This is a genomic window from Micromonospora fluostatini (genome assembly GCF_050410825.1).
In the GTDB taxonomy this organism is placed as follows: Bacteria; Actinomycetota; Actinomycetes; order Mycobacteriales; family Micromonosporaceae; genus Micromonospora; species Micromonospora rosaria.
In genome coordinates, this window is the sequence record NZ_CP191251.1 from 3,097,370 (window position 1) to 3,202,219 (window position 104,850).

The 104,850-nt window shown below is 70.9% G+C and carries 154 protein-coding genes and 1 pseudogene (1 of these 155 running past the window's edge); 104 read left to right on the forward strand and 51 right to left on the reverse strand.

The genetic code is table 11. The features are described from left to right. Positions 1-39 precede the first annotated feature (39 nt). The 9 genes from ACQUFX_RS13120 to ACQUFX_RS13160 all read right to left on the reverse strand — a co-directional run bounded on the left by ACQUFX_RS13120 (position 40) and on the right by ACQUFX_RS13160 (position 7,598). Positions 40-567, reverse strand: coding sequence for a hypothetical protein (locus ACQUFX_RS13120; RefSeq protein ID WP_428966308.1), 528 nt, complete (start codon positions 565-567; stop codon positions 40-42). A 12-nt stretch (positions 568-579) separates the two neighbouring features. Continuing rightward, a complete protein-coding gene (locus tag ACQUFX_RS13125) occupies positions 580-1,620 on the reverse strand; it encodes a major capsid protein (protein ID WP_428966309.1) in 1,041 nt (346 codons plus the stop codon). 17 nt (positions 1,621-1,637) lie between these two features. Continuing rightward, on the reverse strand, positions 1,638-2,369 hold the full coding sequence (locus ACQUFX_RS13130; RefSeq protein ID WP_428966310.1) for a hypothetical protein: 732 nt from the start codon (positions 2,367-2,369) through the stop codon (positions 1,638-1,640). An 87-nt stretch (positions 2,370-2,456) separates the two neighbouring features. Continuing rightward, complete coding sequence (locus tag ACQUFX_RS13135) at positions 2,457-3,455, reverse strand: hypothetical protein (RefSeq protein WP_428966311.1); 999 nt, start codon at positions 3,453-3,455, stop codon at positions 2,457-2,459. After that, positions 3,452-3,652: a hypothetical protein gene (locus tag ACQUFX_RS13140; protein WP_428966312.1), complete on the reverse strand. Its 201-nt coding sequence runs from the start codon at positions 3,650-3,652 to the stop codon at positions 3,452-3,454. Before ACQUFX_RS13140 ends, ACQUFX_RS13135 begins: the two co-directional genes overlap by 4 nt. 178 nt (positions 3,653-3,830) lie before the next feature. After that, the gene (locus ACQUFX_RS13145) at positions 3,831-4,169 is read right to left on the reverse strand and encodes a hypothetical protein (RefSeq protein WP_428966313.1); all 339 of its coding nucleotides are present in this window, start codon (positions 4,167-4,169) and stop codon (positions 3,831-3,833) included. After that, positions 4,166-4,516, reverse strand: a complete 351-nt coding sequence (locus ACQUFX_RS13150) for a hypothetical protein (protein WP_428966314.1) — start codon at positions 4,514-4,516, stop codon at positions 4,166-4,168. Before ACQUFX_RS13150 ends, ACQUFX_RS13145 begins: the two co-directional genes overlap by 4 nt. A gap of 200 nt (positions 4,517-4,716) precedes the next feature. Next, the gene (locus ACQUFX_RS13155; protein ID WP_428966315.1) at positions 4,717-6,003 is read right to left on the reverse strand and encodes a hypothetical protein; all 1,287 of its coding nucleotides are present in this window, start codon (positions 6,001-6,003) and stop codon (positions 4,717-4,719) included. Between the two features lie 17 nt (positions 6,004-6,020). Further along, positions 6,021-7,598, reverse strand: a complete 1,578-nt coding sequence (locus ACQUFX_RS13160) for a phage portal protein (RefSeq protein ID WP_428966316.1) — start codon at positions 7,596-7,598, stop codon at positions 6,021-6,023. Positions 7,599-7,626: 28 nt separating this feature from the next. On the opposite strand from ACQUFX_RS13160, the gene ACQUFX_RS13165 reads away from it, so the two are divergent. Both ACQUFX_RS13165 and ACQUFX_RS13170 read left to right on the forward strand, forming a co-directional pair. Next, the gene (locus ACQUFX_RS13165) at positions 7,627-8,151 is read left to right on the forward strand and encodes a hypothetical protein (RefSeq protein WP_428966317.1); all 525 of its coding nucleotides are present in this window, start codon (positions 7,627-7,629) and stop codon (positions 8,149-8,151) included. Positions 8,152-8,160: 9 nt separating this feature from the next. Then, complete coding sequence (locus tag ACQUFX_RS13170) at positions 8,161-8,352, forward strand: hypothetical protein (RefSeq protein ID WP_428966318.1); 192 nt, start codon at positions 8,161-8,163, stop codon at positions 8,350-8,352. On the opposite strand, the gene ACQUFX_RS13175 is transcribed toward ACQUFX_RS13170, so the two are convergent. The 3 genes from ACQUFX_RS13175 to ACQUFX_RS13185 all read right to left on the reverse strand — a co-directional run bounded on the left by ACQUFX_RS13175 (position 8,345) and on the right by ACQUFX_RS13185 (position 11,387). Next, positions 8,345-10,141, reverse strand: coding sequence for a hypothetical protein (locus ACQUFX_RS13175; RefSeq protein WP_428966319.1), 1,797 nt, complete (start codon positions 10,139-10,141; stop codon positions 8,345-8,347). The two genes, ACQUFX_RS13170 and ACQUFX_RS13175, sit on opposite strands and share 8 nt — an antisense overlap. Before the next feature lie 3 nt (positions 10,142-10,144). Next, complete coding sequence (locus tag ACQUFX_RS13180) at positions 10,145-10,621, reverse strand: phage terminase small subunit (protein WP_428966320.1); 477 nt, start codon at positions 10,619-10,621, stop codon at positions 10,145-10,147. A gap of 379 nt (positions 10,622-11,000) precedes the next feature. Further along, positions 11,001-11,387 (reverse strand): hypothetical protein, encoded by a 387-nt coding sequence (locus ACQUFX_RS13185; RefSeq protein ID WP_428966321.1) that lies wholly within the window; start codon positions 11,385-11,387, stop codon positions 11,001-11,003. Positions 11,388-11,419: 32 nt separating this feature from the next. On the opposite strand from ACQUFX_RS13185, the gene ACQUFX_RS13190 reads away from it, so the two are divergent. Beyond that, on the forward strand, positions 11,420-11,701 hold the full coding sequence (locus ACQUFX_RS13190; RefSeq protein ID WP_428966322.1) for a hypothetical protein: 282 nt from the start codon (positions 11,420-11,422) through the stop codon (positions 11,699-11,701). Here ACQUFX_RS13190 and ACQUFX_RS13195 read toward each other — a convergent pair. The 4 genes from ACQUFX_RS13195 to ACQUFX_RS13210 form a co-directional block, all read right to left on the reverse strand. Next, the gene (locus tag ACQUFX_RS13195; RefSeq protein WP_428966323.1) at positions 11,659-12,255 is read right to left on the reverse strand and encodes a hypothetical protein; all 597 of its coding nucleotides are present in this window, start codon (positions 12,253-12,255) and stop codon (positions 11,659-11,661) included. The genes ACQUFX_RS13190 and ACQUFX_RS13195 overlap by 43 nt on opposite strands. Continuing rightward, complete coding sequence (locus ACQUFX_RS13200; RefSeq protein WP_428966324.1) at positions 12,252-12,608, reverse strand: hypothetical protein; 357 nt, start codon at positions 12,606-12,608, stop codon at positions 12,252-12,254. Before ACQUFX_RS13200 ends, ACQUFX_RS13195 begins: the two co-directional genes overlap by 4 nt. Positions 12,609-12,711: 103 nt before the next feature. Continuing rightward, positions 12,712-13,020, reverse strand: coding sequence for an HNH endonuclease (locus ACQUFX_RS13205; protein ID WP_428966325.1), 309 nt, complete (start codon positions 13,018-13,020; stop codon positions 12,712-12,714). Between the two features lie 98 nt (positions 13,021-13,118). Then, on the reverse strand, positions 13,119-13,391 hold the full coding sequence (locus ACQUFX_RS13210; RefSeq protein WP_428966326.1) for a MerR family transcriptional regulator: 273 nt from the start codon (positions 13,389-13,391) through the stop codon (positions 13,119-13,121). Positions 13,392-13,574: 183 nt separating this feature from the next. On the opposite strand from ACQUFX_RS13210, the gene ACQUFX_RS13215 reads away from it, so the two are divergent. The 67 genes from ACQUFX_RS13215 to ACQUFX_RS13545 all read left to right on the forward strand — a co-directional run bounded on the left by ACQUFX_RS13215 (position 13,575) and on the right by ACQUFX_RS13545 (position 49,290). Continuing rightward, positions 13,575-13,919 carry a hypothetical protein gene (locus ACQUFX_RS13215; RefSeq protein ID WP_428966327.1) on the forward strand — a complete coding sequence of 115 codons (345 nt, stop codon included), beginning with the start codon at positions 13,575-13,577 and terminating at the stop codon, positions 13,917-13,919. A 1,487-nt stretch (positions 13,920-15,406) separates the two neighbouring features. Next, complete coding sequence (locus ACQUFX_RS13220) at positions 15,407-15,754, forward strand: hypothetical protein (protein ID WP_428966328.1); 348 nt, start codon at positions 15,407-15,409, stop codon at positions 15,752-15,754. A gap of 205 nt (positions 15,755-15,959) precedes the next feature. Beyond that, the gene (locus tag ACQUFX_RS13225) at positions 15,960-16,262 is read left to right on the forward strand and encodes a hypothetical protein (RefSeq protein ID WP_428966329.1); all 303 of its coding nucleotides are present in this window, start codon (positions 15,960-15,962) and stop codon (positions 16,260-16,262) included. A 99-nt stretch (positions 16,263-16,361) separates the two neighbouring features. Beyond that, positions 16,362-16,634, forward strand: coding sequence for a hypothetical protein (locus tag ACQUFX_RS13230; protein ID WP_428966330.1), 273 nt, complete (start codon positions 16,362-16,364; stop codon positions 16,632-16,634). Positions 16,635-16,732: 98 nt separating this feature from the next. Beyond that, on the forward strand, positions 16,733-17,059 hold the full coding sequence (locus tag ACQUFX_RS13235; protein ID WP_428966331.1) for a hypothetical protein: 327 nt from the start codon (positions 16,733-16,735) through the stop codon (positions 17,057-17,059). Between the two features lie 87 nt (positions 17,060-17,146). Next, positions 17,147-17,563 (forward strand): hypothetical protein, encoded by a 417-nt coding sequence (locus ACQUFX_RS13240; RefSeq protein ID WP_428966332.1) that lies wholly within the window; start codon positions 17,147-17,149, stop codon positions 17,561-17,563. 126 nt (positions 17,564-17,689) lie between these two features. Next, the gene (locus tag ACQUFX_RS13245) at positions 17,690-17,986 is read left to right on the forward strand and encodes a hypothetical protein (protein ID WP_428966333.1); all 297 of its coding nucleotides are present in this window, start codon (positions 17,690-17,692) and stop codon (positions 17,984-17,986) included. Between the two features lie 94 nt (positions 17,987-18,080). Continuing rightward, on the forward strand, positions 18,081-18,596 hold the full coding sequence (locus tag ACQUFX_RS13250; RefSeq protein ID WP_428966334.1) for a hypothetical protein: 516 nt from the start codon (positions 18,081-18,083) through the stop codon (positions 18,594-18,596). A gap of 121 nt (positions 18,597-18,717) precedes the next feature. Continuing rightward, positions 18,718-19,164, forward strand: coding sequence for a hypothetical protein (locus ACQUFX_RS13255; protein WP_428966335.1), 447 nt, complete (start codon positions 18,718-18,720; stop codon positions 19,162-19,164). An 87-nt stretch (positions 19,165-19,251) separates the two neighbouring features. After that, positions 19,252-19,578: a hypothetical protein gene (locus ACQUFX_RS13260; RefSeq protein ID WP_428966336.1), complete on the forward strand. Its 327-nt coding sequence runs from the start codon at positions 19,252-19,254 to the stop codon at positions 19,576-19,578. Between the two features lie 688 nt (positions 19,579-20,266). Then, a complete protein-coding gene (locus tag ACQUFX_RS13265) occupies positions 20,267-20,599 on the forward strand; it encodes a hypothetical protein (protein WP_428966337.1) in 333 nt (110 codons plus the stop codon). Positions 20,600-20,683: 84 nt separating this feature from the next. After that, on the forward strand, positions 20,684-21,115 hold the full coding sequence (locus ACQUFX_RS13270) for a hypothetical protein (RefSeq protein ID WP_428966338.1): 432 nt from the start codon (positions 20,684-20,686) through the stop codon (positions 21,113-21,115). Between the two features lie 90 nt (positions 21,116-21,205). Then, positions 21,206-21,544: a hypothetical protein gene (locus tag ACQUFX_RS13275; RefSeq protein ID WP_428966339.1), complete on the forward strand. Its 339-nt coding sequence runs from the start codon at positions 21,206-21,208 to the stop codon at positions 21,542-21,544. Positions 21,545-21,681: 137 nt separating this feature from the next. After that, positions 21,682-22,140: a hypothetical protein gene (locus ACQUFX_RS13280; RefSeq protein ID WP_428966340.1), complete on the forward strand. Its 459-nt coding sequence runs from the start codon at positions 21,682-21,684 to the stop codon at positions 22,138-22,140. A 94-nt stretch (positions 22,141-22,234) separates the two neighbouring features. After that, complete coding sequence (locus tag ACQUFX_RS13285; protein WP_428966341.1) at positions 22,235-22,483, forward strand: hypothetical protein; 249 nt, start codon at positions 22,235-22,237, stop codon at positions 22,481-22,483. A 76-nt stretch (positions 22,484-22,559) separates the two neighbouring features. Beyond that, the gene (locus ACQUFX_RS13290) at positions 22,560-23,066 is read left to right on the forward strand and encodes a hypothetical protein (RefSeq protein ID WP_428966342.1); all 507 of its coding nucleotides are present in this window, start codon (positions 22,560-22,562) and stop codon (positions 23,064-23,066) included. An 89-nt stretch (positions 23,067-23,155) separates the two neighbouring features. Then, positions 23,156-23,560 carry a hypothetical protein gene (locus ACQUFX_RS13295; protein WP_428966343.1) on the forward strand — a complete coding sequence of 135 codons (405 nt, stop codon included), beginning with the start codon at positions 23,156-23,158 and terminating at the stop codon, positions 23,558-23,560. A gap of 417 nt (positions 23,561-23,977) precedes the next feature. Then, positions 23,978-24,259 carry a hypothetical protein gene (locus ACQUFX_RS13300; protein WP_428966344.1) on the forward strand — a complete coding sequence of 94 codons (282 nt, stop codon included), beginning with the start codon at positions 23,978-23,980 and terminating at the stop codon, positions 24,257-24,259. Between the two features lie 70 nt (positions 24,260-24,329). Continuing rightward, complete coding sequence (locus ACQUFX_RS13305; protein ID WP_428966345.1) at positions 24,330-24,710, forward strand: hypothetical protein; 381 nt, start codon at positions 24,330-24,332, stop codon at positions 24,708-24,710. Positions 24,711-24,787: 77 nt separating this feature from the next. After that, positions 24,788-25,306, forward strand: coding sequence for a hypothetical protein (locus tag ACQUFX_RS13310; RefSeq protein WP_428966346.1), 519 nt, complete (start codon positions 24,788-24,790; stop codon positions 25,304-25,306). A 218-nt stretch (positions 25,307-25,524) separates the two neighbouring features. Further along, positions 25,525-25,764: a hypothetical protein gene (locus ACQUFX_RS13315; RefSeq protein ID WP_428966347.1), complete on the forward strand. Its 240-nt coding sequence runs from the start codon at positions 25,525-25,527 to the stop codon at positions 25,762-25,764. 188 nt (positions 25,765-25,952) lie between these two features. Further along, on the forward strand, positions 25,953-26,735 hold the full coding sequence (locus ACQUFX_RS13320) for a hypothetical protein (protein ID WP_428966348.1): 783 nt from the start codon (positions 25,953-25,955) through the stop codon (positions 26,733-26,735). Between the two features lie 76 nt (positions 26,736-26,811). Next, positions 26,812-27,252: a hypothetical protein gene (locus ACQUFX_RS13325; RefSeq protein WP_428966349.1), complete on the forward strand. Its 441-nt coding sequence runs from the start codon at positions 26,812-26,814 to the stop codon at positions 27,250-27,252. 81 nt (positions 27,253-27,333) lie between these two features. Further along, positions 27,334-27,756, forward strand: a complete 423-nt coding sequence (locus ACQUFX_RS13330) for a hypothetical protein (protein WP_428966350.1) — start codon at positions 27,334-27,336, stop codon at positions 27,754-27,756. 73 nt (positions 27,757-27,829) lie between these two features. After that, positions 27,830-28,534, forward strand: a complete 705-nt coding sequence (locus ACQUFX_RS13335; RefSeq protein WP_428966351.1) for a hypothetical protein — start codon at positions 27,830-27,832, stop codon at positions 28,532-28,534. 71 nt (positions 28,535-28,605) lie between these two features. After that, positions 28,606-28,872 (forward strand): hypothetical protein, encoded by a 267-nt coding sequence (locus tag ACQUFX_RS13340; protein WP_428966352.1) that lies wholly within the window; start codon positions 28,606-28,608, stop codon positions 28,870-28,872. A 97-nt stretch (positions 28,873-28,969) separates the two neighbouring features. Then, positions 28,970-29,203 carry a hypothetical protein gene (locus ACQUFX_RS13345; RefSeq protein ID WP_428966353.1) on the forward strand — a complete coding sequence of 78 codons (234 nt, stop codon included), beginning with the start codon at positions 28,970-28,972 and terminating at the stop codon, positions 29,201-29,203. Between the two features lie 81 nt (positions 29,204-29,284). Continuing rightward, positions 29,285-29,590: a hypothetical protein gene (locus ACQUFX_RS13350; RefSeq protein WP_428966354.1), complete on the forward strand. Its 306-nt coding sequence runs from the start codon at positions 29,285-29,287 to the stop codon at positions 29,588-29,590. A gap of 70 nt (positions 29,591-29,660) precedes the next feature. Continuing rightward, positions 29,661-29,921 (forward strand): hypothetical protein, encoded by a 261-nt coding sequence (locus ACQUFX_RS13355; protein ID WP_428966355.1) that lies wholly within the window; start codon positions 29,661-29,663, stop codon positions 29,919-29,921. Positions 29,922-29,989: 68 nt separating this feature from the next. Continuing rightward, the gene (locus tag ACQUFX_RS13360; RefSeq protein WP_428966356.1) at positions 29,990-30,268 is read left to right on the forward strand and encodes a hypothetical protein; all 279 of its coding nucleotides are present in this window, start codon (positions 29,990-29,992) and stop codon (positions 30,266-30,268) included. Positions 30,269-30,363: 95 nt separating this feature from the next. After that, a complete protein-coding gene (locus tag ACQUFX_RS13365; RefSeq protein ID WP_428966357.1) occupies positions 30,364-31,089 on the forward strand; it encodes a hypothetical protein in 726 nt (241 codons plus the stop codon). A gap of 321 nt (positions 31,090-31,410) precedes the next feature. After that, positions 31,411-31,842 (forward strand): hypothetical protein, encoded by a 432-nt coding sequence (locus ACQUFX_RS13370; protein ID WP_428966358.1) that lies wholly within the window; start codon positions 31,411-31,413, stop codon positions 31,840-31,842. Between the two features lie 112 nt (positions 31,843-31,954). Continuing rightward, positions 31,955-32,302 carry a hypothetical protein gene (locus tag ACQUFX_RS13375; protein WP_428966359.1) on the forward strand — a complete coding sequence of 116 codons (348 nt, stop codon included), beginning with the start codon at positions 31,955-31,957 and terminating at the stop codon, positions 32,300-32,302. A 25-nt stretch (positions 32,303-32,327) separates the two neighbouring features. After that, positions 32,328-32,759, forward strand: coding sequence for a hypothetical protein (locus tag ACQUFX_RS13380; RefSeq protein ID WP_428966360.1), 432 nt, complete (start codon positions 32,328-32,330; stop codon positions 32,757-32,759). Between the two features lie 74 nt (positions 32,760-32,833). Next, positions 32,834-33,244 carry a hypothetical protein gene (locus ACQUFX_RS13385; protein ID WP_428966361.1) on the forward strand — a complete coding sequence of 137 codons (411 nt, stop codon included), beginning with the start codon at positions 32,834-32,836 and terminating at the stop codon, positions 33,242-33,244. Further along, on the forward strand, positions 33,241-33,432 hold the full coding sequence (locus ACQUFX_RS13390; protein WP_428966362.1) for a hypothetical protein: 192 nt from the start codon (positions 33,241-33,243) through the stop codon (positions 33,430-33,432). The genes ACQUFX_RS13385 and ACQUFX_RS13390 overlap by 4 nt, the downstream gene beginning before the upstream one ends. A 74-nt stretch (positions 33,433-33,506) precedes the next feature. Beyond that, on the forward strand, positions 33,507-33,800 hold the full coding sequence (locus ACQUFX_RS13395; protein ID WP_428966363.1) for a hypothetical protein: 294 nt from the start codon (positions 33,507-33,509) through the stop codon (positions 33,798-33,800). A gap of 78 nt (positions 33,801-33,878) precedes the next feature. Continuing rightward, positions 33,879-34,304, forward strand: coding sequence for a hypothetical protein (locus ACQUFX_RS13400; protein WP_428966364.1), 426 nt, complete (start codon positions 33,879-33,881; stop codon positions 34,302-34,304). 77 nt (positions 34,305-34,381) lie between these two features. Beyond that, on the forward strand, positions 34,382-34,921 hold the full coding sequence (locus ACQUFX_RS13405; protein ID WP_428966365.1) for a hypothetical protein: 540 nt from the start codon (positions 34,382-34,384) through the stop codon (positions 34,919-34,921). Between the two features lie 209 nt (positions 34,922-35,130). Beyond that, entirely contained in the window at positions 35,131-35,460 is a 330-nt protein-coding gene (locus tag ACQUFX_RS13410) for an STIV orfB116 family protein (RefSeq protein WP_428966366.1), read from the forward strand. 80 nt (positions 35,461-35,540) lie between these two features. Beyond that, positions 35,541-36,149, forward strand: a complete 609-nt coding sequence (locus tag ACQUFX_RS13415) for a hypothetical protein (protein WP_428966367.1) — start codon at positions 35,541-35,543, stop codon at positions 36,147-36,149. A 58-nt stretch (positions 36,150-36,207) separates the two neighbouring features. Then, positions 36,208-36,621: a hypothetical protein gene (locus ACQUFX_RS13420; protein ID WP_428966368.1), complete on the forward strand. Its 414-nt coding sequence runs from the start codon at positions 36,208-36,210 to the stop codon at positions 36,619-36,621. Between the two features lie 12 nt (positions 36,622-36,633). Continuing rightward, positions 36,634-37,035: a hypothetical protein gene (locus tag ACQUFX_RS13425; RefSeq protein WP_428966369.1), complete on the forward strand. Its 402-nt coding sequence runs from the start codon at positions 36,634-36,636 to the stop codon at positions 37,033-37,035. 353 nt (positions 37,036-37,388) lie between these two features. Beyond that, positions 37,389-37,913 (forward strand): hypothetical protein, encoded by a 525-nt coding sequence (locus ACQUFX_RS13430; RefSeq protein ID WP_428966370.1) that lies wholly within the window; start codon positions 37,389-37,391, stop codon positions 37,911-37,913. 72 nt (positions 37,914-37,985) lie between these two features. After that, positions 37,986-38,261 (forward strand): hypothetical protein, encoded by a 276-nt coding sequence (locus ACQUFX_RS13435; RefSeq protein WP_428966371.1) that lies wholly within the window; start codon positions 37,986-37,988, stop codon positions 38,259-38,261. Between the two features lie 105 nt (positions 38,262-38,366). Beyond that, positions 38,367-38,630, forward strand: a complete 264-nt coding sequence (locus tag ACQUFX_RS13440) for a DUF5983 family protein (protein ID WP_428966372.1) — start codon at positions 38,367-38,369, stop codon at positions 38,628-38,630. An 86-nt stretch (positions 38,631-38,716) separates the two neighbouring features. Beyond that, on the forward strand, positions 38,717-38,902 hold the full coding sequence (locus ACQUFX_RS13445) for a hypothetical protein (protein WP_428966373.1): 186 nt from the start codon (positions 38,717-38,719) through the stop codon (positions 38,900-38,902). A 167-nt stretch (positions 38,903-39,069) separates the two neighbouring features. After that, entirely contained in the window at positions 39,070-39,612 is a 543-nt protein-coding gene (locus ACQUFX_RS13450; RefSeq protein WP_428966374.1) for a hypothetical protein, read from the forward strand. 94 nt (positions 39,613-39,706) lie between these two features. Then, positions 39,707-40,132, forward strand: a complete 426-nt coding sequence (locus ACQUFX_RS13455) for a hypothetical protein (RefSeq protein ID WP_428966375.1) — start codon at positions 39,707-39,709, stop codon at positions 40,130-40,132. Between the two features lie 84 nt (positions 40,133-40,216). Next, the gene (locus ACQUFX_RS13460; protein WP_428966376.1) at positions 40,217-40,645 is read left to right on the forward strand and encodes a hypothetical protein; all 429 of its coding nucleotides are present in this window, start codon (positions 40,217-40,219) and stop codon (positions 40,643-40,645) included. 242 nt (positions 40,646-40,887) lie between these two features. Next, a complete protein-coding gene (locus tag ACQUFX_RS13465) occupies positions 40,888-41,271 on the forward strand; it encodes a hypothetical protein (RefSeq protein ID WP_428966377.1) in 384 nt (127 codons plus the stop codon). Positions 41,272-41,354: 83 nt separating this feature from the next. Continuing rightward, positions 41,355-41,825 (forward strand): hypothetical protein, encoded by a 471-nt coding sequence (locus ACQUFX_RS13470; RefSeq protein ID WP_428966378.1) that lies wholly within the window; start codon positions 41,355-41,357, stop codon positions 41,823-41,825. Positions 41,826-41,906: 81 nt separating this feature from the next. After that, positions 41,907-42,251, forward strand: coding sequence for a hypothetical protein (locus ACQUFX_RS13475; protein ID WP_428966379.1), 345 nt, complete (start codon positions 41,907-41,909; stop codon positions 42,249-42,251). Positions 42,252-42,438: 187 nt separating this feature from the next. Next, entirely contained in the window at positions 42,439-42,744 is a 306-nt protein-coding gene (locus ACQUFX_RS13480; RefSeq protein ID WP_428966380.1) for a hypothetical protein, read from the forward strand. Positions 42,745-43,006: 262 nt separating this feature from the next. Then, positions 43,007-43,174 carry a hypothetical protein gene (locus tag ACQUFX_RS13485; protein WP_428966381.1) on the forward strand — a complete coding sequence of 56 codons (168 nt, stop codon included), beginning with the start codon at positions 43,007-43,009 and terminating at the stop codon, positions 43,172-43,174. Positions 43,175-43,258: 84 nt separating this feature from the next. Beyond that, the gene (locus tag ACQUFX_RS13490; RefSeq protein ID WP_428966382.1) at positions 43,259-43,735 is read left to right on the forward strand and encodes a hypothetical protein; all 477 of its coding nucleotides are present in this window, start codon (positions 43,259-43,261) and stop codon (positions 43,733-43,735) included. An 86-nt stretch (positions 43,736-43,821) separates the two neighbouring features. Beyond that, entirely contained in the window at positions 43,822-44,250 is a 429-nt protein-coding gene (locus ACQUFX_RS13495) for a hypothetical protein (RefSeq protein ID WP_428966383.1), read from the forward strand. Positions 44,251-44,323: 73 nt separating this feature from the next. Further along, positions 44,324-44,713: a hypothetical protein gene (locus tag ACQUFX_RS13500; protein WP_428966384.1), complete on the forward strand. Its 390-nt coding sequence runs from the start codon at positions 44,324-44,326 to the stop codon at positions 44,711-44,713. 99 nt (positions 44,714-44,812) lie between these two features. After that, positions 44,813-45,379: a hypothetical protein gene (locus ACQUFX_RS13505; protein ID WP_428966385.1), complete on the forward strand. Its 567-nt coding sequence runs from the start codon at positions 44,813-44,815 to the stop codon at positions 45,377-45,379. 79 nt (positions 45,380-45,458) lie between these two features. Next, a complete protein-coding gene (locus ACQUFX_RS13510; RefSeq protein WP_428966386.1) occupies positions 45,459-45,956 on the forward strand; it encodes a hypothetical protein in 498 nt (165 codons plus the stop codon). Beyond that, positions 45,946-46,125 carry a hypothetical protein gene (locus ACQUFX_RS13515; RefSeq protein WP_428966387.1) on the forward strand — a complete coding sequence of 60 codons (180 nt, stop codon included), beginning with the start codon at positions 45,946-45,948 and terminating at the stop codon, positions 46,123-46,125. The genes ACQUFX_RS13510 and ACQUFX_RS13515 overlap by 11 nt, the downstream gene beginning before the upstream one ends. A gap of 75 nt (positions 46,126-46,200) precedes the next feature. Next, entirely contained in the window at positions 46,201-46,371 is a 171-nt protein-coding gene (locus ACQUFX_RS13520) for a hypothetical protein (RefSeq protein WP_428966388.1), read from the forward strand. 70 nt (positions 46,372-46,441) lie between these two features. Beyond that, entirely contained in the window at positions 46,442-46,900 is a 459-nt protein-coding gene (locus ACQUFX_RS13525) for a hypothetical protein (RefSeq protein WP_428966389.1), read from the forward strand. A gap of 43 nt (positions 46,901-46,943) precedes the next feature. Then, a complete protein-coding gene (locus tag ACQUFX_RS13530) occupies positions 46,944-47,285 on the forward strand; it encodes a hypothetical protein (RefSeq protein WP_428966390.1) in 342 nt (113 codons plus the stop codon). Further along, the gene (cas7c, locus tag ACQUFX_RS13535) at positions 47,282-48,139 is read left to right on the forward strand and encodes a type I-C CRISPR-associated protein Cas7/Csd2 (RefSeq protein ID WP_428966391.1); all 858 of its coding nucleotides are present in this window, start codon (positions 47,282-47,284) and stop codon (positions 48,137-48,139) included. The genes ACQUFX_RS13530 and cas7c overlap by 4 nt, the downstream gene beginning before the upstream one ends. 182 nt (positions 48,140-48,321) lie before the next feature. Then, complete coding sequence (locus ACQUFX_RS13540) at positions 48,322-48,618, forward strand: hypothetical protein (RefSeq protein ID WP_428966392.1); 297 nt, start codon at positions 48,322-48,324, stop codon at positions 48,616-48,618. A gap of 66 nt (positions 48,619-48,684) precedes the next feature. Beyond that, positions 48,685-49,290: a hypothetical protein gene (locus tag ACQUFX_RS13545; protein WP_428966393.1), complete on the forward strand. Its 606-nt coding sequence runs from the start codon at positions 48,685-48,687 to the stop codon at positions 49,288-49,290. A gap of 374 nt (positions 49,291-49,664) precedes the next feature. Here the strand turns inward: ACQUFX_RS13545 and ACQUFX_RS13550 are convergent, their stop codons facing one another. Beyond that, complete coding sequence (locus ACQUFX_RS13550) at positions 49,665-50,348, reverse strand: hypothetical protein (RefSeq protein WP_428966394.1); 684 nt, start codon at positions 50,346-50,348, stop codon at positions 49,665-49,667. A 298-nt stretch (positions 50,349-50,646) separates the two neighbouring features. On the opposite strand from ACQUFX_RS13550, the gene ACQUFX_RS13555 reads away from it, so the two are divergent. Beyond that, positions 50,647-51,027: a hypothetical protein gene (locus ACQUFX_RS13555; protein WP_428966395.1), complete on the forward strand. Its 381-nt coding sequence runs from the start codon at positions 50,647-50,649 to the stop codon at positions 51,025-51,027. A 1-nt stretch (position 51,028) separates the two neighbouring features. Next, positions 51,029-51,286 (forward strand): hypothetical protein, encoded by a 258-nt coding sequence (locus ACQUFX_RS13560; RefSeq protein ID WP_428966396.1) that lies wholly within the window; start codon positions 51,029-51,031, stop codon positions 51,284-51,286. Between the two features lie 4 nt (positions 51,287-51,290). On the opposite strand, the gene ACQUFX_RS13565 is transcribed toward ACQUFX_RS13560, so the two are convergent. The 20 genes from ACQUFX_RS13565 to ACQUFX_RS13660 form a co-directional block, all read right to left on the reverse strand. Further along, positions 51,291-51,770 carry a hypothetical protein gene (locus tag ACQUFX_RS13565; protein WP_428966397.1) on the reverse strand — a complete coding sequence of 160 codons (480 nt, stop codon included), beginning with the start codon at positions 51,768-51,770 and terminating at the stop codon, positions 51,291-51,293. Between the two features lie 270 nt (positions 51,771-52,040). Continuing rightward, the gene (locus ACQUFX_RS13570) at positions 52,041-52,664 is read right to left on the reverse strand and encodes a hypothetical protein (protein ID WP_428966398.1); all 624 of its coding nucleotides are present in this window, start codon (positions 52,662-52,664) and stop codon (positions 52,041-52,043) included. A gap of 272 nt (positions 52,665-52,936) precedes the next feature. Then, on the reverse strand, positions 52,937-53,212 hold the full coding sequence (locus ACQUFX_RS13575; protein WP_428966399.1) for a hypothetical protein: 276 nt from the start codon (positions 53,210-53,212) through the stop codon (positions 52,937-52,939). Positions 53,213-53,380: 168 nt separating this feature from the next. Then, positions 53,381-53,587: a DUF397 domain-containing protein gene (locus ACQUFX_RS13580; RefSeq protein WP_428966400.1), complete on the reverse strand. Its 207-nt coding sequence runs from the start codon at positions 53,585-53,587 to the stop codon at positions 53,381-53,383. Positions 53,588-53,610: 23 nt separating this feature from the next. After that, entirely contained in the window at positions 53,611-54,504 is an 894-nt protein-coding gene (locus ACQUFX_RS13585; RefSeq protein ID WP_428966401.1) for a helix-turn-helix domain-containing protein, read from the reverse strand. 228 nt (positions 54,505-54,732) lie between these two features. After that, positions 54,733-55,206 (reverse strand): hypothetical protein, encoded by a 474-nt coding sequence (locus ACQUFX_RS13590; protein WP_428966402.1) that lies wholly within the window; start codon positions 55,204-55,206, stop codon positions 54,733-54,735. 81 nt (positions 55,207-55,287) lie between these two features. Further along, entirely contained in the window at positions 55,288-56,106 is an 819-nt protein-coding gene (locus ACQUFX_RS13595) for a metal-dependent hydrolase (RefSeq protein ID WP_428966403.1), read from the reverse strand. Continuing rightward, complete coding sequence (locus ACQUFX_RS13600) at positions 56,103-56,285, reverse strand: hypothetical protein (RefSeq protein ID WP_428966404.1); 183 nt, start codon at positions 56,283-56,285, stop codon at positions 56,103-56,105. Before ACQUFX_RS13600 ends, ACQUFX_RS13595 begins: the two co-directional genes overlap by 4 nt. A gap of 100 nt (positions 56,286-56,385) precedes the next feature. Beyond that, positions 56,386-56,688 (reverse strand): hypothetical protein, encoded by a 303-nt coding sequence (locus tag ACQUFX_RS13605; RefSeq protein WP_428966405.1) that lies wholly within the window; start codon positions 56,686-56,688, stop codon positions 56,386-56,388. Positions 56,689-57,020: 332 nt separating this feature from the next. Beyond that, positions 57,021-57,461: a hypothetical protein gene (locus tag ACQUFX_RS13610; RefSeq protein ID WP_428966406.1), complete on the reverse strand. Its 441-nt coding sequence runs from the start codon at positions 57,459-57,461 to the stop codon at positions 57,021-57,023. A gap of 80 nt (positions 57,462-57,541) precedes the next feature. Beyond that, positions 57,542-57,742, reverse strand: a complete 201-nt coding sequence (locus tag ACQUFX_RS13615; RefSeq protein WP_428966407.1) for a hypothetical protein — start codon at positions 57,740-57,742, stop codon at positions 57,542-57,544. Positions 57,743-57,834: 92 nt separating this feature from the next. Further along, a complete protein-coding gene (locus ACQUFX_RS13620) occupies positions 57,835-58,149 on the reverse strand; it encodes a hypothetical protein (RefSeq protein WP_428966408.1) in 315 nt (104 codons plus the stop codon). Positions 58,150-58,226: 77 nt separating this feature from the next. Continuing rightward, positions 58,227-58,796: a hypothetical protein gene (locus tag ACQUFX_RS13625; protein ID WP_428966409.1), complete on the reverse strand. Its 570-nt coding sequence runs from the start codon at positions 58,794-58,796 to the stop codon at positions 58,227-58,229. A gap of 40 nt (positions 58,797-58,836) precedes the next feature. After that, positions 58,837-61,578 carry a hypothetical protein gene (locus ACQUFX_RS13630; protein WP_428966410.1) on the reverse strand — a complete coding sequence of 914 codons (2,742 nt, stop codon included), beginning with the start codon at positions 61,576-61,578 and terminating at the stop codon, positions 58,837-58,839. Positions 61,579-61,610: 32 nt separating this feature from the next. After that, the gene (locus ACQUFX_RS13635; protein WP_428966411.1) at positions 61,611-63,038 is read right to left on the reverse strand and encodes a hypothetical protein; all 1,428 of its coding nucleotides are present in this window, start codon (positions 63,036-63,038) and stop codon (positions 61,611-61,613) included. Continuing rightward, positions 63,038-63,865 (reverse strand): hypothetical protein, encoded by an 828-nt coding sequence (locus ACQUFX_RS13640; protein ID WP_428966412.1) that lies wholly within the window; start codon positions 63,863-63,865, stop codon positions 63,038-63,040. The genes ACQUFX_RS13635 and ACQUFX_RS13640 overlap by 1 nt, the downstream gene beginning before the upstream one ends. A 44-nt stretch (positions 63,866-63,909) precedes the next feature. After that, a complete protein-coding gene (locus ACQUFX_RS13645; protein WP_428966413.1) occupies positions 63,910-64,101 on the reverse strand; it encodes a hypothetical protein in 192 nt (63 codons plus the stop codon). Between the two features lie 5 nt (positions 64,102-64,106). Next, positions 64,107-64,589, reverse strand: a complete 483-nt coding sequence (locus tag ACQUFX_RS13650) for a hypothetical protein (protein ID WP_428966414.1) — start codon at positions 64,587-64,589, stop codon at positions 64,107-64,109. A 264-nt stretch (positions 64,590-64,853) separates the two neighbouring features. Continuing rightward, positions 64,854-65,141: a hypothetical protein gene (locus ACQUFX_RS13655; RefSeq protein WP_428966415.1), complete on the reverse strand. Its 288-nt coding sequence runs from the start codon at positions 65,139-65,141 to the stop codon at positions 64,854-64,856. A gap of 157 nt (positions 65,142-65,298) precedes the next feature. Next, entirely contained in the window at positions 65,299-66,873 is a 1,575-nt protein-coding gene (locus ACQUFX_RS13660; RefSeq protein WP_428966416.1) for a hypothetical protein, read from the reverse strand. Between the two features lie 234 nt (positions 66,874-67,107). Between ACQUFX_RS13660 and ACQUFX_RS13665 the strand changes: the two genes are divergently transcribed. The 3 genes from ACQUFX_RS13665 (at position 67,108) to ACQUFX_RS13675 (ending at position 70,831) form a co-directional block, all read left to right on the forward strand. Next, entirely contained in the window at positions 67,108-68,256 is a 1,149-nt protein-coding gene (locus ACQUFX_RS13665) for a helix-turn-helix domain-containing protein (RefSeq protein WP_428966417.1), read from the forward strand. Positions 68,257-68,968: 712 nt separating this feature from the next. Then, the gene (locus ACQUFX_RS13670; RefSeq protein ID WP_428966418.1) at positions 68,969-70,174 is read left to right on the forward strand and encodes a chymotrypsin family serine protease; all 1,206 of its coding nucleotides are present in this window, start codon (positions 68,969-68,971) and stop codon (positions 70,172-70,174) included. A gap of 84 nt (positions 70,175-70,258) precedes the next feature. Next, positions 70,259-70,831, forward strand: a complete 573-nt coding sequence (locus ACQUFX_RS13675; RefSeq protein WP_428966419.1) for a hypothetical protein — start codon at positions 70,259-70,261, stop codon at positions 70,829-70,831. Between the two features lie 169 nt (positions 70,832-71,000). Here the strand turns inward: ACQUFX_RS13675 and ACQUFX_RS13680 are convergent, their stop codons facing one another. The 10 genes from ACQUFX_RS13680 to ACQUFX_RS13725 form a co-directional block, all read right to left on the reverse strand. After that, positions 71,001-71,585: a hypothetical protein gene (locus ACQUFX_RS13680; RefSeq protein WP_428966420.1), complete on the reverse strand. Its 585-nt coding sequence runs from the start codon at positions 71,583-71,585 to the stop codon at positions 71,001-71,003. Then, positions 71,582-72,058: a macro domain-containing protein gene (locus ACQUFX_RS13685; RefSeq protein WP_428966421.1), complete on the reverse strand. Its 477-nt coding sequence runs from the start codon at positions 72,056-72,058 to the stop codon at positions 71,582-71,584. The genes ACQUFX_RS13680 and ACQUFX_RS13685 overlap by 4 nt, the downstream gene beginning before the upstream one ends. 190 nt (positions 72,059-72,248) lie before the next feature. Next, complete coding sequence (locus ACQUFX_RS13690; RefSeq protein WP_428966422.1) at positions 72,249-72,476, reverse strand: hypothetical protein; 228 nt, start codon at positions 72,474-72,476, stop codon at positions 72,249-72,251. A 536-nt stretch (positions 72,477-73,012) separates the two neighbouring features. Then, positions 73,013-73,330 carry a hypothetical protein gene (locus ACQUFX_RS13695; RefSeq protein WP_428966423.1) on the reverse strand — a complete coding sequence of 106 codons (318 nt, stop codon included), beginning with the start codon at positions 73,328-73,330 and terminating at the stop codon, positions 73,013-73,015. Positions 73,331-73,405: 75 nt separating this feature from the next. Beyond that, positions 73,406-73,663, reverse strand: coding sequence for a hypothetical protein (locus ACQUFX_RS13700; protein ID WP_428966424.1), 258 nt, complete (start codon positions 73,661-73,663; stop codon positions 73,406-73,408). After that, positions 73,663-74,148 (reverse strand): DUF3307 domain-containing protein, encoded by a 486-nt coding sequence (locus ACQUFX_RS13705; protein WP_428966425.1) that lies wholly within the window; start codon positions 74,146-74,148, stop codon positions 73,663-73,665. The genes ACQUFX_RS13700 and ACQUFX_RS13705 overlap by 1 nt, the downstream gene beginning before the upstream one ends. After that, complete coding sequence (locus ACQUFX_RS13710; protein WP_428966426.1) at positions 74,145-74,429, reverse strand: hypothetical protein; 285 nt, start codon at positions 74,427-74,429, stop codon at positions 74,145-74,147. Before ACQUFX_RS13710 ends, ACQUFX_RS13705 begins: the two co-directional genes overlap by 4 nt. Further along, on the reverse strand, positions 74,426-75,148 hold the full coding sequence (locus ACQUFX_RS13715) for a DUF4097 family beta strand repeat-containing protein (RefSeq protein ID WP_428966427.1): 723 nt from the start codon (positions 75,146-75,148) through the stop codon (positions 74,426-74,428). The genes ACQUFX_RS13710 and ACQUFX_RS13715 overlap by 4 nt, the downstream gene beginning before the upstream one ends. Before the next feature lie 229 nt (positions 75,149-75,377). Further along, positions 75,378-76,307, reverse strand: a complete 930-nt coding sequence (locus tag ACQUFX_RS13720) for a winged helix-turn-helix domain-containing protein (RefSeq protein WP_428966428.1) — start codon at positions 76,305-76,307, stop codon at positions 75,378-75,380. Between the two features lie 79 nt (positions 76,308-76,386). Continuing rightward, on the reverse strand, positions 76,387-76,893 hold the full coding sequence (locus tag ACQUFX_RS13725) for a hypothetical protein (protein WP_428966429.1): 507 nt from the start codon (positions 76,891-76,893) through the stop codon (positions 76,387-76,389). A 124-nt stretch (positions 76,894-77,017) separates the two neighbouring features. Between ACQUFX_RS13725 and ACQUFX_RS13730 the strand changes: the two genes are divergently transcribed. From ACQUFX_RS13730 to ACQUFX_RS13830, 21 genes are all read left to right on the forward strand, one after another. Next, the gene (locus ACQUFX_RS13730) at positions 77,018-77,281 is read left to right on the forward strand and encodes a helix-turn-helix domain-containing protein (RefSeq protein WP_428966430.1); all 264 of its coding nucleotides are present in this window, start codon (positions 77,018-77,020) and stop codon (positions 77,279-77,281) included. Positions 77,282-77,396: 115 nt separating this feature from the next. Further along, positions 77,397-78,557, forward strand: a complete 1,161-nt coding sequence (locus ACQUFX_RS13735; protein WP_428966431.1) for a hypothetical protein — start codon at positions 77,397-77,399, stop codon at positions 78,555-78,557. A 222-nt stretch (positions 78,558-78,779) separates the two neighbouring features. After that, positions 78,780-79,589: an RNA ligase family protein gene (locus tag ACQUFX_RS13740; protein WP_428966432.1), complete on the forward strand. Its 810-nt coding sequence runs from the start codon at positions 78,780-78,782 to the stop codon at positions 79,587-79,589. A 35-nt stretch (positions 79,590-79,624) separates the two neighbouring features. Next, positions 79,625-80,089, forward strand: coding sequence for a hypothetical protein (locus ACQUFX_RS13745; RefSeq protein ID WP_428966433.1), 465 nt, complete (start codon positions 79,625-79,627; stop codon positions 80,087-80,089). Positions 80,090-80,400: 311 nt separating this feature from the next. After that, positions 80,401-80,952 (forward strand): hypothetical protein, encoded by a 552-nt coding sequence (locus ACQUFX_RS13750; protein WP_428966434.1) that lies wholly within the window; start codon positions 80,401-80,403, stop codon positions 80,950-80,952. Positions 80,953-81,033: 81 nt separating this feature from the next. After that, the gene (locus tag ACQUFX_RS13755) at positions 81,034-81,819 is read left to right on the forward strand and encodes a hypothetical protein (RefSeq protein WP_428966435.1); all 786 of its coding nucleotides are present in this window, start codon (positions 81,034-81,036) and stop codon (positions 81,817-81,819) included. Further along, complete coding sequence (locus tag ACQUFX_RS13760) at positions 81,816-82,370, forward strand: hypothetical protein (protein WP_428966436.1); 555 nt, start codon at positions 81,816-81,818, stop codon at positions 82,368-82,370. The genes ACQUFX_RS13755 and ACQUFX_RS13760 overlap by 4 nt, the downstream gene beginning before the upstream one ends. After that, the gene (locus ACQUFX_RS13765) at positions 82,367-82,936 is read left to right on the forward strand and encodes a hypothetical protein (RefSeq protein ID WP_428966437.1); all 570 of its coding nucleotides are present in this window, start codon (positions 82,367-82,369) and stop codon (positions 82,934-82,936) included. Before ACQUFX_RS13760 ends, ACQUFX_RS13765 begins: the two co-directional genes overlap by 4 nt. Continuing rightward, positions 82,933-83,430 carry a hypothetical protein gene (locus ACQUFX_RS13770; protein WP_428966438.1) on the forward strand — a complete coding sequence of 166 codons (498 nt, stop codon included), beginning with the start codon at positions 82,933-82,935 and terminating at the stop codon, positions 83,428-83,430. Before ACQUFX_RS13765 ends, ACQUFX_RS13770 begins: the two co-directional genes overlap by 4 nt. A gap of 65 nt (positions 83,431-83,495) precedes the next feature. Continuing rightward, entirely contained in the window at positions 83,496-83,927 is a 432-nt protein-coding gene (locus ACQUFX_RS13775) for a hypothetical protein (RefSeq protein ID WP_428966439.1), read from the forward strand. A gap of 137 nt (positions 83,928-84,064) precedes the next feature. Continuing rightward, positions 84,065-84,766 (forward strand): hypothetical protein, encoded by a 702-nt coding sequence (locus tag ACQUFX_RS13780; protein ID WP_428966440.1) that lies wholly within the window; start codon positions 84,065-84,067, stop codon positions 84,764-84,766. Between the two features lie 98 nt (positions 84,767-84,864). Beyond that, on the forward strand, positions 84,865-85,383 hold the full coding sequence (locus ACQUFX_RS13785; RefSeq protein ID WP_428966441.1) for a hypothetical protein: 519 nt from the start codon (positions 84,865-84,867) through the stop codon (positions 85,381-85,383). Further along, positions 85,380-85,991 (forward strand): hypothetical protein, encoded by a 612-nt coding sequence (locus ACQUFX_RS13790; RefSeq protein ID WP_428966442.1) that lies wholly within the window; start codon positions 85,380-85,382, stop codon positions 85,989-85,991. The genes ACQUFX_RS13785 and ACQUFX_RS13790 overlap by 4 nt, the downstream gene beginning before the upstream one ends. Further along, positions 85,988-86,482, forward strand: coding sequence for a hypothetical protein (locus tag ACQUFX_RS13795; RefSeq protein ID WP_428966443.1), 495 nt, complete (start codon positions 85,988-85,990; stop codon positions 86,480-86,482). The genes ACQUFX_RS13790 and ACQUFX_RS13795 overlap by 4 nt, the downstream gene beginning before the upstream one ends. Before the next feature lies 1 nt (position 86,483). Next, positions 86,484-88,199 (forward strand): P-loop NTPase, encoded by a 1,716-nt coding sequence (locus tag ACQUFX_RS13800; RefSeq protein WP_428966444.1) that lies wholly within the window; start codon positions 86,484-86,486, stop codon positions 88,197-88,199. A gap of 89 nt (positions 88,200-88,288) precedes the next feature. Beyond that, positions 88,289-88,606 (forward strand): hypothetical protein, encoded by a 318-nt coding sequence (locus tag ACQUFX_RS13805; protein ID WP_428966445.1) that lies wholly within the window; start codon positions 88,289-88,291, stop codon positions 88,604-88,606. Continuing rightward, on the forward strand, positions 88,603-89,043 hold the full coding sequence (locus tag ACQUFX_RS13810; protein WP_428966446.1) for a hypothetical protein: 441 nt from the start codon (positions 88,603-88,605) through the stop codon (positions 89,041-89,043). The genes ACQUFX_RS13805 and ACQUFX_RS13810 overlap by 4 nt, the downstream gene beginning before the upstream one ends. Next, the gene (locus ACQUFX_RS13815) at positions 89,040-89,582 is read left to right on the forward strand and encodes a phosphatase domain-containing protein (RefSeq protein WP_428966447.1); all 543 of its coding nucleotides are present in this window, start codon (positions 89,040-89,042) and stop codon (positions 89,580-89,582) included. Before ACQUFX_RS13810 ends, ACQUFX_RS13815 begins: the two co-directional genes overlap by 4 nt. Then, positions 89,582-90,295, forward strand: a complete 714-nt coding sequence (locus ACQUFX_RS13820; RefSeq protein ID WP_428966448.1) for a nucleotidyltransferase domain-containing protein — start codon at positions 89,582-89,584, stop codon at positions 90,293-90,295. Before ACQUFX_RS13815 ends, ACQUFX_RS13820 begins: the two co-directional genes overlap by 1 nt. Positions 90,296-90,374: 79 nt before the next feature. After that, positions 90,375-91,577 carry a competence protein CoiA family protein gene (locus ACQUFX_RS13825; protein ID WP_428966449.1) on the forward strand — a complete coding sequence of 401 codons (1,203 nt, stop codon included), beginning with the start codon at positions 90,375-90,377 and terminating at the stop codon, positions 91,575-91,577. Between the two features lie 180 nt (positions 91,578-91,757). Beyond that, positions 91,758-92,261, forward strand: coding sequence for a group I truncated hemoglobin (locus ACQUFX_RS13830; RefSeq protein WP_428966450.1), 504 nt, complete (start codon positions 91,758-91,760; stop codon positions 92,259-92,261). 51 nt (positions 92,262-92,312) lie between these two features. Here the strand turns inward: ACQUFX_RS13830 and ACQUFX_RS13835 are convergent, their stop codons facing one another. Then, positions 92,313-92,612: a hypothetical protein gene (locus tag ACQUFX_RS13835; protein ID WP_428966451.1), complete on the reverse strand. Its 300-nt coding sequence runs from the start codon at positions 92,610-92,612 to the stop codon at positions 92,313-92,315. 208 nt (positions 92,613-92,820) lie between these two features. Between ACQUFX_RS13835 and ACQUFX_RS13840 the strand changes: the two genes are divergently transcribed. The 7 genes from ACQUFX_RS13840 to ACQUFX_RS13870 all read left to right on the forward strand — a co-directional run bounded on the left by ACQUFX_RS13840 (position 92,821) and on the right by ACQUFX_RS13870 (position 99,279). After that, a complete protein-coding gene (locus tag ACQUFX_RS13840) occupies positions 92,821-94,014 on the forward strand; it encodes a helix-turn-helix transcriptional regulator (protein ID WP_428966452.1) in 1,194 nt (397 codons plus the stop codon). Between the two features lie 210 nt (positions 94,015-94,224). Continuing rightward, a complete protein-coding gene (locus ACQUFX_RS13845; RefSeq protein WP_428966453.1) occupies positions 94,225-95,463 on the forward strand; it encodes a helix-turn-helix domain-containing protein in 1,239 nt (412 codons plus the stop codon). A 190-nt stretch (positions 95,464-95,653) separates the two neighbouring features. Then, positions 95,654-96,508 (forward strand): FAD-dependent thymidylate synthase, encoded by an 855-nt coding sequence (gene thyX, locus ACQUFX_RS13850; protein WP_428966939.1) that lies wholly within the window; start codon positions 95,654-95,656, stop codon positions 96,506-96,508. A gap of 1 nt (position 96,509) precedes the next feature. Beyond that, a complete protein-coding gene (gene dcd, locus ACQUFX_RS13855; protein WP_428966454.1) occupies positions 96,510-97,100 on the forward strand; it encodes a dCTP deaminase in 591 nt (196 codons plus the stop codon). Beyond that, a complete protein-coding gene (locus tag ACQUFX_RS13860; RefSeq protein ID WP_428966455.1) occupies positions 97,097-97,567 on the forward strand; it encodes a hypothetical protein in 471 nt (156 codons plus the stop codon). Before dcd ends, ACQUFX_RS13860 begins: the two co-directional genes overlap by 4 nt. Before the next feature lie 147 nt (positions 97,568-97,714). After that, complete coding sequence (locus tag ACQUFX_RS13865) at positions 97,715-98,968, forward strand: hypothetical protein (protein WP_428966456.1); 1,254 nt, start codon at positions 97,715-97,717, stop codon at positions 98,966-98,968. A gap of 164 nt (positions 98,969-99,132) precedes the next feature. Continuing rightward, positions 99,133-99,279 (forward strand): hypothetical protein, encoded by a 147-nt coding sequence (locus ACQUFX_RS13870; RefSeq protein ID WP_428966457.1) that lies wholly within the window; start codon positions 99,133-99,135, stop codon positions 99,277-99,279. Between the two features lie 252 nt (positions 99,280-99,531). Here the strand turns inward: ACQUFX_RS13870 and ACQUFX_RS13875 are convergent, their stop codons facing one another. The 3 genes and pseudogenes from ACQUFX_RS13875 to dnaE form a co-directional block, all read right to left on the reverse strand. Next, positions 99,532-100,005, reverse strand: coding sequence for a DUF5662 family protein (locus ACQUFX_RS13875; RefSeq protein ID WP_428966458.1), 474 nt, complete (start codon positions 100,003-100,005; stop codon positions 99,532-99,534). Between the two features lie 85 nt (positions 100,006-100,090). After that, positions 100,091-102,043, reverse strand: coding sequence for a helix-hairpin-helix domain-containing protein (locus ACQUFX_RS13880; RefSeq protein ID WP_428966940.1), 1,953 nt, complete (start codon positions 102,041-102,043; stop codon positions 100,091-100,093). Positions 102,044-102,244: 201 nt separating this feature from the next. After that, positions 102,245-104,590, reverse strand: a pseudogene (gene dnaE, locus ACQUFX_RS13885) (DNA polymerase III subunit alpha); the annotation flags it as partial. 167 nt (positions 104,591-104,757) lie between these two features. On the opposite strand from dnaE, the gene ACQUFX_RS13890 reads away from it, so the two are divergent. Next, positions 104,758-104,850, forward strand: partial view of a hypothetical protein gene (locus ACQUFX_RS13890; RefSeq protein WP_428966459.1) — the beginning only. Its footprint extends 561 nt past the window's final position; the window shows 93 of its 654 coding nt (coding positions 1-93); the start codon lies at positions 104,758-104,760; the stop codon falls past the right edge of the window.

Here is a 104,850-nt window from a genome sequence, read left to right on the forward strand (position 1 = left end):
GCCGGGGCGGCCCCGCCGTCTCGGGGCCGCCCCGGGGTCTCACTCGGAGTCGACGAGACCGGCCCGCTCGGCGGTCGCGATCAGCTCCCGCTGGCCGGCCTCCGGGTCGTACTCGACGTTGGACGCGCCCAGGAAGGCCCGCCAGGCGTCCTTGCCGGAGCCCGGCCCGGAGCGCGGCGGAGCCGGCACCCGGGTCTTGCCCTTGCCGGCCTCGTCGTCGGCCGGCGGGGTGTCCCCGTCGGCCTTGTCGTCGCCCTTTCCGTCGCCGAGGTCGGGCATGACGCCGTCGACCCAGGCTTTCGGGTTGCGGATGCGCCGGGCCACCGTGTCCGGGACCTCGTCGTCGGGCCCGTACCAGGCGCCGTCGACCGACACCGGCCGGACCAGCCGGGGACCGGTGCCGGTGTGCCGCTTCGGGCCCGGGTCGGCGCCGTCGTGGTCGTCGTCCTCGGTGGCCCACGCCTTCGGGTTGCGGATGGTGGCGGCCACCTTCTCGGGGATGTTGTCGGCGCCGGCCGGCCACCACTGCCCGCCGGCGAACACCGCCTTCGCCAGTCGCTTCGTCATCGTCAGCCCCCCTCAGAGGACTTCGGCGACGAAGAGCTTGCGCGGGTTGGTCAGCATCGGCATGCCGGCCGCACCGACCTTGGTCCACACCCGCAGCGGGTCACCCTCCTTCAGGGTGACGCCGACCAGGCCCGGCAGATCCTGGAACAGCAGGCCCGGGTTCTGGCCGTTGGCCAACTCCAGGGCCTCCGCGGTGATGCCCCAGGCAGTGAAGCCCAGGGACGCCCGGTCGGCCGGCAGGAAGATGGCCTTGTCCTGGTCGATGACCCGGGTGTTGACCCCCTCGACCTCGATCTTGGTGTCGTAGGTCTCGATCGCGGGCAGGCCGTAGGCGTTGAGCACCGTGTTCAGCTGCGCCATGGTCAGCAGGTTCGGACCCCCGCTGACCGCGTCGCCCCGGTAGAACAGTTCCCGGATCTCGCCAGCCAGCAGCAGGTTGTTGAGCACCTGCGTGCTGGTCAGCATCGTCGCCGGACGCTCGCCGTTCTCGTCGAGGTAGAACTCGACCCAGGCCTTGAGATCCTGCAGCGGCGCGGCGTTGGCGTGGTCGGACCACAGGGTGTTCGCCACCGTCGAGTGGCCCGCCGGCAGCTTGAAGTCCGCCTCGATGGTCAGGCCGTTCTCGTCGGTCAGGGTGAACTTGCCGTCCATGAGGACGTCACCCCGGGCCAGCTCCATCCGGTTGAAGATCTCCCGGGTGAGCTGCTCGGCGTCGTTGTAGATCGCCTCGACGTAGCCCGACCGGTTGTCACCGCCGGTGCGGATCCGCTCCAGCATCAGCCGCTCGTACTCGCCGATCGGCAGCTTGACGCCGAGCGGCGGGAGGGCGACCTTGCTGCGCTGGAAACCCTCACGCTGGGAGACCGGCACCTCAGAGTCCCAGGCCCGGTACGACGCCGCCCGGTTGGTCCGCTCGACCTGGTCGAACGCGGCCTCCACGTCGGCGATGTACCGGTCCGGCAGGACCGTGTTGAGGATCAGCTGGTACGGGTAGGGCACCTCGCGGACGAAGCCGGTGAGGACGGCCGGCTCGATGTAGTCGTCGATGAGCATGATCGGTCAGCCCCCCCTCAGCCCTTGAACCGGAACTTGGCGGCCAGCGCGGTCCGCGCGGCCTCGTCGAGCCCGGAGTTGGCCGGGAGCCGGTTGACCCGGATGACGCCCCGCCACAGCAGCGGCGCACCGATGCGCTCGGCGCCGCCGGCGCGCAGGTGGGTGCTGTTCCAGAGGAAGCCCTCGGGAACGTCCAGGCCGCTGGTGTTGCCGGAGCCGCCGGCGGTGGTCGTGGTGACCGTGACCGCCGGGGTGGAGCCGCCGGTCAGGCCGGAGCCCGAGGCGGTCATCTGCGGGACGTTCTCGCCGGCGAACTGACCCTTGAAGCCGACGACGAACGGGGTGCCCGGGCCGGGACCGCCGGTGACGGTGATGTCGTTTCCGGTCACGCCCGGCAGCGCGGCCAGGGCGTCCTTCACCGCCGCGGCGCTCGCGTTGTACGCGATGCCGGCGGTGGTCTCACCGTCGAAGGTGAGGGTGAAGGTGCCGCCGGTCGGCGAGCCGGTGATGGTCACCGTCTGCGACTCGGACGTGGCGCCCGCGTACGGGCCCCACAGGCCGACGTTGGGGCCGGAGGTGTACTTGGCCAGCAGGATCCCCGAGGGGATGAAGCCGTCCGGGTAGTGGAGGTTGGCAGTGAAGCTCGGGACGTGGAGCGTGATCGACTCGGTGTAGGGGGTGCCATCCCGGGACCCCAGCCACGACCGATTCTCGACCGTCCACGCCTCGGTCGTAACCGAGATGTCCATGGAGGACGGACTCCTTCGAGAAAAGGATGATTGGAAGGCCAGCGCCCGAGATGTCCCCTGCGATGCGGGCCGTGCGAAGTGGTGCTGTTACTGCTGCTGGCCGGCCGAGCGCGCCCGGTTGCCGAAGCGCTGCGCGGCGATCTCACGGCCAGCGGCCAGACCCGACGGCCTGGCGATCTGGCGGTCCCCCTGACCCATGTCCGGGACCTGCCGAGCGGGCGCACCCATGCCGGGAGCACCGAGGGCGGGAGTCGCGCCGGTCGCCGGCAGACCCGCCGCAGCGGTGCCGGCCGGCGCGGTCCCGCCGGGGTCGTGCGGAGCCGGCGCGCCGCCGGCGGCCGGCGCGGACGCCGGCAGGAACGTCGCGACGAACTCGGACACCTTGGCGGCGTCCACGTCGCCCGACTCGGTCTGGAACCGGCGCAGATCCAGGTTCGACAGCAGGCCGGTGACCTGCTCCGACGTCATGCGCTGGCCGATCGCGACCCGCAAATGCGCGTCGACGAGCTTGCCGCCCACCTCCGCCATCGCCGCCGCCCGGCCCCGCTGCTCCGCCTCGCCGGCCTGCTGGGCCACCTGGGCCAGCCGGTCCCGCTCGGCGGCAGCCGCGCGCAGCTGCTCCAGCTCGCCGGGCTTGAGGCCGAGGGCGTCGAGCTGACGGCCCTCGTGCCGGCGCGCCTGGGTGCGCCAGTAGTCGACCTGGTCCTCCAGCGGCAGCTCCCGCCACGGCATCCCCGGGCCGGAACGCTGGGTACCGTCGTCGCTCCCGCGCCCGCCGTCACCCTGCTGCCCCTGGCCGGAGCCGGACTGCGGGGTGGCCTGCGAGGTGGGCTGCTGCGCGGGCGGGGCCGGAGTCGGGTTCGCGCCGGTGTAGATGTTCCATACCGCCGGCGGCTGACCGGGCGCCGGCGGCACCGGGGCCGGCTGCGCCGGCGGCGCGGCCGGCGGCTGACCACCCTGCGGCTCGCCCTGCGGCTGGGAGCCGCCGAGCACCGGCCAGATGACCCGGCCGGAACGGGTGGTGCCCACCGCGACCAGCGGCGCGCCGGTACGCGGGTGGCACAGGTACGGGTGCGTGATCGTCACGACCGCACCTCGCCCACGACCAGACCGTGCCCGCCGATCAGGTGGCGGCCGGCGTACAACGCCAGCTCGTCAGATACGCCGGGGGGCATCCCCCGCTCGACCAACTCCGCGTGGAACGAGGTGATGGCCCGGGCCGTGGTGACGGCGCTGTCGGTGGTCGCCGCGCCGCACTCCGGCGCGTCGTTGATGGTGGACATGGAACTCCCGTGTCGGGTGATGGATGCGCGGCCCGTGGCGGGCGGCGCCGGACACGACGAAGCCCCCGCGCGGTGGCGGGGGCTTCGTCGACGAGGTTCAGGTTTTGCGGCCGAACCTTGAATGTCGGCTCGGGATGTTCAGGATTTGCGGCCAATCCCTGAATGCTGGCCCGGGTGTTCAGGATTCGGCGGGGGTGCCCACGGGCAGGCCGCTGTCGCGGTCGATGTACGCGCCGGGCAGCTCCGGCGCCGGGGCCACCAGGGGCACCCGCACCAGCTCCTGCCGGATGCATTCAGGGCAGTACGGGCACGGGTCGTACGCCTCGCCGGGATCCTCGGTCGCACGCCAGACGCACAGCCAGAAACCGGCGTCGTCGGCCTCGACGCGCAGAACGTTGCCCACCGGCACCAGCGCCGGCTCGACGTCGTGCGCGCGGACGAAGGCGTCCACGGCGGCGCGCTGGTGCGACTCCAGGGTGAAGTAGCCGCCCGAGTCCCAGCTGTAAACCACGGTCACGCCCACACCCCCGGACCGGGCCCCTGTCGCCGGTCCCGGGTCTCGTGCCACGTCCGCAACCGCGCAGCGGTGAGCGTGCCGGGGGTGAACACGAAGCGCTCCTGCGCGACCGGCGCCCCCTCCGCGGCAGGCTCGGGCTCAGGGTCAGGCACGCCCGAGGTGTCGGGCAGTTCGACGGTGTCCGAGGTGATGAAGACCCCGGCCGCGCCGATGTCCCGGCCGAACTCGTACAGGGCGTCGTTGCGTTCCACGACCTCGTCGGCCGTGCCGTCGACCACCCGGTCGACGATCAGGGCGAAAGGCTGAGCCTTGTCGGCGCGGGGCAACCACAGCGTCTGGAGGCGCATCAGCACACCCCCGGGCGAAGGCGAACGGACATGGGTCCTCCGTGGGTGGGTGGGCGGGGTGGAACAGCCCACCCACGCGAGGCCGGAACCGTCGCGAAGGTGGGCCAGCTCGAAGCCGCGCAATAAACACCCGTCAAGTAACCTGACCAGGGCAAACAGGCCTACTCGAAGCGCTACTCTAAACGGACGTCAAGGACGGCTCAGGCGACAAGCTGCTCGCGGAGCTGCTCGATGAGGCGGGTCTGGTAGTCCACCAGCGGACGCAACCGCGTCTCACCGCCGTCGAGCTGGCGGCGCAGCGACGCCGTCGACCGCTCCAGGCCCTGCAGCCGGCGCTCGATCGACGCCACCCGCTGGTCACTCTCGGCCTCCTCGGCGTCGCGGAAGCCGCGGCCGTACGGGAACAGGATCGGCCCCAGCTCGCCGTGCTCGCCGATGCCCACCCGCAGACGCTTCAGCGCGCGCCCCGAGGTGGTGTCGCCGGCGGCCGTGTAGAGCCGGTCCAGATCGTCGCCGTTGAGCACGAGCCCCGGGTCGACGCCGCCGATGATCGGCATCACGCCGCAGCGGCACCGGTCGTGGATCGGCTTGAGGTCCTCGCGCCGGTAGACCCGGTCCGCCGCCACCACGCACAGGCCGCACGGCGGGCCGCCGCCACCCAGCTCCGGCTGCAGGATCCGCCGGTACCCGGTGATACGCGGAGACCGCCGGACGACCGCTGCCTCCTGGGCGCGCTGGGCCAGCGAGATGTCCATGTCGGCAACCCGGGTGACCCGCTCGGCCACCGCCTGGCGCGCCTCGCGCTCCGGCGCGCCCCGGGTCACCAGGTAGCGGAACTGCGCACCCACCCGGACGTAGGGCTCCATCGGGTCGAGGGCCTGCAACTGGGCCCGCCGCCGCGCGTCCGCCTCGCGGTCACGCCGGCGACGCTCGGCGGCCTCGCGCTCATCCTCGTCCTCCTGGCGGCGGCGCTCAGCCTCGGCGAGCTCGTCGTCCTCCTCGCGCCGGCGGCGCTCATCCTCCTCGGCGTCGCGCTCTTCTTCCTCGAGCCGGCGCCGGTCATCCTCGGCTTCTTCCTCGTCGAGGAAGAAGCGGTCGAGGTCGAGATCCCCATCGGGCTCCACCTCGACCGGCGGCACCTCGGCCAGCAACCGGGCCACCGCCGGCGACACCGCGCGGCGCAGCTGCCGCACGTCGATCGCGCCGACCGGGCGGACCGGCCGGCCCGTCATCGTCGTCAGCATCCGCGCCATGGAGGCGTCCACCACCTGCGCCATGCGCAGCTGGGCCGGCTGCACCACCTGGACCACCCGCTCCGCGGCCTGCGCCACGTCCGCCGGGTCGAACCAGTTGACCAGCCGCAGCGGCGCCAGCGCGCCTGCCACCGCGACCTGCGTGAGCTGCTCCCGGATCGCCGCCTGCGCGCGAATCAGCGCGTACAGCGCGGCGATCTCGGCGGCGGTGAGGCTCCCGTCGGCGCTCGGCATGACTCACCCGCCCGGCGTCAGATCCCTGCGGGCACGAGCGCGCCGGCCGAGCCGCCGTCCTCCTCGCGGCCGGGCAGGCCGGTCAGCGGGCTGGCCAGGACGTCACCCGGCGTCGGTAGCTGCGGCAGCGGAGTCGCCGGTGCCGCCTGGCGGATCGCCGGGGGCACCGTCGGGTCGCCGGCCAGGCCGGCGGTCGCCGCGGCGAGCTGCGCCGCCAGGAGCTGGTCGTCGGCCCACTCGGTCATCATCAGGTCGGCGTCGACCGGGCTGAACCCCCAGATGTGGATCAGCCGGGACCGGCGCGGAATGTCGTTGGCCGCCTTGCTGGCGGCGTCCGCGCGCTCCGTCAGGCTCAGCCGCTCCGGGCTGGACCACAGGGTGCGCAGCTTCGACAGGTCCGCCCGCTCTGCCTGCCCCATCTGCAGGAAGGCCAGGCTCATCACCCGGGCCCAGGCATGGCTGGTCCGGTCGATGCGGTCGCGGACCTTGAACACCAGGCCCTCGCGGGACAGCGACGCGCCCTCGGCGGACTGGTTCTCGCCGGCCGGCATCAGCATGTGCATCGGCGTGCGGGTCACCGCCGCCAGGTGCTGCACGTCGTCCTTGACCGCCAACAGGATCCCGGTCAGGTCGACGGTGCCGGACTCCCACATCTTCGCGGTCTCCGGCAGCTGCCACAGCGCCGCCGGGTCCATGACGAAGACGTCCGAGTAGTCGATCTCGTTGCCGTGCTCGTCCTCCAACGGCAGGCCGTGCACCGCGCGCTGGCGGAACGCCTGCATCGTCGCGATGACCATCCGCTGCAGGATCTGGTGGTTGATCCGGTTGAGCAGGTCGATGTGCGGCTCGTACTCGCCCACGCCGTCGCGGTTGCGGAAACGCACCACCGGCATCCGGTTGTGCACCAGCCGGCCCGACCGGCGCTCGTCGATGTCCCAGCCGCGCGGGTCGAAGTGGATCCCCAGGCCGGAGCTGAGCATCGGCAGGGCGTCCGGCGTGTGCGCCGACAGCATCGGGTGCTTCTGCGACCGGGAGGCCACCACGACCTCACCCGGCAGGTACAGGTGGATCCGGTCCTGCTCGGCGGCGTCGTCGTGCAGCACCTTCAGCGCCGCCTGCAGGCGCGACGGGTTCCCGGGGTCGGGCTCCCCCACCATCGTGCGCGGGTCCTCGGCGGTGATCAGAGGAGCGCCCGTCTCCTCGTCCATCTCGCCGACGATCACGAACGACTCGTGCAGGCTGAGCATCTTGTTGTGGGTGTCGGAGGCGACCACCGCCAGGCCGGCCCGCTCCCAGACCGCGGAGGCCTCCTCGTCACCGGTGACATCGCCGTCGGCGGCCGTGCGGAACCCGACCGGGGTCATCCGCTCGCTGGTCGCCGACACCACCAGCTCGGCGAAGTTCGACCGAGAGTGCCGCTGGAAGGCCTCAAACGACTCCCGGGCCGCCTCCGCGCCCTCCGGCATCGGCGGCGAGCCCGCGTAGTAGTTGTGCAACTTCCACAGCCGCTGGCGCCGGTTGCGGTCGTTGAGCTGCATGAACAGCCGCTTCATCCACCACCCCGGGCTGCCCTGCTGCTCCACGTCGATCGGCACCCGGCACACCTCCAGCCATGTGCAAGAGGTGACGAAACGCCCACGGAAAGCAGCGGGGTTTGTCGGGCGCGCTGACTACGCTGCCGGCCATGAGTTCACCAAGGACGGAGGCAACGAAGTGTGGGAGCTGACTGGCCGAGGCTGGGCGATGCTCGGCGGCCTCATCGCGCTCGTTGCGTTCGGCGTCGTCACCTTCGTCACCACCGGTGGCCCGACCAAGATCAATGATGTTCTCGACCAAGACCAATACCAGGACCGGCTCGACGCCATCGGGGCCGTCTACCGCCAGGGCGTCAAGGCGCGCGAGGGGATGAAGGCCTCCGGCATTGCCCTGCCCGACGAGGCGACCTGCCGCGACGCCCTGCAGCGCACCGGAGCCGACCGGGAGCGCAGCATGGTCGAGAGCGCCCGCCAGACCGCCGACGGCAAGCCCGACGTCGCGTTCAAGGAGCTGCGGGCGCTGTCGTTCGTCAACGGCTGCCTCGGACGCCCCAACGCGCTGCCCGCCTCACCGCTGCCCCCGGCGCCGTCCCCGACCCCGACGGGCTCGTAGCATCGAGCCATGAGTGCGCCCGGCCACCACACCTTCGTCCAGGACGTGGCGGCTGGCCGGGCCCGCCGCGACGACATCGACACTTACATCTGCCGGTGGCACGACAACCCGACCATCGGCGGCGAGCTGCACGAATACCTGGGTCTCACCTGGGACGAGTACCGCCGGTGGGCCCAGGCGCCCGAGGCGCCGCTCACCTGATCCGCTTGGCGGCGTAGGACTTGCGCTTGCGCGTCTGGACGCCGGCAGCCACCGCGTCGCCCCGAGCCTCGAAGGCCAGGACGGCAGCCATCACCGCATCGATGCGACGCGGACTCTTCGGAAAATCCTTTCCGATCTGCAGCCCCGCCCGCGACGGGCGACGCCGGGCGTTGAGGGCGTGCCGGCGTAGGGTGCGCGCCAGCTCAGCCACCCGCCCGGTCCGGTCGGCGGCCGGGGTAAAGCTCAGGGCCTTGACCACCAGGGCGTCGTAGAACCGCTCCAGCGCGGTGACCATCGGCTTCGGCCGGTTCGTCCACCACTCCAGGGGCCGCCCCTGCGTGGCCTTGACCTTCATCTTGTCGCCGTAGGTGGCCGTCCACGCGTCCACGTACTCCTGCCAGAGGGCGGGATCGCAGTAGAAGCCGACGACCTCGAACCGCTTCATCGCCTCGGCCACCGCCAGGTCGACCGCGACCCGGTCGACCTGCCACTGCACGGCCATGGTGTTGATCGCGTCGTCGTCGAACTCGTCGTCGTCGCGGACCGTGCGCTTGCGCGCGGCCTTGCTGAGCTTGGCGGTGGCGCCCGGCAGGGCCTCCGGCGGCTCCTGACAGTGCAGGAGCTCCAGGTGCCCGTCGGAGACCCGGCAGGCCACCAGCACGGTGGCGTCCGAGTCCCGGGAGCCGTCGAAGCCGAGGGTGACGACGTCCTTGTCGACCAGGGCCCGGTCGGGCCGGCCGGCCGCGTCCCACTCGTTGGCGGTCAGCCAGGCGTCAGCCGCCGCCGACTGGGCGTTGAGGAAGTACCGCCGGGAGTCGACGACGTCGTTGCGGGTGTCGAGGAACTCGTCGACCAGGCCGTCGATGTCCATCCACGCCTTGGCGTCGCCGTAGGCCTCCTCGAGGGCGGCGCGCAGCGCCTCCTCGTCGAACAGGTCGGCGCACTCGCCCCACCGGTGGTCGTAGAGCAGCCGGGGGTTGCCCCGCTTGCGACCCTCGAGGATGGACTGCGCCTCGACGAAGGTCCGCTCGGCCATCGAGTCTTCGCCGACGGCGAACATCGTGGTGGTCTCGAGGTACCAGGTGCCGGCGACCTTCTTGCGCTTGCGCAGGTTCCGGGTCACGGTCTTGTACATCTGACGCAACTCGGGCGTGTTGTACAAATGCGACTCGTCGAGGCAGAGCCAGGTCTCGCGACCGCCGTCCTTACTCGCGCTCGAGGCAGTCGACGGGATCACCGAGCCGCCACCCGGCAGCAGCACCCGGGACTTCCCCGCGTCGACACCCGGCACGTAGAACAGCGGGCAGTCGTCGTCGGTCAGGTTGAAGAAGACCGTGTCGTAAACGTTGGAGGCCTGGTTCTCCTCCGTCGCCATGATCCGCAGAACCGGGGTCCGCGGTGGGCGCCCCATCGGCTCGCCCGGCTGGTACTCGTAGGCGAACCCCAACCCCCACGGGTCGGTAAAGATCTCGCCGCCGCGCGCCCACCCACCGAACCGGCACGGGCCGAAAGCCTCAAACAAGCCGATCCGGCCAGCGAGCCCCGACTTGTCCGTCCCCTTCGGCCTTGAGAGGAACGCCGAGTCGTACAGCAGATGGTTGTTGCCCGGGCGGGCCCCGACCGCGTAGCAGTCGACGATGAAGCCCGTGTACTCGTCACCGTGCACCACCGGCTCGCCCTGCACGTCACCCGGACCGTGCCGCGTGAAGTGCTCCATCCAGGCCACCGCCAGCCATCCGAGGCTGCGGTTGCGGTCGTGCAGCGGCGAGCGCACCACCGTGCGCGGCACGGGTCAGCCCGCCAGGCGACCGCGCCGCGACGCGATCGAGGTGACGCTGGCCTTCTTGTCGCTGGCGCCGCCGTCGACCGTGGTGCTCGTGCCCGTCTCGGCGGCGGGCTCCGGGTCGACGTAGCGGATCCGCAGCTTGCGCCGGGCCTCCGCCGTGGTGCCCATCTGGTCCTCGCGGCGCCGGATCTCGGTGGACTTGTTCGCGAACACCGTGCGGTCGGAGTAGAAGTTTTTCCACCAGTCCTGCCACATGAACGCGGTGTGCAGCGCGAACTGCCAGTCCATGGCGGACCACAGCACGCAGTGCGGCATCCGGCGCACCAGCTCCCACCACGAGGTCACCTCGGGGAACCAGGGCAGGTCCAGCTCGGGCAGGTCCGGCGACGGGCCGGCGTACGGGACGTCCGGGACGTCGGTCCACTCCGCCGACAGGCCCCGGCCCAGCCGGACGCTCTTCGGCTCGGGGCCAGTGAAGGCCATGATGATCACTCCCGTGACGGGCGTAGGGTGACGCGCCGCCCTGCCGGCAGCACGGTGCGGCGGAACCCGTGACGGGGCCCGCGAGACTGTCAGTGGGGTGCGCTAGCGTTACTCGGCCGGTCGGCGACACCGCACGCGGAACGATGGGTTGCCAACCAGCAACTCGGGACTCGCCGAGCGACCGCCGACCGGCTCACCGCTTCCCGCATCACCCAGCACGCCCCGGTGGGCTGATAGCCTCAGCGCGCGGAGGGCCGGTCCGGGCAGCCAGGAGGCCTGGGTGACCAGGTGAGATCCGGCGGGAGTGCAGTGGGCTGATCGACTGCAAGCCTCGCCAAGTTTCCGCCGGACGCCGGCTCTCCGCCTTGACCACCCCGGCTCACTCGACGAGGTCGCCCTCGTCGGCCAGCAGCGCGATCGGGGTCTCCTCGTCGAGCGGCACCAGGGGCAACGAGTCGCACTCGAAGACCAACCACAGCCGCTGCGGGTCGTCGTCGACGTACATCCGCACCGGCCGCGATCCCCTCGGCAGTGGGAGCCCCCGAGCGACCTCGCCAAGGGTCAGCACGACCTTCTGCTGCCGGACGTACTCGGCCGGCGCAGGCGGGTCGAGCTCCTCACACACCCCGCAGCCGCGGTGCGCCTCGCGCACCCCGGGCTGACGGTCCAGCGCACGCAGGGCGCCCACCAGGTCCAGGCGCATGTCGGCGTGGACCTCGTCACGGTCAAGCGGCGAGTAGCGCTTCGTCGGCGGCACGGACGTCATCGGTCACCGCCCCGTCCGCTACGGTGGTCGATGTGACCAGTCCGATCACCAGCCGCGCCTGGGCCCGTGCCGACCGTCCCCAGATCGTGGAGGGTGAGGAGTACCTCGAGCTCTACGTCAACCTGCAGCAGGCCGCCGGGCTGGCCGTCCTGCCCGACTACCGGCTCGCCGCGCTGTTCGCGGTCGGAAGCCAGGTCGTCACCGTGCCGCTGGCGAGCCGCCGGCGCACCGCTCGGATGGACGCCGTGGACGACCTGCGGGACCTCGTCGTTCAGGTCGGCGGCAAGCTCGACCCCGCGCCCGAGCTGAGCTGAGTCGCCGGGTCGTGCCACTCCAGGACCTCGACCTGGAGTGGCGGCATCGAGTAGCGATCCCGCCGGCAGGCGATCTCCACCGCCAACTGGATCGCCTTGGTCGGGTGGACGTCGCAGATCCGCAGCGCGTCCAGCGCGCCGATCGCCGGCCCCTCCCCCGACCCCACCGCGGCCACGCCGTCCGGGTGCGGGATCGCCATGGCGTGCGCGATCGTCCACACCTGGCCGCGCCACCCGAGGATGAGGTTCCCGTCGAGCTGCCCGTCGTCAACCAGCCCGTGCTCGATGGCGCGTTGCGTCAGCGCCAGGGCGACCGCGTTGGCCCAGTTCTGCGTCGGCTCGCCCTCTTCGGGGGAGATGGGCAGCACCGTTTCCGGCAGCACCGAGGCAAGGCCGCCGTGGCCGGCCAGACCGACCAGGACGTCGTCGTCGACGGCGTCGAGGCGCAGGATCTTCGTGGCACCGCCGATGACGGGGCGCTCGTAGACGTTGGTGCAGGTGTCGGCGGCCATCCACACGGTACGGCCGTCGCCGTACGCCACCACGGTCGTCACGTTGTCGACTCCACCCGCTCGTAGGTGTCCGCGAAGATCTCCGGCTTGACCGGATACCGCTCCCCCTGGACACCGGTGACCACCCAGTCCCCCGGGCAGACGGTGTGGCCGCCCTCGAGGGTGTCGATCCACCCGTGGTCGCGCCAGATGCGCTGGCAGCGGTCGTGCGTCTGCTCGCCGGGGGAATCAGGGCGGCGGAAGAAGCCGACCACCGCGCCCTCGATCCGGGTGTACTCACCGCCGGCCGGGTCCGACGCGAGCTGGCCCACACCATCCTCGGGGTGGTCGCCGTTCGCCCACCACCGCGCGGCGAGCACCTCGACGGGCCTCTTGCGCCACACCTCGTAGGACATCCGACCCCCGTCACTGTTCGTAGATAGTTACCGACAGGTACGGCTGCCAGGCCGGGCCTACGCTCAACCTCATCGATGAATCGTCACGCTGAGCTGATGCCGGTCACCGCAGGCCGGGGTGGCGCTCCGGGGTCCGGTACAGCCTCGGCCGGGCGGCGTTGCCCTCAGCGGACGTCTTCAGCGCGTGGCACCGCTGCGGGGTGCGCCAGCTGTGGATCGGGGCCAGGTTCTCCAGCCGGTGGTCGTCGCCCGGCACCACGTGGTCGACCTCGTCGGCACCCGGCAGCAGGCAGACATGGCAGGTGTCGCCGTCGCGGCGGAAGACCGCCTCGCGGCGCGCGGGCCAGTCCTCCGGCAGCCGCGCACGCCGCGTCGACCCCTCGAACGGGGCCCAGTCCGAACGCTGCGGCATCGATCACCGCCCGACGTCAGTTCGTGGGGAGGGTGGCCGGCCAGTCCGGCGACCACCCTCCCGCCCCTCCCCGCCGAGGGGTACCGCGCGCGGTTGTGTCAGGCCGCGGCGGAGTCTTCCTCGAGCGCCGGCGCCCGCCGGCGAGAGTTGGTCGATCGGCGAGTGTCCCGCTCGGCCGCGACCAGGTCGGCCAGGTGGTACTCCAGCCACCCGCGCGGCGTCCGGCGCGCCCGGAGGTTCCGGCGCACCACGCCGCCCTGCCCATCGGGGGCGAGCCACCCCCGGTCGTGCCAGTGCTTCACGGTGTTCACGGTGACCCCGAGGTACAGCGCCGCCTGGCTGCGGGTCAGGTACGCCTCGTGTCCGGTCACCGACCACCCCCGGAAACGCAAAAAGCGGGCCCCGGAGTCTTCACTCCGGGGCCCGCAAGTTCTGTCCGGACATACGTCTGCCCGTTTGAACGAAGGATGCCACGCCCATCCGGAGATCCACAAGCGCTGTGACGGCCACAACTTCCAGAGCCCTTTCGAGTCGCGCCGCCATATCGTCGCCGGGTGTCGACCTGGGACTTGCGCACCACCCTCCGGCAGCTCCCCTGCCGCGCCGGTCACCCCGGCTGCCGCATCCCCTGGGGCTACGACGAGCAGCACACCGACTCGTCGCGCCCGTACACCCTGGACGAGCTCGCCGAGCGAGCGGAGGGTCCGCACCGGTACGCCTACCCCTCGCACGAGGAGTACCTCCAGGGCTGGCGCCTGTGGCGTGCACTGTCCGTGGACTCCCGCCCCACCCGGGCCGAGGCTGACGTCGCCCTCCGGGTGCGGTTCAAGCGCATCGCCGCGGTGACCGAGCAGCCCTGGCTCCTGGACATCCTCGAAGAGGCTTTCCGGCGCCCGTGACGGGACCCGCGCTGGGCATCGGGCGCCATTCGATTCGGCCGGCACCATCGATCTGACGGGGCCACCGACACCGTTCTGGGAAGGGTCATTCCGGAGCCCGCCAAAGTTTCCGAAACCGGGCGCACCGCGACACCCAGTACGCCCCGGGGCGGGCGACGGCGGCACCCCCCGGGGGTACCCCGCCCACCCCTTGACTATCGCCTTGCAATCGTGTTCGATCGCGCGCCACGCGGGCAGACGCACAGCACACACAAGACAATGCAGTGCGGTCCGGAAATTGTTTGTCGGTCCGGCTTGACAAACCGGGGGTCGACGCGCATTCTGATTGCGCAACGCCGACCGGGAAGCCGGGAGGTGGAGCACCGGCCCCGGAAGGGGGCTCGTTAGCGCAACGTCAACTACACAGCGGCGAACGTCACGCCGGTCATCGTTTGGGCCGGTCAGCGTCGGAATTCAACCACTCTCGCCCGGTCACTCAACGCATACCGGCAGAACGGGCACCCGACACCACTGCTGACCTGCAAGAACACAGAAAGTCGGCCCGGCTTGACAAACTCGCCGATCGTGTGCTTGAATTAGCGCAGCAAGTTGAATTATGAAAGTAAGCCAGGGCCGAAAGGTCTCGGATACCACCCCTTTCGCGGGGCCGGTCCGGAGACGAATTTCGGAAACGTTGGTTGTTGGGTTCGTCGGCAACGGCAAACCCGGTTGAGAACTCAATAATCCGAATTGCCGTGTCTATCAGCGGCGGCATGAGCGGAGAACCCAATTAGGACGAAACCCGCATTCTGGGTGTAGGCCGTTGGTGGCAAAGTTGCGGAGATCGCAGCTACCGCCGCCCGTCTTGGCGGGCGGTGCCGAAGAGACATTGCGGCCAACTGAAAAGGTTGGTAACCATCTTCGGCGTGCGTCAGGGAGAACCTACGATCCGGCTAGAACCGGTGCGCCATAGACGTAACCCCCGAAAGGGTGGTCGCGTCGTAGCACATGTGCCGCAAGGCATGTGGTGGCTGCGCAGGATAGCTCACCCACGCCAGTTAGCAAAGCGGTCCGACACGCTACATTCTGACTATTGACAGGAGGAATGAATTGCAGAATGTAGGCGGAAACGTTGTCTTTGTCGGGGTTGGCAGACCCCCAAAACACTGCATTGGAACCACTCGATGCGGTGCGGCTGCGACCTAGATGCGAGGTCTAGGGGTGCATTGGACATAGTTCCTGTGCATTGTATCCCTTCAAGCTTCATCGAGTCCGACGGTTGATCTCATCAGGATCTTTCCCGACGTCCATCCAAACGTCGCGTATTGATTGTTGAGAGATGCCCGACGACTCTGCGATCGGGGGCCGATGGCGCGTGTTCGCGTTGCGCCATCGGCCCACGATCCGAGCTAATCCACCCATGCGAGTGGGCGGGACCCTAGCTGCCATGCAGCTAGGGTGCCATCTCTTCGCATAGGCATCGAGAATCCGACGAAGGGTTGCGGAAAATGAAGGCGGGCAAGCTGCGACCGGGCATGCGTGTGTTCGGTCGCCAAATCAAGATGGTCACCCCGTTCATCATGAGTGGCGCGGGTTGGGAATCGACCGGACAGCAGTGGGTCACGGTAAACTTCGGCGACGGCGACGCGATCGACTTCGCGGCCGAAGAGAATGTCAAGGTTGACGGCTACGTTGAGCGTCTGCCCGCTGGTCCCGTTCGCAAGCCTGCGGTTTCCGAGCACCACCGCGTGCGGGTTTCGGACGGCCGCTGGGCCGGCGAGGCCGGTGGGTGGCGCATCGACCAGATCAGCCGGATGGCCGCGTGGGACTTGGACCGGCGGCCCGCCAATCGATGATCTACCACCCGACCTGTCAGCGATCGACTCGGCACCGTACGCGGCGCTTCCTGCGCCGTCGGCCGGTGCCGAGTCATGGCCCGACAGATTGGCGAACAGCGAACCTCTCGGCAAGAAACGTGCCCGCGCGGTGGGAGTCATCTCTGATGAGCGCCTTTCCGCGTGCCATGACTCATTGGCGCGTCTCAAGTCCGAAGGATTCACAATGGCTACTCACGGTGCAGCACGTCGGCGGACCATCTCGGCTCTGACCCGACGGGAGGCGTTCCGTCGGCCCGGGTTCGCCATGTCGGCGACCACCGGCAAGGTCTGGGACGCCGGGCGGTTGAGCGACGACGACCGGAAGGCGTTCGAGGCCGACCGGGACGGCGCGGGGATCACGTACACCGTCCTGTCGTGGGCCACCCCGATCGCGTGGGTGACGACGGACGGAACGGTCCGGGTGCCCGACACGTACTACTCCCGGACCACCAGCACCCACCAGGGACTCTGCCGTACCTACCTGTAGCCCTGACCCTGTCCAGCTACCGGCGCGGCACCGTGCGGTGCGCCCACGTGGCGCTTTCGCCCGGTGCCGGGCCGTGGCCCGACAGATTGGGATATTTCCATGGCTGACAAGCTTCTCAAGTCCGGCGACCTGGCCTACCTCGACGTGATCGGCACGCCCCTCGTGCCGTGCCGGGTGGAGTCGGTCAAGGGGCGCGCCGGGGCACCCGGCACCGGACAGGAGATCACCGTCAAGCTGACGGCCGACCGGGGCGCGTACAAGCGCGGCGAGGTCTTGACCTTCAGCGGCTCCTCGGTCGTGCCGCGCAGCTCGGTTTTCGTGCGGAACGGTCAGTACCGGATCTTGAACGACTGGGAGGTGCAGCCCGACTGAACGCCTGACCTGTCAGCACACCGGCACGACACCGTGCGCCGCGTCTCCGGACGCATCCGCCCGGTGCCGGGCCGTGGCCCGACAGGATTGGGGTAGGCATGGCTGAGGTTTTGTACTGGTGGCAGTTCTGCGACCGGGAGAACAACCGCGACATCACGGATGAGATGTACGCCGAGCGGGACGCGTCCCACGTTCGTGCATGGGCGGGTGCGCACAGCGATACGTGCCTGATGGAGGTGGAACGCACCCCGCGCGGTCGGTTCCGCATCACGACGGCGGGTGACGTGTACAGCATCCCCGTGTCGGCGTACGACAAGCGGTTCGCGTCGCCGTTGGCCGCGCTGGAGTACATGGTCCACCGGGCCGGTGACACCTTGCGGGAGGCGGTGTGCCGGTGCGGCACGCCGGGTGGCGAGTGCGACTGATCGTGCACATTTGGCCGGCACCGTCTCGCACGGTGCCGCGCCATGTGTCCGCACGGCGCGGCGCAAGTAGTGATGGGAGGTGCCCGCATGGGCGCTCACTGGCACGTGGCAACCGGTCTGGTAGGTTACGGCCCGGACGGCAGCGACGGGTACGGTACCGCGACCGACATGCCGACCCTGGCGGACCTGATCGCCGAAGAGTGCCAGCGGTCCGCTGGTGCCGAGACCGACGGGGCGGAAGGCCTCGCCGAGAGCGGCGACTTCGAGGGTGCGTGGAAGACGCACAAGCGCAGTGACGCTCTCGCCACCATGGCGCACAACTTCGACAACCGTCGGGCCGACGCGCCGATCTACGTCGGTCGGTCCGACCTGTGGCACGACACGATCCGGCGCATGGCGCAGGAGGCGCACCTGAGGGACGTCTCCGACAACTCCCGCCTGTACGTGTGGGAGTGCACCGACGTCGAGTGCGAGCACCTGGCCGATCTGGAGTCGGCGGCCTGACCGTGCACGGATGGTGGGTCACTGCGCGATGGCGCGGTGGCCTGCCACCTGTTCGCACGGACGGACGGGAGAAAGCGAGGCGACACCATGGGTGGCGCACACGGCGGCTTTGCTGTCGATATCGACGTGATCGACAACCCTGAGATGGACGACCAGTACGCCCACATCCACGTGCAGGGCGTGATGTCTCCGGAAGACCCCGGTGCCCGCAAACTGCTGGCCGGCACCCGTGTCAGTGGGGGCGGAGGGGTGTACGTCTACGGCGGGGAGCATCCCGCCGTGCCGCACATCGACGCGCCGCACTGGCGGTCGCTGGCCGAGAAGCTGGCGCGCCACGTCGGGGTGACGGGCCGCGCCCGCATCTCGTGGGAGCACGAGGGGCCGGGTCGGCCGCGCGGCAAGTCCCGCGAGTTCGACCTGTAGCCCTGGCGCGCAACGCCGTTCGTTGACGGTCCCCGCCGGGCTTCGGTCCGGCGGGTGTCCGTGAGCCGCACGGCGCGGCATCGAGAGGTTGATCGTGACCAACTACAGCATCTTCACCCCGTCGTCGGACGACCCGGACGACGTGTTAGAGGCGCACGTGCAGTCGTTCCTCCACGGCGTGGCCCGCGCCTTGCTGGACAACGCCGAGATCGTCGGGGCTGACCACACGGTGGAGACGCAGACGGCCAACGCCACCGACTACCACTCGCCCCGGATGGGGTGGGAGGTGGACGCGATCCGTCCGGACGACCGGGAGCGGTTCGTCAAGCGGATCGCAGAGTTCGCCGAGACGTTCCACGACGACCTGACCGAGGTGTGCGCGGCCATCGCTCGCGAGGCGTACCCGCCGTACGTGGGCCACTTCGGTGGTGAGTGGTACCGGGCGGGCGAGCTGTACTACTACGACTCCAACGGCGAGGGTATCGGGCTGTGGGAGTACGGTCCGGCCGGTGAGCGCCTGTCGGGGGTGATCGGGCTGAACCCGATCACCGCCTACGCCTTTCCGGTCGACCACCCGCACGCCGCACACGTCGAGCTGTCCGAGGTCTGATCCAAGGTGGTAACGAAGCTGCGCAACATCATCGCGGAGCTGAGCTGGCCGTGCGGGTGATGGTGCCGGCCGGGTTCGCCCGGCCGGTGGCCACCGTCGCACGGGTGACGGAGAGTGGAGCTTGACCATGAACATCGTGGATGACATCGACGCCGCCGCGCGTCGCAGCGCCGGAAGCGGACCATGCCCCCTGGAATACATCCGCAGGACGCTGGAGACCACCATCAGGAACGAGGCCGCAATGGTCGCGCGGAACCTGGCCAAGCTGGCGGAGCTGGGTCAGCAGCCCGGCCCAAGGTCTCCGCAGGCTGAGACCGCGCGACTCGTGGAACAGAAGATGTACGCGGCCATCCCGGCGCACCCGGAGCGGCACGACCCGGAACAGTGCGCGGCACTGACGGCCGGGGTAATCCGGACGTACCTCCATGTCGTTCGAAGCCACCGAGGGGAGTGGGCTTTCCACGCAGCGAACCGCTTCCTGATCATGGCGGTCGACTGCCTGGACTTCGGCCGGGCGGACCTCGCGGACCGGCGGGCGGCGCGACTGCTCGACGCCGATTCCCTGTAGCGCCAGCACCGTTCCACGCGGGTGCTCGCCGAACTCAGGTCCGGCGGGTGCCCACGCCGCACGGTGCGGCGGGATTGTGAGGCAGCAATGATCCACTACGAGCGTCCGACCATCACCTCCGCCACCGTCGTGACCGGCACCCTGGCGCAGGCGGCGGAGCTGATCGTGACCGACACGCTGACGGCCCTGGAGGCGGGCGAGGCGGAGCACTACGGCCGGGAGTCCCGCCGGGTGGAGGTGTTCTACCTGCACCTGAACGGGCCGGATGCGCGGGCCGTGTTCGTCCTGAACGACGACGGCGACCTGATGGACGCGTTCATCACCTACACCGACAGCGCTGGTAAGTCCGTCGCCCCGGTGCCGGACCTGTACGTGGACCGGCTGCACCGGGCGCTGTCGGCGTACCCCGGCTGACGCGACGCGCAGCACCGTTCCACGCGGGTGCTCGCCGGACTTCGGTCCGGCGGGGGCCACGCCGAATGATGCGGACGTACTACGCTGCCCCCTAACCGCGTCGGTAGCGCGTGTTGGTGATGGTGCCGGCTGGGCCACGTGTCCGGACGGCCTCACCGCCTCACGAGCGACGCGACCGCCACCAACGGCGGTCTTGTGGGGACGTACTACGCTGCCCCCTAACCGCGTCGGTAGCGCGTGTTGGTGATGGTGCCGGCTGGGCCACGTGTCCGGACGGCCTCACCGCCTCACGAGCGACGCGACCGCCACCAACGGCGGTCTTGTGGGGACGGCCCATCGCCGCCCTGGCAACTTCAGTCCGGCTTCGTTCGCGTGCCACGCACGCGGAGGGGGTCGCACGGTGGTTGTCAGGAGTGATGGGTTTGCGGTCGCCCTGGCAACTTCAGTCCGGCTTCGTTCACACGCCACGCGCGGTGAAGGGGGTCGCACGGTGGTTGTCAAGGCGGCCGTTCCTCATTTCCTGACCGCTTCTGTTAGGCAACCTCCGCGCCAATTGGTGCGGGATGGGGTCGCGCGGTGGCCGCCAGGAAATTTGGAGTCAGCGCGCCGTTCGTTGACGGTCCCCGCCGGGCTTCGGCCCGGCGGGTGTCCGTGAGCCGCACGGCGCGGCCGGAAAGCGAGGCAGATCATGGTCGACGGCACGAAGGTCATCTTCACCACGCCGCCGGTGGACATCTTCATCACGCCGGACGAACTGCCGGCCGTCTACGTGCCAAACGTGGAGGCGGCGTTGGTGCTGCTGTCGGGGGCGCTGACCGCGCTCGACCGGGCCGGGTTCGAGATGGAGCACACCGACGGGCCGTACGGGGAGGTGCAGCGGGCGATCGTGTCCGTCATCGAGCGAGCCTTTCCGGGGATCGACGGAAACGCGGTGGTGGTCGACCGCCACTCGTACGACGGCGAGGAGGGGCGGAACATCCTCGGCGCGTTGGTGGAGGCGCGCCGAAACCTCAAGGCCTGAACGCCGTTCGTTGACGGTCCTCGCTGGGTTGGTGCCCGGCGGGTGGCCGTGAGCCGCACGGCGCGGCCAGGGGAGGTGGTATCGGTGGAGGCTCGTGAGCGCAAGCGCATCGCGGAGTGGATCGGCCAGATGAGCGCAGTCGACTTCCAGGAGATGGAGTCGATCATGCAGGTGGCGAAGCGCTCCCGGATCGAGGGCGGCACGCTGATCGAAGTTGCCGCGCTCAGTCGGAAGGTGCGCGCGCGTTACCCGGACGCGGAGATGATCCGCGTGGCGGTGGAGGAGCGCGACGACCCGTGGTGCATGGGGGTCGGGTTCTACAACTCCGACGGGGCTCTCTTGGCCTTGGAGGACTACGACATGCGACCGACCTGGCCGCGCACCTGTCAGAGTGAGGTCGAGGAAGCGTGGGCCGAGGGTGGTCGTGACGTATGGCCCACTGTGGAGGGGCAGGACGAGGACGACTACCCGGGTGACGAGGGTGTGCGCGAGGTTCGGCTGTCACCCCGGCCGTGAGCCTCTGACCGTGAGGAAGATGGTGCTTGCCGGGCTGCGGTCCGGCGGGTGCCACCGCCGCACGGTGCGACGGAGAGAGTGAGGCAAGCCATGGGTGACAGCGGACGGGTCTACGTCACCATGTCGCCGGCCAATATCATGCACGTCCCCGACCCCACGCCCGACGTGGTCAGGGAAAACGTGGACGCGGCCCTGATCATGCTGTCGGGAGCGCTCGCCGCCCTCGACAAGGCGGGGTACGACATGGAACACATGGACGGGCCGTACGGCGAGGTCTTCCGAGCCACCGTGTCGGTCATCGAGCGGGCGTTCCCCGGGGCCGACGGGGAGTCGATCCTGACCGACCGGAGCCTCATCGAGGGTGACCCGGGTACGCAGATCCTGGAGTCGTTGTCGGTCGCCCGCAGGCAGGACTACAGCGAGGACTGACCGTGGGTCGATGGTGCCGGCCGGGCCCGTGGGTCCGACTGGCGTCATCACAGTGCCGTTCGTTGACGGCCACCCGCCGGGCTGGTGCCCGGCGGGTGGCCGTGAGCCGCACGGCGCGGCGGAAAGTGAGTTCACTCATGAGCAACCGACTGGTGACGGATGTCGAGATGGCGCACGTGATCGCGCTGCGGGAGGACAAGTACCGGCGGGTGGTCGACTGCGGGCACCTGGCGCAGCCCGACTTCTGGCTCGTGCCCAACTGGCGCGAGCTGGCCGACACCCCCGGCATGGGGGCGGCGGGTACCACCGGGTACGGCACCACCGAGGACGGCAAGAAGCGCTGCTACGACTGCTGCACCGCGTTCGAGGTCGAGCGGATGAAGACAGCCGATGTGATGACCGTCTACCTGTCGACCGACAACAAGCGGGTCACCACCTGGCCGGGCGGCACCCTCGGCACGGTGACGGAGCACTACGTCAGCAAGGCCGCGCGCAAGACGTACGTCAAGGCGACCGACGTGCACGGGGCGCACTGGTCCGGCCAGGGTCGGGCGGAGAGCGGTACGTACATCACGTTGCGCCGCCGCAAGGGCTGACCGCGCCCGCTCGGGTGATGGTGGCGCACCGGGGTTCGCTCCGGTGCGCCGGCCACCGTCGAGCGGACGACTCGATTGGAGAGAGGGGCCAGCGATGGCGCTGCATAGAACCCCGGACGAGCACGACGCCAACCCGCCACGCACCTGGCAGGTGCGAAAGGTTTCGCCGCATCGCTGGGATCTCTGCGACGCGACGGGGGCGGTGCTAGGTAGTTACCCCACCAAGAAGAGGGCCGAGCAGGACAAGGTCACTGGCCCGTACGTGGCGCTGTACGAGAAGGAGGGACGCTGGTTCGCGGGCGAGCCGGTTCCCGGATGGAAGCCGTACGCGCCGCTCGGGTGATGGTGGCGCACCGGGGTTCGCCTCGGTGCGCTGGCCACCGTCGAGCGAACGACTCGATTGGGGAGAGGGTCGCACCATGACCAGCAACAGTGCATCGGCGTGCCGGGTGTCGAGCCTGCTCGACACCCCCGTGGTCGAGCTGGTCTCGACCAGCCACACCGGGTACGAGGTGGAACAGAAGGACCTGTGCAGCCGGGTCGACGTCGGTGAGCTGGACCCGCACGACGGGGTCGGCATCTCCATGATCGAGGAGATCCGGTGGGTCGAGTTCGGTATCGGCCCGTACGACGCGGCCACCTCCGAGGTGGTCCGAGCGGTGGAGCGGGTGTTGACCGACATCTACAACGCGTCGGACGTGACCATCACCGAGGACGGCGACGACACGTACCTATCCGTCGAGTGGCACAAGCGCGTGCCTCCGACGGACATCCTCGGCGAGGTGATCGAGCTGCTGCTCCGCCAGGACGGCGACTACCAGCAGGGTCCGGCGGGGTTCCACAACGCGACGAACGGCGCGTACAACTCCCGCAACGCGTACCGCGACGTGCGGGAGGCTGTCCGCGAGGTCGCGCTCACCTTCTGATCACCCGCTCGGGTGATGGTGGCCGCCGGACCTCGGTCCGGCGGCGCGCCACCGTCGAGCGAACGCCTCGACAGGAGAAAGGGCCGACGATGGCCGCGTACAAGGATCTGACCCGCCTGCTCCCGCAGTCCGTGCCCGTGGCCGGGCTCATGGAGCTGGCCCGGGAGTTCAACATCAGCCTGAGCCACGAGCCCCCTGTTGAGCCGTTCCACCAGGACGGCCGGGAGTGGGAACGGTTCAGCGTGTACCACCTGCTGCTCGGGCTGGACTCGGTGCCCATGGCGGCCGAGTTCGCCGACTCGAACAGCCGGGACCTGATCGCCGACGACCACTGGCAGGAGTACGCCCGGACCCAGGCGGAGGACTTGGGCGAGGTCGCCCACGTCGCCCCGTACGTCGACTGGAAGCGGTACGCCAGCGACGTGCGGGGCGACTACTCCGAGGTCGTCATCGACAGCGGCGAGTTCGCCGGCACCTGGTGGGTGCGTGGCTAGCCTGACCTGTGCGCTCGGGTGATGGTGGCGCACCGGGTTCGCCCGGTGCGCTGGCCACCGTCGAGCGAACGGCTGGACGGAGAAAGGGGGCAGCGTGGCTGCCGAAAGAATGGTCATGGCGGGTGATGCGGTGCGGCTGGCCGCGCCGTAGGACTGGGCGGGCGACCTGGTTCAGATCGGTGACATCGGAGTTATCGGCGGGATGGTTGGGCCGATCGACGGTGGGTCGATCACGTTCAAGGCGCGCACCTACCGGGACGATCGGGTGGTGCAGTGTTCGGGTGGTCCGGCGACCATCCGTACGAGCACGTCGGAGCTGCGAGCCACTGATGACATGGTGGAGCTGGCCGTCTGGCGCTTCCGCCGTGGCATCCGCCAGGCGCACAACGGGGAGGACTACACCGTCACCGTCCCCGTGTGGGATTGGTTCCCGCCACCTCGATCCTGACCGCTTCCACCCACGCCCGGGAAGCCGGGCGTGGGTGGTGGTTGCCAGGGCGGCAGCTTGAGATGGAGGCGATGATGCAGCGGACCAAGGTCAAGCGGCACGGTGCGGTCGGCGGGCGGACCAAGCCGTCCAAGCCCATCCACTACAAGGACGAGCTGTCCGTCGACTTCGCCGGGGGCAAGGTCGGTGCCCGTCGGTGGGTGCGGCGGGTGGAAAAGCGCGCCGTGCGCGCGAACCGCTACGAGTTCTGACCGCTTCGGTCCCGCCCGACTTCGGTCGGGCGGGGTCGTGGCCGCCAGGTGGGCGGAGGAAGGGAGCAAGATGTCCCGGAGGATCAACGAACACAGACAGCCCGACGGCGAGTTCTGCGGCTGGTCGGGCGTCGAGGTGTCGGACGCCTACCCTGCATCGGGGTGCCTCGGTCGATCGTTCCAGGCGATCGAGTCGTGCCCCGACTCGCGGGTGCTGTGCCCCGCCGGGGAGGTCAAGCTCGGCGACAGCATCGATGTTTTGTCGCTGCCGTACCCGGTGAGCGAGGGGGCAGCGGACCTCGCCCAGTTCGAGTACGCCACGGTGGTCGAGGAGACGGAGCGGGAGACGCGGACCTGCGTCGTGGTCCACACCAACAACGGATCGTACGGCGTGGCCCCTGACGCGCTGCTGGAGCTGGGGCCGCACATTCCGGAAGCCGCGAACACCTGACCGCTTCGGTCCCGCCCGGCACCCGCCGGGCGGTGGCCGTGGTCGCCAGGACGGCGGGCAATGAAGGGAGTAACAGCATGTATGGAGAGCCGGAGTCGGAGCCGTGGCCGTTCGATGACGACGCGCGGCGGGACGACCCGCTGACGGAGCACCGCATCGCGGTGACGTGCTCCCACCCGGGGTGGGCGTACCTGGTGGCGTTCGACGCCGCCTCGGAGGCGCGCCCCACGGAGGTCGAGACGCGGATGCTCGCCTCGTTCCTGGAGCAGTACAAGACCTACTGGTACGGGCAGAACACGCACCGGGCGCGCATGGAGCGTCGCCTGCTCGACGTGGACGGCAGCGCGAACGGCGTCATCTTCCACAAGTGGGGGGTGAACGACTGGGGGTTCCGCCGCCGGTCGTTCACAAGGGGCTACCTCTTCTCGGTGGTGCCGCCCGCCTTGCGCGTCGGCCACGACGGGGTCAAGGGGCCACTTTCGCTCGAAACCGTGATGGACTGGATGCACAGCCACACCGAGCGCCCCAGTGAGAGCGACCTGTCGCCGCGTTGGCGTGAGTGGAAGGCGGCGCACCCCGAGGTCTTCGGTTCCTGACCGCTTCTGTCCTCGCCCGGCTTCGGTCGGGCGGGTGGCAGTGGCCGCCAGGTGGGCGGGCATGAGGGGAGGTCGAGATGTCCCGGAAAATCAATACTCACTACACGCCGGATGGCGTCTACTGCGGGTGGTCGAGCAAGACGGTGGCCGAAACGTACGCGTCCGACCGGTGCCCCGGGTCGCCCCGGCTGGGTCGTGGTCCGTGCCCGGCTTCGCGGGTGCTGTGCCCGGCGAGCGAGGTCAAGCCGGGCGACATGATCGACCTGATGGCGCTGCCGTACCCGGTGAGCGAGAGCGTCAAGGCGCTCGCCGAGTTCGAGTACGCCCGGGTAATCGAGGGCACGGAGCGAGAGACGCCGGGGTGCGTCGTGGTACACACCGACAACGGCTCGTTCGGGCTGGCCCCGCACGAACTGTTGGAGTTGGGGCCACACACCCCCGAGTTCGCGAGCGCCTGACCGCTTCTGTCCTCGCCCGGCTCCGGTCGGGCGGGTGGCAGTGGCCGCCAGGTGGGCGGACTACACGAGGGGTGGTCGAGATGACCGCAGACAGCCGGCCGGTAACGGCCGAGGATGAGCCGGCGCGCATCGACGCGCGCCTGCTGCGCTTGTGGTGGGATCTCGCTCACCACGAGGCAGTCCGAGACATGGAGGGCGCGTCCCAGGAGCAGCAGGATGAGGCGCGCCGGGAGGTCGATCGACTGGCCGGCGAGGCGGCGCCGCTGGAGGTGGCGTACCAGCAGCGTCGGTGGCCCCGGTGGTGGTTCGTGCCGGGTGGGCACCTCCACCGGGAGGGTCAGTGTTCGACCCTCTACCAGTCGACGCAGCGGAACCTGGCCCCGAAGGCGTCGGGGTTGGACGACGCCGGGGTGGTGGAGTTGTACGGGTGGCACGTGTGCACGGTCTGCGTGCCGGACGCGCCGGTGTTGGAGGGGTTTCGCTCCCCCGGTTCGGAGGCGCAGGCGGAGGCGGACGCTTCGGGCGACTGCCTCAACACTCTTCCGAAGACCGTGAACCGTCGGTACCACACGCCGTTCGGCGAGTGCGGCGAGTGCGGGGCCACGGGGGTGGCCGTGACCAGCCGGGGCAACCTGCGCAAGCACAAGCACCAGCGGCGCGCCGACGACGCGGCGAGGGTGGCCCGGATCGAGGACCCGAAGCTGATCGGCACCCCGACGGGTGAGGAGTTGCGGGTGGGCGGGGACACCCTCCGCACCCTCCGCACGGCGGAGATCAAGTATGTGGATGAGTTGGTGTTGGCCGGCTCGTCGGAGGCGCGGCCGGACAGCAACCCGACCTTCATCTCGGAGAGGCGGGCCAACGCTGCGGTCATCGCCGAGGCACTGGCCGCCAAGTTCAAGTGCTCGGTGGACGAGATCACCGAGAGGTACGCGGCGCGCGTGGCGAAGAAGCTGCGCGAGTACGCCTGACCGCTTCGGTCCCGCCCGGCAGGTGCCGGGCGGTGGCCGTGGCCGCCAGGTGGGTGGACAAAGGAGAGAAGAAGTCATGGCGCTGAACTGGGAAAGTGCGGGGGGAGACGACCCGCGAGAGCAGTTCGCTGACAGCAAGCATGGCACCAACGCTTACTGGTCGGTGGGGCCGCATGTCGACGGTGGGTGGGGCGTCGAGTGGGTTCCCCGCACCGACGACCTGGACGAGATCTCCGCCGAGGTGGTCGATCTCGGTGTGCACGACAGCGAGCACGAGGCGAAGCGGGCCGCGCAGACCCGCGAGGACGAGGCGACGCACGAGGACGACGACGGGTGCGCCATCTACGCCAACGAGTGGTACCCCGTCACCTGCGACGACGAGGAGGTGAACGTGCGAGACCTGGAGGTGGGCGACGTGTTCACCGAATGCGAGCTGTCCGACCCGCAGCGGGTGGTGGCGACGGGGCGCGACATCACCGGGGCGTACCACCTGGAGTGCGACTCGGTGGACGACTGACCTGACCGCTTCCGTGACGCCCGGCTCCGCGCCGGGCGCTCGCGGTGGTCGCCAGGGTGGTGGCCCGGGAGGTGACGACAGGTGGCATTGCCGACGCGTGAGCAACTGCTGGCGCTGGACGAGGAGGCGTGGGACGCGCTCCAGGAAGACATGGTCGAGGCGGGTATCGCTCGGACCGGAGCCAAGCTGGCCGCCGAGGTGCGGCGGCGTGTGCTGGCCGACGCTGACCTGATGGGCGACTTTCGTTACGCGCAGCCCGTCACGGCGGTGTTCGGGTCCACTGTGTACGACAACGGCTGGTTCTACGACACGTACGCGACGTTAACGTTCTCGGATGGGGGCAAGGAGGAGGAGTACGACCTGTCCGACGAAGGTGGCGAGCCGGTGCGGATCGAAGCTCTCGTGGCGGACCTGTCCGGGTACGACGCGGTCGGGTCGACGTCGACCATGACGCTCAACCTGACCAACGGGTCGGTGGAGTTCGACACCTACGGCAACAACTGACAGCTTCCGTGGTGCCCGGCTCCGGTCGGGCGCGCGCGGTGGCCGCCAGGTGGGCGCGCCGAGAGAGGTGATCATGAACAGTATGGCTTTGGAGTTGCGCGGGCTGGACGAGGGGTCGCTGTACAGGGGGCTGGGCGACGACTCCCGGTTCCCCGTTGACGCGGTGCGGGCGGAGATCCGGCGGCGGGAGATGGAGAGGCTGCCGGCTGGAATCGCAGAGGTGCTGACCTCGCGACCGACCATCATCCCCCCGCCCCTGCTCGCCGAGGTTCGGTCGGTGACCTTCGGGACCACCGACTACGACGACGGGTGGGCGTGGGGCACCAAGGGTGCCGTGCTGCTGGCCGATGGCCGGCGGGTGACGGTGGGGTTCGAGGACGCAGCCGTCGCCGACTCCTTGGTCGAGCTGTCCGAACACGCCGAGAACCCCCTGACCGCGAGCGACACCCTGACCGTCGAGGTGGCCGGGTGCGCGCCCCTGCGGCCGGTGCTGCTGACGTGGCAGGCCGGCGACGAGCAGCACGAGGAGCGGGGTCTGGCGTGGGAGGAGGTGAAGACCCTCACCAAACTCTTCGAGGGGTTGGACTACGGCTTCGCGGACCTGGCCGGCGCGCCGAGCGTCTTCGGACTGAACGAGCGCGGGCAGCGGTTCCCGCTCACGGTCCGGGTGGACCGCGAGCCCTTCGACAGCAGCGACTTCTCGTACCGCACGGTGGTGGTGACCTGGCCGGACGGCGCGACCGTCGAGGCCGGGTACCGCATCGACGGGCGCGCCTGACCGCTTCCGCCGGGCTCGGCACGACCGAGCCCGCGCGGTGGCCGCCAGGGTGGCGGGCAAGGAAGGAAGGCGTGTCGAACGAGGACCCGTTCCGGGCGTACATCGACAGGTTCAACGGTGACGCCGGCCAGGCACTGCTCGACTTCGCGCGGCGGGCGGGCATCGCCGTGGCGTGGGTCGACCGTCAGGTGGTGGAGCGTCACTTCCGGGAGTTGACGGATGCGGAGTGGGAGCTGTTGCTCCCGAAGCTCGACAAATACGACGAGCACGTCAGCAACTTCGACGGGGTCGAGGACGAGTTCCTGGACCGCATCCTCAGCGACGCGGGCTTGTCTTGACCGCTGCCGCCAGGCTCGGGTAACCGAGTCCGGCGGCGGCAGCGGTTATGGAGACGGCCGTCATGCAACACCGTTCACCTCACGAGAAGGAGTAGGTATGTACGACTTGGACGATCTGATCGCGAGCCTCCAGCAGATGCGGGAGGCGATCCCGGCCGACGAGGGCGGCAAACGGCAGGTGGCCGTGTTGCTCGACGCGTCCGACCTCCTGGAGCCGGACCGCTTCCAGGGCTTCGCCGACGGTGACGCGCTCGTCATCGACGGCGTCGAGACGCGGGCGCAACTCTCCCCGACCTGCCTGGTGCTGCGCGCCCGCCCCGACGAGGGGTGACGCTGCCCTGACCGCTTCCGCCGGGCTCGGCGCGTCCGAGCCCGCGCGGTGGCCGCCAGGGTGGCGGAGGCAGGAGGCGTCGTGGGCTACGAGGTGTGGGTGGATGAGGTCGGCGCCGACCTGGAGTTCGTCGTCCTGTGGGACGGCGGAACGACGGTTGGTGTCATGGCGGCGGTGTGCACTTACCTGGCCATGCGGTCCGGGGTACCGAGCGAGGACCAGCCGAGGATCGTCTCGGCGTTCATGCGCTCGGGTGACGAACTGGTCCGGGTGTACCCGACGGTTCGACGGATGCCGGGCGACCGAGTGGAGGTGCGGTTCAACCTCGACAAGTACCGGTCGCCGCACGGCCCCGTCGTCGCTCGGGGCTGGTACCGGGTCACCTGACCGCTTCCGCCGGGCTCGGCACGACCGAGCCCGCACGGTGGCCGCCAAGGTGGCGGAGTGAGGGGAAGTCATGAGCGACAAGGTGATCCTCCTGGCCGCTGGAGACACGGTGTACCTGTTCAGGCCCGACCAGAAGGACATCGCCGACGCACAGGAGGCGGTGTTGCACGTGGCGTATCCGGCCGAGGAGCCTACGCGCGCCACGCTCACGCCCGAGAGGGTGTCGGTCGTGCTGGACAAGCTGCGCCAGGCAGAGCCGGATATGCAGGTCCAGGACCTGCGCGGGGGTGGCGAAACGTCCAGCCCCATCACCGGCGAGTCGCACGAGTGATGGTGGCCACCGGGCTCCGGTCCGGCGGCGCGCCACCGTCGGGCGGTCCGACTGGAGAGAGGGGCAGTATGAAGACCCAACCGAGGTTTCCTCAGCCCGACGCAGAAGAGATGCGGCGTCGGCACTACAGCCACGGCGCGATCGACGGCACGCTACACATCCGCAGCCTCGGCGACGAGCAGGTTCTGGCGGCGGCTCGCAACCAGGAGAGCGACGCACACCGCGCCATCTTGAAACACCTGGGAACCAACACCAACCCGAGCTGGATCACCGGCCGTTGCGCCGAGGAGGCGTACGAGCGTGGGCTGATCGGCGAGCGCGAGTTCGACTACCTGTTCGACCAGTAACCCGTACGAACGATGGTGGCCGCCGGGCTCCGGCCCGGCGGCGCGCCACCGTCGAGCGACTGACTGGACGGAGAGAGGGGCCGACTGTGGCCTACGTGATCGTGCGGAACGTGTTCGACCCGGAGCGGGCGGCGGCTGCCGCCGAGCAGCAGGGGCAGCACGAGCGGGCGCTGCTGCTCCGGCGCGTCGGAGCGGGGTGTCAGGTGGTGGCGACTGCGGGCAGCACCGTCGCCCTCGGGGGCGACCTCTGGTTCCCGGTCAGTCCGGACCGGAAGCAGCTCGACCGGCTGCTCGACCGGATCAACCAGGCCGACCCGCTGCCGGGTACCCGGTACCACTCCCGGTTCGACTACGACCCGGACTGGGTCAAGCAGCGGGCGGCCGTCGACGAGGCGATGGCGGCGGCCTGGAGGGAGCGGGGGGTGCGCCGCATGGTGGCGGTGCCGGCGGCGAACGCCTTCGCCCGCTCGTACTACGAGTGGGACGAGCGGTGGGACCTGAGCTACCCCACCGAGAAGTCCTGGTCGGCCAACGAGCAGCGCAACTTCTCCGAACGGGCGGCCCGGCTACTGAACGGGATCGCCGGGCTGCTCCTGGTCAGGGGTGCCGCGCCCGCCGACTACGTCCTGCACGGTGCCATCGAGAACGGGTGGATGGCGGGCCTCGACGACCGGTACCCCGAGGAGGCCAACGGCCGGTACACCCTCGGGTCGGTGTTGGAGGTGGCGTACGGCCTGGCCTACGTCATGGCCAAGTACGGGGAGCGCCACCCCGACTGGTTGAAGGTGGCGGTGTCGGCCGGCACCGCCGGCAACTCGTGACCGTGGGGTGATGGTGCTCGCCCGGCTCCGGCCGGGCGGGCGCCACCGCCGGACGATCCGCGCGGAGAGAGGCAACGATGTGGGTCTACATCAGGAGTGAGTCACAGTTGTGGACCGTGGGGTTCTTCAAACCAAACGGTGCGTGGGAGCCGGACAGTGACCACCGCACCCAGGGCAGCGCCGGACGGCGCGTCGCCTGGCTCAACGGCGGTGGCGGTGAGGAGCCCGAGATCGAGTGACCGCACGAGTGATGGTGGCCGCCGGGCTCCGGTCCGGCGGCGCGCCACCGTCGGACGGTCCGGCTGGAGATGGGAGATCAAGGTGGTCGAGCACGTCCTGGGCGAGGGGTTCCTCGCAACGAGTTCCATCGAGCGGTACACCGACCGTCGTGGGGCGGTGTGGCTGGTCGGGCGGTATGACCCGACCGACGGGGCCATCCCGGTCGTGCCGGACCTCGGCGAGCACAGCGGGCAGTTCGGCACGCTGGTGGCCGAGGTCGTCGAGGCGCGGGTCGAGAACCCGAACCGCCGCTTCCCCTCGTCCGACGACATCGGGGCCAGCGTCGGTGAGGTGGTGGAGCTGGGGACCGGGGTCCTGTTCAGTGAGCCGGCCTGGGTCAGCGGCGACACTGCGACGACCGCCGTGGGGGTGAAGCCCGTCGACGGTCGCGCGACCGACTGGATGGACTCCATGGCGCTGGTGCGGGCGGGCGGCGGCCAGAAGGTGCGGCTGATCTTCAGGCCGAGCGCCTGACCGTGCGAGTGACGGTGCCCGCCCGGCTCCGGCCGGGCGGGACGCCGCCGTCGGACGGTCCGACTGGAGATGGGAGAAGGTCGTGCAGGGGCTCGGTACGGGGTGGAAGCTGGTGCGACAGGAGGTCGCGCCGGACGGCCACCTGGTGCAGATGTACTACGGAGAGTTCGGCAAGGGCCGCGCCAAGATCCGGTCGTGGAAGTTGTTCCGCAACGGCGCGAACGCCGGGTACGCCAGCATCGCGTCCGACGCGGAGGTCAACTTCGACCGGGTGATGGCGGGCCTGATGCTCAACAGGAACACGGGCAACTACGAACCCGGCGGGGTGATCGTGCCCGACAACTGCCCCATGTGCGGGGTGGACCTCAAGGGCGACGGCTACCCCTTGGGCCACCAGACGGACGAGGGGGAAATCTGCGAGTTCTACCTCGATCTGCCGTTCGCGCCCGACGAGGACTGATCGAGGGTCACCGCGAGGGGTGACGGTGCTCGCCCGGCCTGACGCCGGGCGGGTCGCCGCCGGCCGCGCGGTGCGGCGGGAGATGGGGCAGACGATGAGCGACGACGAGAACTACACCGCCGACGGCGACCTCCGGTACCACCGCCCCGACGAGAACGGGGTGGAGGTGGCCTGGGAGGGGGCCGACCGGTGGCTGGTCGGCACCTGGGCGCATGACGCCGTAAGCGGCACGATCCGGGACCTGATGACCCGGATCGCGGATCGCGTCGTCCACGGGGACGAGGACTGGGCACCGCTCAAGGTGTACCTCCTGGGTGAGGGCGGCACGCTGCACAAGTGCAGCGTGCACACCCACCTGGTCGACGGCCGCCGGGAGGTCCACATCATGCGGGCCGGGGGCGGCGGACTCGACTCGGTCGCCAGCGCCCGGTTCAAGGTCTCGCACCGCGAGGGGTGACGGTGCTCGCCCGGCTTCGGTCGGGCGGAACGCCGCCGGCCGCGCGGTGCGGTGCGGAGATGGGAGACGGAAGCATGGGTGACTACACGGTGAGCCAGGACGACCTGGTCTACCTGGCGAACTGGACGCCCGGGGTGTTCCGGGTGTCCATGAACCTGCCGGACGGACGGGTGGTCGTCGCGGCGCACCCGGACACGGAGGCGGGGATCCGGGGCGAGGTCGGCTCGCGCGAAGTGTGGCCGGCGGTGAGTCGGCTGCACGGCAAGGAGATGCTGCGCGGCGAGGTGGTCATGGCCTCCCCGCTGCGTGGACGCGAGGGCTGGGTCGTGCTGCTGACGCAGGTCGGCGCCGAGTACGTCACGGGCCTGATCAGCGAGGCCGACCTGGCCGGCGACAAGCCCGAGTGGGGGGCGGGCCGCTGGTTCAAGGAACGGGACCAGGCGGTGCACAACCTGCGGGTGCGCTCAGGCTGGTCCCCCGCGTGACCGAGCCGGGCGAGCTGTTCGACGTAGAGACCTGGGTCTTCGAGCGGGGGACGGTGATCGAGAAGATCACGTACTCGAACCTGACCCGAGAGCAGGCCGACCGGCTGCGGTGGCTGGTCGGTCAGTCGGAGGGAATGTTGTGTGACTGGCGGCCGGCGCGCCGGCCGCCGACCAACCGCGAGGGATGACGGCGCCCGCCCGGGTTCGCCCCGGGCGGGACGCCGCCGGCCGCGCGGTGCGGTGCGGAGAGGGAGGTAGTGAGATGAGTGAGGCACGTACGGCCGTCTGGGTCTTCGAGTCGGAGCGGACGGAGCGCGGCTACGTGCCGAGCGTCGTCGTCGAGGGGAAGCCGGGCCACATCCCGCTGTCCGGGCAGGGCGAGGGCGCGCAGCCCTGGTACTGGGGCGCGACCCTGGAGGAAGCGCGGAAGATCGCCACGGAACACAACGCGCGGCGCGGCCTGACCGAGAGCGACGTGCAGGAGATCGTGGCGTCGTCGTTCGCCGCGCAGCTCGACGCCGACCGGCGCAGATTCGACCGGCCGTACCAGCTCTGACCGCTTCCGTCCGGCTCGCCTGCGGGCGAGCCGTGGCGGTGGCCTGGCCAGACCAGGAGACACGAGAGCGAGGACAGCATGGACGCGAGCGAGTACATGGCGATCCCGGATCAGGGCAAGCGCGAGTCGGTGCGGCAGGACGCCGCCGCGATCCTGGAAGAGGCCCGGTTCGCGATGGCGGAGCTGATGGCAGCGGAGGCGGCGCTGTTGCTGCTGCCCTACTTCGCCGACGTGGACAAGGACAGGTGGTTACTGGAGGATGACGCGCGCCCGGGGGAGATCGAGTTCCGGTTCCACCCCGCCGTCGACAGCCACCACGGGGCGAGTGCCGACATCACCATGGTCTGGACCCGCGCCGGGGTCGTGCTATGGGATGTGGAGGACGAGAGCGAGATCGAGTTCGAGGGACCGGTGACGGACTTCCTGGCCGGGGCGGTGGAGGTCAGCCCGTCGTACTTCCTGACGGCGGGTCCCGACCTCTACCGCTACATCCTCCCGAGCTGACCGCTTCGGTCCCGCCCGACTCCGGTCGGGCGGTGGCCGTGGCCGCCAGGTGGGCGGATGAACGAGAGGCATATCCGATGAGCGACGAGACGTACGCCCCGCAGTGGGCGGCCAGGTGGCCGGAGCGGATCACCCTCGACGAGGCCGCCGAGGAGATCAGCTTCGACGTGTTCCAGGGGGACCCGGAGGGCACCATCCTGCTGGTCAAGGTGCTGGTGCCGGTGGCGGGGCTGGTCACCTGGACCCTGGAGGCGTTGGCGGACAACGACTCCGAGGACCGGACCGGTCGACTGGAGGACGGGCTGCTGGCCGGCGGCGGATGTGTGCCGCCGGTGGTCATCCTCCCGAGCAGCGGACTGGCCGACGGCAACCACCGGGTGGCGCTGGCGGAGCAGGGTGGCCGGGCGCACGTGCCGGCCTACGTGGTGCCGGTGGTTGACGCCAACGGCGACGAGGTCAGTCTTCCGCCCGGCTTCATCCTGCACGACGGGTTCCGCGAACACGCGGCGACCCAGGTGCCGGCCCCGGAGTGCGGGCACTACATGCCCGAGGCCGAGGTGCGCGGCGGCCGGCCCCGCTGCGCCTCGTGCAACGGGGTAACGGGCGAGGCGTCGTGACCACACCTTGAGGTGGCGCGTCGGACCGATCACCGTCTGCCGGTGCGAGCGGTTGTTAAGTGTGGATGGAAGAATACTGATGGCGCTGGTGGACGTGGTCTTTCTCTGACCCTGCCCCGGGCCTTCTCATCACCCCTGGAGGGATGCTCGACCCGTCGGTGACACCGGCGGGCGGGCGGTCACAGCCCTGCAAGGTCTGAGGAGACCGCATGTCCCCCCTGCCCATCGCAATCCTGAACACCAGCATCGTCACCACGGACGGCGACTACACCGTCCGTGAGATCACCCTGGAGGAGGCGATCGCGATCGCCCACTCCAGCGAGATCGACTCGGCGGTGGGGCACGATGCCACCGCCGCCCTGCTGACCGAGCTGCTCGGGGTGGCCGTCCCGGTCAACCGGCAGATGTTCGCGCAGCGCCCCGGCCAGAAGGCGCTGGTGTTCAAGCTCAACGGGCGTCCGGCGCCCGGTGTGGAGCTGGACCTCGCGGGCCTGGAGCAGGTCGGCTACACGTTCAAGCTGCTCACGCGTACGGCCTGAGGCATCTTCCGGCCCACGGACTACGCGCCGTGGGCCGGCGGGGCACCTCAGCCCACACAATCACGATCGGAGCGGCAAAGATGAAGCAGGCGACCGTGGGCGACTCGGTGTTCGTGCCGGGCGATGGCCTCCCCGACGGGGAACCGAAAGTCGGCGAGGTGGTCGAGCACACGCCCGGCCACACGGTGGTCGTGGAGTTCCCGAACGGAGCCCTCACCGAGATACCGGAGGGCGGGGTCACCCTCGCCGTGAACACGATCGACCTGCTCGGCATCGCTCGGCCCAGCGAACTGCACTGGTTCACCTGGGGAGGCGACGGCGACGGCCCCGCCGCGGGCACTTTCGTGGATCGGGGGCCGAGCGGGTACCTGCCCGACGCACCGTTCGAGGCGGGCTACCCGGAAACCTTGGCGGCTGTCTGCGCCGAGACCGGGCGGCGGTGGCTGGCCGTCGCCTACGTCTACACCGACGAGTCGATGGACTTCGACGACGTGCGGGAGGAGATGGACTCGTTCGAGGCGGCGGCGGACGGACTGCTGCTCGCCCACGGCCAGCACCTCAACGCGTTCATGCACAGCAGCCCCCGGGAGGCGACGGAGGCGGTGGTCATCGAGTTGGGGATCGAAGTCCCCAACGACGTGTTCGAGGCCCTCGCCGACGCCCTCCGCTCGATCCCCGAGAACGCCTGACGCTTCCGTGGCGCCCGGCTCCAGCCGGGCGCTTGCGGTGGCCGCCAGGGTGGCGGAGATGGGAACGGATCTGATGAGTAGCGAGACGAGGCGTTGCACCCTGCCGGTCGGCACCTTCGTGCGGGTATCGGAGCGGGGCAGCGGCAGGAGGTACGCCGCTGTGGTCGTCGGGTACGACCTCGGGTGCACGAAGTACGAGGTCGGCCGCCGCTTCGCGGGGTGGGCCTCGTGGCGGTACCTGAACGGCGGGTCCTGGCCCTTCCCGGCGGAGGTCGAAGAGATCCCGACCAGAGAGTTCAGGTACGACAGCGAGAACCTCGACGGCAAGGAGGGCGTGGTGACCTACACCGTGCCCTCCGAGATCAACGTGACCTGCGAGGCGCACGCGAGCGACAACGCGCTGCGCACCCGGTGGGACTTCCTCGACGGCACGACGTGGGACTCCCTCAACCCGACCCCGGCCGGCGAGTAGAGGAGGGACTGAATGCAGATCACGGTTGCGCTGGTGCGCGCGGAACTGGAGAGGGTCGCGGCCGAGCGGCCCGACCATCGGGACGGGCGGGCGGCCAACCGCCAGCCGTGCCGGTACCTCACCGGCGGTGAGCCGAGCTGCCTGGTGGCGCTCGTGCTGCACCGCCTGGGCGTATCGGTCGGCGTCCTGCGGGCACTGGACCACGAGGTGGGGCGGCGCGGTGCGGGGGTACGCATCAACGAGAGCCGGCACCCGGCGCTGCGCCGCGTCGAGCCTGCCGCGCTGGCCCTGCTGGCGTATGTGCAGCGCATGCAGGACAGCGGCCACACCTGGGGCCAGGCTGTCGAGGATGCTCTCAGTGAGAAGCGCCGGTACGGCCGGTTCGCCCGGCCGTGGATGACCCCGAGCGCCTGACCGCTTCCGCCAGGCTCGGCGAGACCGAGCCCGTGCGGTGGCCGCCAGGGTGGCGGATGAGGGAGGAAGCATGGGAGCCGGTTGGATGAGTGACACGGCAGAACGCGGTGACCTCCCGGTCGATCTCCCCGCCCTGACAGGCGGGGAGCCCTCCGATGAGTGCCTCGAAGCGGGTCTGATCTGCTCGATCGACCCGCGCAGCGGAAGGTGCACGGAGTGCGGGATGGCCGAGAGCCTCGGCCAGTAGCCGAGGGCGGCGGATGAGCGCGAGCCGCTCTGGCGCCTCTCGCGCGGACCTGGCGTCCGTCGGGTTCGCGCGCGGGCGGTCAGGGTGGCGGGCGAAGGAGGTTCACATGCCCGTCGTCCCGCTCATTCCTGTCAGGATGCGTCGCTTGCCCACCGTGGGTGGGCTCGCCGTTCCGTGGATCACGCTGGTTACCCCGGACGGCCGAGTCCGCTTCGGGGTGGTCAACGCGCGCCGACAGCAAGCGGCGATCCTCGGTCGACTGTGCCAGATATGCGGCCAGGCGCTGGAGGCGCGGATCGTCCTGGCGATGCGGGCGGTCGACCTGCGGCGGCACCTGGCCCCCGAGCCCGGGCAGCACCCGGAGTGCGCCGGCTACAGCGTGCGGGCCTGTCCGATGCTGAGCGGGCGGCTCAACCAGTACCGGAGCAATCCGGCGCCGGTCGACCCGGCTGTCGGCACGACGGTGGGTGACTCGGAGCGGGGCCGCGCGGGTCAGCCCGCGGAGCCCTGGAGTTTGGTGTGGGTGTCGGGCTACCGGGCCACCACCGATCCGGAGAACGGGCTACCTGCGGTCCTGGTTCTACCGTGGCAGGTGCTACGAGTCCGACCGATCAGACAGCAAGAGTCCTGACCGCTTCGGTCCCGCCCGGCTCCGGCCGGGCGCGGGCCGTGGCCGCCAGGGTGGCGGGCAAGAGAGGGCGTGATGAGCGAGGGTATGACGCGGGCCGAGGAAGAGGTCGCCAACAAGGCGGCCCACTTTTGGCCCCAGGGGGATCACGCCGTGGACGGCACCCGACCCGCCATCGAGGTAGCTGGGGCGATGGTGTTCGCCTACGTCGAGGGCGGCGAGTTGTGGGTCTCGGTTGACCTGGACGAGACCGACAGCCGGCTGACCCGCGAGGACAACACGGTCCCCCTGCGGGTAACCGTCCAGGGAACGCAGGTGTTCGTCGCGGACGGCCTACCCAAGCTGGTCTGACCGCTTCCGTCCCCGCCCGACTCCGGTCGGGCGGGTGGCGGTGGCCGCCAGGGTGGCGTGCGAGAAAGGGAAGTCATGAGCCGCGAACCGCGAATCATGCGAGTCATGGACCTGTCGACGCATCACCTGCCCGAGGATCTGGGTTCGGCCGGCCTGGCCGACGTCGCCGGGGTGGTGGCCCACGAGTTGGAGCACGGCTGGCTGCTGTGGGTGCCCAGCACGGAGGAGCAGTGGTTGGGGCGACGGAGGGCCATCGGTCGCCCCGAGGTGGTGGCGGTGCTGGAGTACGCGCGCCGGCACGAGTGCGACTACGTGTTGTTCGACTCCGACGCCGAGCCGGTGTCAGAGCTACCGATGTGTACGTGGTGAGCGCCGGGCCGCTTCTGTCCTCGCCCGGCTCCGGCCGGGCGAGTGGCGGTGGCCGCCAGGGTGGCGACCGGGAGGAGAGCAAAACCATGACCGGAAACAACACGGCGCCGGTGCTCGACGGCAACGGCGACCCGGTGGCGGTACCGCCGGAGATCGTTCCGGACGACACCTTCCGGACCTTCATGGCCGGACGGGTGCCGGCGAAGAAGTGCCCGCACTACATCTCGAAGCAGGAGGCGGAGGCCGGCTTCAAGAAGTGCGAGCGCTGCTGACCGCTTCCGCGCCGGCCCCTGGTCGAACCGGCACACCGCGCAGCGCTGGGCGTAGCCGTACGAGTGATGGGGGTCGCCGGGCCTGCGGGTCCGGCGGCCCCCACCGTCGAGCGGATGCCTCGACTGGGAGAGGAGGGGTTGTGAAGACTCCGGCAAGGTGGCCACGGATGGGTGCCGACGAGCTGATGCGCGGCGGTGGGCTGAGCAAGCGCGAGGTCGCCGAGATGATGTTCGTTCGCGACCTGGACGACGAGACGGTTCTCAGCGCTGCTCGCAACGAGGGCGGGCCGGAGCAGAAGTCCATCCAGGGGCAGATGGGGACGTACCCCGGGCTGATCCGAATCACCAACCTGTGCGCGGTGGAGGCATTCGGCCGCGGGTTGATCGAGGGTGGCGAAGCCGAGTTGATCCTGAAGGCTGAGCGGTTCAGCTACAACGCTCGGGCGGTGGACGCTGGCGGCGGGTCGGTGCCGGACTCTGGGGTGTTCGGGGACATGGACGTGTACGCGGACTTCACCGTGGTCAACGGTGACCACGAGGAGGCCTTGGGGCGGGTTCGTGACTGGGCGCAGCGGACGATGTCGAGCGACCCTCGGGTGCGCAGCGTCTCCGTGTCCAGGTCCAAGCGCACCGTCGGCTCGACGGGTCCGTGGCAGCCGGACCGCTACCACGGCAGCATCGGCCGAACCGACGTCGGCCTCTCCGAGTGAACGCCTGACCGCTTCCGTGCCGACCCGGGGCAACTCGGGGCGGTGCGGTGGCTGCCAGACGAGCTGGGCAGACCATAAAACGAGAGGTGTGGTTATGACTGGAGTCAAGTGGGACGCTCTCGTTCCGGAGGGTAAGCCGTTCGAGATGGTGGACGTCCTCTACCACCTGCGGCGGGGTCCGGACGTGGACGGGATGCCGCGCTGGTCGGTGTTCCAGGACGGTGCGTTCGCGCCCGTTGGGTACCTCCAGGGGCACTACTGCCCGGACTACCACGGTGACCCGGAGTTCGCGAGGGAGCCGCGCCTCATCGCTTTCGACAAGGCGGGCGAGCGGATCGGCTCACCGCCGAAGCGGGCCTTCGAGACGTGCCTGGGGTGCGTCACCACCCTGATGAACGCGCTCGTCTGGGTGCAGATCAACTTCGACGCACCGTGCAGGTTCCCTACGGCCCCGGAGGTCGAGCAGAAGCACGGCAAGGGCGAGATCGTGCGGACGTCGGTGCGCGAGCTGACGGACTGACCGCTTCCGTGCCGGCCGGGACAACCCGGGCGGTGCGGTGGCTGCCAGACGAGCTGGGCAAGCCATAATCACAGGAGTGTGGTCATGGAGGACAACAGGTGGGTCGAGGTCGAACCGCTGGGACCGCAGGAGGCGGGGAGTACCGGCGGGGACGAGCAGCTCAGCGAATCGTGGTCGCGGCAGTTCGTGCTGCCCGCGAACGCCGAGGGGTTGACCCCCGTAATGACGATCCACTACTACGTGGCGTTGGAGAACCACAACGACGCCGACAGCGCACACCTGCTGCGCCGCCAGATCGAGTACACGCTGTGCACGGACCCGAAGAACCCGGGCGACACCGAGAGGTGGTCCGACTACAGCTACGTGCGGATGCCGTTCCCCGGTGCTCCGACCGAGAAGGACGCGCGGTCGGCCTGCGCGACCATGCCCGTCCCGACGGTGGCGATCTGGGACGGGGTGCCCTGGCGCCAGACCGTCGACTCGCCGTGGTGGCGAGCTGGTGAGAGGTCGTAGACGTGGGGCGGGTGTCGAAGTGGTATCGGTACCACATCACGAGCGGTCGGACGCGCGAAAGCTTCGACGGGTACGGGCCTCGCGAGTTCGGATGGAAGTGCACGTGCGGTGATCGCTCGGGTTGGTTCAAGACTTCCGAGCGCCGCGATACCTCGGCGACTCGCCACCGAGACAAGAAGCACGGCCAAGTCTAACACCATAAGGGTCACTATGCGCGCTCCGGCGCGAGAAAGGGTGGAGTTATGACCACGAGCGATGAGTTCGCCGTCGTCTGGTCCGTGGTGCGGGGCGACTCCCCGACCGCTCAGGCCGTCGAGCCGGCGATGGCCGGTGTCGAGATCCCGCGCGACGTCCTCGACTGGGCCGAGGGGCACGGGCTCAGCGACGAGGACCCGGACGTCTACCTCTTGGTCGCCCCCGCCGACGAGGCCGGCGAGGTTTCCGGCGAGGTCGCCTGGATCAAGCGGGCGGCGAGCGCCGAGGATCTGGCGCGCATCCGGGCAGAGCTGGCGGGCCGGGTGGGCGGCGTGCCGCTCACCGACGCGCTCGTGGGGCGGCTCAGCGCGGAGGCCGAGCAGGGATACGACCTGGCTGGGCTGCGCCCCCGGGGTGGCATCGGCGAGTGAGTGTGGCGAGGTGATTAGGTCGTGCATCCGGGGTGACCCGGGTGCACGGCCTTGTCAGTTCGATAGAGGAGAGGAAGAGACCGGTGAGCGGCGACAGCCTTGAGCAATTCCAGCGGGACTTCGCCGCGATGCACGAGCTGGTGGCGAAGCTGGAACCCGACGACGCGGCGGGCCTCGCCCGTGTCCGCGAGTTCCTGGAGAACCAGCGAGCCGTGCCGGCGGCGCACCTGGCGCGCGCGGCAGCGGACCTCTACTACCTCCAGGGTCACACGGTCGAGGCTCTGGCTGCCCATCTGGGGCGCAACAAGCAGGCCGTGTCGGAGGTGCTGCGGAGCGCGAACGCCCCGACGCAGTACCTGGCAGTCCGGCGTGACCCGGACATCGAGTCCTACGAGACCCGATGGGTGCCGGTGACGGTGACGCTGGCGTCCAAGCGGGAGTTGGCCGCGATGCGAGAGCAGGGGTGGCGCATCGCGCCGGCCGCCTGGCAGGTCGCCCCGGATGCTGTGCGTCCGGCCGAGCTATGGGAGCGCCTGGGCGAGGTCGAGGGCTGACCGCTTCCGTGGCCAGTCGCGGTGGCGGGTGGCCTGCGGTGGCGGGCGGACCGCCTCGAACAACATGTGAAGGAGCAGGAGATGAGCTGGAGTTTGGTACGGCCGCACGGGGCCGACATGAACCTCCCCGGCGCGTCGCTGGTCGACGCGGTGGAGAGGAACTTCGACGCCATCGCCCGTGAGCTGGGGGTTTACCAGCGTGGCGGCTACAAGCTGATGTCGGCAACCCTGGAGAAGGGGGATGGCACTCTCGGCTTCAAGCCCTACGCCCAACTGACGATCGAGGCGATGCCGTCACAGGAGTTGCCGCTGACGGGCACGACGGACGTGAAGCGGACCTTCACCGGCAACATCTACGCCAAGCCGGAGGAGATCCCGGACGGCGTCCACCACTTCGAGATCCGCACGGCGCCCTCTCCGGCGTAGTTCGCGGACTCACCCCCGGATGCGGCGCCCGACTTCGGTCGGGCGCCGTGTTCGTCGGCAGGGTGGGCTCGCTCCCCGCACGCGTGGGGATATTGTGTTGGGCATGCCCGCTCCCCCCTCTCCGCACGGCACGACCAACCGGTGGCGGTCGGGCTGCCGCTCATGCAGGCCGTGCGAGGAAGCCCACATGCTCGACCTGCGTCGGTGGCGCCGGAAGCGCGCGGACGAGCGGTTCCCGGTGAAGCTGCGCACGCGGGTGCTCCAGCTGGTCCGTCGTGGTGCGACGCCGGCCGACGCGGCGCGGGCTGTGGACCTGCCGGTACAGACGATCCACTCCCGTAGCCGGATCGATCCGGCCTGGCAGGCGCGGCTGGACAAGGCGTTGATGGCGGGCCGGCGCCCGGACGTGCCGCACGGCACCCCGAGCGGGTACCGGTACCACAAGTGCCACTGCCCGGAGTGCCGGGCGGCCCACCGCTCCCCCGCATCCTGACCGTTTCGGTCCTGCCCGGCTCCGGCCGGGCGGTGTCCGTGGCCGCCAGGGGGCGACCAAGAGGGGGTCGGCAGCATGAGTCAATTCGAGCGGTACCTCGCCGCCCGACAGCGCCTGGCCAATCAGCGCGTCGTCCTGACAGCAGTCTTGGATGAGCGCGCGATCGTGCGCGAGAAGGCGATGGAGGCGTTCCGGTTCGCCGCAAGCCGGCACGGTGCGCCGGGTCGGTGGGCTGGTTGGAGTCTGGAGAACGGTGGGTGGCGTGACGGCCGCCTGGTCCGCACGGACGACGGGTGCGCCCGTCGAATGCATCTACGTCAACCTCCATCATGGGCTCGGGCGCATGGTGGCTGACGCCTTCGAGGCGGAGGGATTCCGCGTCACCTGGTCCGGGCAGGTCCAGGACGCGCTGCTGGTGCATCTGAACTGACCGCTTCCGTGGCGCCCGGCTCCGGCCGGGCGCGCTCGGTGGCCGCCAGTTGGCGGAAGGCGCAAGCGAAAGAGGTGGACCATCATGGGTCCTGTACTGACCCCCACCCGGATCATCCGGAGCATCTGCGGCAGCGGTGACCTGGCGGCGGTGCTCAACGCCCCGGCCCTGACGGAGGCCGACGCCGCCGAGACCCCCCGCGACTGGCTGGCGGGCATCTGGGTGAACGGGGCCGTGTACTCGCTGGACCCGGCCGTGACCACGGAGACGCTGGCCGTGCTCGCCGACGGCGCGGGCGCCGTCGAGTGGTCCCCCGAAGGGCTGGCGTGCGGCTACGGCCACGGGCGGGTCGGGCACTGGTGTCCGGCCGACGTCGAATCGTGGCAGGACGGCGACGTCCGGGGCGTGACCCGGGACTGGCGCTCGATCCACATCTGGGACGCCAACGGCTACTCGGAGAGCATCGTGTACCCCACGGTGGCCGAGGCGAAGGCGGCGTTCCTGGTCGAGCGCGACCTCCTGGAGCGGATGGGTGAGGAGTTGGTGGCGAACGCCGCCTGATGATCGCGGTCTCGCGGGTCGGTCTCACCTCCGTAGGCCGACCCGCGAGACTGGCACGAGCGAAGTCGAGCGAAGGAGCGGTGAGGGTGAATCCGATCGAGGGTGCACACGGGAAACTGATCATGGGTGGGTGGATCGGTGAGACTCCGCAGGGCCAGGAGGAGGTGTTCCTCTTGCTGACCACCCCCTCTCCCACGGCGGGCGAGTCGATGACCGCGATCGCCTCCGGCCTGGGGCTGCGCCCAGCCACCGACCCCCGCGACCCCGTCGAGGTTCCCGTCGAGGCCGCGGGGGTCGCAATCCGTGACGACGGATGGCTGCGACTGCACATCGGCAACGACCACGCCGAGCGCCCCGTGCACGTCGAGATGATCGACATGGCGCGGGCGCGCCGCCGGGTAGTGCTGGTGGTCGGCACGAAGCCGATGCCGCCGGGGGTGGCCGAGGACGCCTACATCGACGCCCACGGGGGTGCGGCCTGGCTGGGCCTCGTCTCCGTGACGCCCCACGACTGACCGCTTCCGTGGCGCCCGGCTCCGGCCGGGCGCGCGCGGTGGCTGCCAGAGCGGCGGCGCGAGAGGGGCAATCATGACCATCTACACGGCCGAGCAGGTCATCGAAATCGGCGGGCGTGAGTGGGAGAAGAAGGGGAAGTACCGGGTCTACCTCAACGACGACATCTGGCCCGACCTGATCGGGCTGAAGGTGGAGAGGTACAACACCGGCAACATCTGCGCCGCCTGGCTGGACGGAGACCGGATCAGCAACAGCCGGGCCAACGACATCCTGTTGGCGATCGCCAAGGTGTACTGGGACTCGGCGGACGGGCAGATCCACATCTGGACCCGCTCAGCGGGGCGGTACATCGACGAGGTTCCCGGGTGGATCCGCGCCGGTATCGCGAAGGCAGCCGCCGTCTTCGAGGAGGGCGCGGATCTCGTGAAGCCGGACACCCACCAGGTCATCGAGGTGATCTGAGGGCGAACGCGTGCGACTTCTGTGCCACCCGACGCTGACCGGTCGGGTGGTGCGGTGGTCGAACGGCTCGACCAGTCTGAATGCAGGGAGGTGATCGCCATGGCGATCGTCCTTTACGCGGCGGTCCTGGAGGTCAGGGACGGATCGGGGTGGGCGCCCAGCGCGCCCATCGAGATCAAGGCGGACGAGGGAACGTCCCCGGCCGAGGCGGGTGCGGACTTCATGGCCACCCGCAAACCTCGGGGTCGGTGGCGGCTGCGGGTGTGGGTGGGCGACCGGGTGCGGCTGGCCGCTCCCCCGGCGGCCACCGTGACGGCAGAGACTCTGGCCGCCGCCGAGCGCGGTGAGGTTCCCGTCGCCCGGGCCAGCCGGCGACACCACCCCGTTCGGGTGTCGGGGCCGGTGTCTGCGGTCGTCGACCGGGTGGCGTTGGCCGACATCGAGGTAGGGCAGCGGGTGTTGCTCACTGACGACCGGCACGCCTCGGCCGCTCACGAGTGCACCGGCCCATGGTGGCCGGCGGCGCACGCCGAGGGTGCCGTCGAGGCCGTGGTGAAGCTGCGCGCGGTCACCCAGGGCCGGGACGGCGACGTCGTGGACCTGGTGACGACGGTCGGCGAGGTCCGCCGGGTGTCCGCCGAGCGCTCGATCGCCCTGGCCGCCTGACCTGACCGCTTCCGTGCCCGCCCGGCTCCGGTCGGGCGGGTGGCGGTGGCCGCCAGACGGGCGGAAGAGGGGAGCTGCGGTGTTCAGGTTGAAGACGTTGCGAGGAGATGAGGTTCAGGCCGCGCTCGCCGGAGCGTTCGTCATACCGCCGTCGTGCGATCGGTGCGGTGACGACCTCGACATCCACGATCTGCTGGTCGTGGAGTTCAGCAAGAAGCGCTGGCAGGTGGTGGGCTGCGACCGCAAGCCGCGTGTGTGGCGGATGTGGGCCCGCCGGCAGGTGAACGCCCCCGACGGGCGGGACTTCCGGTACTTCGGTTCGGCCGAGACGGTGGCACGGCCGTGGCTGGGCTCCGGTAAACCGACCGAGGTCGAGCTGACCGAGGATCCCGACGGCTCGTACTGGGGCTGGATCGACTGCCAGGGGGAGACCGGCCACGCCGGGATTCCCGTCATGATCGAGCCGCACGAGGGGATGTTCCGGATGCAGGAGCCGAACGGCTTCGACGGGAAGGCGGCTCGGGGGTACGGCGAGATCGTCCGGATGACCCTGAGGAAGCTCCGCGATGGCCGCTGACCAGGCGCGGGCGGGTGAGCCCGCGAAGCGCAAGGCGTGGGTCCGGTACTTCGCCAACCATCCCGAGGTGGTGGCTTCGTGGGGTGAGCAGAACGACAGGTGGCCGAACTGCTCGTGCCCGAAGTGCGACCCGGAGGGGCTGCTGCCCCGGCCGAACATCATGGCCTGACCGCTTCCGCCACCCGCCCGGCTCCGGCCGGGCGGGTGGCGGTGGTTGCCAGGGTGGTGACCAGAGGGGAGAGCTATGGAGGTCGTGTTCGAGAGCGGGGCGGGCTGCGAGCAGCATCGTTGGGAGGGCGTCGCGGTGGCGCCCCTGGTCGGCGAGACCGTCTGGCTCCGGGAACGGTGGTTCAAGGTCGTGGAGCGGGCGTGGCATGGGCCGGAGAAGCTGGCGATCATCGTTCGTCGGCTCTGACGAGATGGCGCCAACAAGCGAGCAACACCCCCTCTTGACAAAGCAAGAGGGGGTGTTGCATTCTCTGTACATGACAGTGCCGGCCGAGGTCGAGGCGGTGGTCGGGACGGCGGAGGGCGCCGAGCTGGCCGCCTGGTACCACCACGACCTCCTGGACTGGGAGCCGGACGGCTACGAGACGATCGGCGCCGGCTCCCACCGCACGGTCTACCTGGACCACGCGACAAACGTCGTGTACAAGGTCGGCCTCGAATCGGCCAACCGCTGCGAGGTCCACACCCTGGCGGAGCTGCGCCGCAAGGGCGTCGACTACGCCCCGCCGGCCACCCTCTACGAGGTGGAGGTGCCGGACCGGTTCGACCCCGCCGGCCCGCCGCTGGGAGTGACGGTGGTGGCCATGCCGTACCTGCCCGACGACGGGTCCATTCCCGGGCCGCGCCCGGTGCTGCCGGGGGCCAACGACTTCAACCCGCAGAACACGGTCGCGCACCGCGGCCGGTACTGGCTGATCGACGCCGGCGGTCTCTGACCCCGCCGGCCACGCCCGGCCAGCCACGCACGCAAGGAGGAGAATGTCCACCGTCGGATACGAGGTCGAGCCCTACGAGGTCGAGGCGGCCGTCTCGGCCGCCATCGGCGCGGACCTGGAGGCGGCCGGCGAGCTGGGCGACCCGCTCGCCCGCTACCACGAGCTGACCCGGTTGCAGCGCCTCTGGGAGGAGGCAGCGCCACGCATCGCCCGCGCGATCAAGGCGGAGCGGGGCGCGGCACTGGCCGCCACAGGTCTGCGCCACCAGGATCTGGTGGAGCCGACGGGCCTGGGCACCAGGCAGCGGGTGCAGCAGGTGACGGCCGCTGCCGCGCGCCGCGATCCGGTCGCGCTCGCCGCTGCCGGACAAGAGGCGGGCCGGTGAGCGGCACGCACCTCGACCCGACGCGGCGGCACGACGCGGTGGTGCTGTTCGAGGTCACCGACGCCAACCCCAACGGCGACCCAGACGCCGAGAACCAGCCGCGCACCGACGACGAGACGGGGCACGGCCTGGTTACGGACGTGTCCATGAAGCGCCGCATCCGCGACACCGTGGCGATGCTGCACGGCGATGACGAGCGGTTCCAGATCTTCGTCGAGGCCAGGAGCGCCTTGAATCCCCGGTGGGAGCAGGCGCGTGCGGCGTCAAAGAAGGACGACAAGCTGGGTGCCGTGCAGCGGATGTGCGCGTGGTACTTCGACGTGCGGATGTTCGGCGCGGTGCTGACCGGCGGCGGGAAGGGCGCGAGTGCGCAGGTGCGCGGGCCGGTGCAGATGGGCTTCGCGCGCAGCCTGCATCCGGTGCTCCCCAGCAGCCACATGATCACCCGGGTCACGCAGACCCGCCAGGAGGACATCGACAAGGGCGAGCGCAACGAGATCGGCAGCAAGTGGACGGTGCCCTACGGCCTGTACCGAGCGCACCTGCACTACTCGGCGCCCCGGGGCATGCAGACGGGTGTCACGGAGGAGGACATGGCGGCGCTGTGGCGCGCCACCGCCATGATGTTCGAGTGCACCCGGTCGGCGACGGGGGTGATGGACGTCGTGGGGCTGCACGTGTTCACCCACCAGGATGCCTTCGGGGCGGCGCCGTCGAAGGCGCTGTTCGGCCGGGTGCGGCACGAGTCGATGTCGGGGGCGCCCCGCAAGCACACCGACTACGAGCAGGCGATCACCGCCGGTGAGGTGCCGGGGGTGACGATGACGACGTTGGTCGACGCCTGGGCGTCCTGACCGCTTCCGTCGGGCTCGGGCTGTCCGAGCCCGCACGGTGGCCGCCAGAGGCGGAACCCCACCAGATCGGAGAGGTCATGAACCCTTACACGCACCCGCGCGGGCGGTCACCGGGTGGCCACCGGCCGCCGGCCGCTCGGCGCCCGCCGGCGACCGGTTACCCGCCGAACGCCGGATGGACCATGTCCCCTGCTCCCCGCCGGCCGGACCTGGCCCGCGGGTGGCACCCGGACCACGGGTGGGGCTGGTACCCGGCGCCGCCGGTGAGTCCGCCGCAGCCCCGCTCGGTGGGCGGGGTCGCGCTGAACGGCGTGGTCACCCTGGGTCTGGTGCTGCTGCTGGGCCTGCTGCCGCTGGGCGCGCTCGGTCTCATCGTGTGCGCGTACATCGTTGGCGGCCCCCTCGCCGGGACCGGGGCCGCGTTCGGCCTGCTCGTGGTCGTCGGGGCCGGGTTGCTCCGGTGGGCGGCGAGCCGGTAGTTCGCCGTCGGGTATCCGACTCGGGCGCCGGTGGACTGCCAGCCGGCGCCCGACCACCCTGTGGGGATGCTCAGATCACGACGGGCCGTGCTCGCCGTCCTGCTCACGCTGGCTGTGGCCGGCTGCACGGGCGAGCCGGCTTCCTCCCCCACCTTGTCCCCGCCCGGCCCGCCCGTCGGCGACGCGGTCGACCCGACGGGCCCGCCGCCGGCGACAGCCGGCCCGGTGGCCAACGGTGCGACCTGGCCGGACGGTCTGTCCGCGCGGCTGGTGAGCGTGCAGCGGGTGCCGAACTCGTGGGGCGTGGACGTGCCGGCGTCGCTGGCCCTGGTCCGCTTGACCTTGGAGGTCGTCAACGGCAGTGGCGAGGACCTACCGGTGGTGCCGGACTCCCGGGAGATGACCTTGTTGCACGGGCCGGAACAGGAGGAGGCCGGGTCCCCGACCGGCTACCGGTACACCGATCCGGCCGAGCGGCGGCGTAAGGCGCTGCGCATCGACGGGGGTACGCAGATCCCGGTTGGTGGCCGGGCCCAGTTCGTCGAGTCCGGCACGGTGCCGGTCGACGAGCTGGGCGAGCTGACCGTGGTGGTTGACCTGCCGTCGGTCGACGGGCTCCGGGATCCGTTCACCCTGACCGGCGTCGAGAGCCTGCTCAAGACGGTCTCGTGACTCCCCCGCCACGGCCCTGCGCGCGAACCAGGGCCGCGGCGGGCGGCGTCACCTTGATGTCGGTCGGCTGTGTTACCGTCTCGACGAGCTGGGCTCGAAGAGTCCACCGTTCCCCACCGCTGTGGGGGTGATCCCGACCCTCCGTCGTCGGACATGCCGCTCCCCACCGTCGTGGGGGTGAACCGCCACAGATGTGACGCGTCAGCGCGGTTCTGGTTGCCGTTCCCCACCGCTGTGGGGGTGATCCCGAGGCACAGCCTTCGGGCGTCTCCTTCCCCACCTCCGTGAGGGTGACCCTCTTCGTCGGGGACGGGATGGCCTACGTCACCAGTTCGCAGCTCCGCCCATGTCGGGCGGAGCTGCGAACGCCTCGACTACTCGCCCTCGACGGGAACGAGGACCGGGTCGACGCCGAGGTACCGGGCGGCCGTGGCCAGCCCGCTCTCCTTCGCCTCGGTCTTGCGGATCCGGTTGGCGCACCACCGCCAGCCCAGGTTCGACAACTTGTTGGCGCCTGCGCCAAGCGGGGTGTCGGCGTAATCGTCAAGGACCTTGACGGTGACGAGGTCGCGGTGCTGGTGCACGGCACGGGCCAGGCGCAGCAGCTTGGCTTCACGCCCGGACTCCCGGTCCTCGGTGTTGTACCCCTCGGGGACCCGCTCGGTGTCGCCCCGGCGCCATGCCTCGACGAGGTCGTGGATCTCGGGGTAGTCGGTGAGCACGGTGGTGGGCCAGCGGGGCAGGAGCTTTCGGCAGGCCCAGAACAGGGCCCGCAGTTCGGCGGCCAGCTCGCCGGCGCCGTCGTAGCGCCGCTGGGTGGTGGTGGCCCCGAGCCCGTAGTGGCCGTCGCTGGCCAGGTATCCCCACCCTCGGGGGTGGGACACCTGAGCGAGGCCGTCCTCCCGGGTGCCGGGGTGGCGGCGGCGCCACTCGGCGGCGGCGACGTCGTCGTGCTGATACCAGCCGACGACGCCGACCTGAATGGGGGTGCCTTCGGGCACGACGAGGCGCTGGAGCTGGCGTTCGATGATCCACCGGTCACGCTTGAGGGATTGCATGCTCCCTCGCTTGGATTCGCCAACGGTGGCTTCGCGCATCGGCTGCGGGTTCGCGCAGATCCACCGGGCCTTCAGGGTGGCCCACGGCTCCGGGTGGACCCATGCTCCGTCCCGCTGCACGCAGATGATCTTGCAGTTCGTGCAGATCCACTCGCCACCACCCGACATGTGGTGCCCACCACCCTCCATTGACACACCCGGCGGAGAGACTATCGGGCCGGGCCATCACCGGCCCGACGCCGGGCAGCACGGGATGCCGTGCGGCACACCCACAACGGTGCGCCACCGGGGCGCGCCGATGACCGAGAGGAGCGCCATGCTGCGCGGATACGACGCCCCCCAGCCGGAGACGATCGACGAGGATGGCGCGTACGTCGACGCCGACGGCGCGTACGTCGACGCCGACGCCTGGGGCGCGGAGAACCGGTACGACCCGGAAGACCTGCCGCTGTGGGACTCCGGCTGCATCCAGGCCAGCGACTGCCCGCACGGAGGCAAGATCGGCACCGAGCGGCTGGTGCGGGGCGCCGACGGGCGGTGGGTGGGGCACACGGGCCTACTGCGGATCCGGGACTTGAGCCACCCGGACTGGACCGGGTTCGCCCACCGGGAGTGCGCCGACGCGGCGCTGGGCCTTGGCGGATGGGAGCGCCTCGACTTCCGTGTCGAGGAGGTCTGAGGTGAACCGGGAGCAGTTCCTCAGGAAGGTCGCCGCCCGGTATCCGGATGGCGAGGTGCTGGCCACCGCCACCGTGCTCTGGGAGGGCTGGGAGCTGGACAACTACGTGGCAGCGGTGCGCCAACGCGGCCAGGTGCGCCTGGTCACTACCGACCACGGTTCGGTGGTGGAGACGGAGGCGCACCTCGTCAGGGATGCGGTGCGCCGGCACGAGCAGGCAACCGCGTCGTGCCGGGAGCTGCTGGAGCAGCTGAGCTGACCGGTCAGTTGGCGACGCACACGGCGTCGGCGCGCTGGTCGACCAGCGCATCGGCGGTCGTGTGCCTGCGGTGCAGGGTGGTGACGGCAGCTTCGAAGGCGCGTTCGTCGTACCGGCCGCCGAGCATCCGGCCGACGGTGCGGCTGACGTGCTCGACGAAGGGGGTCGGCCAGGTGAGCGTGCGGTGGGCCAGGACGAGGCCGGTGTCGGCGTTGACGAGGACCACCGTGACCGCCAGGCGGCCGGTGCTGTCGCCGGCGCCCGATGGCAGGCCGCTGGCCGGGTCATGGCCGGGGTGGTACGGCACGTCGGACCAGCCGCGGGCCGGGCCGCCGAAGCGGTAGGCCAGGATCGCGGCGTGCTCGGCGTCGACCCAGGCGAACTCGGCCACCCCGTGGCGGAGGTCGACGACCTCCTGGTCGCCGGGCGCTGAGTAGAAGATCAGGAGCTGGACGCCGGTGGGGGTGATGCGCAGCTCGCTCACCTCTGGCCACTGCTGGACGCCCGGCCTGTACGGTTTCCCCACCTCGAGACCCACCGCGCGAGGGTAGGGGTGGCGGGCCGGGTGGGGCCGTCGGCTCGCCGACAGAACCCACGATTGTGGTTATGATCTCGCCAGCAGCTGACCGGTGACGGTCCGCTCCTGGTGCGCGACCCGCCCCGTGCGCGAACCGGGGCGGGTCGCACAGCAACAGCCCCGTCGGCCCTGTACGCGAACCAGGGCCGGCGGGGCTGTTGTCGTGTCCGGGTCGGCTCAGGCCCGGCCGTTGGGCGTGAACTCCGGAGCCGACCGCCACAGGCCGATGATCCGCGGCTCGCCCTCGGGGTGTCCGTGCGCCTCGTAGCCGAGGCGGTGCGCGGTCGTCAGGGACGCAGATCCGAGCGCGGTGGTGTAGCACGGCACCCCGAGCGGGTCGAGCTGCTGGTGCAGGCGCTCCAGCAACGCCGCCGTCAGACCCCGGCCCGGCTCCTCGATCGCCAGGTGGGTGAGGTGGAAGTGCGCCGGCAGCCGCTCCTTCGTGTCCCCGTGGCGGCGGGACTGGATGACGTACCGGTTCACGTACTGCCCGGTGGCCCGCGCCACCGCCTCCTCGTAGTCGGCGATCGCCCCCGGCTTTCGCTCGTCGAGCGGGTGGATGCCGGCGAGCAGCCCGGTGACTTCCGGTCCGTCGGTGAGGATCCACACCCGACCGAGCCGCAACAGCTGGCTCAGGTGCACCCGGGCCAGCTCGCCGGCCAGGCCCGCGACGGCCCCCGGGTCGTTCGCGATCCACCGCACGGTCCGGTCGACGGTGAGCGCCTGGGCCAGAAGCCGGCGCGCCCTGCCCCGGGTGGCGGGGTCCGTGTACGTGGCCAGGTCGACGAACTGCTGAGGCACGGCTGGCTCCTCCAGACAGGAGTGGCGACCCGGAGTCCGAGGTCGAGGAATGGGGGCGCGCCGCCCCGTCAGCACGGGGGGACCAACGCTGGCGACGCGCCCGGCTCAGGTGGTGCGCCCGTCCGCCGCCGGGGTGCTGTCGTGGCAGCGTCGCTCCCCGGCGGCGGACGGGTTGGCAGGCTCGTCTACCCGGGCCGCAGCGCGCGGCCTCGGAGGTCGGCCGGTCGGGTCCTGCGGCCGACGCGGGTAGGAGGCTCTGCCGGATGTGAAGGTCACGAGCGGGCCCCGTCCTCGGTCAGGACGTCGTCGGCCCAGGCGGCGCGGCTGCACGGGTGGATGTCCCGGCAGCGCGTGCAGGTGATGCGGCGGTGCAGTACGACCCGCTGCACCAGCGCGACCAGACCGGTGGCGCTGGGGCAGTGGATGGCGCGCAGGGTGAGCGCGTGCTCGCGGCGGTCGCTGCGGCTCTCGAACCGGACGTAGCCCTCGCCGGGCACGATCTCGGCGCCGCCGCGTGGCGGCGTGGCGAGGAAGTCGAAGTCGAGCACTGCACCCCCTTCCACTGTGGGCACATGCCCAACGTGGGACTGTCCCACTTTTGGGACTGACCCAAGCCTGCCACGCCCTCGCCTTGATCACAAGCAGTGACCTGCCCATATACCGAAAAGGACGAGCCGGCACCTCCGAGGTGCCGGCTCGTCCTTTTCGGTTGGGGCTCAGGCGTGGCCGAACTCCCGCCGCCCGGCGGCGGCGGCGAAGGCCGCCCAGCCGCCGGGGCCGAAGCGCAGCCGGGGACCGTCGGGGTCCTTGCTGTCGCGCACCAAGACCCCGGGGGTCTCGACGAGGCCGGCCACCTCGACGCAGTTGCCGGAGCCCTGGCTCTTACTGGCCTTGCGCCACCCTGTGTGCTGCGGGTCGAACATGCTTCCCTCTTTCCTCTTTCGGTTCATGCGGTCGCGAGCAGGTCGTCGGCCGCGTTGCGGATGAACGCCGCGCTGTCCGCATCCGACAGTGCGGCGTCACGCAGCCGGTCGTGCAGCTGCGCGTACACGTGGACCTCCTGGGGGTCGACCACGATGTGGTCCTGCAAAACCGTGTCGATGACTGCCACCAGAGGATCCTCAGGGTTGGGGTAGGCGTAGATTGAGTAGGGAGACGTGGGCGCCCAGCCCACACCGAGTGGCGCATCCACGGTCAGGATACGAACGCTAACGCCGGGACGCTCGGCGAGCTTGATCAGGTGCAGCAGCTGCTCACGCAGGATGTCAGGCGCGACCATCGGCCGCCGGACCACCATCTCTTCCAGCACCAACTGGTACCTGATCGCGCCGCACTCGAAAGCCTCCTGCTGCCGCTGAAGCCGACCCGCGACCACGCCGTCCGGGGTGGCGCCGTCAAGGTGCTCCTGGCGCGACACGCCCCGAGCGTACGCTTCGGTCTGAGCCAGCCCCGGCGGCAAGTACGGGTGGTACTCGCGGATGAGGGAAGCTCCGAGTTCGATGTTGGCGACGACCTGCTGGCGGGCACCCATATGCGGGTGGTCGCACTTCCACCAGCCGTCGGCATCCGCCGCCCTTATCAGCTCCACGGTGTCTCGGTAGCGAGGGTCGGCGTACTTGACGCCACACGCCTTGAGGATCTTGAGGATGTGCTTGCTGGAGATGCGGCGCTCCAGGTTGGTCAGCGGATTCTCCAAACGCGTCACCGCCTGGCGCGCCTCGCCGATGGCGGTGGCGAGACCGGCCTGGGTCAGACCGGCATCGACGCGCAACTGCTCGATGATGCGAGCCAGGCGAAGGCGCTGCACGAGAGGGCTGATGGTTGCGAGGGGGCTGGTCACCGAGCTACCTCCTGCTTGGGACAGTGCCAGTATGGGACACCTTACGTCCCAAGCGTAACGGACGGCACACACAGAACGTACTTACCTCGTCGCGCGTTGTGCTCATCCGATCATCCATCGATATGATTGGAAGTGGCCTGCGGGTTGGGCCGCCCTCGCCCCGGGTCCGGCGTCGCATCCGCCGGACCCGGGCGCGCACCGCCCACCGCCGGGCCCACACCGTGACGCTTACAAGTCGCGATACAGCACGGAGCGCGGGCAGGGCGGGTCAAGGCGGATCACGCCGTGCCGGACCGGCACGATCAGCTCTTCACAAAGGCCCGCCAGCCAGAGCTGCGGCGCGTCCGGCGCCTCCAGGTTTGCCTGGGCGAACGCCGAGGGCTCGTGCCGCACCACCACCTCCACCCCCAGCCGGTCACCCTGAGGATGGGCGTGCCAGAGCTCGATCACCACGATGTTCAGGATCTCCCACGCACTCGGCTCGAGGCGCAGGGCCGGATCCACGATCACCCGGATCAGAGGCGTAAGCCGGAGCCGCTCCATTGCCGTCTCGTCCCACAGACGGCGACGCAGCGTCTTCGCGACGTACCGCAGTCCCTGGACGGCGGCGGTGAGGTCGTCGGCGGTGGCGATGATCTCCTGCGTGCCGTCGGGCAGTTCGGTCAGGGTCGGTGGCGGGGCCGGTTCGGTGGCCAGGGTCATGGTCTTCTCCTTGTCGGTTCGCTGGTCGCAGCGACCCCGCGCGCGCCGGGGCGGCCCCGGCGCCACGGGCAGCGCGGCGCGTCAGGTGGACAGGATGGCGGCGAACCCCAGTCCGACCACACCGATCATGGCGACGATCACCTTCTCCCCTGCCCCTCCGGTGACGATCCGCAGCGCGCGAGGGCTGCCGACGGCGCGCCACCGGCACCCTCGGATGCGGGCCGGCCACAGCAGCGGGGCGCCGGCCCGGGTGAGTGCGTCGCCCAGCGAGTGGGTGAGCACGCCGACGCCGGCAGCCAGGCCCGTCCACCCCCACGACGTGCCGGTGGGGGTGAGCAGGGCGAGGGCGGCGACGAAGACCAGGGCGAGCAGGATCGGCAGCGCGCCGGCGAGGTGGTACCGCACGGGCTGGGCGACGCCATGGAGCAGCGCGCTGACCGCCCGGTAGCGCAGCCGGCCGCTGAGGGCGCACCGTGCGGCCAGCCAGGCGCCGACGCCGGCGGCGGGTAGCCCGGCGGCCGGGCCGCCCCAGCTGGCGAGGGCGGCGACGGTCGCCCCGGCGGCGGCGGCGAACAGCGCGGTGTGGGTGAGCGCGCGGTGTCCACCCTGGTCGGGGCGGCGCTCGCAGTGCGCGCACCCGATCCGGCGCAGCGCGGCGGACCCGGCGGCGGTGACCCGGGCCAGGCCCCGGGTGACGGGGCCGAGGCTGCGGGCGATGGTGGAGTCGGGGTGGTCGATGTCGGGCAGCAGGGCGTACCCGGCGGCCACCGCCGCCCCGGCCGCGACGACGACCCCGCCGGGCGCGGTGTCGACGAGGCCGGCGTCGGTGGCCTCCCGCCAGCCGGCGCAGACGGCCAGCCAGGCGACGGCCCCGGACAAGGCGTGCGAGCGGCCCATCATGCCGCCGTCACCTCCGCCGGCGCTGCCTCCGCGGCCTCGCTCGGCCAGTCGGCGAGGGCGCGGAACTCGACGCGCGGGTCGGCGACGAGCGCCGCCATGGTCGGCGACGGGTCGGCGAGGATCTGCGGATGGGCCCTGGCGAGGGCACGGATTTCGTCAGCGGACTGCGTGTGGGTCATGGCTTCCTCCTTGCTGGCCGACGCGGTGGCGTCGGGCCGCCGGTGCGGCGGCCACCGCGCGGGCCTGGGGGTGCAGGCCCGACGGTGACGGTCGCGGCGGTCAGAGCCGGTAGATGCGGCGGGAGTGGCCGAAGCGCTCCTGGAGCTTGAGGAGCCACTCGGCGCCGGACTGCCCGCGGCGCTGCTGCCAGCTCTCGACGTCGGCCATGTCCGGGTACCACTCGAGCAGTGCCTCCGCGCACCGGACGCGGGCGGTCTCGTAGTCGGCGTCGTAGATCTCGCCGCCGACCATGAACTCGACGTCCGGCCGGGCCACCGGCGACGGCTCGACGGGACCGGGGACGATGATCCGGCCGATCGAGTTGATGTAGGCGAGCTTGCTTCGCTCACTGGGGTCGTGCATGGCGCTCTCCTTCGTGTCGGGGTTGGCCGCGGCTGCGGTCACCGCGCGGGCCCGGTGTTGCCGCCGGGCCCGACGGTGACGGTCGCGATCAGCCCTGGTTCGGACGGCGGGCGATGAGTCCGTCGCGCCCGAGCGAGCCGCCGCTGCGCTCGTTGTTGCCGCTCGGCGGACCAGCCTCCCTGCGGAGGAGGTCCAACGTGCGCGGCGCGCACGTGCGGCAGGTGCCACAGTTACAGTCCTTGCCTCTGGTGGCCATGTCGTATCGATCCCTTCCGGCGCGCCCCGGTGGCGGCCACCGCGCGGGCCTGGGGGTGCAGGCCCGACGGTGGCGGTCAGGACGCGGCCGAGGGGTCGACGACCTCGACGGTGACGCGGCCGAGGAAGGCCAGGGTGCGCAGCGCCGTCGACCCGCCGAACGCGGCGAGCGTCGGGTGCCACCAGCGCCCGCGCTCGTCGCAGGCGATGTCGTCGGCGCGGAACCGCAGGGTGAGCACCACGTCGAAGGCGCTTCCCCAGTGGGCGATGGAGGTGGCCCGGTCCCGGCTGGCCGGGTCGGCGAGGAGCGCCGAGGCATCGTTGACGATGACGTGGAGTCGGTCGCCGGCCGGCCACCGCGACTCGTTGAACTCGGCGGCCTGCCTGCCGCGCGTCCACATCAGGTCCTCGGCGTAGGCGAGGACGAGCCTGGCGTCCTCGAGGTGGCGCGCGGACACCTCGACGCGCTTCTCGCCGTCGGTGCGCAGTGCGTCGGTGACAGTGATCGTGAGAGGCATGGTCTCTCCTGGGGGTCGGGGATGGTCGCCTCCTGGCGTCCACCGCGCGCACCCGGGCGGCCCGGGTGCGACGGTGGCGGTCAGGCCGCGGTCAGGACGTACCGCTCGGTGTCGGGGTCGAGCACCAGCAGGCCGTCGCGGCCCATCGCCTTCACCTCCTCGGTGACGTCGCGCCCACCACCGTGCTGGCCCAGCCAGACGGTGTTGCGGGGGTCGCGGTGCAGGGCGTACGGGTCGCCGCCGGCGATCGCGGCGAGGATGCGCGCACGGAGCTCGGACACGGGGTTCCTCCAGGGCTGGTCAGGGCTGTGGTGGCCGCCTCGCTGGCGGCCACCGCGCGGGCCCGGCGTACGTCCGGGCCCCACGGTGGCGGTCAGCGGATGGCGTCGTTGAGCTCGGCGGCCCTGGCCTGGGCGCTGGCGACGACCGCGTGGAAGTTCGAGGCGCTGGGGCTGGTCCACCCGATGTGGACCTGGTCGCCTCCGACGATGACCAGAGGCTGGTACTCCCCCGGACGACCGTCACGCGGCACCGGGAGCGCCGAGTCCCTGCCGATCACCACCTGGACCGCCTGGTCCGGCTCGCACTGCGTCCGCGCCTGTTCGACGTCGCGGAACGCCCGGCCCCACTCCCCCACGATCACGGCGATCCACTCGCCGCGCCGAACCTCGGTGTTCTTGTCGGACATGCGTTCTCCCTTCCTCTTGGTCGCTTCCTGGCCACCACCGCACGGGCCCGGACGCGGGTCGGGCCCGACGGTGGCCGTCAGGCGCTGGTCTCCTGGATGAGCTCGGTGTTGGCGCCGGCCGCGGTCAGCGTCTCCACAGCCTGGCGAGCAGGGGCGAGCCCCTCGTGCGCGGTCTTGGCCAGCTCGATCGCCTCGCCGAGCTGGGTGCTGGCCTCCCCGATCATCTGGCCGATGATGGGAATCAGCTGCCCCGCGTACTCGATGGCGGTCCGGGTGGCCTGGGTAGGCTTGGCCGCGCCCTGGGTCAAGTCCTGCAGCTGCTGGTAGATGGAGCGGATGTTCTCCCGCAGCGGGGCGAGGTGGTCGACGGCGTCGTTGGTCTTGTTCAGCTCGCCCTTGAGCTCGTCGATCAGGCGCTCGAGGACGGCCAGCTCCGTATCGTCCGCGTTGCCCACCGTCGTCTCACCGCCGGCGGACTCGGTGGTCTGGGTGGGTCCGGCGAGCGTCTGCTCGGCGGACTGGGCGATCGTGGTGTCGATGTCGGCGAGGGCCTGATCGACACGCTCCTGGACGGTCGGTGCCGGGGCGTCGCCCGGCCCCGGAGTGGTCGGCTCGGGGGCCGGCGAGGTGGTGGTGTTCTGATCCATCGTCGTTACTCCTGGTGTCGTGGTGTGCTGGTGTGCGATCTCAGGCCTCGGCCATCTGGTCCTCGAGCTGCCGTTCTGCCGCCCGCTCGGCGGCGAGGCGCTCGTCGTGGGCGCTCGGGCCGGCCACCCGGGCGGCGAGCTGCTCGAGAACCTGCTGGCCGCGCGCGCTGCCCTTCGGGGTGGGGTGGTAGATCCCGTCCCTGCGGGTGATCATGGCCTCTCTCTCCAGGGCAGACAGGGCGCTGGTGATGGCGCTGGGGTGGGGGTACTTGTCCCAGCCCGCCCGCTCCTGCCACATGGGGTGCTCGGCCACGTCACCGCGGCTGCTGCCGGGCTTGGTGGCGATGAGCGCCATCAGCACGTCCTTGGCGTGCACCTGCGGGCCGGTGGCCACGACCTTGGTGCCGCCGGTGACGGTGGCGCTGGTGGTGTCGACGGTCGTGGCGATCCGCTCGGCGTCGGCGAGCAACTTGTCCAGCCCGTTGGGACCCTTGCCCATCTCCCAGACGTCCCACAGGCCCTCGCGCTTGAACACCTCGATGGTGGCGTCCGGCAGCGTGGGCGCGGGCAGGAGCAGCTCCCCGCTGGGGCTGTAGAGCTGGTCGTAAAGGCTGCCCTCGACGTCCTTACGGGTGACGAACGCTCCCCGCATCGGGATCGGGTCGGCGTCGCCGCAGATGTAGAGCATGGCTCCGGGCAGCCGAGGCAACCCTGACGGGCGGTACGGCCCCTTGTACCCGGTCATGAGCGCCGAGTGGTCGGACATCCGGGCCAGCTTCATCGCGATCATGTTGATTTGGTCGCGCAGCACCGAGTCACCCATGTCGGCGAGCCCGCCGCTCTGGGTGGCGATGGCCTGGTGGATGGCGGTGGCCCGCTGCAGGCGCACCGTGTAGAGCAGCCGCTTGATGAACTTCTCGTCGGCGGCCTGCTCGTGAAACTCCTCCCACAGGGCCCATAGCACCGGGCCGTCGCGCTCAACGTCCCAGACGGGCTCGACAGGCCGACCCTCGCGACCGTGTCGGTCGGTGGTGCGCAGGGTCGACAGGTACTTCTGCCGGCGCTGGCGCTCCATGTCGAGGCTGCGCCAGATAACCTCCCGGTGCTCCTGGGTGCAACCCATCGGAATGACCCCGACGAGCTCCAGGTAGTCCATGAACATCTTCGGGTCGTGCAGTACCGGCAGGATCCTCCCGGTGGCGAGCCGGTTGAGGATGGCGATCTGCCCGTTGACCGATTTACCGGAGCCGGTGACCCCGAAGGTGGAGCTGCCGCCGGCCTGGCCGGGGACGTACAGCACCTCCTCGACGTCGTCGCCGAGCAGCGTGCGGCCCATGTGTCCGTACATCGCCCCGTTGGGGGCGATGCGGATGCCGGCCTTGCCCTTCCAGTGCACGGTCTCGCCCAGGGGGGCCTCGTCGCTGACGATGAGCACCGCCCGGTTGGGCTTGTTGTCCGGCCGGTCGACCACGGTGACGAGGTACGGGGCCTTGTTCATGACGTCGGCGATCCAACCCTTGGCGTACGCCAGCGGCGACGCCTCCTGGCCCGCGAGGGGCACCAGGGCGCCGGGGGCGGCGTCGACCATGAACTCCCAGCCGATGTGGACGGTCTCGCCCTCGACGTAGGAGGTCAGCCGCCGGGTCAGCTTTGGCAGGATCCGGGTGTGCGGGAGCACCTGCTTGAGACTGCCGGGCACCGTGGCCAGGCCGGAGATGCGGCGCCACTCGGCGGCCATCCACTCGCCCATCGCCTCGGGCGTGGCGGGGGTGGCGACCTCCTCGACGACGGCCGTCTCCTGCGCCCGCTCGGCGGCGAGCCGGGCCTCCTCGGCCTGACGCCGGGCCTCCTCGGCGGCAGCCTGCTCGGCGGCGAGGCGCTCGAGCTCCTTGCGCGCCTCCTCCTCGGCACGCCGGCGGACCATGTCCCGCAGCCGGTCGCGGCGGTCGGACAGCTCCTTCCAATAGGTGCGGCACACCGCCCACACGAACAGCAGCCCGAAGGCCAGGGCCACGCACCCTTGCGGGGTGTCGAGGGTGGCGTTGGCGGCACCGGCGGCGGCCAGCCACGCCCCCGAGGACAGGGAGGCGACGGCGTAGCGCAGTGCCACGGTACGGGCGCGCCGGTCGCGGCCGACCTCGCTCTTGCCCTTGCGCGGGGGGCGCATCCGGCCGACGAGGTAGGCCACGGCGTAGGCCGCGACCGCACCGGCGGTGGCCAGGCCGATTCCGAGTGCCCATTCGAGGGCGGCGTTGTCGAGGGAGACGACGGTGAGGCCGGCACCGAGGACGCCGAGTCCGGCGCCGGCGGAGGGGATGTGGTCCTTCAGGTCGGCATGCGCCTTGCGGGCCTGCCCCTGGGCACCGTCGCGCAGGGCCTCGACCTTGGCCCGGGCGGCGTCGATGGCGGCCTGGCGCCGCCGGTCGATGACCATGCGCACGGCCTCGGCGGCCCGGGCCCGGCCGCCGGCGACGGGGTTGGTGTCGCGGGCGAAGACCTCGACGGGCACGAGCTCGACGGGGTGGTCTGCGCAGCACCTGGGGCTGGGGACGTCGTCCTCACCGAAGGTCCAGGCGACGGTGGGGCAGGTCTGCTCCCCGTCGGACTTCAGGCACACCCACAGGGTTCCGGTCGGCAGGAAGGTCTCCTGGTCGACGGGCACCTCCGTCGGGTGGGGGACGATCACCCCGCTGGCGTCCTTCCACAGGTTCGACATCTTGACGCCCCGGGGCAGGCCGCCCCGGGGGGCGACGTAGCGGGGGTGGAGCGTGGGGGCAGCCATGGCAATTCCTCCTTCGCGGCTGGGTCGTGGGGTCAGCTGGCGCGGCTGACGAGCCGGCGCGAGGCGCCGACGGCGGCGAGGATGCTCTCGGCGTCGCGGCCAGCCTGCTGGCCTCGGCGGGCCAGGTCGGCCTGCTCGGCGGTGGCCTCCAGCGCGCGGGACACCACGTCGATGGACTCGTCGAGCGCGATCGTGAAGGCCAGGCCCGCCGCAGCGGCCTGTCGGGTGGCGGTGGGGGCCTTGTCGTTGGCGCGCTCGGTGATCTCCCGGGACAGGGCGCCGATGGCCCGCCGGCGGGGGGCGAGGCTGTCGACGTGGTCGCGCAGGGCGCCCAGGGCCTCGAGCAGGTGGCCCAGCTTGGTGTCGATCGCCTCCAGGTTGGTCGTACCCATCGGGGTGACGACGGCGGTGTTCATCGTGTTCTTCTCCTCGCGTGCGTTGTGGCCGTTACCCGGGCGGTCCGGGTAGTCGCCCGCGTACCAGGCGGCGGCCTGGGTGAGCTCGTCCCCAGCGGGCGGGGCCGGGGCCAGGCTGGCCTGCGGTCGGGGCTGGGCGGTGGTCGGCCGGCTGACCGGAGCCGGGGCCGGCTTCGGCGCGGGGGGCGCGGTGGGGCGGGGCGGGGTCGCCGGAACGGCGGGCTGACGCGGCGCGGTCGGCAGGGTCGGTGCCCCCGGGGCGGGGGCGGGGTTGCCCGGCTTGACCGGGCCCCCGCCCGCCGTCTTGCCCTGCCCGGCAGGGGCAGGCTTGCCCGCCTCCGGGGCGGAGGGCTCGTCAGCCCTGCCCTGTCCGGCCGGAGCGGCCTTCTCGGCCCCCCGGGGGGACGGCTTGTCGGTGCGCGCGGTCGGGTCGACGCGGGGCTTCGTCGTCGAGTCGGCGGGCTTGGCCAGGGTCGGGTCGGCCGGCTTGGCCACCGCCTTGCCGACCCCGGGGCGAGCGGTGGCCGCCTCCTTGAGTGACCCGCCGTTGGCCAGAACCGTCTTGGCGGCTCCGTACCCCTCGGCGAAGCCCTCGTTGAACCGGGCGTTGCCGAGGCGGGCCCGGCGATGGTTGCGGGCGATGGCCTGCCACACCCGCCTGGGGCCGGACAGCCGGGCCGGGGTCTCGTCGGTGGGCCGGCCCTTCTTCTTCCACTCCCGCAGTTCCTCGCGGGCCTGGGCCCGGGCCGCCCGGTCGGCGGCGAGCCAGGCCAGGTCGTCTTCGATGCGCTGAGCCTGGGTCTGCGCCTTGCGGATGCGCTTGGCCCGGTCCCGGATCGCCTTCTCGTGACCGGCCCGACGCAGGCGGGTGGCCCGGCGGGCGGCGACGGCGTCGGCGTCCTGTCCCCGCAGCCGCTCGATGCCGACGGCGATGGCGGCGACGACACCGGCGGCCGGCCCGAAGGCCAGCATCATGAAGCCGATGAACCCGCCGGCGACGACCTTCTCCTTGTCCTGCTGCTCGGTGTCCTGCTGCGGAGCCATCACGCCACCCCAGTGATCAGGTCGAGCCCGCTGTTGGCGTTGGTGTTGATCCACGCGATGGCGGCGGACCCGAACAGGGACAGCAGCGGCTGCCCGAAGGCGGCCAGGCGGCGGGCGTGCTGGTCGGGCTCCTTGTCGGCGATGTCGGCGACGGCGGCGATGGCCAGGCCGAGGCCGACGAACCCGCCGACGAGGCGCACGGCGAGCATCCACCCGGGCGAGAGCCATTCGGCCAACAGCCCGTCGATGTAGACGACGGCGGTGGTGATCACCAGGCCGGCCAGGACGTGCACCGCCAGGGCGAACCACTTCCACGGGACCTTGTGCTTCTGCGAGCCCAGCACCAGCTTGGAGATGGACAGGCAGTAGTACAGAGTGATGCCCGCCATGACCGCTGCGGCGACGCCGCCGCCGAGGCCACGCGGGTTGGACACCAGGGCGGCGACGGCGGCGAAGCCCGGCGGCAGCAGGGTGGGCACCAGCAGTGCGGCGTGACGGGCGTCCTTGTCGGGCTTGCCGTCGGCCAGGTCTCGGATCAGCACCACGATGAGCTTGACGGCGTGCCAGCCGAAGGTCAGCGCGATGATCGAGCCGATCGCCCCGAGGATCTCGCCCCGGCCGGTGAGGCTGGTGAGCCACCGGGTGACCTGGTAGAGGGCGGCGCCGAGCAGGAGGCCGCAGAGAGCCTCCACGGCGAACGCGACCCAGAGCACCATGCGGCTGCTGCTGGTCTTGGGCTCGAGGGCCTTGACGCCGAGGGTCCGCAGGGCGATGACGCCGCCAACGCCGATGACGAGCAGCCAGGGGTTGGTGAAGACGTTGTCCACGGGAGCCTCCTTCCGAGGCGGTAGTGGGTGGGGGCGCTCGCGCGCTAGCTGAAGATCTGGATGAACAGGAGGGTCAGCAGGACGCCGCTGATCACGACGGTGACCGCGGTCATGACCTTGACGGCACGAGCCTTGCGCGACCGCGGGGAAAGAAGTCGGTCGACCACCAGGTGCAGGGCGACGGCGAAGGCCAGGTTGACCAGGGCGCTGAGGAAGAGGATCAAGGGGCCGGTCATGACCCTCACCCGGTGACGGTTCGGGCGACCCGGTAGGTCGCGTAGGACAGGGCCAGGGCCCCGGTGGCGACCGCGCCGCGCCGCCGAGTGGCGAACGCGAGGTCGATCAGCCGGACCGTGAAGCTGACCCCGAGGCAGACGGCGCCGACGGCGACCGCCGGAAGCCAGAGGACCCAGTGGGGCACCTCGCTCTTGGCGGGGATGACCCGGCGGGCCCGGTCGAGGACCGACTCGGGGCGCTCGGTGAACGACCAGCTGGTCGCCAGCCCCTCGGCAGCTCCCTGCAGGTGGGGTCGCAGAAAGTTACTTCCCTTGCCCCCTTGGCGCATGGCCTTCTCGGGTGATATCGCGCGTGTGCGCGCGGCGCCCTGGCCGGTTTCGGGGCCCAAGGCGGGCTGAACCAGGGTCAGGGCGGGGCGCACGCGCGCAGGCGCATCGCTACTGTCCGTGTTGCGCAAGGTCGCGGTCGCGGTCTTCTGCGGGTTCATGAGCACCTCCTTGGTTGATGCGGCGCGCCAGGCCGAGAACGGTCGTCAGCGCGGTGGGTATCTCGTCGGGTTTGTTCTTGCACTCCGCCATCAGCCACCCGAACGCGGCGCTGAGCCGATGGAGCGGGGTGGTGATGGACTTCTGGCGCTTCTCGTGGATCTCCCGCCGAGACCGCGCTCGGCGCTCCTCAGCTCGGCGGGCTCGGGTCTCGGCGGCCGTCCATCTGGCCGGCAACAGGCGGGCCCGCATCGTGTTCTCCCTGGTCAGAAGTGGTCGATGCGGCCGTCCGTACGGGCGCACAGCCCGGTCGCCATGGCCCCGGCGCACGCCGCGAGCCCGCCGGCGACCACCCGGTCGTCCTTCGCAGGGCCGAAGGTCACGCCGGCGCCAGCGGTGATCGCGCCGAGGATGCCGATCGTCAGCACGACCCGGCGCACCAACGCCAGGCGGGTCGTCGGCGTGGGCGCCGCGGCCAAACGGATGCGGTTGTCGTCGACGACGGGGGTGGTACCGGCCGCCTCGGGGCGGGTAGCGATGGCGGTAGTGGGCACGGTTCTCCTCCTTCTGCGCGGTACCGGCAGCGGTAGTCGCGGGCGGTAGTGCTGCCCCGGCGGTACCGGTAGTGGGCGCAGCTGTTCGGTGAGGGCGGTACCGGTGCCGGCACCTGGCGCGGTGCCGGTACCGCCCTCAGTTCTTTGTCGCAGCGCCTCAGCTGGCGCCGGTCTGGGTGGCCTCTCCGGCCGAGTTGGCCTGGTCGGCGCTCATACCGCGGTCGGCGTCGGCCGACAGCTCGGCCTTCCACTTCCGCAGGAGGTTGCGCCCCTGGCCGTTCTTGTCGCTCTGCCCGGTCACGGCCTCGCGCATCTGCGCGCCCGTGACGGGCATGTGGTCGGCGGCGGCCATGGCCACGAAGTAGGCCCGCATGCCGGCCGTGGCCTGGCCCGTCTCGGCGTAGACGGCGCGACCAACCTCGGTGGCGTGCGCCTGAGCCGCGTCGAGACTGCGGCGGGCGGCGCGCTCCTCGGCGGTCCAGCTGGACCGCACGGTCTCGACCTCGCCGACGGTCACCTTGCCGGCACCGCTACCGCTCGGGGCAGTGGTGGGACCACCGGCACCGCCCTGGTCAGCACCGCTACCGCTCGGGGGCTCACTACCGCCACGGGCGGTACCGTTGTCCGGACCGGTACCGGTGGTGGAACCGCCCACGATCCCGGCGTCGCTACCGCCCTGGGTACCGCCACCGGTACCGCTCAGCGGGTTCTGAACGTCCCAGATGGTCACCTCGACGGTCGCCGCGTCGCGCATCTTCTTGCGGCTCTGGGCGAGCGCAGCGACCTGCAGCAGGGCGTCGGCGTACACCTCGTGGCCGTACCGCTCCTGCAGAGAGACGAGGTGCCGGTCGACGCGCCAGGCGGCGATGGCCTTCTGCCACCCAAAGGGGGCGTTCTCGGCGCGGTAGGACAGCCAGACGAACCGGGTGACCCGACGCTTGCGGTCCTGCTCGGAGAGCTTGACGTCGGCACGCTCGGCCAGGCGGAAGAGCACCAGGATCCGGTGGTAGACGGTCTTGAGTATGCCCTGGATCTCGTCGGTCGCCGACGTCGTCTTGGGCTTGTCGTTGCAGTAGGCCTGGATCCGCAGGTGGTTGACGTACGCCACCAGCAGCGGGATCCCGAGGCGCAGGAACCGGAGGAACAGGGGCGAGGGCTCGAGGAAGAGGACCACGCCGAAGGCCGCGGCGACGAACCACAGGGCCTTGGCCTCGGCACCGCCCTCGCCCCGCTCCCGTGCGTTCTCCCTGGCCCGCAGGACCAGGACGAAGATGGTGAGCTCGATGAGCACCGCCGCGACGAGGAAGCTCGCCCAGGCCAGGATGCTGCCTTCGGCGTGGCCGCGCAGCGCGTACATGCTCATCGCCAGGGAGGCGATCGAGCCGAAGCCGCCGAGGATGTTGGTCCACTGGTCGATCTGCTTGCGCTCGGGCGAGCGGTTGTCCACCCGCTCGAGCTCGCTGTTCGTGCGGACGCGGCGCAGTCGGCGCACGGCGTACCGGGCGAGCAGCATGTTGGTGCCGGTGATGACCGTGGCGGCCAGCACGATCCAGACCATGGTGGGGACCTGCGAGAACAGTTCCACGATGCCGGCGAACGGGCTGGTCGGGTGGTAGTCGATGCCGCCCTGGTACTCGTGCGGGATCGCCGGCGAGTCGGCGGTGGGGCCCGTGGGCTCCACTCGCAACAGACTGTTGATCACCGTCTTCTCCCTGCTCTCAAGCTCTTTCATAACAACATGTATGAGGTTACGATCGAAGGGCTCTGGTGTCAACCTCATGCGTGTGCACACGCGAGCGAGTGCGTTTTCCCAGGTGGCAGGCGGTGCCCCGAGCCCACCCCGGCGTCGGGGCACCGCGCCCTACCTCGACTGTCGTCCCTGGAGGGCGACGGTCGGAAGACCATGGGGGCGACAGGGAACACTGGGACAGTCCCAGGGAACACCGATCGAGGAGGGAGTGGGTCCATGACCGCGTTCGGGGAGGCCATGAAGCGGATCAGGGAGGAACGGGAACTCTCGATGCGCGCGGCTGCGGGGCTGGTCCCCATGGCGGTGTCCTACTGGTGGCGGCTGGAGGCAGGCACCGCGCCCGACCCGTCCCCCAAGCTGGCTCGAGACATGGACGAGGCACTGGGGCAGGGCGGGCGGCTGTTCGGGCTTCTCGGAGCCTCGTCCCTGCGGACCCCGGTGGGTGGCAAGCCGGTGCTCCTGACGGCCGAGGGGCCGGAGCCGCTGACCTCGTCCGATGTGGCCGAGGTCCACGCCACCATCGGCAGCCTCATCGGCCTCGACCAGCAGTTCGGGGCCAACGAGCTGTACCCGGTGGGCCTGCGAGCGCTGCGGGCCTTCCAGTCGCGCATCGACACCGGCCGGATCGAGGCCGGGCTGGCCTCCGACGCGCGGCGGGCCGCCGCCGAGCTGGCCGAGGTGTGCGGCTGGCTGGCCTACGACGCGGACGACCAGGACCTCGCCGGGCGGATGTTCCGCGAGTCGCGGCTGACCGCCGAGGAGATCGGCGACCTGCCCATGGAGATGTTCGTCCGGGACCTGGGGGCGATGCAGGCGCTGCATCTCGGCCGGTGGGAGGACGCCCTGCACATGGCCAACCAGGCCATCGGCCACCCGCTGGTGAGGGGGCGGATGGAGGCGATCTTCCGGCTCCGGCAGGGCCGGGCGCTGGCGGCGCTGGGCTCGGAGCGCGAGGCCCTGGATGCCCTGAACCGCTCCCGGGTCGCCCTGGCCGGCGGCATGAACAGCCAGGACTCCCCGTGGACGTGGTGGATGCACGAGGCGGAGTTCTGCCTGCACCTGTCCCTGGCGCTCAGCGCGCTGGGGCGGCACTCCGGGGCGTGCGAGGTGTCGCAGCGCTCGATGGAGCTGTTGCCGAAGGAGCAGGTCAGGGACTGGGCGGTGTACCAGGCGTATCGAATCTCGGTGCTGATCGCGGCCGGCGCGTGGGCAGATTCGGTGGCGGCGCTGGGCGCACTGCAGCTGCGGTGGCCGACGGTGCGTTCGACGCGGACCGCGAACTTGGTGATGGCGGCGGCGACCCGGCGCGGGGTGCCGGTGGCGGTGACGGAGGCCGCCCGGCAGTGCCTCGGCGGTGCCGCGTAGCGGCGCTCCCCCGGTAGTCACTACCGCCCCCGACCGGTACCGCCGGTCGGGGGCGGTAGTCGTTTCGGTGGCCGGTGGTGACCGGTAGCGGTAGCCGGTACCGGTACCGCGGGTGGTCCGACCACCGCGTCGCGGTGGTCGGGTGGTTGCGGTGGTGGTACCGGTGGTCGGCGGTGGCGGTAGGGCGGTACCGCCGACCACCGCACCACCGGCACCGGTGCTGACCACCGGGGTACCGGTGGCGGTAGTGCGGTACTTCCCCAGGTCAGACGCAATCTGCAGTGGCAGGGACTGTGTGAAGGCAGCTTCCCGCTGCTGCGCCGGCGAGGGCGGTGGTGCCACCGGGGTGGGCGTGCCGGGGTGGGGCTACCGCCCTCGGTACCGCCCACTACCGGGTGCGGTGGTGCCGGTGGGGTACCGCTGCTACCCCTAGCGCGGTGGCCCGGTGCACGGGAAGCGGTAGTGCGGTGGTGGGCGGTACTACCGCACTACCGCCGGTAGCACCGCCGCGCTCCCGCACTACCGCCGGGCGGTAGTGCGCCCGTACGCACGGGCGCATAACCACAATGCGGGTGAAGATCGACCCTTCTGGTCAATGCGGAGGACTTGTCGCGTTCCGGATAGATCGCGTTCATCATGAAGCGACGTCTTTTAACAACATCCGTCGATGCTCAGTGCCGACGCACCCCCTTTCCCTCTGAGGAGGCAGTGCGTGCGACAGACCCAGCAACGACGCAGGGTCGCCGCGGTCGGACTGATCGCGGCTCTCCTGATCCCGTTCGGCCCGGGTGCCACGGCCCAGGCTGACGACCCCCAGCCGGTCGACGTTCCGGGTGGCTTCGCCACCTGGGAGGCGCTCTTCGACGAGCAGACCCGGCTGAACGACAGCGTCGACGCGATCCAGACGGCCGCCGCCACCGCCGGCGACACCGGATACGCGTCGGCGATCGTCGACCCCACCGCGCGTGCGGTCCAGCTGTTCTGGCGGGGCACCCCCAGCGCCGCCGTACAGGCGGCCATCACCACCCAGCGGCAGAACGTGCCGATCTCGCTCGGGTCCACGGCCCACAACGAGGCCACGCTGGTCGCCGAGGCCGAGCGCATCGGCGCCAGCTCCACCCGGTTCGCCGGCGCGGCCCCCGCCCCCAACGGCAGCGGCGTCGTCGTGACGTGGCTGGAGGGGCAGATCGACCCGGCCACCGCCGAGGCCACCGTCGCCGGTTCCCCGGTGCCGGTCAGCTTCAGCACCCAGACGGAGATCGCGCCGCCGCAGCCGACGAGCCGACAGAACGACGCCTCGCCCTACAAGGGTGGCGCTCGCGTCAGCGGCATCGACGACGAGTGCAGCACCGCGTTCGGGGTCAACACAAACACGCACGGCTCGGCGCTGCTGTTCGCCGCGCACTGCGGAAACCACGGCGAGACCATCCGTGATGGCGGCGGCCAAGTCGTCGGCACGGTCGCGAAGGTCAGCACGGGGATGGACACGTCCGTCATCGTGGCCTCGTCGCAGGGCCGGGTCTGGGACGGGGGGCCGCAGAGCAACTACCACAAGGCGGTCGCGAAGGCGCAGCCCACGCGGGTCAGCAACTACATCTGCACGAGCGGTGCGTTCAGCGGCACCCGCTGTGGCGGCAAGATCACCCAGATCAACTTCACCAGCGGCAGCCTGAACCGGGTCTCTATCTGGGAGCACCCCGGCAGGCAGGCCATGTACGGCCACGGCGACTCCGGCGGTCCGGTGTACGCCACGACCTCGAACAACAAGGTCGTAGCGCAGGGGATCATCTCCGCCGGCGCCGGCGGCCGAAACGCCCCGTGCGTCGGCGAGGCCACGCCCCCCTGCTACTGGCGGGGGTACATCGCGGACATCATGCTGACCCTGCAGAACAAGGGCGCAACCATCAAGACCGCCTGACCGGGCACGAACCAGCCGGGGCCCCGTGAGTCGGACCCCCGGCTGGTTCGTTTATCCAGCGTAATGTCCTGTATAGGAGGTCCGATGTCGCGCTTCCGCAAGCCACTCGCCGCTCTGGTCGCGACGGTCACCGTCGCGTTCGGCGGCCTGACCGTCTACGGCACCGCCGCCGCCACCCCGGCGCAGCCCGCCCCCGAGGTGTCCCACTGGCCCCACCAGGAGGCTCTCTCGGAGGCCGCGATCACCGTCGAGGGGGAGGCGCGGCGACGCTTCCCCACGATCTTCGGCGGCGTCGAGGTGGACGTACCCCGGCCTCCCCGCGGCTGGGTGATGGTGCACCGGATCCCCGGGCCCAGCGCGGCGGAGTTCGAGCGGGAGATGCGCAAGGCGGCCCGTCCGTTCCCAGTGGAGTTCGTCGACGCGGTCTACACCGAGCAGCACATCGACTTCTGGGCCACCCGGATCTTCCGGGACCAGGCGTGGTGGGGGGCGCGGGGCGTCGAGCTGATCGGCACAGCTCCTGAGCTGGGCCAGTGCGTGACCGTCTGGCTGGGGGACCTGCGCGACGGGCCGGCGGTCATCGCCCACTACCCGCAGGTGGCCATCTGCCTGCGGGAGGGAGAGTGGCCGGAGCCGCTGACCGGCTCCTGGTCGTGACGCCCTCGGGCTTGGTGGCCTTGTCGGCACCGTGCGATACTCGCCGCGACGGGATGTAGCGCCTCAGCGCCCCCGCCCTGAACCCAACGGTCCGTCTCACGCGGGGATAGCGCCAATGGGAGACGGCCCCTCCATAGCAGTGGAGGGGCCGTCGTCCGCTCACCGGATCTCACCTGGCCGGCGCGACGAGCTCCCGGTCGAGGCCGAGGTAGCGGTACCAGGTCCGCTCGGAGGGCAGCCAAGCGTCGTCGGCATCGCCGATCACCGTCGGGTCGACGCGGATCACGGGCCGCCGGCGGTGCTGCACCGCGTGCTTGACGGCGTGGTACACCGCCCCGTGCCGCTCGTCGGTGTCCCACCAGGCCACGCAGACATCGGCGACGTCGACCAGCGCCTCGTCGCGCTGGCGGTACGCGCCTTCGCTGTGGAACAGCGACAGGTCCTCGACCTGGGCGGCGCGCTCGCACAGCTCACGCCAGCGGATCTTCTGCGCCGGCGCCCAGTTGTCGGCCTGCCACGGCCCCGGCCGGTAAGCCCGCAGCTGCAGGCCGACGTCGAGGACAGCCTCGGCGAACAGCAGGCCGAAGCCGGCGTCCATGCCGCTGACACCCACGGTCGCGCCGTGCTCGTCGCGCAGCCGGGTCAGCACCCGGTTCAGGGTGCGCCGCAGCCGCAGCCGACCCTGCATGGTGAGCCGGCGCGGCATGTCGGGGTGACCGATGCCGGCGACGACCGGCCAGATCGGGGCGTTCACGGCCGGGGCCCGTACAGCAGCATCCGGGCACCGGTGGGCTCCAGGGCGGAGACGATCAGCGGGCGCACGTCCTCCCACCGCAGGCCGCCGAGGCCGCAGCCGAGGGCGGGCACGGCCACCGAGGCGATGCGGAGCTGGGTGATCCGCCGGGCCAGGTCCTGCACGCCGGCCTGGACGTCGTCGAGGCGCGCCTGGTCCCGCCAGTGCCGCTTGGTGGGCACGTGCAGGATCCACTGCCCCTTGGTGGGGTGGGCGAACACCCGGCCGGGGCGTACCTCGCCGGCGTTGCAGGCGTTCCGGTAGGCGGTGAAGGCCTCGGGGAAACGCTGCTTGAACTGTAGGGCGATTCCCTTGCCCATGACGCCGACGCAGTTGACGGCGTTGACGAGGGCGTCGACGTCGGCGCGCAGGAGGTCCCCGTCGGCGTCGACGATGGCCGGGCCGAACGGCAGTGCGGTCTGCTGGTAGATCACGTCCCCTCCTCGGGTGAGCAGGCTTCGCGCTGCTGGCGTGGGGTGGGCCAGTCTGCTCGCATTTACGATGATCCCCGATCGGCCGACAGTTTAAAAGCCAGATGCACTACTGCGACCCGCAATGAGCAGCGATGCCCGAATCCACACGGGATCCGGGCATCGCTATGACGGGGCTGAATGGACATCCGGCTCAGCGCGTCTCCTGCTCCTCGATCTTTGTGGTGACCGACGTCCGCAGCCGGATGAAGTGCCCTGTGTTGTGGTCGCGCTCGGCTACCAGGGTCGCCTCGTCGGTGATCCCCTCGCTGTCGAGTGCCCGCACGAAGTCCCGCAACTCCCCCACCGTCATCGACCCACTGACCGGCGAGGAACTGATCACCCGCACCGTCCGGCTGGCCGACTTGATCACCTTCGCCATTTCATCACCTCCCAGGGCTCACCGTCGACACTTCTGCTCACCGACGCGCCCGTCTCGTCGACGCCTTGACCAGCCTGCCCGCACCGGGGCGCTTGTGCTCGGCGCGGGTGCCGTGGCCGTTGTTCTTCTGGCACGGGCATTTGACCGGTCCCCACCCGCCGGTGTAGCGCCGGCAGCCGGGACAGAACAGCTGCACGCAGCACCCCCAGCCGCAGACGCCACGGACCTCGAAGCGACCGCCCTGCCGGTCGTCCAGCACGGTCCCGCACTCGTGGCGGAACGGTCGGTGATCCCGCTGATGGAACTCGTCGCTGGCGCGACGCAGCTTGCCGGTGATCTCACACAGGCCACCGCACTCGTGCGGCTCCTGGGCGTCCGGGGACGCTTCGCAGTCCCGACACCCAGAAACCACCGCCAGGCAAACGTCGGGGGTCTCGCGGAGCGCGGTGGGGTGCATCGTCTTCCTTCCGTCGACGGGATGGCGCCATTGACAGCCACCGCGCGCACCCGGGCGGACCCGGGCGCCACGGTCGCGGTCAGCTCTGCTTGCCCTCGACCCCGTCCTCGACCTCGCCCTTGGTCTTGCCCTCGAGTCGGTCGAGGATGAGCGCGAGGAAGAACGCCTTGAGCGTCCCCACATCCTCGGCGCCACCCTCCTTTGCCGCCGCGGCGAAGATTTCCTCGACGGTTTTCAGGGCCGCCTTCGCGACGGCCTGATCCCCGCCGTGGCGACGGAGAAAGCTCACGAGAGGGCGGATGGCGTTGATCATGTCGCTCACGAGGACCCGGACCTCGGGGGCTTTGTCGACCAGCTCCTGGGTCTCCTCGTCGGTGAGCTTGCGATTCTCGATCACGTCGGACTCTCCTTCCGGTCGCCGATCTGGCGGCCACCGCGCGCGCCCGGACGGACCCGGGCGCGACGGTGGCGGTCAGGCGGCGGCCGGCAGCGAGACCGTCGGCCCCGAGCGGGTCACGGGCTGCACCTTTCCCGCGACGACGACGCGGGACGTGCGCCCGACCTCTTTCTGGTGGGTGTCGAGCAGATGGGCCTGCCACTTCTGGCGCGCCTGCTCGACGGCCTCCTCGTCACCGGGCTCGCCGCCGACGACGACCGCCGGTCGGCCGGGGCACAGGTAGCAGACGTAGCCCATCCGCGGCATGGCCGCCGAGGCGGCGCGGCCGGCCATCAGCGCACCCGCCGCGCGCCGAGACCCATCAGCAGGGCGCTGCCCGCCAGGACGAGCTTGTGCAGGGTCTGGTCGATGGCATGAGCCCCCGTGCCGAGGCACGGGTTGTCGCCGTGCCCCTCGCGGGGCGCGCCGAAGCTGTAGAACTTCTCCCGACCGACAGCTCGGGCGAAGGTCTGCAGTGGTGTCCGTCGGTCGATCACCCAGTGGGTGACAGCGGACAGCGCGGCGCCGGCGAGCACACTGCCGGGACGCAATCGCACACCGGTGGCGGTGGCCCCGAGGACGACGGTGGCCAACTGGGTGGCGGTGTAGGAGGTGACGTGCCGGGTGCAGGCCCGTCGCCCCTCCGGCCCGCTCTTGCTCTTGGCCTCGGCGTCCGAGGACCGCTGGACCAGGTAGTCGCCGAGGTGGTGGGCGACGAGCAGGTGCGTGAAGATGCTCGCGGACACCGCCGGGTCCGCCGTGGGGACTGTCCGCTTCATCGCAACTCCCGCCTGACGATCTGCACCGGCAGGGTGTCCGGCTGGCCGTGGAAGCCCTCCGGCTGCGCGGGGTCGGTCGACACCAGGATGTCCCGACGCGAGCAGTTCCACCTCGGATCGTGCTGGCCGTCACCGACAGCCGTGACGGCGCGCACCTCCCAGCCCTCGCCGGGCAGGTGCCGCCAGGCGACGAGGTCGCCGATCACCACCGCGCCGGGGCTGACCGGCACCAGGTCGCGGGCGGGCCGCGTGGCGTACGCGAGGGTCGCCGAGACGGTCACCGCCAGCCCACCGCCCGCGCCTCCGAACGCTGCGAGGAGTAGTCGGACCCTCGCGGGCGTTCGTGGTGCACCCGGCCGGTCATGGAGCTGGCCTGAAGGTCGACGTCCCCGCTGACCTCGATGTCGCCGGACATGGTCGAGGCGTCCACGCGACAGGGCTGGCTGGCCCGCACGTCGATGCCGCCGCTCATGGACTTCAGCTGCGCGTCGCCCCGCAGGTCGCGGAGCCGCACGCTGCCCGACATGCTCTGCAGCTGGGCGCTCGCCGCGGAGTCGATGCGGATACCGCCCGACATGGTGTGGGCGTTGACGTGGGCCAGTTCGCCCTGCGTCTCCACGCCGCCCGACGTCGTCTTCGCGCGCAGGCTGGAGTTCGTCGGGACCAACGCCGCGATGTAGATCGGCGAGTGCCCGACCGACGAGTACCCCCCGGACACGACCCGGCCGTTCACCATGGTCACGCCGGAGCCGATGACGATGTTGACCCCGGACATGCCACCCTTGACCTGGGGCAACTCCACCCGGATGTTCTGACCACTCTCGATGAACCGGGCGCCCTTCACGGCCTCGGCCGACGGGCCGGAGTCGTCGTCGGTCTTGACCACGATCTCCGCTTGGACGCCATCCTGCGCCCGCACCAGCAGTCCGCCGCTGGCCGACTCGACGTCGAGCGCGACGGGGCCGCAGACCCTGACTCGGTGCCTTTTGATGGTTGCCATCTGAGGTGTTACCCCTCTCCGCTCGCCTCCCTGGCGGCTCCGCGCGCGCCCGGAGATCCGGGCACCACAGGGTTGCCAGGGCAAAGCCGAGATACATAACAACATGCACGAGGTTAAGCGTCCGAGTAGACGTCGGTCAAGACGTGCTCCATCAACCCGCGTCGGGCCAGCGACACGACGAAGCGGGCTCCGCCCGGTGGGGGTGGAGCCCGCTTCGTCGATCACGAGGTCAGTCGGTCAATCTCCGCCTGCTGCGAGTCACGAAGAAGCCGACCCCGTGCTGGGGATCCACGACTCCCTCACCCCGCAGGCCGGTCAGCGCCGCTTGCACCGTCACCGTGCTTACCCCGTACTGCCGCGCGAGAGCAGCCAGGCTGGGCAGTTGCTCGCCTCGCCTGAGCTGACCCGAGGCGACCTTTCGCTTGATGTCGAGGGCGATCTGGTCGCGGCGGGCGATGCGCGGGCCCAGCTGTGGCGGGGGCGGGCGGAAGCCGGAGTGGCCCATGGCGACGAGCGCCGCGTGCAGGGTGCGCCGCACCACGTCCTGGCGGAGCTCCGGGGTGTTCTCCCACCCGTCCGGGTTCTCCTTCCACTGGTGCTCCAGCAGCTCTGTGGCGGCACTCTCGGCAGCCCTGACCCCTCGGTCCCACTCGGGGGTGTCACGGCACATGGCCAGGGCGGCCGATACCAGCGAGGAGGCGACCCTCTTCGCCATGTCCCACAGCTCGACCGGGCTGCCGCCCTCACTGAACGCCACCGAGCCCAGCGCGCTGAGTCCGACCTTGAGGAGCTGGTCGTCGGAGGGGATCCCTTGGCGCGCACCGCGTGCGGCGCGCGCACCGCGGCCTCCGCCGGCGCCCGATCCTGGTCGACTGGCCCGCCAGTCGAGCAACTCCTGCGCCCGCTCGGGGAACCAGTAGGGCACGTTGCGGATCTTGTCGTCCGGCTCCGGGAACGGCGGCGTCCCGGCGGGCAGCCGACCGTTGTTGGAGGCAGCCCGCCACTGGGCGACGGTGGCCGGGCCGACGCCGAACAACCGGGCCAGGCCGGCGGTGATCAGGGCTGGCCGGAAGGGCGGGGTCCGACCCGGCGCAGGCACGCTCATCCACGCCTTCGGATCCTTCTCGATCTCGGCGAGGAGGTCCTCCACCGCAGACACCGGTTCCGGCTGTTGTTCCTGCCCCATCCCCGACCTCACCTCGTCGATAACAACTTGCCTACGGTAACCGAAGGGGCGATCACTCCTGTGACGCGCGCGACTCACCCTTGCCAGGTGGCCTCCCCGCCTCACCGAGCGCGACACCCGCCGACGTCGGCGGGAGAAGGCCGGCGCCCCTTGCTTGAGCGACGAGGTTGGCGGCGTACCCAGGGGTGGTGCCCATCGCCTCCTGCACCGCCTTGTTGGGCCGCATGCCCTGGCTCAGCGCCGAGTTGTACACGGAGGCCACCTGCTCCAGCCTGCGGCGAGTGCTGCCCCTCAGTCCGGCGGTCGGCGAGCTTCGGGCGAGCAGCTTCGCCCGTTCGGTCGCGATGATCTGGGCGATACCGGCCTTGCGGATGACTGACTCGCTGAGAGGCGCGAGCGCCTCACCGGCCGAGGCCGGTGCCACCGACAGTCCGACGCACTCCGGTCGCCCATCCATGACCCGCCAGTTCAACGTCAGGACCCATGGACCATCTCCCGGGTCAGGGAAGCGGTGACTGGTGGGTGGAAGGTCGGTTCCCTCAGCGGGCAGGTCGCTCACCTGGTCACCGTATGAACCACAGGGGTGTTGTTTCAAGCATCCCGCGACCGCGAGGAACCTGCATCACGGACATCAGCCTATTGTGCAGGTTGACACCTGCATATGATCCGCCCATGATTGACGCATGAACACGCTGGAGAAGCGCCTCTTGCGGCGCAGCCGCATCGCGGTCGGCATAGCTCACGGCAAGACCGGCTCAGGCCGTGCCATCAGGGAGAAGGCGGGGCTGCGGCAGCGGGAGGTGGCCGCGATCCTCGGCGTCGACCAGGGTGCCGTGTCGAAGTGGGAGCGGGGTCTCCACCCGCCGAGCGACGACAACGCGGTGGCCTGGGCCGACCTGCTCGACCGGATCCGTGGGACCGCCGAGCCGACCGAGTCGCCGGCCTGAAGCAGACAGCAAACGAGCCGGGTGGGGGCCCGGCTCGCTCTCGACCAGAAAGGTCATCCTCGATGCCATCGTACCGCAGCGAGACCATCTCGCGCTCCCGGCCGGCGGTCGAAACGTGAGCGGCGGCGAGCAGGGCGTCGCGCACCGGGTGCTGCGTCCGTGCGATCGCAACACCTGGGAACGGCTGATCCGCGGGGCGCGCCTTGGCGGCCTGATCAAGGGCAGCGGCAAGGCGGGCAAGGAAGGTCGAACGACCAGAGGCGGCGTCTCCGCCGGCTACTTCCTGGGTGTCGCCCTGGCCATCGCCTCTTACGCCAACCCCGACGGCAGCGAGGTACGCCCCGGCGGAGCCCGGCTGATTGTCGACACCGAGATCGATCCCAAAATCGTCCGCGCGGTGGTGCGGTTCCTGGTGGATGTCGGCCTCCTGCAACTGGTGCGGCGCAGCCGCTCCAGAGGAAGCGCCGACGAGTACCGACTGACCGAGCCCAGCGATCTGCGGGAGTCAATGACGATTCTGGAGGGGCAGGAATACCGCGACGCCCTCGAGGTCGAGCGACTCAAGGCGAGCGGCAAGCCGCGCACTGTGGCCACTGGCCCCAGTGCGGTGCAGGGGCCACAGGCCTCAGCAGAAGTTGCCGTACAGGGGCCACCGGCCCCTGTGGATGACCCCCGTACTGGGGCCTGTGGCCCAGCCGTACTGGGGCCACAGGCCACCCCCACATATCCATGGGGTAAAAACCCTCCCTCCCCTACCCCTCCGGACGGCGCCGACCGGTCGGGGGTCGGGGTCGAAGGGAGGGAGGGGAATCTCCTCGAAGAGGAGAAGACCAAGATCGTCGAGGCGATCCGGAAGATCCAGCGCTACTGGGCGAAGGACAAGATCCGCGAGGCGATCGACGTCGCCCTCGCCGACGGCAAGCCCCTGGAGCTCATCGCCCTGGTGTTCCCCCGGGTCGCAGCCCTTGAAGACAGCCGACACCCGGCCCGCCTGAACGCACTGTCGAGTTGGTGGGTGCAGGGCGCCCGCGACCTGGAGCAGGCACGCAGGGCTGCCATACCGAAGGCACCGCGCGTCCCGGCTGCCAACCAGACGCAGCCGTGTCTCGAGCATCCCGACGAGCTCGCCGGGCGCACTCCGGGTGGACAACTGCTGTGCCCGCCCTGTCGCCGGCGTGAGACCGGACAGCGGTCCGCCCCGCCGTCGGCACCCGAAGTCCCGCCGGGCGCCCAGGTGTACGACCTGCTCGCCGAGCGCGAGCGGCGGTCGGCGTGACCACCACCAGGAAGGAGATCACGACCGCCGCGATTCGGGTCGTGTCCCGCGACACGACTGAGGGACCGGGCACCGGGGAGCGGCGTACGGTCGCCCTCGCCCTCACCGTCGACCGGACGCCCGACGTAGGCACCTCGTCCTGACCGCTTCCGTGGCCGCCCGGATGACCGGGCGGCGCGCGGTGGCCGCCACGGCGGACGTCACCAACCGAAGGAGAGCTCCATGTTCGACATCCGCACCATCGACCTGCGGGCCCTGAACTCCATGACGGGATACCCGTCAATCCCCACGTACCACGACCTCGACCCGGCCAACGGGGCGCTGAAGGAGACCGGGCTGCGTGACCGCTTCGTCGAGCTCGACGCGACGGTCTGTGCGTCCGAGAAGGTCAACGGCGCCAACGGGCGGATCATCTACCTGCCCGACGGGTCGTACATCATCGGGTCGCGCGACGAGTTGCTGTACCGGCGCGGCGACATCGTCGCCAACCCGAAGCTCGGCATCGTCGAGGCCCTGCGCCCGATCGCGGAACAAGCCGACCGCGACCTGTGGAACGACGAGAACATCGTCGTCTGCTACCTGGAGGTCTACGGGGGCAAGAAGATCACCCCGGCGAGCAGGAACTACACCTCCGGTCAGCAGCTCGGAGCCCGACTGTTCGACGTCGTCGAGGTCCACGCCGACGAGCACGCGGAGCTGCTCACCCAGCCGGTGGAGCGGATCGCCTCCTGGAGGCAGCACGGCGGTCAGCAGTTCTGGGGAGAGCGCCAGCTCTACCTGATGGCGGACGAGCTGAGCGTGCCCCCCACGCCGCGACTGGGACGCCTGAGCCCGACCGAGCTGCCGACCACCGTGGAGGAGACCCACGAGTGGCTGGAGAGGATCGTGCCGCACACGCTCGCCAGCCTCGAGGATGGCCTGCTCGGGCCGGCTGAGGGCGTGGTGTTGCGCACCGACGGGCGCGGCCTCATCGCCAAGGTCAGGTTCGAGAACTACCGGCGCACCGCCCAGGTGCGCGGCGGTGCGCGGTGACCGTCGACCGGCCGGCCATCCCTCGGGTGGCTGGCGTGGAGGAGGCGATCGCGGCGGCGGTAGCCGCGCTGCTGCGGCTGGACGCCGACCGTGAAGCCGACTCCCCCGGCGCCTGGGCGGTGACCGACGAGACGATCGCCGAGGATGTTCGTGTCGCCCTGGAGGCCGCCGCAGGGACGTACGCACCCCGGAACACCATCGGCGCTCTGCTCGCCGCGCAGCGGGGCGCTCAGCACCCCTCCTTCGCCGCCTCGTTCCGCTTCAGCAAGGCGCTGAGGGACCCGGGGATCCGGGGCCAGATGAACCTGGCCGGGTACGAGCCCGGCTACGTCATCGTGGTGGGCAGCCCTGAGGAGCTCTTCGGCGGCGTGATGCGTCGGGTCGCCAGGGTGTTCGCCGAGGGGGAGGCCACAGGCGTCTTGCTCGTCATGCCCGACGGCACCGGGTGGACCATGCTCGCCCTGCCCGCCCTCAGCCCCACTCCGCAGCCCCCTGCCTGACCGCTTCCGTTGTGGCCGTGAGCACTGTCCGGCGACAGGCCTGACGAACACGGTCAGTCTGGCCGGATGGGCGACGTGAACCGCATGGCCGGCAGGGTCAGCCCGCCCTGGTGCCCGCACTGCCGGAGGCGACCGGGCCTGGACTGCCCGGGTCGAGGGCTGAGCCCGCGCCAGGTGCGCCGGCTCCTGGCGCGGCAACTGCGCGCCGACGTACACGAAGCGGACTGACCGCCTCCGTCCCGCCCGGGTGCCGCCCGGGCGGGCGCGGTGGTCGTCAGAGCGACGACGCGAGTTCAGAAGGAGAGATGATCATGAGCGAGCAATGGCGCAAGCACAAGCCGGTGTGGGGCGACCCGCTGCCGGGCGAGGAGTTCCGGGACCGGTCGGTGCGCAGCTGCACCGGGTGCTCGTGGCAGCCGCAGGCCGAGCTGTGCAGCATCCACACCTTCGGCGAGCACCTCGTTCCGCTCGGCGCGCCCGACTACATGACCCACTACTGGCAGACCTGGGCCACGCACGTCGAGGCGCCCACCGGGCAGCTCGACAGGGACGCCGTGGCCCGGGAGCTCTCCGACTTCTCGGTGGTGATGGAGGGCGCCTCGACGGTCTACTCCGAGCTCGCCGACCTGTCCAAGCCCAACACCGCCCCGGGCTGGATCCTCGCCGGCGCGGAGCGTAAGTACCGCGAGATCCACGCCAACCTGATCCTGTGCGACCTGCTGTCCGAGTTCGACGACGAGCCCAGCCGGCAGCGGGTGATCGACTACGCCGAGACCCTCCACGAGGGCGCCTGGGCCGAGCACCAGCAGGGACTGGAGATCCTCCGCAGGGTCGAGCAGGAACAGGCGGCGTCGCAGACCTGACCGCCTCCGTCCCGCCCGGGTGCCGCCCGGGCAGGCGCGGTGGCCGCCAGACGGCGGAGAGCACTACCTGAGGAGATCGCCTTGCCCTACATCGACGAGACCGCGCGTCTCGCGGCGCGCGCCCACCAGGGCCAGCGCGACAAGCTCGGCCGGCCCTACATCGACCACGTCCGGGCGGTCGGCGCGCTGCTCGCCTACCGAGGGTACCGGGCCGTCCAGGCCGGCGTCCTCCACGACATCGTGGAGGACGCCGCCCTCACCCTCGACGACCTGCGGGACGCCGGCTACGACGAGCTCGTCGTCGGTGCCGTCGACGCGGTGACCCGCCGCGACGGCGAGACGTACACCGACCTGATCACCCGGGCGGCGGCCCACCCTCTAGGTCGTCACGTCAAACTCGCCGACAACGTCCACAACACGTGGCCGGCCCGCGTCGAGGCGCTGGCCGCCATCGGGGGCGAGAGCGCCCACGAGGCGCTGTTGCGGGCCCGCCGGTACCGACGGGCGCGGGCCGTCCTGCGTACCGCCGGCGCCGCCCTGCGCCCCAACCCGTCCACGATCCGCAGCATCGAGGGGGACCCGCTCCCCTGCCCGGTGCTGTCCGAGGCTGGCCTGTGGTGCGCCAAGAGCATCCACCCGGGGTGGTTCCCGGAAGAGGGGCACGGCGGCGGGCACTGGTGGGTGGGGTGGGACACCGACCGGTTGATGTCCGGCGGGCACTACGACGCGACGGCAGCCGTTGACGGCCGCCCGTTCACCGGCCACCTGCCCGCGGACTGCCCCGGCCCCACCGGGTGCGAGTTCTGGCCGATCCTCGATCGCCCCCGTCGCGACGAGGTCCTGGCGCGCCTGGGCGGTACGCGATGACCTGGAGGGTGGGGGTCGGCGACGAGGCCGCCCGCGTCGTCGCCGCCCGGGCCGCCGAGTGGCTGGCGCGGGAGAACGGCACCGGAATCCTGGAGCAGGTCATGCAGCTGGGCTTCAAGCACGCCGAGGAGCTGCGCGAGGTCCGGGAGGAGATCGGTCGGGGTGACCTGGAGGCCGCCGCCCGCGAGTGCGCCGACCTGGTCATCACCGCGCGCACCTCTCAGTGCGGCCTCCTCGGGCGTCGCCACGCGGGGCGGCCGGTCCCGGTCGCCGCCGCGACGACGCAGGACAACATCGAGCTGCAGGAGTGGGAGCTCACCAACGCCGTGCTCGACATCGGCAAGATCGGTGTGGCCTGGAGGGCGCAGAACCCGCGCAAGCGGGCGCGCGGCGAGCATCTCTGCACCGAGGACGTCGTCGACCACCTCGACGAGGTGGTGCTGCAGGCGTGCCGACTCATCCACGCCCTCGGCTGCGACATCTACGAGGTGCTCCTCGCCGGCGCCAACAAGGTCCACGCCCGTCTCGACGAGATGGGCGTGCCGCGGTGACCGGGCAGCCCGAGGCGCTCAACGATCCCCGCGCGCTGTGGGTCATGGTGCGCCGGCCGGGGCCCGACGACGAGCAGCGCAGCTGGCTCGACGCCTGCGTGCCCATGATCTCCGAGGGGTACCGCACCCGGTACGAGGTCGACGGCACCCCGAGCATCGAGGCCGACGCTGTCGCCCTGCTGCGCGCCGGCCTGGCCGACTTCCGGGCCGGCTGGCCCCGGTGGCGCGACACCGACTGGGCCGACGTGCCGCACGCCGGCGACGACCGGGCGCGCGCCGCCCTGTTCGCCGACGTGGCGAGCGCCGACCCGCAGCGGGTCAGCCTGGCCGTGGCCGCCTACCTGGGCGTGTGGCTGGGCAGGCGGATCCTCGACGACGCCGCCCTCGAGCACGGCGGCGCGGTCAGCGAGTTCGAGGCCTACTTCGACTGGGCTCTGGTGCTGGCCGACGAGATCGTCCCCGCCGTCGACGGCGGGGACCCGGAGCAGCCGCTGCACGCCGACCACCCGCTGCTCCAAGCGGGTGGTCGGTCGGTGCTGCCGAACCCCCAGGAGGTGATGTCGTGATCCACCGTGAGGCCCGCGACCGGGCCGCCGCCGCCCTCGAGCGTGCGCTCCGCGACCCCGACGTCGAGGAGGACGCGGGTAACTGGCGCAGGGCCGCCGACAACTGGGTCGGCGGGGGCGCCGGGCGTCTCGTCGGGATGCTCAGCGACCCGGCGGCGGGGCGGCTGCTGGTCAGTCTGCTGCGCTCCGACGTCGACCCCGACCTCAACGGCATCGCCCGGACCCTGCTCAACGAGGGCCCCGCCCCGCAGGGTGACAGAGGGCGGCCGACCAGCCCTGTGCGACAGGATCCGTTCCCGCGTGCGGAGGAGCTGACGCGGGCGGTCGCCGCGCCACCGCCCGAGCCGGGCCTGTGGTATGTGACCCGGGGCGGTGTGCCGCACCGCCTCGACTCCGGCGGGTTCGCCTCGCACACCATCGCCCGCCCCGAGCAGGACGTCTGCCTCGCCCTGATCGGGTACGCCGTCGGGCAGCTCGGCCGGCGGCTGGTGTGACGCGGTTCGTCGGAACCTGGGGTGCGGCAACCTTTCCCGCACCCCAGGGTTTGCACCGGGTCGCGGTGCTGATCGACACCGGTGACGGGGTGATCAGCTACGAGCTCGACGGAGCCGAGGCCCTCGTGGATGCGGAGGTCAGCCACGAGACGTTCGACGACGGCCTCGACGATCACTGGCTGCGCTCGCGGTCACCGATCAGGTCGGCGGCGCCCCGGCGCGGTTCCATCACCGTCAACGCGGCCAGCCGGCGTAGCGGGCATCTGTGGGTGATGCGCCTGCGTGCCGGCTGGCCGGACCTGGGTGCCGGCCGCCCAGGCGACTCTGAACCGGCGGCGGAGCACCGGTGCGCGGCCGAGCTGCGCCGCCCCGACGTCGACGTCCTGCGGTGTGAGCGGTGGCGGGGGCACACCACCGACCCCGACTCGGCCGAGCACGTCTGCGGCCTCGTGGGCTGGCTCGACTCGCCTCTTGCGCGACCAACCCCCACCCTTTAACCTCGTACATGTTGTTATGAATGAAAGACCTCGCCGGGCTGACCAGCCTGACGCTTCAGCCGCTTCCGTCCGTCCGGGTACCCACCCACCCGGGCGGTGCGGTGGCCGACTGAATCGGACCAGCACGAAGGGACACCATGAACGACTACATCCCGCCCGGCGTCCAGCGGTTCGCCGACGAGTCCGAGGCGGACCTCGACCACCCGGTCAAGGTCACCCGGCTCGACGACCGCCGCTGGCGGGTCAGCACCTCCACCGACCGCGTCAGCGTCAGCGTCGACCTGAAGGCCACCGGCCCCGGCCGGTTCCAGGAGGTCAACTCCACGCTCGTCCTCGACGGGGAGCGCTACAACTCGACCTGGAAGCCGAAGAGCCTGCGGAAGATCCTCGCCGACCCCGACGCCGCCAAGGAGCCGCGGGAGGCGCCGCTCGGCGAGCCGGACCCCATGCCCCCGGCCCGCGAGGTCCGAGAGGCGCCGGTCGGCGTCGCTCAGCAGTACCGCATCATCGAGGCGCAGATCCCCGCCGCCGTTCAGCTCGGCTACGACGAGCAGGACAAGGTCTGGGTCGTCGGTCTGACGAGCGACAGGGGCGCCCTGCGCATCCGGTACGCGCTCCGCAAGGGGTTCTGGACCCTGGCGCGGAGGCGCCCGTTCCAGGTCGTCGTCGACGGCCGGGACGTCACTTCCCTGGCCGAGGGCAAGCTGGAGAACGCCATCGCCCTGATGGCCGGAAAGCAGGGCGAGGCCACCCAGGCCCCGCCGTCGGTCAGGCGTACTGCGGCCCCCACCCGGAGCAGCGCCGTGGAGACCCGGCGCGCCAACGTCATCCGGGTCTGAGGGTCACCCCTCACCCACGCTTCAGCCGCTTCCGTCCGTCCGGGCACCCGCCCGGGCGGCGCGGTGGCCGACTGAATCGGACCAGAAAGCGAGGAGCCATGAGGGAGCTCACGATCGAGATGGAGACGATGACCGTCACCATCCGCGACCCCGCCAGAGAGCGGGCACTCTGGGGGCACGGCCTGACCAGCCCCGTCACCAGCGAGGTGGTCATCGCCGCCCACTGCCGCACCTGCGGCGAGCGCCGGGGCAAGCCTCGCGGTGCCCGCCGCTGCGACGACGGTGCGTACTTCCGGGTCGACGAGTGGTCCAACCCCTGCGGCCACATCGACTACTACGAGGCGGTCGCGCAGGAGGCCGCGGAGTTCCTCCGGCTGCGACAGGACGTCTATCTGCGGGGCCTCAAGCCGCGCGACGTCATCCCGGTCCGGGTGGTCACCCAGCTCAAGGTCGTCACGGGCAGGGTCATCGTCACGAAGGTGCACCTCGAAGCGCGCAGCATCGACTTCATCAACGCCGCCGTCCCCGAGGACAGGGGCACCCTCGAGGTGCGGCACCTGATCCTGCCGAAGCTGGAGACGCAGCGCGCCCGTGTCCTCGCTGGTGGCACCCGGTGAGCGCCCCGACCGCACCCCCGGTCGGGGCCCACCCGGGGCAGCTTCTGATCACCGCTGGTCACCCGCTGCGCACCACCCCCGTGCCCGAGGAGATCCTCGACGTGGTCGGTGTCGTTCTCGGCACCGACCGCAAGCGGCTGTCCGGCTGGCAGGCCGAGGCCGCGGTGGCCGCCATGACCGCCCTCGGCGACAGCGTCACCCACATCTGCTGGTCGCTCCAGCGCCGCTCGGTGACGAGGATCGCCCGGCGCGCGGGCGTCAAGACCCACGCCCAGGACCAGCGCCTGGACCGCTGGGGCCTGATCCTCGTGCTCCTCGGCGTACCCCTCGCTCTGCGAGGGCAGGACCGGATCGTCGCGATACGGCTGTTCGCCAAGGCCGGGCTCAGCGCCGGTGAGATCGCCACCAGGCTGCGCATGCGCGACGCCAACAACGTCCGGGCGCTGGCCGACAACAACGGCATCGAGCTGACGCACGCCGTGCAGATGCCGACCCCCTCCGAAGTGGGTCGGCGGTCGCGGCGCCACGACGAGGTCACCCGGGCCGCCTTCGGGGCGGCCATGGACCCGGCCTACACCACCAAGCTGCAGGAGGTGCTCGCCGCATGAGACGCTGTCCGATCGCGGGCGCTAGCCCCGCCACCCTGCAGATCCGCGCCTGGCAGAGCTTCACCGGCGTGGGCGCCGTGGTGCGCGAGGCGCTCGGCGAGGGCATCGCCGGCCCCCCGCGCGTCGGGGTCGAAGTGACCCACCACTGCGGCCTCGAGGTCTCGATGCCCAAGGACGTGCCGTGGCCGCACATCGACCAGATCATCACCGAACACTTCGGGCCGCAGACCCCGGCGCCCGACCACGACCGACTGGTCCACGAGCTGCAGGCGCCCCTGCTCTGGGCTGCCGGCAACGACGTCGACTTCCGGCAGCCCCTCGGCAGGCTGGCCGTCGCCGAGCGGCTCGCCGTTCTCGCGGCGCGCCGCGAGGGTGACGCCGCGGCGGCGGCGCTCAGCGAGATCCGTCGCAAGCTGGCGCACCTGGCCGGCATCAACGACGAGGTGACGAAGGCGTTGTGGCCCGACCACCCCACCCTGGAGGTGAGCTGAGATGCCAACGAACGTCAGCCGACCCGACTGGCGCTGCGACATCTGCCATACCCGGATGGGCGACAACCAGGCCGCGGCCGAACGCTGCGAGTCAGCCGGCCACCCCGAGGTGCTCCCCGGCGGCGAGCTCCTCCTCACGCACGAACGGGGTTGGAGCGAGCGCGAGCGGGGCTTCCGCCTGCGGCGGCTGTACCCCCTGCCCCTGACGTACGCGATCGGCACCCTCGCCTCCACCTACAACGAGAAGTCGGGTCACTACCCCTACTACCACCTCGACGTCGACCCCGTCCCGCACATCGGCGCCGACGGGGTGCTGCGCGGGCCACAGTCCAACCCCACCCGCATTGAGGGTCGGCACCTGCACCCCCATCGGCCGGGACATCTCAACCTCACGGAGGTCAGCTGCGGTTACGCGACCCGGAGCGAACCCAAGCCGGGCACCAGATGGCCGGCCGAGGCAGTGGGGCTGGCCACGGGAGACGCCCTGTTCGGCGAGCCGGGCTTCAGCGGACTCATGGTGAAGCCCTTGCCCCCGGCCGTCCAGGCGATGCTCGGCGCCCTCAACGCCTGGGTCGTGCCGACCACCACCGACCTCAGTCAGATGGGCGGCAAGTGGGGGTGGATGGAACGCGCCGCGCTCGGCACCGCGGCGCTAGAGGCCTGCGTCACCCCGCAGGGTAAGCACCACACCGGCTGGGCCCGGACGTGGCTGCACAGCCACTCCCACTCCGAGGTCCTGCGGCAGGTCAATGACCGCTGGCGGCGGTGGCGTGAGGGTGAGCGCATCAGCGTCCCCGCCCCCCTCATCCGCTGCGAGCGCCAGGCGCACGCCTCAAAGCTCACCAGGACTTTGAAAGAGCTGGTCGCGGAGGTCGGCGTGGAGTGGCCGGCCCGCACCGGCTCCGACGACTACGTGAAGCTCATGCTCCGAGAGACGGTGGGATACGAGATGGAGACCACGAGCCAGCTGTTCGCCGGCCCCCAGGTCATCGTGGTGACCGGCACCAAGGGTGGCGTCGGGAAGTCCAGCGTCGCCGCCGCCCTTGGCCGGCGCCTCGCCAACGAAGGGCGCCAGGTGGTGATCATCGACTGCGACCTCGGCGGCCCCTCCCAGCACATCCTGTTCGCCCCTGGACCCGCCCGGACCGACCCGCAACGGGGTCGGGTGGTGCCATCCACGACCGACACCCCTGGCCTGGAGGTGTTCTCCAGCGGGCAGGTCTTCGCACCTGGGCAGATGGCCTGGGCCGAGCAGACGTCCGCCGAATGGATCCGGTTCGTCGGTTCATCCGTCGCCGTCGACGACGCCGACGTGGTGATCCTGGACATGCCACCCGGCGACAGCGCCGTGCACCACCAGCTGCTCCACAGCGGAGAGGTCGCCGTCACCGCCCTGGTCCATGTCACCACCGGCCACCGGCTGGCCCTGGCCGACACCGAACGCGGGCTGGCCGCCAGCAGGGAGGCGCGGGCCTCCCGGTGGGCAGACGCCGCCCCGAAGCAGGTCCTCATCGAGAACATGTCGCGGGCGACCGGTAAGGGCCCCGACGGCACCACCGTCGAGGTCCGCCTCGTCGGCGACAGCGGTGCTGCCGAGGCGCTCGCCCAGCGGTACCAGGTGCCCTTCGGCGGTTCCTTGCCCTGGTACCCGCTCACCACCGACCTGGCGGCCAGCGACGAGATCGGCGCTTTGGCAGCCACCATCACCAGCGACTGATCTGAACGGTCCGCTTCCGTCCGGCCCGCCTCGCGCGGGCCGGCGCGGTGGCCTACCGAGCAGGCGGTCAGGTTGAGAGCGGAGGACTGATGGATCTTGTGGTGACCTTGGACTGCGACGGCACCACCGTGCGGATTCCCGTCGAGCCGGACGGGGAGCCTCGCGGCGTGGTGCACGCATACTTCCAGCCCATGACTGTCCGGCTGGTCTCTGGTGTCGCGACGACCGATTCGGCGCCGGAGCCGGTCGACGTGGCCGCGGTGATGCGGCTCGTCGAGCAGTACGGGTTCCTGCGGGCTTCGTCCGCCCACCTCGCGCTGACGCCCGAGGGGCAGGAGATGTCGAAGCGTCGGTTCGGTGAGGCCGCGGAGCTACTCGACAAGATCCGGGCGGCGGTGACCCGGTGAAGTGGAAGTTGCTGGGGCTCAACGACGAGCCGCAGAACAGCGGGGCGGTGGTGGCCGTCCACTGGGGCGACTATCGCCGGCAGGAGATCTGGGTCGCCTCGGGCGCGAACATCGGCGCCTGGTACTGCCTCGGCGGCGAGTTCGGTCGGCCGAAGGTGTGGGTCGACCCGCGCAGCGAGCTGGAGAAGCTTGACGCCTTCTGGCAGCGAGACGTCCCCGAGCCGGGGCCAGGTGAGGTGCCGCTGCACCCGGACTGGCACTTCGTGGTGTCCCGGGGGCCGGTGGTGCTACTCAGCCCCGGAGACCGGGGCGCCTACGAGGCGGGGTGGCGCAACGGCCGTCAGCACCTCGCCGGCCAGGTCGAGGACCTCGCTTACGACGACCCCGAGGGCGGGCCGGGTGGCGATGGTGATGAGCAGGAAGGTGAGCAGGGGTGAGGGGGACGAAGGAGCCGGTGGTGCTCGTCGACATCGACGGCACCCTGACGCTGCGGGGCGAGCGGGACCCCTACGACTGGGACCGGGTCGGGGAGGACGCTCCCAACGCGGCGGTGGTCACGCTGGTTCGCATGATGGCGGGGTGCGGCACCCGCTTCCCCTGCACGGAGCTCATCCGGGACCACCCCGACGATCTCCACCGGTGGATGGACCTCAACAGCGAGCCGGTACTGAAGCGGACCTGCGACCTGGCCGAAGTCGGCGGGCAGCGGATCATCCTGATGTCCGGGCGGGACGAACGGTGCCGCCGTCAGACGGAGGCGTACCTGGGCCTGCACGACATCCCGTCGGACGGGCTGTTCATGCGGACCGCCAAGGACAACCGCAAGGACTCCGTCGTCAAGCACGAGCTCTACCACCGGTGGATCGAGCCGGTGTACGACGTGCAGCTCGTCGTCGACGACCGGCAGCAGGTTGTCGACATGTGGCGGAGCGAGCTCGGCCTACCCTGCCTCCAGGTCGCCGAAGGGAACTTCTGATGAACGTCCGTCCGCCGGCCACCGTGCCGGGCCACCTACTGCTGGAGGGGATCGTCGGGTCGACGGCCTACGGGCTGGCCGGCCCGGACTCCGACGAGGACCGTCTCGGGATCTACGCCGCGCCCACCGAGGAGTTCCACGGGCTCAACCCGCCCGTCGGCAAGCGGGAGAGCGTGGTCACCAAGGCTCCCGACGCCAGCTACCACGAGGCCCTGAAGTACGTGCGGCTGGCGCTGTCGGGCAACCCGACGGTGATGGAGCTGCTGTGGCTGCCCGACGAGCTGTACGTGCACCGCTCCCCGTTGGGCGACGACCTGGTCGGGATCCGCAGCAAGCTGCTCTCGGCCCACCGGGTGCGCGCCGCCTACCTCGGGTACGCTGCGCAGCAGCTCGGCAAGCTGGAGGCGCGCGGCGACGGCACCTTCTCCTCCGACCTGCGCAAGCGCACCGCCAAGCACGCCCGACACCTGGCCCGGCTCATCAACCAGGGCGTGTACCTGTACGCCACCGGACATCTGCAGATCCGGCTGGAGGATCCGCAGTGGTTCCACGACTTCGGGGAGCGGGTCGCCAACGGGGACCTGCGCTACGCCCAGCGGCACCTCGCCGACGCCGAGGCGGCCTTCCCCCGGGTGACGTGCGCTCTGCCGGCCGAGCCCGACGAAGAGGCGGTCAACCGCTGGTTGCTCCGCGTCCGCTCCTACTACCTGTAGGGACCCCCTGGGCTGGCTACCCAGGGGGTTGCCCACGCCTCGTCGCCGTCGATTGAATGGATCCATCGGAAGGGGCACCATGACGAGGTATTTCCGGGGGGACGTCGACCCGGGGGGATGGAACGACGGGATCCTCTATCTGCCGGCCATGCTGGAGATCCAGCCGCGTCTGCCTCAGTGGGGGCACCCCGGCGAGCCGGGGCTGCGGGACCGGATCGCCAACGACCGGCCGCAGGGCATCGGCGGTCAGAAGCTGATCTGCCTGCTGTGCATGCGCATCCGCGCCAAGAAGGGCGGGGACCCGGAGCCGGTGTGGATGACCTTCGTCGAGGGCCGGCACGGACCGATGTTCCGCCACGAGGACGGGCGCTCCCCGCACGCCGAGCACCAGCCGGAGACCGACACGCACAAGGCGCTCAAGGAGCGCAAGGCCCGCACCTTCACCACCGCCGGTGCCGAGGTGGAGCTGGAGGTGTGGCGGCCCCGGGCCCGGCGACGCCCCGACGTCCTCGCGGTCGGTCCAGAGCTGACCGTCGCCGGGGAGATCCAGCACTCTGTCGAGCGCCCTCGGGTCATTCAGAACCGGCAGAGGTCCCTGAGCAAGGCCGGGGACCGGGTGGTGTGGACCACCGACCGGGGCGCCGACGGCGTGGCCTTCCTCTACACCGTGCCCCACCTGTCCATCCCCGCGATGGCCGACTACCGCCAGTACCTGTCGCAGGAGCACCTGGAGGTGGGCGCCGGTGCCCTCGGCACCGAGGAGCAGCTCTGCGGTTGGGACGACATGTGGACCCAGTCGATGCGCTGCCCGGTCACCCGCAAGCGGATCCCCTGCGGGAAGAAGCACCTCTACCCCAGCCAGAACATCCACGCCTACCAGCGGCGGGCCGACGGCGTCGACGCGCGGTTCCCCTGCGGGCCCCGCCTGCACCTGGATCACCTGCTGGAGGGCATACTGCGGGGAGCCTGGTTGCCCTACCAGGCCCGCGCCCGGGTGTTCTGGCTGCCCGCCGCGGACCACGAGCGGATCGTGGAGGAGCGGGGCGGCGGGGTCGAGCAGGCCGAGAGCGGCACCGTGGCGCGCCGTGACCGCACCGGGCGACGGACCTGCGAGAACGGAGCACCCATGGCACCAGCCGAGACCGAGGACGTCACCGCCGAGGTCGAGGTGGCGGCCGTCTGCTGCGGGGAGCGCCTGCCCAGCAACCCTGGGGGTACGCCGCTGCCGGCGTGCCAACTGTGCCCGAAGTCGCCCACCTACTACGGACGCAACCGGCCCTGAGTGGACAGGCGGCCCGCCGACGGACCGTCCTGTGGGGGGACTGCCCTCGGGTGGGACCGAGGATGTGACATCGGCGGGCCGCCCGAGGTCAGCCTGGCACGGTCGGCACCCTGCGTCCGCCGATCGTCACGCACGCCACATTCGCGGGCGCGCCGCCCGCCCCCGCCTTACCGTCCGCTCATGGAGAAGGCGATTCTCGTTACCATGATCACCTGCATCGTCATCGGACTGATGCTGGTGCTCTGGTTGCTGCTCAACCCCGTCGAGCCGCCGCCCACCCACCGGGCATCGACCCGGGTCGAGCCGGCCATGCACGAGCGGCTGCACCCGGCCGTGCTCACCGCGGTCGCCGAGCAGTTCGCCAGCCGCATCGCCGCCGACCCCCGGCTGGCCCACTACTTCGGCCACTTCACCAGCGCCGACATCATCCGGCTGCGCGACCACCACCGGCGGCTGCTCGCCCAGCTCCTCGGTGGCCCCACCACCTACACCATGGCGGACCTCGCCGTCGTGCACCGGCGCCTCGGGGTCACCCGCGACGCCTACTGGCAGGCCGTCGGGCACTTCGGGGCGGTCATCGCCGGCCTGCGCATCCCCCAGGACATCGCCGCGCAGCTGCTGCGCGCCATCTACGCCATGGAGGGCCACGTCGTCACCGGCCCCACCCCGACCGTGCCCCGGTGAGCCTCGCGCGGCGAGGGGCGGTGCACGCCGCCCCTCGCCGCACCCTCTGACCTAGCTGCCGGCGCGCCGCTGCACGGCGTACCGGACCGTCGGCCCGACCGGCGGGCCCTCGATGTACCCCGGGCCGTGCGGATCGTGCACGATCGCGTCGCCGCACGTGAACGTCTCCGGCGCCTCCGAGATCCGACGTAGCTCCTTCGCGATACGGTCGGGCCGGTTCGGGTTGCCGCGCTCCAGGACCTCCGCCTCGCGGTACGAGGCCAGACGCGCCCACGCCCCCTGGGCGTCGGGCACGGTGGCGATGACCCGTGGGGTGTCCTCGCCGGGGTGGTGCGCTGTTGCCTCGAACATGTCGCCTCCCTCTGGGGTGGTCCACACGAGCCAACGACGCGAACGCGAGCCGGGTACGGGTCCGGCGGGAGGCGGAGGAAAGGGGCCGGGGTGCAGCCCGGCCCCTCGCGCATGTCACGGTAGCAACCGGCCCGTCACGCCCCGTACCGTTCGGGTTACAGCGCCGCGCCCATCCCGCGGGCCGGCCACCCTCGTGCAGGAGGGCACCATGAGCGAACACATCGGCCTGCGCGTCTCCCGCTGGCGCACCATGGCCGGCCTGACCCAGCAGGAACTCGGAGACGCCGCCGGCGTGACCGGTTCGTACATCAACATGATCGAGGCCGGTAAGCGCACCCTCACCAGACGCTCCACCATCATCAGGGTCGCCCGCGCGCTCGGCGTCTCCGTCGAAGACCTCACCGCCCAACCCCGTCGGCCCCGCGACGCCGCCGAGCTGGCCGTCCACTCCGCCGCGCCGGGCATCCGCCGGGCGCTCGACGACGACGTCGACGGCCCGCTGCCCGACGTCGACGACGTCGCCCGGCGCACCGACGAGGTGGTGCGCGCCCGGATGGCCTGCGACTACACCACCTACGCCCGGCTGCTGCCGGACCTGATCGCCGACACCCGCCAGCTGGCGACCACCCCCACCACCCGCAGGAAGGGTCAGCGCCTGTTCGTCAGGGCCGCCTTCGCCGGCGCCGTCGGGCTGAAGTCGCTCGGATACGTCGACCTGTCGATGCGGCTGGCCGAGCGGGGCTACGGCGCCGCCCTCGACCTCGGCGAACCCGAGGAGATCGCCGCGTCAGCCTTCGCGGTGGCCCAGGTCGCGCTCACCGGCGGATCCCAGCGCCGCTCCCTGAGCCTGGCCAGGGCCGCCGCCGAGCAGGTCGGCGACACCACCACCGGTGACCTGGCCGCCTGGTACGGCATGCTGCACCTGCACGCCGCGATCTCCGCCGCCGGCCTCGATCGGGGCGACGACGCCACCAGCCACTACGCCGAAGCCGAGGGCGCGCTGCGACGCTCCGGCGGCGCCGACGGGTGGCGCATGGAGTTCACCGACGCCAACGTCAAGACGTGGCGCGCCGCCATAGCCCTGGAGAACGGGGAGCCGGGGCGGGCCCCCGAGTACGCCCGGCAGGTGCGACCGGAGGAGCTGCGCACCAACCAGCGCCGGGCGCGCCTACACATCGACGCCGGGCGCGGCCACTTCCTCGCCGGCAACCCGGAGAAGGCGGTGCGACGCTTCCTCGCGGCCGACGATGTCTCCGCGCAGGAACTGCGCAGCCGCTCCACCGTGCTGGAGCTCGTCGGGCAGATGGTGCGCGACGCCCCCCGGGGCGGCTCGGCCGAGCTGCGCGACCTGGCCGCGCGGCTGCGCATCGACCCCCTCAACCCCGAACCGGAAACTAACTGACTGTTAGGAATCGGACACGCACAGCGCCCTAGTGTCAGAGATGGGCGGCGGACTTCGAGGGGTGGTCCCGCCGCCCATCTGGTGCCGGCGCTGCGGACGAGCAGCTGCAGGCACCACGGGCGGCGGGCTTTCGAAGGGGTGGGCCCGCCGCCCGTACCCCACTCACGGGCGAACACCGAGCGCGTCGCCCGGCTGACGGGAGGGCGCCTCGTGGCCGACGCGAACAAGCTCCCCGCCGACCTACCCATCGGCCGTCGGGTCGCCTACTGGCGCGGTCGCCGCGGCTTGACCCAGCAGCACCTCGCCGACTTCCTCGGCAAGTCCAAGAGCTGGGTCGACAAGGTCGAGCGCGGCGTCAGACGGCTCGACAAGCTGTCCGTGCTCCACGACATCGCCGCGGCACTGCGCGTCGACGTCGACCGCCTGCTCACCACCGACAGCTCCGAACCCATCCCTTCCGGACGGATGGTCGAGGCGAGCAACGAAGCCAAGGTCGACGAACTGCGCGCCGTCCTGACGCGCTACGACCACACCGCGCCCGCGAGCCCCGTCGTCGGCCTGCCCATCCTTCGGCGTTCCATCGACTACGCCTGGTTCGCCCTGCACGCCGCCGCCTACCCCCGGCTGGTGACCAGCCTGCCCAACGTCATCGTCGACGCGCAGGGGGCCCACGCCGAGTGCCGCAGCGCCGAAACCGCCACCATCCTCAGCGAGGCCTACCAGGTCGCCGCCGACCTCCTGCGCAAACTCGGCAACCATCACCTGGCCTGGCTCGCCGCCGACCGGGGTGTCGCCGTCAGCACCGGAGCCGACGACCGTGTCCTGTCCGCCCGCGCCGCCCTCGTGCTCGCCGGCACCGTCCGCGACAGCGGACAACCGCGCCACACGCTGGAGATCTGCATCAATGTCGCGCATGACATGGCGCCGGCAGATCCCCTGGACGCCGACCCCGAACACCTGACCGTGTATGGGAGTTTGCTCCTGCAGGCCGCGATGGGCGCCGCGCACCTCGACCACCCCGACACCGTCCGCGACCTCGTCGACGAGGCCGCCGGCGTGGCCGCTGCCGCCGCCGGCGCCCGGGACGTGTACCGCACCCACTTCGGCGAGCCGCTCATCGGCGTGATTCGCACCGCCGCGGCCGTCGCCCTCAAGGAGCCCGACCAGGCTCTGGCCGAACACCTCCAGACCACCGCCCACCCCAAGTACGTGACTCTGCCCGCCGCTGTGCGCGCCGACCACCTCGTGGACGTCGCCCGGGCCCACCTCGACAACAAGGACGCGACCGCCGCCGGTCGGCACCTGGTGCAGGCTGACCGAATCGCCCCCGCCGAGGTGCGCGAGCGCCCCGCCGTGCTCGATCTGCTGAGGAAGACCCTCCTGGCCACCGATCAGCCCGGGTCGGACCTCCGCGCACTGGTCACCGCCGCCGGCGTCGACTACCTCTGACGCCAGCCCCCGCCTTGTTGCTGTAGCGCGTGACACATTCGAGGGTCAGCGCTCGCATGCCGCTGTTCAATCGCTGCTAGGCCCCGGTCCTGACAGGACACCAGGGGAACGCCTCACACCGTAACCTCATACATGTTATTATGATTATCGTTACGACGGGCCCAGGCAGGGAGGTGCGCGTATGCCGGACATGGTGCAGCCGCAGGTCAAGCTCATCGCGTGGACCCACTTCGAGGCCCCGGACGACGTTCCGTGGTCGACCGACGCGGAGGGTGGCCAGGCCCTGGCCGAGTTCGCCGGGCGGGCCTGCTACCAGAGCTGGAAGAAGCCGAACCCGGCCACCGCCACCAACGCCGGCTACCTGGCGCACATCCTGGAGGTCGGCCACCTGTCGGTGCTGGAGCACGGCTCGGTGACCTTCTACTTCACCGGCGTCTCCCGCTCCTTCACCCACGAGCTGATCCGGCACCGGCACTTCTCGTACTCGCAGCTCTCCCAGCGGTACGTGCCGGAGCGGGACGCGGCGATGGTCGAGCCCGCGGTGATCGCCGAGGACCCCGAGCTGCACAAGAAGTTCGTCGAGGCCGCCGAGGCCAGCGTGCGGGCGTACACCGAGCTGGTCGACGCCCTTGAGCAGCGGACCCAACGCGACAGCGACAACCGCTGTCGCACCTGCGGCGGGCCGGTCACCTACGACGTCGACCCCTGCGGCTACTGGTGCAGTCAGTGTTGGCGGCTGCTGCCCGCGAACGGCGTGAAGCTGGCACCGCTGGACACGGCTCAGCGCAAGCGGGCCCGGCAGGCGGCGCGGGCGGTGCTGCCCAACGCCACCGAGACCCGGATCGTGGTCACCGGCAACTACCGGGCCTGGCGGCACTTCATCGCGATGCGCGCCACCGAGCACGCCGACGTGGAGATCCGCGAGCTGGCGGTGGAGTGCCTGCGCCAGCTCCAGCGGGTCGCCCCGAACGTCTTCGACGACTTCGTCGTCTCCACGCTGCCCGACGGGACCGAGATCGCCACCACCCCGCACGCGGCAGGGTGACATGTTGCTCTCCGACCGCGACCTGACCGCTGAGCTGAAAGCCGGCACCCTCGCCCTCGAGCCGTACGACCCGGCGCTCATGCAGCCGTCCAGCATCGACGTACGCCTGGACCGGCTCTTCCGGGTCTTCAACAACCACCTGTACACGCACATCGACCCGTCGGTGCAGCAGGACGACCTGACCTCCCCGGTCGAGGTGCCGGAGGGCGAGCCGTACGTGCTGCACCCGGGCGAGTTCGTGCTCGCCTCGACGCTTGAGGTGATCTCCCTCGGCGAGCAGCTCGCCGGCCGGCTGGAGGGCAAGAGTTCGCTGGGCCGGCTCGGCCTGCTGACCCACTCGACCGCCGGCTTCATCGACCCGGGCTTCTCCGGCCACGTCACGCTGGAGCTGTCGAACGTGGCGAACCTGCCGATCACCCTCTGGCCGGGGATGAAGATCGGCCAGCTCTGCATCTTCCGGCTCTCCTCGCCCTCGGAGCACCCGTACGGCTCGGCCGTCTACGGCTCCCGGTACCAGGGTCAGCGCGGGCCGACGCCCAGCCGGTCCTGGCAGCAGTGGCGCACCTGGCCCACCCGCTGGAGCGCGCCGTGACCCACGACGGCAACTGGACGCAGGTCTGGCTCGAGGAGCTGCGATCAGCCATCCGCGTCGAAGTCGGCCCGTACGCAGCGGACCGGCTGACGCTGCGCAAGCAGTTCGAGTGGGCCGGTTACGAACTGTCCACCTCCGTGCTGGCCGACAGGCTGTCCACCGAGCATGTCGAGCGGAATCGGTCGGTGACCGTGACGACCGTCCGGTTCACCACCTGGTGGGACCACTTCAAGGCGGCCTACCGGGGCCGGTGGTGGATGCGCTGGCGTTACTGGCCCGTCCGCCAGACCGTCGCCGAACAGACCGTCACCGTCACCGTGGCGATCAACCTCGAGCGGTTCTGGACGTTCCCGCGCGCCCCCGTCGCTCTTCCCGACCTCGGCGCACCCGTGCGGGCGATCGTTCCCAACCCCCTGCCCCTGCGCTACTCAGACAGCGCCACCACCCAGTGGACTCACCGATGGTGAGCGGGCGGCGCGCCGAGGCGTCGGGCAGCCACACCACAGACCTCCTGCACGAGCAGGAGCGCCCCGGACGCACCAGTAGCGCCGGGGCGCCAACCCAACCGCTACCCCTTGGGAGGGACCATGCCGTTCCCCGGCACCGATTCAGAGATGGCCGACCTGGCCGCCGCCTGCGAGAAGCTGCCCGGCTGGCAGGTCGCGCTGAACAACTCCTCGTTCAAGATCGCGAACCCCGCCGGCGTGCAGACCAGCATCCCGCGCCGCGTTGGTGGGCGTAGCAGCCTCGCCAACGCCAAGAAGGCGCTCGAGGGCCTCGGCTTCTCGGCCGCGCTCGCGCAGCACAAGGAGGAGAGCGAGAAGGCTCGCAAGCAGCGGATCGCGGCCGACCGAGCGAAGGTCGAGGCCAAGTTCGTCGCGCCGAGGGTCGGCAAGGACCCCGCGCCGCAGACCGTCGGGGGGACGCTTACGGTCGTCGGCGACAAGGAGATGTACACCGTCACTCAGCAGGTCGGCCCGGACCAGGCCGCCGAGTGGCTGAACCGCCCCCCGGCGGTGCTCCCTGACGGGCGAGCGGTGCTCCAGCGCCCGCTCAACGCGGGCCACGTTCAGTACCTCAAGGATGTCATCCTGCGCGGAGAGTGGCAGCTCACCCCGCAGGGCGTGTCCCTGCCCACCGAGGGCGCGCCGATCGACGGTCAGCACCGGCTGTGGGCCATCGTCGAGTCGGGGGCGACCGTCCCGATCCGGGTCACCTACAACGTTCCCCCGGAGACCTTCTACGCCATCGACACCGGCAAGCGTCGAACCCTGGCCGACCAGCTGGCCATCCTCGGCGAGAAGAACTCGCTGCACCTGGCCAGCTTCGGCAAGATGCTGTACTGCTGGGACAGGTGGCGGGACGGCGACACCGGCACCAACCGGTACTGGTCCAACTGGAGCCGCGCCAAGCCGAGCCCGGAGCAGATCGAGGCGGTCTTCAAGAGCTGGCCGGAGGCCCGCGACGCCCTGCGAGACGGGACCGCCATGATCCGCCCCGCCAAGGGGATCCCCGCCGCCGGGGCGACCTTCGTCGCCGTGACCAGACGCGCCATCGCCGAGACCTGCGAGAGAGCAGAGGTCGACTGGTGGAACCACGAGCTGAACAAGTACATCAAGGATGTTCAGACGGGTGAGATGATCGCCCGAGGCAATCCCGCCTACACCGTGCGGAACTGGATGATCAACGGTTCCCAGACCAGCAAGGGATCCAACTCCGACAAGCGCGAGCGGCAGCTCCTGGCGCTGCTCAAGGGGTGGCGGGCCGCCGCGACCGGCAAAGAGATGTCGTTCGTGCGCATCACCGACGGCGAACAGATGCCCACCCCGTACGTGGCGCGCCTGCCTCACCTGGCCAAGGCCGCGTAGGGATGCGACAACCAGGCGGGGCGGTGGCGACGCAGCCTCGTCTGGCGGCCTTTGGGTCGCAGAGGGGCAGCGGCCCGGTTGGAGTCCGGGCCGCTGCCCACGACTGAGGGGTCTCGTCAGTGCTTACCGCAGACCATCTGGGTCACTTAGCCACCTTCCTCCGGGTGATCACGGAAGCCTCCCGCGAGCATGACGTTCGGCTCGCGCCATACGGAGGTGTCGACATCAAGGTCGGGGATGACGTCTCGCTCACCCTGACCTGGGATGATGAAGCCCGCGAGTACGTCATCGACGAGAGCTTCCGCGGATAGCGGCGGACGCCACCGGGACGGATTGCCTGACACGCCGGGTGCTTGCGTCCAGTGTGCCGAGCGCGTACTGTCCCTCCCAGGCGCAAGCCACTTATCACCCCAGGTGGGATCGAAACATCCAGGCGAAGCCGCAAACGACACGAAGTCAGTGTCAGGCACTAGCCACTCGCTCATCATCCCTGGAGGGATCGAAACACCCTGGCAGAAGCCACAAACGGCCCGCCCTCACCGAGGGCGGGCCGTTTGCTGTGCCTACTCGTCGAGCCAGCCGAAGTGGCGTGCCGTGTTGGTCAGGATCTGCAGGAGTTGGTCGTCGATCGCGAAGCGCTCGCGCTGGACCTTCAAGCTGCGCACCAGGCTTCCGTCGGCGACCCGCTCGCCGGCGGCCTTCCAGTCGGCGAGCATCTCGATCAGGTCCACCAGCGTCATACCGGAGATGCCGTCGGCGAAGTGCTCCGGGTGGTGCCGGTTGTGGGCGTAGTGGTGGTCGAGCGCCGGCTTCATCTTCGCCAGGCACCGCCGGTACTCCTCCGACCCGTACGTCAGGGTCCGCAACCGCGGCGTGTACTGGTTGAAGACCGCGAGCTCCGGCTCCCGGGTCTTGCTCAGGTCGTGCCGCACCGAGCGCCCGCTGAGCTCGAGGATCGCCTCGACCATCAGTTCGCCCACCCGCCGGCTGTGCGCCAGGGTCTCCCCCGTGCTGTCGTAAGCGGTCTCGTCAGCCATGACCCTCCTGTCGCAGGGCCCCACCCGGCACTCAGTATGCCGCCCGGGGCCGGCGCGGCGTACCGCTCGACCCCGGCCGGCACTCTCACGCCGCCAGACAGTTCGGCCCGAACAGGGCGCACGCGTCACGTACGAAGGCCAGGTTCGAGCCGTGCACCCGCGCCGGAATGAGCACCGTGGTCTCACTGGCCGCCGTCGGGTTGACCAGACGCACCATCAGCGGCTCACGCCCCGGGTACAGATCGGTCAGGCCCTTGATCTCCCGGGCCAACTCCGAGGTCATCGTGGCCGCCGGCACCGACAGGGTCACCACCCGCGCGGACGGCTGCGCGTCGGTGGCACCCAGCACCACGATGTCGTTGGCGAAGATCTTCGGGTCGCCGTCGTTGACGCCCTTGAGCCGGCCCTTCACCGCCACCACGGCGTCCTGGCGAACCTGGTGCACCCGGTCGCCCATCGCCGCCAGGGTGCGCTCGAAGACCATGACGGTCAGCGCCGCCGAGTCCCGGTCCTCCACCGTCATCTGCAGGTACGACTTGCCCCTCTTGCTGACCTTGCGCTCGAAGGCACTGACCAGTCCGGCGACCTGCACCCACTGGCCCTCCTCGAACGCGTGATCCGGCTCGAGCAGCGCCTCGACGGGCTCGCCGTCCTCGTTGTCGGCGTCGACCTTGTCGGCCTTCACCGCGACGATCTCCGCGATCGCGTGCTGGGCGTGTCGGGCCAGCAACGCCTCCTGGCCGTCCAGCGGGTGCCCGGAGACGCACAGCCGCAGCACCTTCCGCTCCCGGTCCAGGCGCTCGGTTGGCGACCACTCGCTGGCCGGCACCGTCACGTCCACCGCGCCGGCGCCGCCCGGCGACGTCGCCACGATGTCGAACAGGCCGGCCTGCCCGGTCGCCTCCACCTTCTTCGACCGACCCACCCCCGCCAGCGCATCGGCGTGGATGCTCCACAGGCCCCGTCGGGGGTGACCCAGCGAGTCGAACGCACCGGCGTCGATCATGGCGGCCACCGGAGCCGCCTTGCAGGCGGCGGCGTCGGTCTTGGCGAGCCAGTCGGCGAACGAGGACGCCTCGCCGCGCTCGGCCCGGGCGCGCAGCAGCGCGGACGCCACGCCGGCACCGACCCCCTTGATCGCCTCCAGGCCGAAACGGATGTCGCTGCCGACGGCGGTGAAGGGGCCCTGCGAGGTGTTGACGTCGGGGGTGAGCACCCGGATGCCCATGCGCCGGCACTCCGCCAGGTAGAGCGGCATCCGGTCCTGGTTGTCGCCGACCGAGGTGAGCAGCGCGGCCATGTACTCGGCCGGGTAGTTGGCCTTCAGGTACGCCGTCCAGTAGGACACGACCCCGTACGCCGCCGAGTGAGAGTTGTGGGTGATGATCCCGTCCCCGGCCACCCACGAGTGGTCCTCGGAGTCCACCGTCACGTCGTAGGTCATCTCCTCGCCGACGTACTCGATGCCGACCACCCGGCGCGCCTCGATCGCCCGTCCCTTGCGCCACATCTTGACCCGCCCCCCGTTGGCGTAGTCGTGCTTCTTGTGGCAGGACCCGCACAGGTACGCGAGGTTGTCCAACTCCTGGTTCAACGGATCACCATCGAGATGCGCTCGCTCCAGCCGCCCCTGGTCGATGCCGCAGTGGGCGCAGCGCCGCTCGAGCAGCGCCGTGTTGGCACGCAGCAGGGCGTGTTGCCCGTGCAGGAACGGCCCGGCCTTGCCGTGGGCGCGTTCCGCGACGTAGTACCCGTGCTCGCGCACCCAGTTACTCGACCCCGCAGCGACACTGCGGCGGGTGAGACGCCCCGGCTCCAGGTCGCCCATCACGCAGACGGAGTCCCCCACGGTGAGCTCACCGGTTTGGCGCCACCCCCGCGTCGTCAGGTGCCGGTGGTTCGCGGTGGAGGTGATGCTCTTGCCGTCGTCGAGCGTGACCCGCCAGACCGGCTTCACCCCCTGCCGGAACACGTCGACGATCTTCACGGGCAGCACCCGGTCACCAACCCGGCCGGCCGCGTTCATCCCCCCGTTCATCCGCCACTTGGCCCGCCACGAGCGGCACGGCCGGCACTCGCCGGCCCGGGGCGAAACAGGGCCATCGCTGTAGCAGTACCGGCAGCCGGTTCCGTCGTAGTCGTCGCGGCCGTGAACCCGGTTCGCCACGGCCCGCACCGTCGACGACCACTCATGGCCCCCTCGCCCCAGTCGGGCGATCACCGTGTCGCCAGCCACGCACTTGTTGAACGCGTAGTCACTGAAAGGTACCAGGATCTCCCAGAGAGTAGTCGTCGCCTCGGGCGAGTACCCCTGGTCCTTCATGCCGGCGGCGAAGCGGACGAACTCCTTGTCGAGGATCTCCCGCTTCTTCTTGCCCATCGCCCGGCGCAACAGGTCCGCCTGACCCGGGGTGTACCCGGCCACCGCCTGCACGATCCGGATCACCTGCTCCTGGTAGACGATCACCCCGTACGTCTCGGCGAGGATCGGCCCCAGGGCCTCAGCCAGCTCCGGGTGGATCGGCTCCACCGGGGCGCGCCCGTTCTTGCGGTCCGCGTACGCCAGGTGCGCGTTGGCGCCCATCGGGCCCGGCCGGTACAACGCCACCACCGCCGAGATGTCCCCGAACGCCGTCGGGCGCAACGACTTCAGCAGCGAGCGCATCTGCGCGCCGTCGAGCTGGAACACCCCCAGCGTCTCCGCCCGGGCCAGCAACTCGTACGTCGCCCGGTCGTCGAGGTCGTCGGCGCTCAACGCGACCTTCACGCCCCGGTTGAGCTCGATGTTGCGCACCGCGTCCTGCACCACCCGCAGGTTGCGCAGACCCAGGAAGTCCATCTTCAGGATGCCCAGGTCCTCGCAGGTGCCCATGTCCCACTGGGTGATGACCGCGCCGTCCCTCTCCCGCAGGTGCAGCGGCAGGACGTCGACCAGCGGGACCGGGCTCATCGCCACCCCGGCGGCGTGCACCCCGGTCTGGCGCATGTACCCCTCGATCGTGCGCGCCAGGGTGAACACCTCGCGCGCCTGCGGGTCGCCGTCCACCAGCCCCCGCAGCTCGCCGGCGTCGGCGTACCGGGCGTCGGTCTCGTCGTCCACGCACGACAGCGACGCCTGCCGGCCGGCGATCGCCTTCGGCAGCAGCGCGGTCATCCGGTCGCCCAGCCCGATGGGCAGCCCGAGCACCCGCGCCGAGTCCTTGATCGCCGCCTTGGCCTGGATCCGGCCGAACGTGACGATCCGCGCCACGAACTCCTGGCCGTACCGGCGGGTGACGTAGGCGATCACCTCACCCCGGCGAGCCGGGTCGAAGTCGATGTCGACGTCGGGCATCGACACCCGCTCCGGGTTCAGGAACCGCTCGAACAGCAGGCCGTGCGGGATCGGGTCCAGGTCGGTGATGCCCATCGCGTACGCCACCAACGAGCCGGCCGCCGACCCGCGGCCCGGACCCACCGCGATGCCCTGCTCCTTCGCCCAGGCGATGAAGTCGGCGACCACGAGGAAGTACGACGGGAAGCCCATCTGCACGATGACCCCGACCTCGTAGTCGGCGCGCTCCCGGTGCCCGGCCGGCACGTCACCGCCCATGCGCCGACGCAGCCCCTCCTCGACCACCGCGCGGAACCAGGACTCCTGGGTGTGCCCCTCGGGCACCGGGAAGGGCGGCATCAACTGCCGGGGAGCGAACACCTCGTCGTACGAACCGACGCGCTCGGCCACCAGCAGCGTGTTGTCACACGCCCCCGGGACCTCGGTGTCCCAGTACGCGCGCATCTCCGCCGGGCTCTTGATGTGGTAGCCGGAGCCCTGGAACTGGAAGCGCCTCGGGTCCTGCATGGTCGAGCCGGACTGCACGCAGAGGAACGCCTCGTGCATCCCCGCCTGGTCGGCGGTGACGTAGTGCGAGTCGTTGGTGGCCAACGGGGCGATGCCGACCTCCCGGCCGATGCGCAGCAGGTCGGCGCGCAGCCCCCGCTCCTCGTCGATGCCGTGGTCCATCACCTCCAGGAACACGCGGTCCCGGCCGAAGATCTCCACCAACGTGCCGGCGGCGGCCCGGGCCTTGGCGTAGTCGCCGATGGCCAGCCAGGTCTGCACCTCCCCACCCATGCACCCGGTGGTGACGATCAGGCCCGGCGCGTACTCGGCGAGGAGCTCGTCGTCGACCCGGGCCGCGGTGCGCCCGAAGCCGGCGGTGATCTGACCCTCCAGGCTCGCCCGGGTCGACATCCGCATCAGGTTCCGCAGACCCTCGGCGCTCTCGGCCAGGATGGTCATGTGGGTGTACGCGCCGCCGCCGCCGGCGTTGAGGCCCTTGACGGTGGACCACTTCACCTTCTGCTTGTCGCGGCGGTGGGTACCCGGAGTCCGGTACGCCTCGACACCGAGGATCGGCTTCACGCCGGCGGCGGCGGCCTCCGCGATGAAGTCGGGCGCGCCGTGCATGTTGCCGTGGTCGGTCATCGCCACCGACGACATGCCGAGGCGGGTGACCTCGGCGAACAGGTCCTTGTGCCGAGCGGCGCCGTCGAGCATCGAATACTCGGTGTGGACGTGCAGGTGTGCGAACGAGTCAGCCACGGTCCCTCCCGGACAGCGGTCCCACCCGCACGGTCAGCCTACGCTCGGCGTGACCGAGGGACCGCAAGTTCATTCATAACAACATGCATGATGTTATCCTCAGTCAGACACCCGGTCAACGCCCGGCACGGCCACAGAGCCAGCCGCCGTCGCACGTGGAGGAAACGATGAACGATCTGCAGCACCACCCGCGCACCGCTGGACTGGCCCGACTCCTGTCCGACCTCGACCGGTGCCCGCACGGCCGGCACGAAGGCGAC

What these genes read in the sequence shown, in the direction of transcription:
- ACQUFX_RS13120 (WP_428966308.1), bottom strand. Translation starts at nt 567, where the DNA reads ATGACGAAGCGACTGGCGAAGGCGGTGTTCGCCGGCGGGCAGTGGTGG.
- ACQUFX_RS13125 (WP_428966309.1), bottom strand. Translation starts at nt 1,620, where the DNA reads ATGCTCATCGACGACTACATCGAGCCGGCCGTCCTCACCGGCTTCGTC.
- ACQUFX_RS13130 (WP_428966310.1), bottom strand. Translation starts at nt 2,369, where the DNA reads ATGGACATCTCGGTTACGACCGAGGCGTGGACGGTCGAGAATCGGTCG.
- ACQUFX_RS13140 (WP_428966312.1), bottom strand. Translation starts at nt 3,652, where the DNA reads ATGTCCACCATCAACGACGCGCCGGAGTGCGGCGCGGCGACCACCGAC.
- ACQUFX_RS13150 (WP_428966314.1), bottom strand. Translation starts at nt 4,516, where the DNA reads ATGCGCCTCCAGACGCTGTGGTTGCCCCGCGCCGACAAGGCTCAGCCT.
- ACQUFX_RS13155 (WP_428966315.1), bottom strand. Translation starts at nt 6,003, where the DNA reads ATGCCGAGCGCCGACGGGAGCCTCACCGCCGCCGAGATCGCCGCGCTG.
- ACQUFX_RS13170 (WP_428966318.1), top strand. Translation starts at nt 8,161, where the DNA reads ATGAGTGCGCCCGGCCACCACACCTTCGTCCAGGACGTGGCGGCTGGC.
- ACQUFX_RS13180 (WP_428966320.1), bottom strand. Translation starts at nt 10,621, where the DNA reads ATGGCCTTCACTGGCCCCGAGCCGAAGAGCGTCCGGCTGGGCCGGGGC.
- ACQUFX_RS13185 (WP_428966321.1), bottom strand. Translation starts at nt 11,387, where the DNA reads ATGACGTCCGTGCCGCCGACGAAGCGCTACTCGCCGCTTGACCGTGAC.
- ACQUFX_RS13200 (WP_428966324.1), bottom strand. Translation starts at nt 12,608, where the DNA reads ATGTCCTACGAGGTGTGGCGCAAGAGGCCCGTCGAGGTGCTCGCCGCG.
- ACQUFX_RS13205 (WP_428966325.1), bottom strand. Translation starts at nt 13,020, where the DNA reads ATGCCGCAGCGTTCGGACTGGGCCCCGTTCGAGGGGTCGACGCGGCGT.
- ACQUFX_RS13220 (WP_428966328.1), top strand. Translation starts at nt 15,407, where the DNA reads ATGAAGGCGGGCAAGCTGCGACCGGGCATGCGTGTGTTCGGTCGCCAA.
- ACQUFX_RS13225 (WP_428966329.1), top strand. Translation starts at nt 15,960, where the DNA reads ATGGCTACTCACGGTGCAGCACGTCGGCGGACCATCTCGGCTCTGACC.
- ACQUFX_RS13230 (WP_428966330.1), top strand. Translation starts at nt 16,362, where the DNA reads ATGGCTGACAAGCTTCTCAAGTCCGGCGACCTGGCCTACCTCGACGTG.
- ACQUFX_RS13235 (WP_428966331.1), top strand. Translation starts at nt 16,733, where the DNA reads ATGGCTGAGGTTTTGTACTGGTGGCAGTTCTGCGACCGGGAGAACAAC.
- ACQUFX_RS13240 (WP_428966332.1), top strand. Translation starts at nt 17,147, where the DNA reads ATGGGCGCTCACTGGCACGTGGCAACCGGTCTGGTAGGTTACGGCCCG.
- ACQUFX_RS13260 (WP_428966336.1), top strand. Translation starts at nt 19,252, where the DNA reads ATGATCCACTACGAGCGTCCGACCATCACCTCCGCCACCGTCGTGACC.
- ACQUFX_RS13265 (WP_428966337.1), top strand. Translation starts at nt 20,267, where the DNA reads ATGGTCGACGGCACGAAGGTCATCTTCACCACGCCGCCGGTGGACATC.
- ACQUFX_RS13275 (WP_428966339.1), top strand. Translation starts at nt 21,206, where the DNA reads ATGGGTGACAGCGGACGGGTCTACGTCACCATGTCGCCGGCCAATATC.
- ACQUFX_RS13280 (WP_428966340.1), top strand. Translation starts at nt 21,682, where the DNA reads ATGAGCAACCGACTGGTGACGGATGTCGAGATGGCGCACGTGATCGCG.
- ACQUFX_RS13285 (WP_428966341.1), top strand. Translation starts at nt 22,235, where the DNA reads ATGGCGCTGCATAGAACCCCGGACGAGCACGACGCCAACCCGCCACGC.
- ACQUFX_RS13290 (WP_428966342.1), top strand. Translation starts at nt 22,560, where the DNA reads ATGACCAGCAACAGTGCATCGGCGTGCCGGGTGTCGAGCCTGCTCGAC.
- ACQUFX_RS13295 (WP_428966343.1), top strand. Translation starts at nt 23,156, where the DNA reads ATGGCCGCGTACAAGGATCTGACCCGCCTGCTCCCGCAGTCCGTGCCC.
- ACQUFX_RS13305 (WP_428966345.1), top strand. Translation starts at nt 24,330, where the DNA reads ATGTCCCGGAGGATCAACGAACACAGACAGCCCGACGGCGAGTTCTGC.
- ACQUFX_RS13310 (WP_428966346.1), top strand. Translation starts at nt 24,788, where the DNA reads ATGTATGGAGAGCCGGAGTCGGAGCCGTGGCCGTTCGATGACGACGCG.
- ACQUFX_RS13320 (WP_428966348.1), top strand. Translation starts at nt 25,953, where the DNA reads ATGGAGGGCGCGTCCCAGGAGCAGCAGGATGAGGCGCGCCGGGAGGTC.
- ACQUFX_RS13325 (WP_428966349.1), top strand. Translation starts at nt 26,812, where the DNA reads ATGGCGCTGAACTGGGAAAGTGCGGGGGGAGACGACCCGCGAGAGCAG.
- ACQUFX_RS13335 (WP_428966351.1), top strand. Translation starts at nt 27,830, where the DNA reads ATGAACAGTATGGCTTTGGAGTTGCGCGGGCTGGACGAGGGGTCGCTG.
- ACQUFX_RS13345 (WP_428966353.1), top strand. Translation starts at nt 28,970, where the DNA reads ATGTACGACTTGGACGATCTGATCGCGAGCCTCCAGCAGATGCGGGAG.
- ACQUFX_RS13355 (WP_428966355.1), top strand. Translation starts at nt 29,661, where the DNA reads ATGAGCGACAAGGTGATCCTCCTGGCCGCTGGAGACACGGTGTACCTG.
- ACQUFX_RS13360 (WP_428966356.1), top strand. Translation starts at nt 29,990, where the DNA reads ATGAAGACCCAACCGAGGTTTCCTCAGCCCGACGCAGAAGAGATGCGG.
- ACQUFX_RS13385 (WP_428966361.1), top strand. Translation starts at nt 32,834, where the DNA reads ATGGGTGACTACACGGTGAGCCAGGACGACCTGGTCTACCTGGCGAAC.
- ACQUFX_RS13395 (WP_428966363.1), top strand. Translation starts at nt 33,507, where the DNA reads ATGAGTGAGGCACGTACGGCCGTCTGGGTCTTCGAGTCGGAGCGGACG.
- ACQUFX_RS13400 (WP_428966364.1), top strand. Translation starts at nt 33,879, where the DNA reads ATGGACGCGAGCGAGTACATGGCGATCCCGGATCAGGGCAAGCGCGAG.
- ACQUFX_RS13405 (WP_428966365.1), top strand. Translation starts at nt 34,382, where the DNA reads ATGAGCGACGAGACGTACGCCCCGCAGTGGGCGGCCAGGTGGCCGGAG.
- ACQUFX_RS13410 (WP_428966366.1), top strand. Translation starts at nt 35,131, where the DNA reads ATGTCCCCCCTGCCCATCGCAATCCTGAACACCAGCATCGTCACCACG.
- ACQUFX_RS13415 (WP_428966367.1), top strand. Translation starts at nt 35,541, where the DNA reads ATGAAGCAGGCGACCGTGGGCGACTCGGTGTTCGTGCCGGGCGATGGC.
- ACQUFX_RS13420 (WP_428966368.1), top strand. Translation starts at nt 36,208, where the DNA reads ATGGGAACGGATCTGATGAGTAGCGAGACGAGGCGTTGCACCCTGCCG.
- ACQUFX_RS13425 (WP_428966369.1), top strand. Translation starts at nt 36,634, where the DNA reads ATGCAGATCACGGTTGCGCTGGTGCGCGCGGAACTGGAGAGGGTCGCG.
- ACQUFX_RS13430 (WP_428966370.1), top strand. Translation starts at nt 37,389, where the DNA reads ATGCCCGTCGTCCCGCTCATTCCTGTCAGGATGCGTCGCTTGCCCACC.
- ACQUFX_RS13435 (WP_428966371.1), top strand. Translation starts at nt 37,986, where the DNA reads ATGAGCGAGGGTATGACGCGGGCCGAGGAAGAGGTCGCCAACAAGGCG.
- ACQUFX_RS13440 (WP_428966372.1), top strand. Translation starts at nt 38,367, where the DNA reads ATGGACCTGTCGACGCATCACCTGCCCGAGGATCTGGGTTCGGCCGGC.
- ACQUFX_RS13445 (WP_428966373.1), top strand. Translation starts at nt 38,717, where the DNA reads ATGACCGGAAACAACACGGCGCCGGTGCTCGACGGCAACGGCGACCCG.
- ACQUFX_RS13450 (WP_428966374.1), top strand. Translation starts at nt 39,070, where the DNA reads ATGGGTGCCGACGAGCTGATGCGCGGCGGTGGGCTGAGCAAGCGCGAG.
- ACQUFX_RS13455 (WP_428966375.1), top strand. Translation starts at nt 39,707, where the DNA reads ATGACTGGAGTCAAGTGGGACGCTCTCGTTCCGGAGGGTAAGCCGTTC.
- ACQUFX_RS13460 (WP_428966376.1), top strand. Translation starts at nt 40,217, where the DNA reads ATGGAGGACAACAGGTGGGTCGAGGTCGAACCGCTGGGACCGCAGGAG.
- ACQUFX_RS13465 (WP_428966377.1), top strand. Translation starts at nt 40,888, where the DNA reads ATGACCACGAGCGATGAGTTCGCCGTCGTCTGGTCCGTGGTGCGGGGC.
- ACQUFX_RS13475 (WP_428966379.1), top strand. Translation starts at nt 41,907, where the DNA reads ATGAGCTGGAGTTTGGTACGGCCGCACGGGGCCGACATGAACCTCCCC.
- ACQUFX_RS13480 (WP_428966380.1), top strand. Translation starts at nt 42,439, where the DNA reads ATGCTCGACCTGCGTCGGTGGCGCCGGAAGCGCGCGGACGAGCGGTTC.
- ACQUFX_RS13490 (WP_428966382.1), top strand. Translation starts at nt 43,259, where the DNA reads ATGGGTCCTGTACTGACCCCCACCCGGATCATCCGGAGCATCTGCGGC.
- ACQUFX_RS13500 (WP_428966384.1), top strand. Translation starts at nt 44,324, where the DNA reads ATGACCATCTACACGGCCGAGCAGGTCATCGAAATCGGCGGGCGTGAG.
- ACQUFX_RS13505 (WP_428966385.1), top strand. Translation starts at nt 44,813, where the DNA reads ATGGCGATCGTCCTTTACGCGGCGGTCCTGGAGGTCAGGGACGGATCG.
- ACQUFX_RS13515 (WP_428966387.1), top strand. Translation starts at nt 45,946, where the DNA reads ATGGCCGCTGACCAGGCGCGGGCGGGTGAGCCCGCGAAGCGCAAGGCG.
- ACQUFX_RS13520 (WP_428966388.1), top strand. Translation starts at nt 46,201, where the DNA reads ATGGAGGTCGTGTTCGAGAGCGGGGCGGGCTGCGAGCAGCATCGTTGG.
- ACQUFX_RS13525 (WP_428966389.1), top strand. Translation starts at nt 46,442, where the DNA reads ATGACAGTGCCGGCCGAGGTCGAGGCGGTGGTCGGGACGGCGGAGGGC.
- ACQUFX_RS13530 (WP_428966390.1), top strand. Translation starts at nt 46,944, where the DNA reads ATGTCCACCGTCGGATACGAGGTCGAGCCCTACGAGGTCGAGGCGGCC.
- ACQUFX_RS13540 (WP_428966392.1), top strand. Translation starts at nt 48,322, where the DNA reads ATGTCCCCTGCTCCCCGCCGGCCGGACCTGGCCCGCGGGTGGCACCCG.
- ACQUFX_RS13545 (WP_428966393.1), top strand. Translation starts at nt 48,685, where the DNA reads ATGCTCAGATCACGACGGGCCGTGCTCGCCGTCCTGCTCACGCTGGCT.
- ACQUFX_RS13550 (WP_428966394.1), bottom strand. Translation starts at nt 50,348, where the DNA reads ATGCAATCCCTCAAGCGTGACCGGTGGATCATCGAACGCCAGCTCCAG.
- ACQUFX_RS13555 (WP_428966395.1), top strand. Translation starts at nt 50,647, where the DNA reads ATGACCGAGAGGAGCGCCATGCTGCGCGGATACGACGCCCCCCAGCCG.
- ACQUFX_RS13580 (WP_428966400.1), bottom strand. Translation starts at nt 53,587, where the DNA reads ATGTTCGACCCGCAGCACACAGGGTGGCGCAAGGCCAGTAAGAGCCAG.
- ACQUFX_RS13590 (WP_428966402.1), bottom strand. Translation starts at nt 55,206, where the DNA reads ATGACCCTGGCCACCGAACCGGCCCCGCCACCGACCCTGACCGAACTG.
- ACQUFX_RS13595 (WP_428966403.1), bottom strand. Translation starts at nt 56,106, where the DNA reads ATGATGGGCCGCTCGCACGCCTTGTCCGGGGCCGTCGCCTGGCTGGCC.
- ACQUFX_RS13600 (WP_428966404.1), bottom strand. Translation starts at nt 56,285, where the DNA reads ATGACCCACACGCAGTCCGCTGACGAAATCCGTGCCCTCGCCAGGGCC.
- ACQUFX_RS13605 (WP_428966405.1), bottom strand. Translation starts at nt 56,688, where the DNA reads ATGCACGACCCCAGTGAGCGAAGCAAGCTCGCCTACATCAACTCGATC.
- ACQUFX_RS13610 (WP_428966406.1), bottom strand. Translation starts at nt 57,461, where the DNA reads ATGCCTCTCACGATCACTGTCACCGACGCACTGCGCACCGACGGCGAG.
- ACQUFX_RS13620 (WP_428966408.1), bottom strand. Translation starts at nt 58,149, where the DNA reads ATGTCCGACAAGAACACCGAGGTTCGGCGCGGCGAGTGGATCGCCGTG.
- ACQUFX_RS13625 (WP_428966409.1), bottom strand. Translation starts at nt 58,796, where the DNA reads ATGGATCAGAACACCACCACCTCGCCGGCCCCCGAGCCGACCACTCCG.
- ACQUFX_RS13630 (WP_428966410.1), bottom strand. Translation starts at nt 61,578, where the DNA reads ATGGCTGCCCCCACGCTCCACCCCCGCTACGTCGCCCCCCGGGGCGGC.
- ACQUFX_RS13635 (WP_428966411.1), bottom strand. Translation starts at nt 63,038, where the DNA reads ATGGCTCCGCAGCAGGACACCGAGCAGCAGGACAAGGAGAAGGTCGTC.
- ACQUFX_RS13645 (WP_428966413.1), bottom strand. Translation starts at nt 64,101, where the DNA reads ATGACCGGCCCCTTGATCCTCTTCCTCAGCGCCCTGGTCAACCTGGCC.
- ACQUFX_RS13650 (WP_428966414.1), bottom strand. Translation starts at nt 64,589, where the DNA reads ATGAACCCGCAGAAGACCGCGACCGCGACCTTGCGCAACACGGACAGT.
- ACQUFX_RS13660 (WP_428966416.1), bottom strand. Translation starts at nt 66,873, where the DNA reads ATGAAAGAGCTTGAGAGCAGGGAGAAGACGGTGATCAACAGTCTGTTG.
- ACQUFX_RS13665 (WP_428966417.1), top strand. Translation starts at nt 67,108, where the DNA reads ATGACCGCGTTCGGGGAGGCCATGAAGCGGATCAGGGAGGAACGGGAA.
- ACQUFX_RS13675 (WP_428966419.1), top strand. Translation starts at nt 70,259, where the DNA reads ATGTCGCGCTTCCGCAAGCCACTCGCCGCTCTGGTCGCGACGGTCACC.
- ACQUFX_RS13690 (WP_428966422.1), bottom strand. Translation starts at nt 72,476, where the DNA reads ATGGCGAAGGTGATCAAGTCGGCCAGCCGGACGGTGCGGGTGATCAGT.
- ACQUFX_RS13700 (WP_428966424.1), bottom strand. Translation starts at nt 73,663, where the DNA reads ATGGCCGGCCGCGCCGCCTCGGCGGCCATGCCGCGGATGGGCTACGTC.
- ACQUFX_RS13705 (WP_428966425.1), bottom strand. Translation starts at nt 74,148, where the DNA reads ATGAAGCGGACAGTCCCCACGGCGGACCCGGCGGTGTCCGCGAGCATC.
- ACQUFX_RS13715 (WP_428966427.1), bottom strand. Translation starts at nt 75,148, where the DNA reads ATGGCAACCATCAAAAGGCACCGAGTCAGGGTCTGCGGCCCCGTCGCG.
- ACQUFX_RS13730 (WP_428966430.1), top strand. Translation starts at nt 77,018, where the DNA reads ATGAACACGCTGGAGAAGCGCCTCTTGCGGCGCAGCCGCATCGCGGTC.
- ACQUFX_RS13740 (WP_428966432.1), top strand. Translation starts at nt 78,780, where the DNA reads ATGTTCGACATCCGCACCATCGACCTGCGGGCCCTGAACTCCATGACG.
- ACQUFX_RS13750 (WP_428966434.1), top strand. Translation starts at nt 80,401, where the DNA reads ATGAGCGAGCAATGGCGCAAGCACAAGCCGGTGTGGGGCGACCCGCTG.
- ACQUFX_RS13760 (WP_428966436.1), top strand. Translation starts at nt 81,816, where the DNA reads ATGACCTGGAGGGTGGGGGTCGGCGACGAGGCCGCCCGCGTCGTCGCC.
- ACQUFX_RS13780 (WP_428966440.1), top strand. Translation starts at nt 84,065, where the DNA reads ATGAACGACTACATCCCGCCCGGCGTCCAGCGGTTCGCCGACGAGTCC.
- ACQUFX_RS13785 (WP_428966441.1), top strand. Translation starts at nt 84,865, where the DNA reads ATGAGGGAGCTCACGATCGAGATGGAGACGATGACCGTCACCATCCGC.
- ACQUFX_RS13795 (WP_428966443.1), top strand. Translation starts at nt 85,988, where the DNA reads ATGAGACGCTGTCCGATCGCGGGCGCTAGCCCCGCCACCCTGCAGATC.
- ACQUFX_RS13800 (WP_428966444.1), top strand. Translation starts at nt 86,484, where the DNA reads ATGCCAACGAACGTCAGCCGACCCGACTGGCGCTGCGACATCTGCCAT.
- ACQUFX_RS13805 (WP_428966445.1), top strand. Translation starts at nt 88,289, where the DNA reads ATGGATCTTGTGGTGACCTTGGACTGCGACGGCACCACCGTGCGGATT.
- ACQUFX_RS13820 (WP_428966448.1), top strand. Translation starts at nt 89,582, where the DNA reads ATGAACGTCCGTCCGCCGGCCACCGTGCCGGGCCACCTACTGCTGGAG.
- ACQUFX_RS13825 (WP_428966449.1), top strand. Translation starts at nt 90,375, where the DNA reads ATGACGAGGTATTTCCGGGGGGACGTCGACCCGGGGGGATGGAACGAC.
- ACQUFX_RS13830 (WP_428966450.1), top strand. Translation starts at nt 91,758, where the DNA reads ATGGAGAAGGCGATTCTCGTTACCATGATCACCTGCATCGTCATCGGA.
- ACQUFX_RS13835 (WP_428966451.1), bottom strand. Translation starts at nt 92,612, where the DNA reads ATGTTCGAGGCAACAGCGCACCACCCCGGCGAGGACACCCCACGGGTC.
- ACQUFX_RS13840 (WP_428966452.1), top strand. Translation starts at nt 92,821, where the DNA reads ATGAGCGAACACATCGGCCTGCGCGTCTCCCGCTGGCGCACCATGGCC.
- thyX (WP_428966939.1), top strand. Translation starts at nt 95,654, where the DNA reads ATGGTGCAGCCGCAGGTCAAGCTCATCGCGTGGACCCACTTCGAGGCC.
- dcd (WP_428966454.1), top strand. Translation starts at nt 96,510, where the DNA reads ATGTTGCTCTCCGACCGCGACCTGACCGCTGAGCTGAAAGCCGGCACC.
- ACQUFX_RS13865 (WP_428966456.1), top strand. Translation starts at nt 97,715, where the DNA reads ATGGCCGACCTGGCCGCCGCCTGCGAGAAGCTGCCCGGCTGGCAGGTC.
- ACQUFX_RS13875 (WP_428966458.1), bottom strand. Translation starts at nt 100,005, where the DNA reads ATGGCTGACGAGACCGCTTACGACAGCACGGGGGAGACCCTGGCGCAC.
- ACQUFX_RS13880 (WP_428966940.1), bottom strand. Translation starts at nt 102,043, where the DNA reads ATGAACGGGGGGATGAACGCGGCCGGCCGGGTTGGTGACCGGGTGCTG.